This is a genomic window from Pseudomonas sp. GV085 (assembly GCF_003050925.1).
Taxonomy (GTDB): Bacteria; Pseudomonadota; Gammaproteobacteria; order Pseudomonadales; family Pseudomonadaceae; genus Aquipseudomonas.
Window position 1 is genome coordinate 57,672 of sequence record NZ_QAOV01000014.1, and the last position, 115,343, is coordinate 173,014.

General features: G+C 59.4%; 80 protein-coding genes and 4 tRNA genes (2 of these 84 cut by a window edge). 47 read left to right on the forward strand and 37 right to left on the reverse strand.

Features of this window, described 5'->3' with window-relative positions; all coding sequences use genetic code 11:
* The 4 genes from C8K63_RS24960 to C8K63_RS24975 all read left to right on the forward strand — a co-directional run.
* Window positions 1-397 carry the final stretch of an NAD(P)/FAD-dependent oxidoreductase gene (locus tag C8K63_RS24960; RefSeq protein ID WP_108219105.1) on the forward strand. 959 nt of this gene lie to the left of the window's left edge, so only the last 397 of its 1,356 coding nucleotides appear in the window; its start codon lies off the left edge, out of view; it ends in the stop codon at window positions 395-397.
* Window positions 394-1,509: an FAD-binding oxidoreductase gene (locus tag C8K63_RS24965; RefSeq protein ID WP_108219106.1), complete on the forward strand. Its 1,116-nt coding sequence runs from the start codon at window positions 394-396 to the stop codon at window positions 1,507-1,509. Before C8K63_RS24960 ends, C8K63_RS24965 begins: the two co-directional genes overlap by 4 nt.
* An 18-nt stretch (window positions 1,510-1,527) precedes the next feature.
* Complete coding sequence (locus C8K63_RS24970; protein WP_108219107.1) at window positions 1,528-2,589, forward strand: ABC transporter substrate-binding protein; 1,062 nt, start codon at window positions 1,528-1,530, stop codon at window positions 2,587-2,589.
* A gap of 314 nt (window positions 2,590-2,903) precedes the next feature.
* Window positions 2,904-4,217 carry a leucine-rich repeat-containing protein kinase family protein gene (locus tag C8K63_RS24975; RefSeq protein WP_108219108.1) on the forward strand — a complete coding sequence of 438 codons (1,314 nt, stop codon included), beginning with the start codon at window positions 2,904-2,906 and terminating at the stop codon, window positions 4,215-4,217.
* Window positions 4,218-4,367: 150 nt separating this feature from the next.
* Here the strand turns inward: C8K63_RS24975 and C8K63_RS24980 are convergent, their stop codons facing one another.
* Window positions 4,368-5,072 carry a YebC/PmpR family DNA-binding transcriptional regulator gene (locus C8K63_RS24980; RefSeq protein WP_008051121.1) on the reverse strand — a complete coding sequence of 235 codons (705 nt, stop codon included), beginning with the start codon at window positions 5,070-5,072 and terminating at the stop codon, window positions 4,368-4,370.
* A 225-nt stretch (window positions 5,073-5,297) separates the two neighbouring features.
* Between C8K63_RS24980 and C8K63_RS24985 the strand changes: the two genes are divergently transcribed.
* A complete protein-coding gene (locus C8K63_RS24985; protein ID WP_108219109.1) occupies window positions 5,298-6,719 on the forward strand; it encodes a type VI secretion system Vgr family protein in 1,422 nt (473 codons plus the stop codon).
* A gap of 3 nt (window positions 6,720-6,722) precedes the next feature.
* Here the strand turns inward: C8K63_RS24985 and C8K63_RS24990 are convergent, their stop codons facing one another.
* Both C8K63_RS24990 and C8K63_RS24995 read right to left on the reverse strand, forming a co-directional pair.
* Window positions 6,723-8,114 (reverse strand): FAD-dependent oxidoreductase, encoded by a 1,392-nt coding sequence (locus C8K63_RS24990; RefSeq protein ID WP_108219110.1) that lies wholly within the window; start codon window positions 8,112-8,114, stop codon window positions 6,723-6,725.
* Between the two features lie 68 nt (window positions 8,115-8,182).
* Complete coding sequence (locus C8K63_RS24995; RefSeq protein WP_108219111.1) at window positions 8,183-9,508, reverse strand: MFS transporter; 1,326 nt, start codon at window positions 9,506-9,508, stop codon at window positions 8,183-8,185.
* 269 nt (window positions 9,509-9,777) lie between these two features.
* Between C8K63_RS24995 and C8K63_RS25000 the strand changes: the two genes are divergently transcribed.
* On the forward strand, window positions 9,778-10,650 hold the full coding sequence (locus C8K63_RS25000) for a LysR family transcriptional regulator (RefSeq protein ID WP_108219112.1): 873 nt from the start codon (window positions 9,778-9,780) through the stop codon (window positions 10,648-10,650).
* A gap of 51 nt (window positions 10,651-10,701) precedes the next feature.
* Here the strand turns inward: C8K63_RS25000 and C8K63_RS25005 are convergent, their stop codons facing one another.
* On the reverse strand, window positions 10,702-11,562 hold the full coding sequence (locus C8K63_RS25005; protein ID WP_108219113.1) for a LysR substrate-binding domain-containing protein: 861 nt from the start codon (window positions 11,560-11,562) through the stop codon (window positions 10,702-10,704).
* Window positions 11,563-11,671: 109 nt separating this feature from the next.
* Here C8K63_RS25005 and C8K63_RS25010 point away from each other — a divergent pair, with 109 nt between their 5' ends.
* The 3 genes from C8K63_RS25010 (at window position 11,672) to C8K63_RS25020 (ending at window position 14,577) form a co-directional block, all read left to right on the forward strand.
* Window positions 11,672-12,781: a 2-aminoethylphosphonate--pyruvate transaminase gene (locus tag C8K63_RS25010; protein WP_108219114.1), complete on the forward strand. Its 1,110-nt coding sequence runs from the start codon at window positions 11,672-11,674 to the stop codon at window positions 12,779-12,781.
* A gap of 152 nt (window positions 12,782-12,933) precedes the next feature.
* The gene (gene phnX / locus C8K63_RS25015; protein ID WP_108219115.1) at window positions 12,934-13,761 is read left to right on the forward strand and encodes a phosphonoacetaldehyde hydrolase; all 828 of its coding nucleotides are present in this window, start codon (window positions 12,934-12,936) and stop codon (window positions 13,759-13,761) included.
* Window positions 13,762-14,016: 255 nt separating this feature from the next.
* On the forward strand, window positions 14,017-14,577 hold the full coding sequence (locus tag C8K63_RS25020) for a cytochrome b (protein WP_108219116.1): 561 nt from the start codon (window positions 14,017-14,019) through the stop codon (window positions 14,575-14,577).
* 123 nt (window positions 14,578-14,700) lie between these two features.
* Here C8K63_RS25020 and C8K63_RS25025 read toward each other — a convergent pair whose 3' ends face one another.
* The 5 genes from C8K63_RS25025 to C8K63_RS25045 form a co-directional block, all read right to left on the reverse strand.
* Entirely contained in the window at window positions 14,701-15,627 is a 927-nt protein-coding gene (locus C8K63_RS25025; protein WP_108219177.1) for a 1-aminocyclopropane-1-carboxylate deaminase/D-cysteine desulfhydrase, read from the reverse strand.
* 167 nt (window positions 15,628-15,794) lie between these two features.
* The gene (locus C8K63_RS25030) at window positions 15,795-17,834 is read right to left on the reverse strand and encodes an FAD-dependent oxidoreductase (RefSeq protein WP_108219117.1); all 2,040 of its coding nucleotides are present in this window, start codon (window positions 17,832-17,834) and stop codon (window positions 15,795-15,797) included.
* A 268-nt stretch (window positions 17,835-18,102) separates the two neighbouring features.
* Window positions 18,103-18,750, reverse strand: coding sequence for a hypothetical protein (locus tag C8K63_RS25035; RefSeq protein WP_108219118.1), 648 nt, complete (start codon window positions 18,748-18,750; stop codon window positions 18,103-18,105).
* A 606-nt stretch (window positions 18,751-19,356) separates the two neighbouring features.
* Window positions 19,357-20,067, reverse strand: coding sequence for a hypothetical protein (locus C8K63_RS25040; RefSeq protein ID WP_317850600.1), 711 nt, complete (start codon window positions 20,065-20,067; stop codon window positions 19,357-19,359).
* A 50-nt stretch (window positions 20,068-20,117) separates the two neighbouring features.
* Window positions 20,118-30,755, reverse strand: a complete 10,638-nt coding sequence (locus tag C8K63_RS25045; protein ID WP_108219119.1) for a peroxidase family protein — start codon at window positions 30,753-30,755, stop codon at window positions 20,118-20,120.
* Between the two features lie 516 nt (window positions 30,756-31,271).
* Here C8K63_RS25045 and C8K63_RS30220 point away from each other — a divergent pair.
* Window positions 31,272-31,658 (forward strand): hypothetical protein, encoded by a 387-nt coding sequence (locus C8K63_RS30220; RefSeq protein ID WP_146176408.1) that lies wholly within the window; start codon window positions 31,272-31,274, stop codon window positions 31,656-31,658.
* Window positions 31,659-31,856: 198 nt separating this feature from the next.
* Here the strand turns inward: C8K63_RS30220 and C8K63_RS25060 are convergent, their stop codons facing one another.
* Window positions 31,857-42,425, reverse strand: a complete 10,569-nt coding sequence (locus tag C8K63_RS25060) for a peroxidase family protein (RefSeq protein WP_108219122.1) — start codon at window positions 42,423-42,425, stop codon at window positions 31,857-31,859.
* Between the two features lie 669 nt (window positions 42,426-43,094).
* Between C8K63_RS25060 and C8K63_RS25065 the strand changes: the two genes are divergently transcribed.
* From C8K63_RS25065 to C8K63_RS25085, 5 genes are all read left to right on the forward strand, one after another.
* Window positions 43,095-44,831 (forward strand): type I secretion system permease/ATPase, encoded by a 1,737-nt coding sequence (locus tag C8K63_RS25065; RefSeq protein ID WP_108219123.1) that lies wholly within the window; start codon window positions 43,095-43,097, stop codon window positions 44,829-44,831.
* Between the two features lie 6 nt (window positions 44,832-44,837).
* Complete coding sequence (locus C8K63_RS25070; protein ID WP_108219124.1) at window positions 44,838-46,178, forward strand: HlyD family type I secretion periplasmic adaptor subunit; 1,341 nt, start codon at window positions 44,838-44,840, stop codon at window positions 46,176-46,178.
* A 1-nt stretch (window position 46,179) separates the two neighbouring features.
* A complete protein-coding gene (locus C8K63_RS25075) occupies window positions 46,180-47,508 on the forward strand; it encodes a TolC family outer membrane protein (RefSeq protein ID WP_108219125.1) in 1,329 nt (442 codons plus the stop codon).
* A 231-nt stretch (window positions 47,509-47,739) separates the two neighbouring features.
* Complete coding sequence (locus C8K63_RS25080) at window positions 47,740-48,870, forward strand: carbon-nitrogen hydrolase family protein (protein ID WP_108219126.1); 1,131 nt, start codon at window positions 47,740-47,742, stop codon at window positions 48,868-48,870.
* Window positions 48,871-48,873: 3 nt separating this feature from the next.
* The gene (locus C8K63_RS25085; RefSeq protein WP_108219127.1) at window positions 48,874-49,914 is read left to right on the forward strand and encodes an AraC family transcriptional regulator; all 1,041 of its coding nucleotides are present in this window, start codon (window positions 48,874-48,876) and stop codon (window positions 49,912-49,914) included.
* Window positions 49,915-49,917: 3 nt separating this feature from the next.
* On the opposite strand, the gene C8K63_RS30525 is transcribed toward C8K63_RS25085, so the two are convergent.
* The 12 genes from C8K63_RS30525 to C8K63_RS25140 all read right to left on the reverse strand — a co-directional run bounded on the left by C8K63_RS30525 (window position 49,918) and on the right by C8K63_RS25140 (window position 60,651).
* Window positions 49,918-50,064: a hypothetical protein gene (locus C8K63_RS30525; protein ID WP_177413304.1), complete on the reverse strand. Its 147-nt coding sequence runs from the start codon at window positions 50,062-50,064 to the stop codon at window positions 49,918-49,920.
* 193 nt (window positions 50,065-50,257) lie between these two features.
* Window positions 50,258-51,061 (reverse strand): DUF2242 domain-containing protein, encoded by an 804-nt coding sequence (locus tag C8K63_RS25090; protein ID WP_108219128.1) that lies wholly within the window; start codon window positions 51,059-51,061, stop codon window positions 50,258-50,260.
* Between the two features lie 203 nt (window positions 51,062-51,264).
* Entirely contained in the window at window positions 51,265-53,136 is a 1,872-nt protein-coding gene (locus C8K63_RS25095; RefSeq protein WP_108219129.1) for a SurA N-terminal domain-containing protein, read from the reverse strand.
* A 233-nt stretch (window positions 53,137-53,369) separates the two neighbouring features.
* Entirely contained in the window at window positions 53,370-53,642 is a 273-nt protein-coding gene (locus tag C8K63_RS25100) for an HU family DNA-binding protein (RefSeq protein ID WP_002552737.1), read from the reverse strand.
* 149 nt (window positions 53,643-53,791) lie between these two features.
* Window positions 53,792-56,188 carry an endopeptidase La gene (lon, locus tag C8K63_RS25105; RefSeq protein ID WP_108219130.1) on the reverse strand — a complete coding sequence of 799 codons (2,397 nt, stop codon included), beginning with the start codon at window positions 56,186-56,188 and terminating at the stop codon, window positions 53,792-53,794.
* A 161-nt stretch (window positions 56,189-56,349) separates the two neighbouring features.
* Window positions 56,350-57,633, reverse strand: coding sequence for an ATP-dependent Clp protease ATP-binding subunit ClpX (gene clpX / locus C8K63_RS25110; RefSeq protein ID WP_007982210.1), 1,284 nt, complete (start codon window positions 57,631-57,633; stop codon window positions 56,350-56,352).
* Between the two features lie 112 nt (window positions 57,634-57,745).
* Window positions 57,746-58,381, reverse strand: a complete 636-nt coding sequence (gene clpP, locus C8K63_RS25115) for an ATP-dependent Clp endopeptidase proteolytic subunit ClpP (RefSeq protein ID WP_108219131.1) — start codon at window positions 58,379-58,381, stop codon at window positions 57,746-57,748.
* Between the two features lie 93 nt (window positions 58,382-58,474).
* Window positions 58,475-59,785, reverse strand: coding sequence for a trigger factor (gene tig, locus C8K63_RS25120; RefSeq protein WP_108219132.1), 1,311 nt, complete (start codon window positions 59,783-59,785; stop codon window positions 58,475-58,477).
* Between the two features lie 386 nt (window positions 59,786-60,171).
* A tRNA-His gene (locus tag C8K63_RS25125) sits at window positions 60,172-60,247 on the reverse strand.
* A 77-nt stretch (window positions 60,248-60,324) separates the two neighbouring features.
* A tRNA-Leu gene (locus C8K63_RS25130) sits at window positions 60,325-60,409 on the reverse strand.
* Window positions 60,410-60,466: 57 nt separating this feature from the next.
* Window positions 60,467-60,542, reverse strand: a tRNA-His gene (locus tag C8K63_RS25135).
* Window positions 60,543-60,574: 32 nt separating this feature from the next.
* Window positions 60,575-60,651: transfer RNA gene (locus C8K63_RS25140), tRNA-Arg, on the reverse strand.
* Between the two features lie 274 nt (window positions 60,652-60,925).
* On the opposite strand from C8K63_RS25140, the gene folD reads away from it, so the two are divergent.
* Entirely contained in the window at window positions 60,926-61,780 is an 855-nt protein-coding gene (folD, locus tag C8K63_RS25145) for a bifunctional methylenetetrahydrofolate dehydrogenase/methenyltetrahydrofolate cyclohydrolase FolD (RefSeq protein WP_008001570.1), read from the forward strand.
* A gap of 236 nt (window positions 61,781-62,016) precedes the next feature.
* The gene (gene pbpG, locus C8K63_RS25150; RefSeq protein WP_108219133.1) at window positions 62,017-62,955 is read left to right on the forward strand and encodes a D-alanyl-D-alanine endopeptidase; all 939 of its coding nucleotides are present in this window, start codon (window positions 62,017-62,019) and stop codon (window positions 62,953-62,955) included.
* 212 nt (window positions 62,956-63,167) lie between these two features.
* On the opposite strand, the gene C8K63_RS25155 is transcribed toward pbpG, so the two are convergent.
* Window positions 63,168-63,374 carry a DUF6021 family protein gene (locus tag C8K63_RS25155; RefSeq protein ID WP_108219134.1) on the reverse strand — a complete coding sequence of 69 codons (207 nt, stop codon included), beginning with the start codon at window positions 63,372-63,374 and terminating at the stop codon, window positions 63,168-63,170.
* A gap of 95 nt (window positions 63,375-63,469) precedes the next feature.
* The gene (locus C8K63_RS25160; RefSeq protein WP_108219135.1) at window positions 63,470-64,204 is read right to left on the reverse strand and encodes a peptidase C39 family protein; all 735 of its coding nucleotides are present in this window, start codon (window positions 64,202-64,204) and stop codon (window positions 63,470-63,472) included.
* Window positions 64,205-64,383: 179 nt separating this feature from the next.
* On the opposite strand from C8K63_RS25160, the gene C8K63_RS30530 reads away from it, so the two are divergent.
* A complete protein-coding gene (locus C8K63_RS30530; protein WP_177413303.1) occupies window positions 64,384-64,551 on the forward strand; it encodes a hypothetical protein in 168 nt (55 codons plus the stop codon).
* A gap of 78 nt (window positions 64,552-64,629) precedes the next feature.
* Here C8K63_RS30530 and C8K63_RS25165 read toward each other — a convergent pair whose 3' ends face one another.
* Together C8K63_RS25165 and C8K63_RS25170 are read right to left on the reverse strand one after the other, a co-directional pair.
* Window positions 64,630-65,379, reverse strand: a complete 750-nt coding sequence (locus tag C8K63_RS25165; protein WP_108219136.1) for a TerC family protein — start codon at window positions 65,377-65,379, stop codon at window positions 64,630-64,632.
* A gap of 29 nt (window positions 65,380-65,408) precedes the next feature.
* A complete protein-coding gene (locus C8K63_RS25170) occupies window positions 65,409-65,651 on the reverse strand; it encodes a hypothetical protein (RefSeq protein ID WP_008048837.1) in 243 nt (80 codons plus the stop codon).
* Window positions 65,652-65,786: 135 nt separating this feature from the next.
* Here C8K63_RS25170 and nhaR point away from each other — a divergent pair, with 135 nt between their 5' ends.
* Window positions 65,787-66,686, forward strand: coding sequence for a transcriptional activator NhaR (nhaR, locus tag C8K63_RS25175; RefSeq protein ID WP_108219137.1), 900 nt, complete (start codon window positions 65,787-65,789; stop codon window positions 66,684-66,686).
* Here nhaR and C8K63_RS25180 read toward each other — a convergent pair.
* The gene (locus tag C8K63_RS25180; protein ID WP_108219138.1) at window positions 66,673-67,833 is read right to left on the reverse strand and encodes an MFS transporter; all 1,161 of its coding nucleotides are present in this window, start codon (window positions 67,831-67,833) and stop codon (window positions 66,673-66,675) included. The genes nhaR and C8K63_RS25180 overlap by 14 nt on opposite strands.
* Window positions 67,834-68,286: 453 nt before the next feature.
* Here C8K63_RS25180 and sstT point away from each other — a divergent pair, with 453 nt between their 5' ends.
* Window positions 68,287-69,519, forward strand: coding sequence for a serine/threonine transporter SstT (gene sstT / locus C8K63_RS25185; protein WP_108219139.1), 1,233 nt, complete (start codon window positions 68,287-68,289; stop codon window positions 69,517-69,519).
* Window positions 69,520-69,644: 125 nt separating this feature from the next.
* On the opposite strand, the gene C8K63_RS25190 is transcribed toward sstT, so the two are convergent.
* From C8K63_RS25190 to C8K63_RS25210, 5 genes are all read right to left on the reverse strand, one after another.
* Entirely contained in the window at window positions 69,645-70,154 is a 510-nt protein-coding gene (locus tag C8K63_RS25190; protein ID WP_108219140.1) for a DUF1993 family protein, read from the reverse strand.
* 203 nt (window positions 70,155-70,357) lie between these two features.
* Window positions 70,358-70,684 carry an SDR family NAD(P)-dependent oxidoreductase gene (locus C8K63_RS25195; protein WP_256594991.1) on the reverse strand — a complete coding sequence of 109 codons (327 nt, stop codon included), beginning with the start codon at window positions 70,682-70,684 and terminating at the stop codon, window positions 70,358-70,360.
* A 62-nt stretch (window positions 70,685-70,746) separates the two neighbouring features.
* Complete coding sequence (locus tag C8K63_RS25200; RefSeq protein WP_108219141.1) at window positions 70,747-72,156, reverse strand: glycosyltransferase family 39 protein; 1,410 nt, start codon at window positions 72,154-72,156, stop codon at window positions 70,747-70,749.
* Window positions 72,157-72,159: 3 nt separating this feature from the next.
* Complete coding sequence (locus C8K63_RS25205) at window positions 72,160-72,438, reverse strand: lipid-A-disaccharide synthase N-terminal domain-containing protein (protein ID WP_108219142.1); 279 nt, start codon at window positions 72,436-72,438, stop codon at window positions 72,160-72,162.
* Window positions 72,435-73,175, reverse strand: a complete 741-nt coding sequence (locus C8K63_RS25210; protein WP_108219143.1) for a glycosyltransferase family 2 protein — start codon at window positions 73,173-73,175, stop codon at window positions 72,435-72,437. Before C8K63_RS25210 ends, C8K63_RS25205 begins: the two co-directional genes overlap by 4 nt.
* A 305-nt stretch (window positions 73,176-73,480) precedes the next feature.
* On the opposite strand from C8K63_RS25210, the gene C8K63_RS25215 reads away from it, so the two are divergent.
* Window positions 73,481-74,125, forward strand: a complete 645-nt coding sequence (locus tag C8K63_RS25215; RefSeq protein ID WP_108219144.1) for a YceH family protein — start codon at window positions 73,481-73,483, stop codon at window positions 74,123-74,125.
* A 161-nt stretch (window positions 74,126-74,286) separates the two neighbouring features.
* Here C8K63_RS25215 and C8K63_RS25220 read toward each other — a convergent pair whose 3' ends face one another.
* Window positions 74,287-75,105 carry a shikimate 5-dehydrogenase gene (locus tag C8K63_RS25220; protein ID WP_108219145.1) on the reverse strand — a complete coding sequence of 273 codons (819 nt, stop codon included), beginning with the start codon at window positions 75,103-75,105 and terminating at the stop codon, window positions 74,287-74,289.
* A gap of 247 nt (window positions 75,106-75,352) precedes the next feature.
* On the opposite strand from C8K63_RS25220, the gene C8K63_RS25225 reads away from it, so the two are divergent.
* The 11 genes from C8K63_RS25225 (at window position 75,353) to C8K63_RS31120 (ending at window position 88,091) form a co-directional block, all read left to right on the forward strand.
* A complete protein-coding gene (locus C8K63_RS25225; RefSeq protein ID WP_108219146.1) occupies window positions 75,353-75,718 on the forward strand; it encodes a hypothetical protein in 366 nt (121 codons plus the stop codon).
* 234 nt (window positions 75,719-75,952) lie between these two features.
* Window positions 75,953-76,147 (forward strand): hypothetical protein, encoded by a 195-nt coding sequence (locus tag C8K63_RS25230; protein WP_008052996.1) that lies wholly within the window; start codon window positions 75,953-75,955, stop codon window positions 76,145-76,147.
* Between the two features lie 115 nt (window positions 76,148-76,262).
* Window positions 76,263-76,454 carry a hypothetical protein gene (locus tag C8K63_RS25235; protein ID WP_108219147.1) on the forward strand — a complete coding sequence of 64 codons (192 nt, stop codon included), beginning with the start codon at window positions 76,263-76,265 and terminating at the stop codon, window positions 76,452-76,454.
* A 147-nt stretch (window positions 76,455-76,601) separates the two neighbouring features.
* Entirely contained in the window at window positions 76,602-77,927 is a 1,326-nt protein-coding gene (gene yegQ / locus C8K63_RS25240) for a tRNA 5-hydroxyuridine modification protein YegQ (RefSeq protein WP_108219148.1), read from the forward strand.
* Window positions 77,928-78,082: 155 nt separating this feature from the next.
* Window positions 78,083-78,874: a CPBP family intramembrane glutamic endopeptidase gene (locus C8K63_RS25245; RefSeq protein ID WP_108219149.1), complete on the forward strand. Its 792-nt coding sequence runs from the start codon at window positions 78,083-78,085 to the stop codon at window positions 78,872-78,874.
* Window positions 78,875-79,250: 376 nt separating this feature from the next.
* Window positions 79,251-80,045: an ABC transporter permease gene (locus tag C8K63_RS25250; RefSeq protein WP_108219150.1), complete on the forward strand. Its 795-nt coding sequence runs from the start codon at window positions 79,251-79,253 to the stop codon at window positions 80,043-80,045.
* A 13-nt stretch (window positions 80,046-80,058) separates the two neighbouring features.
* Complete coding sequence (locus C8K63_RS25255; protein WP_108219151.1) at window positions 80,059-80,712, forward strand: ABC transporter ATP-binding protein; 654 nt, start codon at window positions 80,059-80,061, stop codon at window positions 80,710-80,712.
* Between the two features lie 47 nt (window positions 80,713-80,759).
* On the forward strand, window positions 80,760-81,866 hold the full coding sequence (locus tag C8K63_RS25260) for an ABC transporter permease (protein ID WP_108219152.1): 1,107 nt from the start codon (window positions 80,760-80,762) through the stop codon (window positions 81,864-81,866).
* Between the two features lie 40 nt (window positions 81,867-81,906).
* Complete coding sequence (locus tag C8K63_RS25265; RefSeq protein ID WP_108219179.1) at window positions 81,907-82,977, forward strand: polysaccharide biosynthesis/export family protein; 1,071 nt, start codon at window positions 81,907-81,909, stop codon at window positions 82,975-82,977.
* Window positions 82,978-83,162: 185 nt separating this feature from the next.
* On the forward strand, window positions 83,163-86,873 hold the full coding sequence (locus C8K63_RS25270; RefSeq protein ID WP_108219153.1) for a hypothetical protein: 3,711 nt from the start codon (window positions 83,163-83,165) through the stop codon (window positions 86,871-86,873).
* A 471-nt stretch (window positions 86,874-87,344) separates the two neighbouring features.
* Window positions 87,345-88,091 carry a CatB-related O-acetyltransferase gene (locus C8K63_RS31120; protein WP_305889178.1) on the forward strand — a complete coding sequence of 249 codons (747 nt, stop codon included), beginning with the start codon at window positions 87,345-87,347 and terminating at the stop codon, window positions 88,089-88,091.
* 249 nt (window positions 88,092-88,340) lie between these two features.
* On the opposite strand, the gene C8K63_RS25280 is transcribed toward C8K63_RS31120, so the two are convergent.
* Window positions 88,341-89,273, reverse strand: coding sequence for an SIS domain-containing protein (locus C8K63_RS25280; RefSeq protein ID WP_108219154.1), 933 nt, complete (start codon window positions 89,271-89,273; stop codon window positions 88,341-88,343).
* 424 nt (window positions 89,274-89,697) lie between these two features.
* Here C8K63_RS25280 and C8K63_RS25285 point away from each other — a divergent pair, with 424 nt between their 5' ends.
* The 6 genes from C8K63_RS25285 to C8K63_RS25310 all read left to right on the forward strand — a co-directional run bounded on the left by C8K63_RS25285 (window position 89,698) and on the right by C8K63_RS25310 (window position 97,316).
* Window positions 89,698-91,731, forward strand: coding sequence for a capsular polysaccharide biosynthesis protein (locus C8K63_RS25285; RefSeq protein ID WP_108219155.1), 2,034 nt, complete (start codon window positions 89,698-89,700; stop codon window positions 91,729-91,731).
* A 5-nt stretch (window positions 91,732-91,736) separates the two neighbouring features.
* The gene (locus tag C8K63_RS25290) at window positions 91,737-92,990 is read left to right on the forward strand and encodes a capsule biosynthesis protein (RefSeq protein ID WP_177413329.1); all 1,254 of its coding nucleotides are present in this window, start codon (window positions 91,737-91,739) and stop codon (window positions 92,988-92,990) included.
* On the forward strand, window positions 92,987-93,763 hold the full coding sequence (locus C8K63_RS25295; protein WP_108219156.1) for an SDR family NAD(P)-dependent oxidoreductase: 777 nt from the start codon (window positions 92,987-92,989) through the stop codon (window positions 93,761-93,763). The genes C8K63_RS25290 and C8K63_RS25295 overlap by 4 nt, the downstream gene beginning before the upstream one ends.
* 64 nt (window positions 93,764-93,827) lie before the next feature.
* Window positions 93,828-95,273 carry an LTA synthase family protein gene (locus C8K63_RS25300; protein WP_108219157.1) on the forward strand — a complete coding sequence of 482 codons (1,446 nt, stop codon included), beginning with the start codon at window positions 93,828-93,830 and terminating at the stop codon, window positions 95,271-95,273.
* The gene (locus C8K63_RS25305; protein ID WP_158273961.1) at window positions 95,266-95,877 is read left to right on the forward strand and encodes a GNAT family N-acetyltransferase; all 612 of its coding nucleotides are present in this window, start codon (window positions 95,266-95,268) and stop codon (window positions 95,875-95,877) included. The genes C8K63_RS25300 and C8K63_RS25305 overlap by 8 nt, the downstream gene beginning before the upstream one ends.
* Before the next feature lie 11 nt (window positions 95,878-95,888).
* On the forward strand, window positions 95,889-97,316 hold the full coding sequence (locus C8K63_RS25310; RefSeq protein ID WP_108219159.1) for a capsule biosynthesis protein: 1,428 nt from the start codon (window positions 95,889-95,891) through the stop codon (window positions 97,314-97,316).
* A gap of 145 nt (window positions 97,317-97,461) precedes the next feature.
* Here the strand turns inward: C8K63_RS25310 and C8K63_RS25315 are convergent, their stop codons facing one another.
* Entirely contained in the window at window positions 97,462-98,811 is a 1,350-nt protein-coding gene (locus C8K63_RS25315) for an aminotransferase class I/II-fold pyridoxal phosphate-dependent enzyme (RefSeq protein WP_108219160.1), read from the reverse strand.
* Window positions 98,812-98,819: 8 nt separating this feature from the next.
* Window positions 98,820-106,382, reverse strand: coding sequence for a type I polyketide synthase (locus C8K63_RS25320; protein ID WP_108219161.1), 7,563 nt, complete (start codon window positions 106,380-106,382; stop codon window positions 98,820-98,822).
* Window positions 106,383-106,703: 321 nt separating this feature from the next.
* Here C8K63_RS25320 and C8K63_RS25325 point away from each other — a divergent pair, with 321 nt between their 5' ends.
* Window positions 106,704-108,269 (forward strand): PAS domain-containing methyl-accepting chemotaxis protein, encoded by a 1,566-nt coding sequence (locus tag C8K63_RS25325; protein WP_108219162.1) that lies wholly within the window; start codon window positions 106,704-106,706, stop codon window positions 108,267-108,269.
* Between the two features lie 95 nt (window positions 108,270-108,364).
* Here the strand turns inward: C8K63_RS25325 and C8K63_RS25330 are convergent, their stop codons facing one another.
* The gene (locus tag C8K63_RS25330; protein ID WP_108219163.1) at window positions 108,365-109,039 is read right to left on the reverse strand and encodes an alpha/beta family hydrolase; all 675 of its coding nucleotides are present in this window, start codon (window positions 109,037-109,039) and stop codon (window positions 108,365-108,367) included.
* Between the two features lie 94 nt (window positions 109,040-109,133).
* Between C8K63_RS25330 and ccoN (C8K63_RS25335) the strand changes: the two genes are divergently transcribed.
* The 8 genes from ccoN (C8K63_RS25335) to ccoP (C8K63_RS25370) all read left to right on the forward strand — a co-directional run.
* Complete coding sequence (gene ccoN / locus C8K63_RS25335; RefSeq protein WP_108219164.1) at window positions 109,134-110,558, forward strand: cytochrome-c oxidase, cbb3-type subunit I; 1,425 nt, start codon at window positions 109,134-109,136, stop codon at window positions 110,556-110,558.
* Window positions 110,559-110,568: 10 nt separating this feature from the next.
* Window positions 110,569-111,177 carry a cytochrome-c oxidase, cbb3-type subunit II gene (ccoO, locus tag C8K63_RS25340; protein WP_008020035.1) on the forward strand — a complete coding sequence of 203 codons (609 nt, stop codon included), beginning with the start codon at window positions 110,569-110,571 and terminating at the stop codon, window positions 111,175-111,177.
* Between the two features lie 3 nt (window positions 111,178-111,180).
* Complete coding sequence (locus C8K63_RS25345; RefSeq protein WP_108219165.1) at window positions 111,181-111,375, forward strand: cbb3-type cytochrome c oxidase subunit 3; 195 nt, start codon at window positions 111,181-111,183, stop codon at window positions 111,373-111,375.
* Window positions 111,372-112,325, forward strand: coding sequence for a cytochrome-c oxidase, cbb3-type subunit III (ccoP, locus tag C8K63_RS25350; RefSeq protein ID WP_108219166.1), 954 nt, complete (start codon window positions 111,372-111,374; stop codon window positions 112,323-112,325). Before C8K63_RS25345 ends, ccoP (C8K63_RS25350) begins: the two co-directional genes overlap by 4 nt.
* 482 nt (window positions 112,326-112,807) lie before the next feature.
* A complete protein-coding gene (gene ccoN, locus C8K63_RS25355) occupies window positions 112,808-114,250 on the forward strand; it encodes a cytochrome-c oxidase, cbb3-type subunit I (protein ID WP_108219167.1) in 1,443 nt (480 codons plus the stop codon).
* The gene (gene ccoO, locus C8K63_RS25360) at window positions 114,250-114,858 is read left to right on the forward strand and encodes a cytochrome-c oxidase, cbb3-type subunit II (protein ID WP_010456412.1); all 609 of its coding nucleotides are present in this window, start codon (window positions 114,250-114,252) and stop codon (window positions 114,856-114,858) included. Before ccoN (C8K63_RS25355) ends, ccoO (C8K63_RS25360) begins: the two co-directional genes overlap by 1 nt.
* Window positions 114,859-114,863: 5 nt before the next feature.
* Window positions 114,864-115,049 (forward strand): CcoQ/FixQ family Cbb3-type cytochrome c oxidase assembly chaperone, encoded by a 186-nt coding sequence (locus tag C8K63_RS25365; RefSeq protein ID WP_003175465.1) that lies wholly within the window; start codon window positions 114,864-114,866, stop codon window positions 115,047-115,049.
* Window positions 115,046-115,343 carry the start of a cytochrome-c oxidase, cbb3-type subunit III gene (gene ccoP, locus C8K63_RS25370; RefSeq protein WP_108219168.1) on the forward strand. The gene runs 680 nt beyond the window's last position, so the window shows 298 of its 978 coding nt (coding positions 1-298); it begins with the start codon at window positions 115,046-115,048; the stop codon falls past the right edge of the window. Before C8K63_RS25365 ends, ccoP (C8K63_RS25370) begins: the two co-directional genes overlap by 4 nt.

Consider the following 115,343-nt stretch of genomic DNA (forward strand, 5'->3'; position numbering starts at 1 on the left):
ACTGCTCGAAGACATGGGGCATCTGATTCCGGCGCAGCGCCCTGCGCTACTGGAACACCGCCTGGAACGCATTGGCGAATTTCGTCAGGGCCTCGAACGCGCCTTTACATTTCCCGACAACTGGGCCGCCGGTCTCGCCGATGACGTGATGGTCTGTCGCTGTGAAGAAGTACGCGCCGGGGATATTCGCGACGTGGTGCGCGAAGGTCATTGGGAAATCAACCGGGTAAAGGCTCATTGTCGTGTCGGCATGGGGCGTTGCCAGGGTCGGATGTGCGGTGCCGCAGCAGCAGAAATCATTGCCTGCCAGAGCCGGCGCGCCGTGTCCGATATCGGCCGGTTGCGCGCCCAGGCACCGATCAAACCGCTACCGTTTGGCCTGGAGATCGAGCCTTGAACGAAGTCGACGCAGTCATCATTGGCGGTGGCATTGTCGGTGCAAGCGCCGCCCTGTTTCTCAGTCGGGCCGGCCGGCGCGTGGCGTTGCTGGAACGGGATTTTTGCGGCTCACATTCCAGCGGCGTGAACTACGGCGGCGTGCGGCGTCAGGGTCGTCCCCTGGCACAATTGCCGCTGTCGCAAAAGGCCCACGAAATCTGGGCGCAGTTGCCACAACTGATCGGCATCGACGGCGAATACCAGCGTAGCGGTCACCTCAAACTGGCCCGCAGCCTCAACGATCTGCAAGCCCTGCAGGACTACGCCGATAGCAGTCGGGGGTTCGGCCTCGATCTGCAAGTGCTCGACCGAAGCCAATTGCGCGCGCGTTTTCCGTGGGTTGGAGATGTGGCGGCAGGCGCGTCCTATTGCCCGGACGATGGTCACGCCAACCCGCGCCTGGTGTCTCCGGCGTTCGCTCGGGCGGCGCGGCAACAGGGTGCACAGGTTTACGAACAATGCGCGGTGAGCGCGGTAGAACATGACGGGCAACGGTTTCGTGTGCGTACGCAAACCGGCCAGGAATGGCGTGCCCCCTGTCTGTTGAACTGCGCCGGAGCCTGGGCTGGCAGCCTGGCCGCGCAGTTCGGCGAACCGGTGCCGATGCATTCAGGTCATCCGGCGATGCTGGTCACCGAACCGTTGCCGCTGGTGATGGATGCCAGCACCGGCGTCGAGGGCGGTGGCATTTATGCCCGTCAGGTTACCCGGGGAAATTGCGTGCTGGGCGGCGGCCAGGGCTTTGCCCTCGACGAGACCCGCGCCCGCCCCGGTCAAGGCGCAGTGCTGGAAATACTCCGCCAGGCCGTCGAGCTCTACCCGTTTCTTGAAGGTGCCCAGGCGATTCGTACCTGGAGCGGCACCGAAGGTTATCTGCCCGATCGCCAACCGGTGATCGGCCACAGTGGCACCCAACCCGGTCTGTTGCACGCGTTCGGCTTTGCCGGCGCCGGTTTCCAGATCGGACCCGCGGTGGGCCAGGCGCTCACCGAAATCATCTGTAGCGGCGCGTCAAAGACGTCGCTGGATGCGTTTTCCATCACCCGGTTTCACTCCATCTCCGTAGCTTGATAGAGGAAGGTCGCGCCAATGAATAACGTCAAACGCAGTGCACTGCTCGGTTTCTCCTGGCTAAGTTTTTCTTGCGTGGGCGCCCTGCTCACGGTCACTCAGGCCCAGGCCGAGCCGACTCTTTATCTGGGCATGAACGGCGGGACCATGGAGCGGCTCTATGCCGACAAGGTGCTGCCGGCTTTCGAGAAGGCCAACAACGTCAAAGTGGTGATCGTACCGGGCACCTCCGCCGATATCCTGGCCAAGGTCCAGGCCAGCAAAGGCAACCCGCAGATGCACGTGATGTTCCTCGACGACGGCATCATGTACCGCGCGATCTCCATGGGCCTGTGCGACAAACTCGAAGACAGCCCGACACTGGAACAGATTCCGGCCAAGGGACGGATCAAGGACCAGGCCGTGGCGGTCAGCCTCGGGGTCACCGGGCTGGCATACAACACCCGCTTGTTCAAGGAAAAAGGCTGGAGCGCGCCGACCTCGTGGATGGACATGGCCGACCCGCGCTTCAAGGACAAACTGGTGTTCCAGTCGATGGCCTCTTCGACGTTCGGCTTGCACGGTTTCCTGATGTTCAACCGGATCCAGGGCGGCACCGAAACCAATGTCGACCCTGGTTTCAAGGCCTGGCCGAACACCGTCGGGCGTAACGTACTGGAATACATTCCGAGCTCGGCGAAGATCTCCGAAATGCTTCAGACCGACGAAGCGGCGCTGTTCCCGTTGACGCCGACCCAGGTGACGGCTCTGAAGCTCAAGGGCATGCCAGTGGAATATGCACAGCCGAAGGAAGGGGCCGTGGTGCTCAACGTCGCCGAATGCGCAATCGCCAACAACACGCAACCGGAGCTGGCGCAAAAACTTGCCGCCTTCTTGCTGACCCCCGAAGCCCAGGCCGTCGCACTCGAGGATGGCGACCAGATTCCGTCCAACCCCAACACCCCGACCACCGAGCGAACCCGCGGTCAGGTCGAAGCCATGAAACAGTACCTCGATACGGCGATTGCCGTGGATTGGGATCAGGTCAACGAACAACGTCCGGCTTGGAGTGCGCGGTGGAACCGCAGTATCGAGCGCTAGGTCACTGGCCAGGCACAGCTGTGTGGGCCCTGCGCGAAAGCCTGGACGGCGATGCCATTGATCTGTCGCGTACCCGCAGTTGATTGGGGCAACTGGTCGAAGTCAGCGAACCCGTCTGATCGATAGCTTTTTGTTGTATTAAAGGGCCTCTTCGCGAGCAAGCCCGCTCCCACATTGAACCGAGTCGCCGCTGATCAAATGTGGGAGCGGGCTTGCTCGCGAAAGCGGCCTGACAGTCGCCACATCTTTCCCGCTATCATGTCGCGCATTTCCGGGGCCACGCGCCTATTCCTTGATCAAAAGCGAACCTGTTCATGCATACCCTTGCTCAATTGCGTGCCGGCGAGTTGTCGGGCATCACGCGGCTGGATCTGGTCGACGGCCTCACCGAATTCCCCCGGGAGATCTTCGATCTGGCGGACTCGCTGGAAGTGCTCAACCTCAGCGGCAATGCCTTGAGCGCCCTGCCCGAGGACTTGCATCGCCTGACCCGTTTGCGCGTGCTGTTCTGTTCCGATAACCGCTTCACCGAGTTGCCGGCCTGCCTGGGCCAATGCACCGCACTGACGATGATCGGCTTCAAAGCCAACCGCATCGCCCACGTGCCCGCAGCGGCGCTGCCGCCGCTGCTGCGCTGGCTGATCCTGACCGACAACTGCATCGAAACCTTGCCGAGCGAACTGGGAGAGCGCCCGTTCCTGCAAAAGCTCATGCTCGCCGGCAATCGATTGCAAGCGCTGCCGGAGTCATTGCGTCAGTGTCATCGGCTGGAACTGATCCGCATCGCCGCCAACCGGTTGACCGGGTTGCCGCAATGGCTGCTGGAGCTGCCGAGCCTGACCTGGCTGGCCTATGCCGGCAACCCGCTGGAAACCGAAGCCGATGCCGCGGCCCTCGACGCCACTTCACGCATTGACTGGTCGGCGCTGCGTCTGGAGAAGAAACTCGGCGAAGGGGCGTCCGGGGTGATTCATCAGGCCGTCTGGCAACCGGCTGACCAACCGGCCACGTCAGTTGCGGTGAAGCTCTACAAGGGCGAAATGACCAGCGACGGTTCGCCATTGCACGAGATGAACGCCTGCATCACCGCTGGCCTGCACCCGAATCTGATCCGCGTCGAAGGGCGGATTGTCGATCACCCGCAGCAAACCGCCGGGCTGGTCATGCAGTTGATCCCGCCGAGCTTTCGCAACCTCGCCGCGCTGCCGAGCCTGGCGTCGTGCAGCCGCGACATTTACCCCGACGATTTGCGTTTCAGTGCCGCGGTGGCGCTGCGCATTGCCTCGGGCATTGCCTCGGTGGCCGAGCACCTGCACGGTCATGGCATCACCCACGGCGACCTCTATGGGCACAATATTCTCTGGAGCGAACAGGGTGATTGCTTGCTGGGAGACTTTGGCGCGGCGTCGTTCCACGGGATTTCCGACAGCCTTGAAAGCCGTGCCTTGCAGCGGATCGAGGTGCGGGCATTCGGGGTGTTGCTGGGGGAGTTGCTGGAGCGGGTTGATTCGGGGTTGAGCGATGCACTGCGTGGGCTGCTGGAGGATCTGGAGCGGCGTTGCTGTCAGCCGCAAGTGCTGGCACGGCCTGGTTTTGGTGAGATCGTTCAGGAATTGAATGGTTGGTGACCGCTGCGCGGTCAATCGTCGGATCGCCGCCCGGAGCAAGCTCGCTCCCACAGTTGACCGAGTTGCCCGGACGGACGCGATCTAATGTGGGAGCGAGCTTGCTCGCGATGACGGCCTGCCAGACAACAGGGCCGTCATTGACACAAAGACTTAACCCGCCAACCCGACAAACATGTCCTGCACGTCGTCGTGGTTATCGAGGCCTTCGAGGAACGCTTCGACTTCCGCCATCTGCTCATCGCTCAGGCCGCTGACCGGGTTTTTCGGCTGGTAGCCCAGTTTGGCCGACAGCACGGTGAAGCCTTGTTCCGGCAGGGCTTTCTGTACCGCGTCGAGGTCGGTCGGCTCGGTCAGGAACAGGGTTGCACCCTCTTCACCCGGCTCGAAATCCTGTGCACCGGCTTCGATGGCGGCCATTTCCGGATCGGCGTCCGGGGTGTCCGGCGACGCTTCGATCATGCCAACATGGTTGAAGTCCCAGGCCACAGAGCCGGAAGCACCCAGTTGGCCCTTGCGGAACGCCACGCGGATCTCGGCCACGGTGCGGTTGATGTTGTCGGTCACGCACTCAACGATCAACGGCACCTGATGCGGGGCGAAACCTTCATAAGTCACGCGATGGTATTGCACGGTCTCGCCCAACAGGCCCGCGCCCTTCTTGATGGCGCGATCCAGTGTTTCCTTGGGCATCGAAGCTTTCTTGGCCTGTTCAACCACCAGGCGCAAGTGCGCGTTGGTAGCAATATCAGCGCCGTTGCGCGCAGCAATGGTGATTTCTTTCACCAGTTTGCCGAAGATCTTGCCCTTGGCATTGGCTGCCGCTTCTTTGTGTTTAACCTTCCACTGTGCGCCCATTTCTCACTCTCTTATCTGTGGCATCTGTGGCGCCGAGACATCTATTGGCCGACGCTTTGTGCAAGTTTATACGGCCTAAAGTTGGCAATCGACCAAAAAATCCCGACTTGCATCGACATCTTCACCAGCGGTTGTAGGGCGATTCGGAAATGTCGCTTTAACGTGCCCGCAATGCGCTGAGGTTTCGTACGCTTTGCACCCTATTCCACGGCAGTAGCGTGTTCGATGCACAACGACAAGGAAAGTCCCACCATCCTGACGCTTCTCGACGATGACCTGAGTTTCCAGGTAGTCCGGTTCAGCGGTCATGAAGCACTCAACCAGCCCTATCGATTCGATATCGAGGTTATCGGGCTGGCACCGGCCCTGAGCCTTGAACGATTGCTGCAGCAACCGGCGTTCCTCGAATTTGGCCACGACCAGGGCATTCATGGCCTGCTGCACAGCGCCAGTTGTGAACATCGAAGCGGGCACCGGGTCGCTTACAAGCTGGTGCTGGTGTCCCGTGTCCAAGTGCTGGAGCAGCAAGGACGCCGACGAGTTTTCCAGCGCGCCAGCGTGCCCATGATCCTGCGCCAATTGCTCGAGGAACACGGATTGCCCGCCGGCAGTTATCGCTTTGAACTGGCAACCGGGCACTATCCCCTGCGACCTTTTTGCATTCAGTACGATGAAACCGACCTGGCGCTGCTGCAACGACTGTGCGAGGAAGAAGGCATCCACTACCACTTCGAGCATCAACGCGACGGCCATGTCCTGGTGTTGGCCGATGACAGCCTGAGTTTCCCCCAGGAACCGTTGCTCATGCCGATGCGCAGTGACGACCTCGACGAACATCAGGAACCGGTGATCAGCGAACTGTTCCAGCGCCATGACGCGACGCTCTCCCCCGTGCGCCCGGGTGCCAGGAATCCTGGTGTAGCGGACACCAGCGACGGCGCAGCCAATCACTCGTTCGCCACGACAAGACACTTTCCCGCCCACGAACAACAACATCGCGATCAGCTCAGCCGTCGACAACTGGAACGCCTGCGCTGTCGACACCTGCAGATCCACGGTCAAAGTAATCAGGGTGCATTACGCAGCGGCCGGATCGTACAGGTGGCCGAGCACCCGCTGGCGAATTTCAACGACCAATGGCTGGTCACCGAAATCCGCCATCAGGGTCGTCATTCATCCATTCTGCTTGACGACACACCCGACATGTCCCCGGGTTACCGCAACCAATTCAGCGCCATCCCCTGGTCGACCGTGTTCAGGCCCTCGCTCAAACAACCCAGGCCGAGCATTCCCGGGTATCAGCCCGGCCAAGTGTGCGGCCTGGTCGGGCAACCGCCGAGGGTGGATGAGGATGGCCGGGTTCAGGTGAACCTCTGGCCCGTCACACAATCAGTCGCAGAGGCGTCCGATGGCCTGTGGCTGCCGCTGGCGCTGACCACCGCCGAGGACTGGCTCGATCCGTCCCGCCTGCCCTTGGCCGGCAGCGAGGTACTGGTGATTTTCCTCGACAGTGACCCGGATCGCCCGGTGCTCTGTACGGCCATGGGCTCTCGGCCACAACCTCGCGGCCCTCGTCCGCGTGAGCCCCGTGGCGATACCCGCCTGCTGTTCGACTGGCTGCTCAGCCGCTCGGACCTTGCGCCCTGACACTCAGCCCTTGTCAGCCTTGCCGGCCGCTGCGGCGAACTTCGCCAGACGCACATCCAGATGCCGCGGCCGACGCCCGTGATCCTCTGCGCGCTCCTTGCGGCGGATGGCGTTGCGCACCATCAGCGAGCCGATGTAGCGAATCGGTTCCGGCGGGAAAAAACCCAGCGGTCCGTTGACCAGTGGTGAGCGAGTCCAGGGGTTGTCCAGGCCCAGGACCATCGACGCCAGAATCTGCCCGCCCATATGGCAGGGCCCGACACCGCTGCCGGAGTAGCCAAAACCGTAGAACACATTGCCACTGGCGCTCATCTGCCCGAAAAACGGCAGCCCGGTCACCGAACGGTCCGACGGACCATTCCAGGTCGCTTCGACCTTGACGTCGGCAAACGCCGGGAAGAAATTCGCCAGGCTGCTCTGCAACAAACCGGCGTAAGGCGAAGGTTGATCGAACACCGGCAGCATGCGTCCACCGTAAGCGAAGGTATTGCCACCCTTGCCAAGCATGATCCGGCCGTCCGGGGTGTTGTGGTAGTAGTGCACGAAAATCCGTGAATCGAGCACCGTGACGCCGCTGGTCAGGCCGATTTCTTCGAGCAAATCCGGCCGTGGCTCGGTGATCAGCATGTCGCTGGAAACGATCGCCACACTGCGCTCGAACTGCGGGAACGCTCGGGCCATCCAGGCGTTCATCGCCAGCACCACGCGGTCGGCGCGGACGGTGCCGCCGGGGGTTTGAATGCCCACCGGCTTGCCCTCTTCCAGCCCGGTCATCGCGGTGTTTTCGTGAATCCTCACGCCCAATTGCAGGGCAACCCGGCGCAGACCACGCACCAGCTTGCCAGGCTGCACACTGGCCGCGGCCGGAGAAAACCAGCCCTCCAGGTGTTTGCTGGAACCAGCCATGCGCTGCACATCGGCCACCGGCCGCCGGGTGAACGAGTTGATGCCGTGGCGCTCCAGTGCGGCGATGACCGCATCGGTCGAGCCGCATTGGGCACGGTTGGTGGCGGTGTAGAGCGTACCGTCAAGGCGGTAATCGGCGTCCACCGCATACTGTTCGCAGAAGGCGCCGATGGCATGGATGCTGCGCTCGGACTCCTTGACCAGACGCACGGCCTCTTCGACGCCGAACAAACGCTCAAGGGTGAAATACTTGGCCGACCACGACAGCGCACAACCGCCATTGCGCCCACTGGCACCGGCACCGCAGATATCCGCTTCGATCAGCAACACGTCCAGCTCGGGGTTCTGCTCCTTGAGCATGATCGCGGTCCACAACCCGGTATAACCGCCGCCGACGATGCACACGTCGGCGCGGCTGTCGCCTTGCAGTGGCGGACAGGTTTCGGATGCATCAGCTTTCAAGGCCTGGTCCAGCCAAAAGGGTCTCATGGGAAAACTCCAGTCAATGGCCCACACGCCAGCCTGCCGCAGACGCAGCAGGCGACGAGGGACAGGATTCAGATACGCAGGGGTTTGATGGTCATCGCTTTATTGGGCACGTAGGCGAAGTGAGTACCCAGGCCACCGGGGCGGCTGTTCCAGTGCGGGATCAGCACCAGTGCCGAGAACATGGCGCAGCCAGCGAAGACAATGAACACGGTAACGGTGTCGAAGTAGCCTGGCAGCAGGCCACCGAGAATCGCCCCGACTGAGCCGCAGCCGTTGACGAAACCGGCTGCTGTGGCGCCGGCCTTGGCGGTGCCGAAGTCGATGGCGGCCGCGCCGCTGATCATCGAGTCCGGCCCATAGAGGGTCAGGCCCATGACGAACAGCAGCGCCACCACCAGCAGCACGCTGCCGGTATGCAGGGCGCCCATGAAAAATGCCAGGGACACGGTCAGCGCCAACAGGCTGATCACGCAGGCCGGCATGCGCCGGGCGCCGAACAGTTTGTCCGAGGCCAGGCCGATCATGATCGGTCCGAGCAATCCGGCCAGTTCAAAGGCGGTCGGAATGATCGCCGCGCCGACCTTGCCCACCGAGGGCATCTGTTCGAAAACGATCACCGGTCCCCACAGCAGAATCGCGTAGCGCGCCGGTTTGAGCATGAAGTACGCCAGCCCGAGCACCAGCACGGTGCGGTTGCGCAGGATTTCCTTCAATGGCTCCCACATGCTGATTTTGCTTTGCGCGTCAGCCTGTTCGGCGGTCAGCTCGGGTTCCGGCTCCACCGCCGGCAAGCCGACGTCTTCCGGTTTGTTGCGTTGGAAAATAAAAAACAGCACGGCGACCAGCCCAACCACCGCCGCACTGGAAACAAACGCCGCATGCCAGCTGCCGATGAGCGTATACGCCCACCAACCGGCAAACGGCGACGCCACGAGACCGCCAAAGGCGTAGCAGGAACTCCACAGGCCCAATACCCGCCCGCGTTGCTCGGAGGGAAAGAAGCTGCCGAGGTTCTTGCACAGCCCCGACCAACCGGTGGACTGCGCCAGCCCTTGTATCAGCATGCAGGTAGCGAAAATCGGCAAGGTTGCGAAGTTGCCCATCACCAGCGCCGCGGCGGCGGAAATCAGCAATCCGCCGAGCACCACCACCCGCGGCCCGAATCGGTCGGCGAGGATGCCCCAGGTGAACTGGCCGACGGCGTAGGCCGTCAGGTAGATGGCATCGAGGTTGGCCATGGCCATTTTATCGAGCATGAAGGTCGGGTCTTCGCCAATACCGAGTTTGGCGACCGAGAAGGCTTTGCGGGTGAAGTAGAACGCGGCGTAGGCGAGCCAGGTGATCGCGAAGATCTGCATGCGCCAACGCTTGATGGTGCCGATGTGCTTGTTCATTGTGGTTCTGACCTCAGGGTGTGAGTGTGCCGGCAGAATTGGAAGAAAACGCCTGTGTTTTTATTGTTGAGCACTGCGATATCGCCCTGTCCCTACGGCGGATACCGGTCAGATGAGTCCTGTTTTTTGCACGCCCAGGCTCATGGCACCCGCTGCTGTTCGACTGACCCGTCAGCGGGGCTGAGGTGGATAAAAACAATTACTGATTAATAAGTGAAATCGATTTATCGTATTTCAAATATAAGGTCAGATTGTTACTGGAGATTCCCATGTCGGTGTCCCACGCCCAGCTCAAAGCCTTCCATGCCGTGGCGGTCCATGGAGGCTTTACCAAAGCCGCCGAGCGGCTTTTTCTGACGCAGCCGGCGATTTCCGACCAGGTGCGCAAACTCGAAGAGCGCTACGGCGTCTTGCTGTTTCACCGCAACAAGCGCTCGGTGCGCCTGACCGATCTGGGCGAGCGCCTGCTGAGCGTTACACAGCGGCTTTTTGTGATTGAGGCCGAAGCCCAGGAGCTGTTGCAGGATTCCCAGGCCTTGCAGACCGGTAGCCTGATTCTGGCGGTGGATGCACCGGTGCATGTGCTGCCGCAGATTGCCCGCTTCTGCGAACGCTACCCCGGGATCAGCGTGAAGATCGAAACCGGCAACACCGATGAGTCGCTGTTTCGACTGTTCAACTATCAGGCCGACCTGGCGTTGCTGGGCCGTGACGTCAGCGATGAACGCCTGATTTCCCTGCCCCTGCGTAACGACCCGATGGTCGCGTTTGTGTCGCGCAATCACCCTTGGGCCGATCGCGAATCCATCACCCTTGCGGACCTCGACGACACGCCACTGGTGTTGCGGGAAATCGGTTCGGTGACCCGGCAGACCCTGGAGGAGGAAATGCAACGCGCCGGGTTCCGCATTCGCCCGGCGATTCAGGTCGAAGGTCGGGAGGCGGCGCGGGAAGCGGTGGTGGTCGGGATTGGGGTGGGCGTGGTGTCGGCTGCCGAGTTTGGCGCCGACTCCAGGGTTTGTGCACTGCCGATTACCGATTGCGAACGACGGCTGACTGAAACACTGGTGTGCTTGCGCGAGCAGAGTTCGCGGCGGGTGGTGGCGACGTTTCTCGAGATGGTGCGCGAGAGTCTGGTGTAGGCAGGCCAGGCCCCTTCGCGAGCAGGCTCGCGAAGGAAGCGACCCGGTCTTTCAGGTGGGCGCCAACCCGAAAAATGCCTGAATCAACCGCAAATCCCGTCGCCGCTCCATGCACCCCATCATGTGCCGATTCACCAACCCCTCGCCAATGATCGGCACCGCCGCCACTCGCGGGTCGTGGCTGACTTCCACCGACGACACCACCCCCACCCCCAGTTCGGCGGCCACCGCCTCGGTTACCGCTTCGCGGCTGTCCAGTTCCAGCAACACCCGTGGATTGACCCTGGCCTGGGCGCAAGCCTCATCGAAGGTGCGCCGGGTAATCGAACCCGGTTCGCGCAGCACCATGATCACCTGATCCAGCTCTTTGAGCTGCACGCCTTTGGTCTTCTGCACCCAAGGATGGCCGTCGGGCACCAGTGCGCAAATCCGTGATTCGTTCAGCGCCTGCAGATGCAAGCCTTTGCGCGGCTCGACTTCGGTCAACACCGCCACGTCGGCATGTTCGGACAACAACGCCGCCAGGGTTTCCTGGGCGTTGCCCAGGCGCAGGTTCACCGTGATCCCCGGATAGCGCGCGCGCAGGCTGGCAAGCATCGGCATGACCATGTGCGGGCCGTCCGCCGCCACCTCCAGACGCCCGGTCAGCAGTTGCCGGTTGGCTTCGAGCATCACCTGCGCCTCTTCGGCCAGGCCGAACATCGCCCGGGTGATGGCCGCCAGTTTGGTGCCCTCCTCCGTCAGTTCCACTCGGCGGGCGGTGCGGCGCAGCAAGGTGATCTGGTAGTGCTCCTCCAGGGCCTTGATGTGCCCGGTAACCGCCGGCTGGCTGATGAACAGCCGCGCCGCCGCCCGGGTAAAGCTGCCTTCCCGCGCCACGGCATCGAATGCGCGCAGCTGAAACAGGTTCATGAATAACCCTCACTGATGGCTGGCATAACAACAAACAATTTGATTGATAACACGGCAAATTGCAATTTAGGCACCAACGCTTCATCCCATCGATTGCGAGGACACGAGAATGAGTACTGCCGAACCCATCCTGCTCACCCCCGGCCCGTTGACCACGTCGCCCCGCACCCGTCAGGCGATGATGGTCGACTGGGGTTCATGGGATGACCGTTTCAATCAATTGACCGCCAGCCTCTGCGAGCAACTGCTGGCAATCATCAACGGCGCCGCCACTCACCACTGCGTGCCCCTGCAAGGCAGTGGCACCTTCGCGGTCGAGGCAGCGATCGGCACGCTGGTGCCTCGCGATGGCAAGATTCTGGTACTGATCAACGGCGCCTACGGCAAACGCCTGGCGAAAATCTGTGAAGTGCTCGGCCGCGCCTACAGTACCTTCGAAACCGCCGAAGACGAGCCGACCACCGCCGCCGACGTCGACCGTCTGCTGCGCGCCGACACCGGCATCACCCACGTCGCCCTGATTCACTGCGAAACCAGCACCGGCATCCTCAATCCGCTGCCGCAGATCGCCCAGGTCGTCGCAGAACACGGCAAGCGCCTGATCATCGACGCCATGAGTTCCTTCGGTGCCCTGCCGGTGGATGCGCAGCAAGTGCCGTTCGACGCACTGATCGCTGCCTCGGGCAAATGCCTGGAAGGTGTGCCGGGCATGGGTTTTGTCTTCGCTCGCAAAGAATCCCTGGCCAACGCCACCGGTAACTCGCATTCACTGGCGATGGACCTGCAAGACCAGCACGCCTACATGGCCAAGACCGGCCAGTGGCGCTTCACCCCGCCGACCCACGTGGTCGCGGCGCTGCACGAAGCCCTGCTGCAATACAACGAAGAAGGTGGCTTGCCTGCACGACACCAACGCTATGCCGCCAACTGCCAGGCGTTGATGGAAGAGATGGGCAAACTGGGGCTGCGCAGCTTCCTGCCGGCGGTCATTCAGGCGCCGATCATCGCCACCTTTCATGCCCCGAAAGATCCTCGCTACCAGTTCAAAGAGTTCTACGAACGGGTCAAGGCCAAGGGTTACATCCTCTATCCCGGCAAACTGACCCAGGTCGAAACCTTCCGCGTCGGCTGCATTGGCCATGTCAACCCGGCGCAAATGCGCGAAGCGGTGGCGGCGATTGCTGAAGTGTTGCGCGAGATGGAAGTGCTGGAAATCTAAGCCACACCGTATACCCCTGTGGGAGCGAGCCTGCTCGCGATAGCGGACTGTCAGCCAACACATCCGTCGAATGTCAGGCACTCATCGCCAGCAGGCTGGCTCCCACAGTAAAAGCAGCCCTCATTAGCCAGTTGCCACAGGACTTGATCACCATGAACTACACCAACCCAACCAAACTGCAAGCCGCCATCCTCGACTGGGCCGGCACCGTGGTCGACTTCGGTTCCTTCGCCCCGACGCAGATTTTCGTCGAGGCGTTCGCCGAATTCGATGTCCAGGTGTCCATCGAAGAAGCCCGTGGCCCGATGGGCATGGGCAAGTGGGACCACATCCGCACCCTGTGCGATCTGCCGGAAGTTGCCGAGCGTTATCGCAAAGTGTTCGGCCGCACGCCGAGCGATGATGACGTCACCGCCATCTACCAGCGCTTCATGCCGCTGCAAATCGAAAAAATCGCCGAACACTCGGCGCTGATTCCGGGGGCACTGGAGACCATCGCCAACCTGCGCCAGCAAGGGATCAGGATCGGTTCCTGCTCCGGATACCCGAAACGGGTCATGGACAAAGTGGTCGAACTGGCCGCCACCAACGGCTACGTCGCCGATCACGTGGTCGCCACCGACGAAGTCCCGAACGGCCGCCCATGGCCCGCCCAGGCACTGGCCAACGTCATCGCCCTGGGCATTGACGATGTCGCCGCGTGCGTGAAGATCGATGACACTGTGCCGGGCATTCTCGAAGGTCGCCGCGCCGGCATGTGGACCGTGGCGCTGATCTGCTCGGGTAACGCCCTGGGTCTGGACTACGAAGGTTATCGCGCGCTGGGAAGCGACCAGCTGGACAGTGAGCGCAAGCGCATCCACACGATGTTCGAAAGTTCGCGCCCGCACTACATGATCGACACCATCACCGATCTGCCGGACGTGATCGCCGACATCGACAAGCGCCTGGCCAACGGCGAAATGCCGCAGTCCAGCTAAAAAACGCAACTCCCCCCTGTAGGAGCGAGCTCGCTCGCGATGGTCTCAAGAATGCCGCGGTTACCCGGTGGGTATGCGTCATCGTTGGCGACCATCGCGAGCGAGCTCGCTCCTACAGGATTTTTCTGTCTACTACCCGAGCCAGAGCATCCCGCGACCGATCGCCTCAGGCAAACCCGGTAAAACAGGATTACAGTTAACGCTCACCGTCGGACAAGAACGGTGGCTTTAAACCGGACCTCTGAGGAACACCGTATGCCGTGGAAAAACTCCGAATCGCGCTACAGCACCGTATCGATCGCACTGCATTGGTTGATGCTGGTCCTGCTGGCGCTGGTTTACGCCTGTATCGAGTTTCGCGGGATCTTTCCCAAGGGCAGTGGCGGGCGCACGCTGATGGTCGAATTACACTTCATGCTCGGCCTGACCGTTTTCGTTCTGGTCTGGGTGCGATTGTTGGCGCGCAGTCTCGGCCGCCCCCCGGAGATCTTCCCGGCTTCGCCACACTGGCAAACGACGCTGGCCAGGCTGATGCACTGGGCGTTGTACATTTTCATGATCTTCACACCGATTCTCGGGTGGCTGGTCACCAGCGCCAAAGGCAATCAGGTGATGTTCTACGGTGTCGACCTGCCGATGCTGGTAGCGGAAAACAAGGACCTGGCCAAACAACTCCAGGGCTGGCACGAGCTCGGCGGCACGATAGGCTATTGGCTGATCGGCCTGCATGCCGCAGCCGGGTTGTATCACCACTATGTGGTGGGCGATAACACTTTGCTGCGGATGATGCCCAAGCGGGCAAACCGCGATACCTGAGGCCACTGGCAAAACCTGTGGGAGCGAGCCTGCTCGCGAAATCGGTGTGACAGGCGCATCGATACTGGATGTATTACCGCCTTCGCGAGCAGGCTCGCTCCCACATGAGATTGCATGTGTGCTTTAGATTTGTGGATTGAATCCCCGCCGCCCCTGCAAGCCGCCGGTGTGAACGAAGATCAGCCGCGTACCTCGAGCGAACTTGCCCGCCTCGACTTGCTGCTTGAGCGCCAGCAATGCCTTACCGGTGTACAACGGCTCAAGGGGAATGCCGCTGGCCTGTTCGGTCTTTTCGATGAACTCAGTCAGCAGCGGGTCGACCTTGGCAAAGCCGCCGCGGCTGGCATCGATCAGCTCATACACCGCATGGATCAGACCCGCCTCCTGCACGATCCGCTCGACCTGTTGCGCCACCCCGTGATCGTCTGGCACCGCCAGGGCACCGTACACCGGATGATCCCCCGCTTCGGCCAGTACCAGGCCGGCCAAGGTCGTGCCGGTTCCGCAGGCCAGCCACCAGGCGTCATAGTCACTCCAGCCCAATCCCTCCAGTTGCGCGCAAACGCTGGCCCGCAGTTGCATGCAACCCAGGGCGCCAGGCAAACCGCCTCCCCCCTCAGGCACCGGATGCAGCGTCGGGTAGCGGGTGTGCCAGGGTTGCCAGAAACCCGCTTCATGCCTCGCTCGATAGCCTGCGTAACCCAGCCAGTGCAACGGCATGCCGAACGCCTGCAAGTCTTTGACCGTCGGGGTTTCCTGAGGGTGCCCGCGCAACAGGCCAACGGTGGCAAAGCCGAAACGCTTGCCCGCCGCCGCCAACGCGTGGAGGTGATTGGAGTGCGCTCCACCCAGGCTGATGATGCCTTCGGCGCCAACGCGGTCGGCAGTCTTCAGGTGCTCGATGAGCTTGAACCATTTGTTGCCGCTGATCAGCGGGTCGATCTGGTCCAGACGCAGGATTGCCACTTCGATGCCGGCGTGAGTGAGCCAGTCTAGATCAAGGCGTTCGAGGGGGGCTTGAGCAAGCCAATCGCTAGACGAGAAATACATCGATGCCGGTTCTGGGTAAAGAGTCAGCATTCTAGTCGCTCATAGGCAGCTATCGCGAGCAGGCTCGCTCCCACAGGGAATCTATGAACGACACAGATCAAATGTGGGAGCGACGGTGCGGCGATCCGACCTGCTCGCGATGGCCATTGGTACGCTGGACCTGTCTGTTACAACTGCGCCGCCAATCGCGAACCCTGGTTGATCGCCCGCTTGGCATCCAGCTCTGCCGCGACATCCGCGCCGCCGATCAGGTGCACGCTCTGCCCCGCCGACACCAGACCGTCATGCAATTCACGCAGCGGGTCCTGTCCGGCGCAAATCACGATGTTGTCCACTGGCAGCACCTGCGGCTCTGCGGTGTCGCCGATGCGGATGTGCAGGCCTTCGTCGTCGATCTTCAAGTATTCAACGCTGTTGAGCATCTGTACCTGCTTGTTCTTAAGGCCCGTGCGATGAATCCAGCCGGTGGTCTTGCCCAGGCCGTCGCCAACCTTGGATTTCTTGCGTTGCAGCAGGAACACCTCGCGGGCCGGCGCATGGGGCGCTGCCTTGATACCGGCAACACCACCGCGTGCCTCCAGGTGCGTATCGATGCCCCATTCCTTCCAGAACGCGGCGCGATCCTGACTGGTTGCAACGCCTTCATGCACCAGGAACTCGCAGACGTCGAAACCGATACCACCGGCACCAATCACCGCGACGCGCTTGCCGACCGGCTTGCGCTCCAGGATCACGTCCAGGTAGCTCAGCACCTTGGCATTTTCCACCCCCGCAATGGCCGGCAGTCGCGGCGCAATGCCGGTGGCCAGAATGATCTCGTCATAGCCGCCCTCGACCAGCCCGGCCACGTCGACGCGAGTGTTCAGGCACACCTCGACGTTGGTGGTCTGCAGTTTGCGATTGAAGTAGCGAATGGTCTCAAAGAACTCTTCCTTGCCCGGAACGCGCTTGGCGATGTTGAACTGACCGCCGATTTCGCTGGCCGAATCGAACAGCGTCACCTGATGACCACGCTCGGCGGCCACGGTCGCGGCGGATAAACCGGCCGGGCCGGCACCGACCACGGCGATTTTCTTCAGTTGCTGCACGGGCAGGTAATTGAGTTCGGTTTCGTGGCAGGCACGCGGGTTGACCAGGCAACTGGTCAGCTTGCCGCCGAAGGTGTGATCGAGGCAGGCCTGATTGCAACCGATGCAGGTGTTGATTTCATCGGCGCGACCTGCAGCAGCCTTGTTGACGAAATCCGGGTCGGCGAGGAACGGTCGCGCCATGGACACCATGTCGGCATCGCCTTCGGCCAGAATCTGTTCGGCCACTTGCGGTGTGTTGATGCGGTTGGTGGTGATCAGCGGAATATTGACCGAACCTCGCAGTTTGGCCGTGACCTTGCTGAAGGCCGCGCGCGGCACTTTGGTGGCGATGGTTGGAATCCGTGCTTCATGCCAGCCAATACCGGTGTTGATGATGGTCGCACCGGCCTGCTCGATGGCCTTGGCCAGTTGAACGATCTCGTCCCAAGTGCTGCCGCCTTCGACCAGGTCGAGCATCGACAGACGGAAAATGATGATGAAGTTCGGGCCGACCGCTTCACGCACGCGACGGACGATTTCCACCGGCAGGCGCATGCGGTTTTCATAGCTGCCGCCCCAGCGGTCGGTACGGTGGTTGGTGTGAGCGGCGAGGAACTGGTTGATGAAGTAGCCTTCCGAACCCATGATTTCCACGCCGTCGTACTCGGCGGTTTGTGCCAGTACCGAACAGGTGACGAAATCGCTGATCTGCTTCTCGATGCCCTCCTCGTCCAGCTCCCTGGGCTTGAACGGGTTGATCGGCGCCTGGATCGCGCTCGGCGCAACCTGTTTCGGGCTGTAGGCATAACGACCCGCGTGGAGGATCTGCATGCAGATCTTGCCGCCTGCCTCGTGCACGGCACGGGTAACGATGCGGTGTTTCAGCGCTTCTTCTTCGGTGGTCAGCTTGGCTGCACCGGAATACACGCCGCCTTCATCGTTCGGGCCGATACCGCCAGTGACCATCAGGCCGACACCGCCACGGGCACGTTCGGCAAAGTAAGCCGCCATGCGCTCGAAACCACCTGGCTTCTCTTCAAGGCCAGTGTGCATCGACCCCATCAGGGTGCGATTGCGCAGTGTGGTGAAACCCAGGTCCAGCGGAGCCAACAGGTGCGGGTATTGAGCGGCGGTCATCGGTAACTCCACATCGATCGATCACGGAAAGTGCAGGAGCTCTACGGCCCCCATCAGTCATGTTCGACAGACTAAGAGTCGCGCCGCTGGCGCTCAATGACCGTAACTGACAACTTATTGATCGAAATGAGCAGGAGTATTTGGCAAACGGGAATGACTCAAAACGAAAACGACCTTCATGGCGCAGGTCCGGATTGAAACCTGCACCATGAAGGTCGCCATCTTTCGGACTCGGGACAAGCCCGCAGGATTTACGCGCATGACCTGTTTAGCATGCGCTTGCAACTGTCCGCCGAGGCGCAACGTAGTCGTCCTGTTTTTTCGCTCGCTGAGTCAACACCAGCATCGCCAGGAACCCGAGCACAATCAGTACCGGATAAGCCATCAACAGTTCGGAAAGGGAAAACTTCCAGGCCAAAGGGCGTCCGACACCCAGCATGGCGGCATACATCCAGGACACTGCCGACAACGAGCCGCAGGCCAACGCCAGCATCCGTGCACTGAATCCGAGGTTGAGCAAGGAGCCTGCCTTTTGCAGCGCCGGCAGTACCATGCGATGCAACAAGACACCGTTGTAACTCAGCAATGCCACAATAATGACTTTGGCTTGAAGCTTTGGATTCATGAAGTAATCGAGACCTTTGTCCAGGTAATCAATACCGACGACAGCGACACCCGTTACCCACAGCGCTATCAGTGCAACGACGACAGATTTTTGAAGACTTTCCATGTGAGCATTATCATGCTCAGTGGCTACGTTGCGCCTTATAAGGTCTTTAACCATAGCGACATCACTGGTCAACACCAAACCAATGGCGACACAACACGCCACTAAATGAACGTAAATAACACCCAGACGTAAAAACTCCAGGAATTCTTTATTTTCCAGCAGGCTCATAATTGTATTTATCGCCACGGTATTTCCCCCACCTTATTCGACAGTACAGATCGACTACTTGACAGGATTTTTACTTATTCAAATATCCTGTGCGACCTTACTTCTAAAAGATAAGCCAAGTCACGGACTCGGCACTGTTAACCTCATTGACTCGCTCGGCAAATCAATGACCGGCTTGTTTATTACCTCCCTGAGTTTCAGATAAAACCCCCATTTGCATTCACTGCTTTTGAGATTCAACTTCCACTTCTTTTTTGCGATTGCAGGGGCAGGTCATGACTGACGTGCTTAGGAGTCAGAGGGCACAGACGCTCCAATGTTCATTTCTCGAGCAAACCACCGACAAACGGTGCGTAGCGCAAGTGCGCCTGAAGCGATAGTGACAAGACAACTTTCACGCTATGCCCCACCACAACTGGTCTGCTTGACTAGATACACTTCGGCAGCCGCTTATTGGATCCACTAGTTGTTATACATCCCATAACATGCGCAATAGCGAGCAACTCTCATCCAGAGCAAACTCCGACTGCGAATCCCACGGTGATTCGGCCAGCCTTCCAGGCAGATGGCAACGCAGGATTAACTTAAACAATAAGGGTGTAAACCAAGTCTCTGCGCTTATGCTCAAAACCCGAAGTAAACAAATGCCGTAGCTACCGCTATACCCCATGCGGCCAACGCCATGACTGTTGAATTGTACGGTAATCGGGATTCGCTCAAGCGCTGCAAGCCTGGCTTGGAAAACCCGGTTTGGTCATATCGGCAATCCATGATTGCGCGGTAGGTATATCGCAGGCCGACTAACAGAAACAGGGTGATCAGGCCGAGGACAAGTCCACGCCTGACAGGCGGTTTAACCCATGGTGCAAGGTGATCCTGTTCGCAGGCAATGCTATTGACTTGCGCAACGGTAATGAGTTGATAGTCCGACGAAGGCCGCTTTTGGCCCATCTGGATCGCCGCCTGTTGCTCTAGATCCAACACCTGATACTTCCAGAGCGTTGACGAACCACTGCGGCAGAAGGTAAACGCTGCAGGACTTGAGACGGCGATAATAAAAGCGTCGTTGATGTCCAGTTTTTTCAGCGTTTCTGTGGCTGACCTGGTGAAGCCCAGGTCGAAGACCGAAGTGATCCCGCTAGCAGAAGCCGCGACCGCAACCAATAGGCTGCTCAAGAGGCAGATGGCTGAAATGTTCAAGGCCGGGTTTCCTTTTTCCACTGTTTCTTTGATTTTGCAGTTCGGTTCCAACCTGCCTTGATGAGCTCCAGTACGCTGCTGGCACTCCGATAGCTGATGGGCAATTGAATGGAAGGAGAAAGGGAGGGCATCCATTGCCCTCCCCTCCGCTGTCCACGCTCCCTGCGTCAGTACTGACCAGAACCTCAAGTGGCCAGAATGAAGTCCGTCTGATCAATGGCCGCGCTGTTGACGCCGACAAGGTGAATGGTATCCGCCCCGATCCCTACCACCGTGTCCGCCCCGTTAGCCGTTATGGTCACGTTGGCAGCGAACGTCGCGCTGTTGATCCCCAGCGCCGTGAGATTGAGAAAGTCCTGCTCTGCGGCCAAATTGGCTCCGAAATTCAGGATCGTATCGTTGCCGAAACCCGCGGCAGCAAACACGAACGTATCGTTGCCGGCGACGCCGCCACTCATTACGTCGTTACCGCCACCGCCGATGAGAACGTCGTTACCCGCACCACCCACGATATTATTGTCGAGCGCGTTGCCGGTGCCCGCGAAGTTGCCGCTGCCGCCGAAAAACAGATTTTCGACGTTGGCACCCAGGGTGTAGCTCGCGAGCGAGGTCCAGACCGTGTCGTTGCCGCCACCGGCGTTCTCGCCTACCACGTCCCCAAGGTCGGTGACTTCGTAGACATCGTTGCCAGCACCGCCGGCCATCGTGTCGGCACCTGCGCCACCGATGAGGACGTCGTTACCCGTACCGCCCACGAGCGTGTTGTCCAGCTCGTTGCCGGAGCCCGCAAAGTTGCCGCTGCCACCGAAAAACATATTCTCGACGTTGGCACCCAGGCTGTAGCTCGCGAGCGAGGTCCAGACCGTGTCGCTTCCGGCACCGGCGAGCTCGATCACCACGTCCCCAAGGTCGGTGGCTTCGTAGATATCGCTGCCAGCACCGCCGGCCATCGTGTCGGCACCTCCGGCACCGATGAGGACGTCGTTACCCGCACCGCCCGCGATCGTATTGCCGAGCACGTTACCGGTGCCCGCGAAGTTGCCGCTGCCGCCGAAAAACAGATTCTCGACGTTGGCACCCAGGGTGTAGCTTGCGAGCGAGGTCCAGACCGTGTCGCTGCCGGCACCGGCGAGCTCGCTTACCACGTCCCCAAGCTCGGTGACTTCGTAGACATCGCTGCCGCCACCGCCAGCCATCGTGTCGGCACCTGCGCCACCGATCAGGACGTCGTTACCCGCACCGCCCACGAGCGTGTTGTCGAGCGCGTTACCGGTGCCCGCGAAGTTGCCGCTGCCGCCGAAAAACAGATTTTCGACGTTGGCACTCAGCGTGTAGCCCGAGAGCGAGGTCCAGACCGTGTCAATACCCTCACCGCCGAGCTCGGTCACCACGTCCCCAGCGTCGGTGACTTCGTAGACATCGTCGCCAACACCGCCGGCCATGGTATCGGCACCCGTCCCCCCGATGAGCATGTCATTGCCTGCGTCACCATTGAGGATGTCGTTGCCGCCCAAGCCATTCAGGATGTCGTTGCCAGCACCTCCGCTGGCAATGTCGTCGCCTGACGTACCGGTCCATATGTCGACACCGGCAGTACCGACAAACACATCACCGGCGGCCACCGGGGCCGTAGCGTCGGACGCAATGCTTTCGGCCGCACCGAAGTCATCCACGTAACTGACCACCACGCGCACTTGATCGCCGACCTGAGCCTGGCCAAGCGTGAACGTGCTGGCGGTGGCTCCGACGATGTCGACGAAGGTGACCCCGTTGGTCTCCTGCCACTGGAAGGTGAACTGCGCATTGCTGAGGCCATCGACGTCGATGATGGACGACGTGTCGGCGGTCAACACCTGGTCCGGAAACGCAACCCCGAGGATGGTCGGCCCTGCAGTCGGTGCGCTGTTCCCGCCAGAATCGACGATCTCCAGCGTACCCTGGGCATCCTGATACACCGCCCGAACGCGGATGTTCAGACCGGCGACATCGTCCGCTACCAGATAGGTGGCGCCAGTCGCCCGCGATACCTCGCCAGCGGCGACAAAGGAGATGTCTTCAAAGACACCCGAACCAGGGATGTTTTCGACCTGCCAGTAGTAAGCCACGGGACCGGTAACCGCGCCGGTCGGATTGGCCGCACTGACGTTGTCGGCGTCGCGGATCGACTGATCGCTGACGCGCAGCAGTTGGCCGGCGACAGACGTATCGGTACGCGCACCGGTGGCAGCATCGAAGATTGCCAGACGCCCCACAGGACCACTGTTCGAGACGGTACCAACGCCGGACGCCTGCGCCTGGTCAGCGAACTGCAGACGCTCGATGCCTGTCAGGCGATCGACGCCATCACGCCCGTCCACCAGGTCGGTCACGACGACGGCGTTGCCATCGACAGCGACTGTGTACTCCGACGCATTACCGGAGAACACCGCGGTGTCGAAGCTGTCAGTGCCGATCAGAATCTCCCGCACGATGACCAGCTGGCCCGGGTTGTAAGTACCGTTGAGCATCGCCTGAACCATCGGCGCCATGCTGTCGAACGTGGCGATTTCCGCGCCAGTGCCATCGGCGTTCGCCCGTACGCTGATGCGTACGTTCAGCCACTTGTCACCGTCGATGATGTCGTCACCACCGCGACCTTCAATCAGGTCGCTGCCGCTGCCACCGAGGATGATGTTACCGCCGTCGAAGAACGTCGCTCCGACTGGCAGCAGGCCCGCCAGACCGTCGATCAGGCTGATGTTGGTCAGCACACTGCCGGTTGCACCCGCAACGGGTAGCGTTGCGGCAGTTTCGCTATCACCGCGCAGGAAGTCGCCGTGGGACGAACCCGACAGCCCTTCCATGATGTCGAAACGCACCAGCGCCGAGGCGCCCGAACCTGGCATCGGTGGCACATCGAAGAAGCGGTCGCTGTAATCGATGGTCACGCCCTGGGCGAGATCCTTGAAGGTTGCCCAGTCATAGCCGGAGCCGCCGATATAGCGGTCACCGAAGCCGAGACTGCCAACCATGATGTCGTCGCCGCCTTCGCCGTTGAACTTATCGTTCTCGTTACCGCCGATGAATACATCGTGGCCGATCACCGGGTCGTTGCCGAGCGGATCGAAGTTGTCGCCAGGCGCACCATCCGAAGTGCCCTTCTCGATCCAGTCGTCGCCTTCGTTACCCATGTCCTGTTCGTTGGCTTTGCTGCCCAGGATGAAGTCATTACCCTGACCACCAATGGCCTCGGAGGCATCCTCACCGGTCACGATGAAGTCGTTGCCGAACCCGCCAATGATCAGGTTGATGCCGTTGCCTCCGTGCAGCACGTCGTTGCCGTCGCCACCCTGGATGTTATCGTCGCCGCCGATGTCGGTGATGATGTCGTCGCCAGCGCCACCACGCAGTTGGTCGTTGCCGTTACCGCCATCGATGCGATCGTTGCCGCCATCCCCCCAGACCGTGTCATCGCCATCACTGGAGATGAGGATGTCTGCGTTGTCGGTGCCACCCAGCACGATGTGCTCTTCACCACCGTACCGGATGTAGTTGGTGTCCAGCCCCACGGTCAGCGGGTTGTCGCGGAACACCACCTGCTCGCCATTCGGGCCGAGCGGATCGGCGGCGAGCAGGCCATCGTTGTATTGCTTGCTCAGGTCCACTTCCAGGTAGAGCCCTGGGTCCGAGAACACCAGGCCAGGCAAGTGCGTGGCCGAGGTGTTGGCCATGATCAGCTTGGCGAACGAGTTGCTTTCAAGTTCGGCATTCATCGACAGGCCAGAGGTACGCTCCAGGTAGTAGAAGCGGTCGCCGTCCTGCAGTTTTTCCAACTGGTTCTCGAACACGAAGTTGAAGGTCGAGCCGAGCATACCGCCGAACGGGGTTTTCTGTTCGGCCAGACCGCCGATCCACAGGTCGATGGCATCGACGCCCGTGATCGTCACACCCTTCAGGTCGTCGACAGTCCCCAGCACCCCATCCTTGCCGGCCAACGTCACGTTGGCCCATGCACCGCTGCCGTTGAGGAACTCCAGGCGGTCAGCCGGCGCACCCGCACCACCGAAGACCAGCGCCAGGGCTGCAGCGCGTTTGCCCTCCATCGTGGTCGCCCCCGTGATCGTGTCATGCGTGCCATAGGCGGCGATGAAGTTGATCAACGACTCCGGATGTTTGAGGTACTGCACCAGATCGACCCAACTGGTGTACGGCTTGAGTTGGGTATCACCGGTTTGGCTGTAGATGTCGCGGCGGATCGCGTTGAGCGAGGGAATCCCCACGTCGCGGCCACGGGCGATGTTGATCGCCGGCAGGTCGAGCGGCAGGCCGAGCAGGTTATTGCGCAGCGCCTCAGTGACGAACTCGTCGATTTCGTTACCGGCTTGCCGAGTCACCCCACGGATGATCGCACTGGTCGCATCCTCTGGCGACACGCCACTGGCGGCGTACGCCAACGGGTTGAGGAACGCTGCGATCAAGCCCAGTTGCTGATTGGGATCAGCGCTGGCCGGATCGCCCACCGCGTTGAAATTGATATCGAATCGATCGACGGTCTCGGTCAGCATCGAGTGGCCAAACCGGTACACGGTGTGGGCGAACTCGGCGACGATCGAGGCATCGAGGTCGACGTCATAGACCTGGGTCGGTGCGAAGAACAGGTCGACTCTGGGCTGGATGGTCCGCGCAAACTCCTCGAACACCAGGTGCTGATACTGCATTTCGGTGCCGAACTTGGCCGCCTGGAACAAGCGCTCGCCATTCCACTGCAGCGCATCGAACTCAGCCTGGGTGGTTGGCAATGCAGCCACCGGATTGAGCAGCCACTCGTTGAGGAAGGCCACGTCACCCGAATCGAGCACGGTGTCCTTGGTCTGCGCAACCAGCCGGTTGTGCTCGGAGTGGAAGATCGCATGCACCGCGGTCAGGCCGATGTTCTCGTTGACCCGGCCGTCGCCGGCGATGTAGTGAGCGTCGAGCAGTTCGTTGTCATAGGTCAGGTTGTTTCCGCCCGCGTCAACGGGCTGCGCATTGCCGACAGCGGTGTCGGCATCCGCCTGCAGAACCCCACCGACGATTACCGGCGCGGCATTATGGTTAATGTCGACGAGGAACTGATGACCGGTGCGCACAGCATTGGTCAGGTCAAGGGGAGCAAGCGGATTGCCTTCGACAAGGACGTCATCCGCCGTGCCGCCAAGACCGTCAACGCCCTTCATCACCACCATCGGGAAGCCGTTCGGCCCCTTGATGAAATTGCCATAGGCATCAGTCGCCAACAGCGGGGCGTTGTCGACGTCGGCATCGGTCAGGTTGATACCGAGAATGTCACGGGCTTGCGCCTTGACCACCTTCCAGGTCGCCATGCCACCGATTTCGACATCGTCCGCGGTACCAAACTGGCCATCCGCGCCCAGATCACGGTTGGTGATCAGCCTGCCGGTCGCTATAGGGCCAGTGTCGGTCAGTTGATAAGCGCGCAGGAACACCTGGTGCGACGGGTGCGAGCTATAGGTCTGGTTCTGGTCCACGAACGGCGAGGTGGTGTTGGTTTGCTCATGGATGTCGTCGGCCGTACCGAGAACGCCATCCGGCCCCGGCAGGTTGGTCGCGCGGGTCAGGACCATGAAATTAGTCGGGCTACCTGGGACAAACAGTGGATCATCCGGTTGCAGCGGGATGAAGACAGTGCCCGAACCACCTTTGGTGACCAGGTCCAGACCATGATCGAAGAACTGCCCGAAGAATGTCATCCAGGCGTTGAACGGCGCGGACAACCCCGCATCCGCCGCGACGTTCTCGATAAAGTACACATCGTGATCATCGGCAGTACCGAACTGACCATCCAGGCCGGGGCTGGCGACAATCTGTACGCCATCTTTGAGCACGTCGTCGTTACCCACCGCGCCGAAGTTCAGCACACCGTCCAGGCCCGGGTTGAAAGCCGTGGCATAGGCCGCCGGGTTGTTCGCCGTCTGATCGACGATCAGGTTACTGATGGTGCGTGGCTGCGAGTCAATCACAAGGCCGCTGTTCTGCGCATACGACGTTCCCCCTTCCGCCGGATTGAAGACCGGATCGGTCAAGCGCGGAAAGACGTTATCGGCGGCACCAAACTCGGTGTTGTTAATGCCGTTGAGGTTCATCAGGTTGTTGTTCGACCCGTCGACCGCACGCAGGCCCAATGGCGCGCGGATGTTCGGGATCAGCGAGAGGATGTCCTGACCGGCCGCATCAGCCTCGGCAATCTTGATCTGGTCAAGAATGAAGTTGAGGTCGGAGCGGACCATGTGCAGGCCTGCACCACCCGCGGTGGCATCGACTACAGGTACCAGCGCCGTTGGCGTGACCGGTGCACCGGCAACGATGGCAGCCGTCGGCGTGGAGAAAAGGAGCTCCGTGGTGCCATGACCATCCTGATAGATCGCCTTGACCCGCAACGACAACCCGGCGAGGTCAGGAGAGACCTTGAACGCGGTACCGTCGGCGCTTTGGAACGCCAGGTCGCCAGCCGGCAACAGGATGATGTCCTCGAATACGCCACTGCCTGGGGTTGCCTCGAACTGCCAGATGTAGGACACCGAGGAGTTGGTGATAAGCCCCTGCGGATTACCCGCCGCGACGTTGTTGGCATCGCGCACCCCGGCCACGCTGACAGTCAGCGTATCCCCCACTGTTATCGCTCCGCCGTTTCCATCCGTGACGGTAGGACTGCCAACCGGTTGGGCATTCTGCCCCGGCACCAGCACTAGCTGGTCATCGGCGAATTGCAGGCGTTCGATATGCAGCAGGGTATCGGTGCCGTCGCGACCCGCTACGCTATCGATCACTGTATAGACATCGTCCGCCAAAGTGGCCGTGCCGCGGTCGTCAACGGTAACCGTATACTCGGCCTGAAGCCCGGAGTAGATGGCGGTGTCGAAGGCCGCCCCGCCCGTCGAGGTGCCGGGCATGATTTCCCGTACGGCCTTGAGCTGGCCAGGGTTAAAGGTGCCGTCCAGCATGAGCGGGATCATATCGACCATGCTGTCGAAGCTGGCAATCTCGGGACCGGTATGGTTGACGTCGCCGGCGGCATAAACGGCAATCCTGACATTGATCCATTTGTCGCCATCGATCAGGTCATCGCCACCGCGGCCCTCGATCAGGTCGCTGCCATTGCCGCCGAGGATGATGTTGCCAGTGGCAAAGCCAGTGACCGGCAAACCGGCATCGGCCAGGAACTGGTCCAGTCCGCGGATCAATGCCACATTGGTCAGCGCACTGCCCGTGGCACCACCGTGGTTGACGATAGTGACTGCATCGACATCATCGCCTTTGAGCACATCGCCGAAAGCCGAACCGGACAAGCCTTCGACCTCGGCAAAACGGTCGAGAATCGAGGCTGGCGAGGCACCGACCGGATTAAACACGCCAGCATTCTGGTTTGGCGCATTACCATGTGGCTGCGCCAACGCCGCCAGGCTCAGGTCAACGGTCACGCCGACCTTGTCATTCTTGTAGGAGACCCAGTCGAAACCGGACATGCCGTCCATCTTGTCCTGGGCATCACTGCCGATAAAGATGTCATCGCCACCCTCACCGATCATTTCGTCGAAGCCGCCACCACCGACAAAGATGTCGTTGCCGATCACATCGTCAAGGAGCAATGGCGAGAAGTTATCGCCAGGCGCACCGTCCTGGGTACCCTTCTCGATCCAGTCATCACCTTCGTTGCCGGTCGGTGGCAGGTTGGTCTTGGCACCGAGGATAAAGTCGTCACCCTGGCCGCCGAAGGTGGTGCTGATGTCTTCGGTGGTGATGATGAAGTCCTGGCCATCGCCACCCAGGATCAGGTTGCCTGCAGCAAGCATGCTGCCAACCACGATCACATCGTTACCGGCATTGCCTTCCAGACGGTTGTCGCCGAACGAGTCGGAGATGATGTCATCACCCGCGCCGCCCAGTACCGCATCGTTCCCGGCACCGCCTTCGAGGCGGTCGTTGCCGGCGTCGCCGTAAAGGGTGTCATCGCCGTCACCGGAAATGATGATGTCATTGCCGGCGGTGCCGCCCATGACGATATGGTCTTCACCGGTGTAATGCAGATAATTGGTGTCCGGCCCCACGGTGTCGGGGTTGTCGCGAATCACCAGCGGCACGACTTCCACGCCGTTGATCAGGATGCCGCCCGTCGGATCGGCACGGCTGTCCAGGCCCAGGCCGGTGAACTGGGCGGCCTGATTCACTTCGAGGGTGAACGTCGGCGTCAGGAACACGGTGTTCGCCAGGTGGGTGACATCGGTGTTGAGCATGATCAGCTTGGCAAAGGAGTTGTTCTCAAGTTCAGTGCCGAAGTTCAGGCCCGCGGTACGCGACAGGTAGTAGAAGCGGTCGCCGTTCTGCAACGCCTCCATCTGGGTTTCAAACACGAAGTTGAACGTCGAGCCGAGCATGCCGCCGAACGGCATCTTCTGTTCGGCGAGGCCGCCGACCCAGAAGTCGATGTCATCGACGCCCGTGACCGTCACACCTGTCTGGTCATCGGCAGTACCCAATACCCCATCCCTGCCGGCCGTCGTTACGTTAGCCCAGGCACCGGTGCTGTTGAGGAAGTCCAGGCGGTCAGCCGGCGAACCCGCAACATTGAATACCAGCGCAAAGGCTGCAGCGCGTTTGTCTGCCAGCGTGGTCGCCGCCGTGATCGAGGCATGCGTACCAAAGGCCGCAATGAAGTTGACCAGCGACTCGGGGTGCTTGAGGCTGTCCGCCAGGTCAGCCCAACTGATGTACGGCTTGAGTTGGCTGTCGCCGGTGGATGCGTAGAACTCACGGCGCGCCTCGTTCAAGGTGGGGATGCCAGTGTCGCGACCACGCGCCAGGTTCAGGCTCGGCAAATCGAGCGGCAGACCGAGCAGGTTGTTGCGCAACGCTTCAGTGACGAACTCATCGATCTCGTTGCCGACCTGACGGGTCACACCACGAACGATTGCCCCTGCCGCCTGGTCCGCAGTCACCCCGCTACCGGCGAACGCCAGCGGGTTGAGGAAGGCTGCGATCAGGCCCAGTTGCGAGTCCGGGTTGGCCGGGTCAGTGAGGAGCGGATTGAACGCAGGGTCGAAGCGATCGACGGTCTCGGTCAACAGCGAGTGACCGAAGCGGTACACCACATGGGCAAACTCGGCGAAGATCGCCGGGTTGATAGAGGTGTCATAGCCACTGGGCGCAAGGAATTCGTCGACCTGCGGTTGAATGGTCCGCGCGAACTCCTCGAACACCAGGTGCTGATACTGCATTTCAGTGCCGAACTTGGCGGCCTGGAACAGGCGTTCGCCGTCCCACACCAATGCTGCGATCTCGGCGGGTGTAGTCGGAATCGCGGCCACGTCGACCGCCAGCCACTCATTGAGGAAGGCCAGATCGCCAGCGGCTATGAGGGTGTCCTTGGTTTGCTGGACCAGGCGGTTGTGCTCGGAGTGGAACACATGGTGCACGGTGGTCAGGCCGATGTTCTCGTTGACCCGACCGTCGCCGGCAATGTAGTGGGCGTCGAGCAATTCGTTGTCATAGGTCAGGTTGTTGCCGCCCGCGTCAACGGGCTGCGCATTGCCGACAGCGATGTCGGCATCCGCCTGCAGAACCCCGCCAACGACGACCGGCGCGGCATTGTGGGCGATGTCGTCGAGGAAGCCATGCCCGGCACTCACGGCGTTGGCCAGACTGATCGGAGCTGCCCGGTTGCCTTCGACCAGTTGAGTGACGTCGTCAGCTGTCCCGGCGATGCCGTCAGCGCCGTTGCTGATGCGAATCACCACTTGCGGCATGCCGTTCGGCCCGCGGATGAAGTTGCCGTACGCATCGGTTGCCAGCAATGGCACGTTGTGTACATCGGCGTCAGTCAGGTTGATGCCCAGAATGTCACGGGCCTGGGCCTTGACCACCTTCCAGGTCGCCATGCCGCCATTTTCGCCGCTGCCATCGTCGGCAGTGCCAAACAGGCCATCGGCGCCGAGATCGCGGTTGGTAATCAAGCGCCCCGTTGCAACAGGATCGCCGTCCGCATTGAGCACGTACTCGCGCAGGAACACCTGATGCGAAGGATGCGAGCTGTAGGTCTGGCTCTGGTCGACAAAAGGCGAGGTGGTGTTGGTCTGGCCATCATCGGTGGTGCCGACTATTCCGTCCGCGCCGGCAGTACGCACCGCACGTGGCAGCACCATGAAGTTGGTCGGGCTGCCTGCTACGAACAACGGATCGTCCGGTTGCAGCGGAATAAACACGAAGTCGGTAGCGCTCTTGGTGACCAGGTCGAGACCGTGGTCGAAGAACTGGCCGAAGAAGGTCATCCACGAGTTGAAGCTGGCGGTCAGGCCGACGTCCGGCGACACGTTGGGCATGAAGAACACGTCCTTGTCATCGGCCGTGCCGAACACGCCATCCAGCCCGGGGCTGGTGACTATCTGTACGCCTTCCTTGAGCACGTCGTCATTACCCGCACCCACCACGCCGAAGTTGAGCACACCGTCCAGGCCCGGGTCGAACGCTGCGGCATAGGCCGCCGGGTTATTGGCGGTCTGGTCGACGATCAGGTTACTGATGATCCGTGGTTGCGGATCGGTCACTGAGCCTGTCCCGGCGTAAGCATCCAGAAACGAGGGATCGAGCAAGCGCGGGAAGGCATTGTCCGCGGTGCCAAACTCGCTCTGGCTGGTGACCAGGTTGTTGAAGCTGCCATCGACGGTACGCAGGCCGAATGGCACCTGAGTGTTGGGAAGCAAATCAATGAGGCTGGTGCCGTCGGCATTCGCTTCTGCGATAAAGATTTGCTTGAGGATGAACTCCAGGTCCGACTTGCTGAAATTGGCCATTTTGGATTGCCCTCGATCTGTCTGGGTAAAGGCACGGGACGAGAAAATCCTCCCGCGCCAAGTCAAGTGCTGGTTTGCGCAGTTTGTTTTTTATGTTTTTTTGCGAGAGCTCTGGCGCTACCCGGGACCCGGGATACGCGCCTGGAATTCGCGAAATGAATTGCTCGCCAGGCGATCAGGCAGAGCGGATTCGAGCCCTGGGCGGGTCATGGAATCTGGAAGTGAAGGCGAACGTCCTGGACACCACCTTCCCTCTGCAAAAGCACGAAATGATCGACATGAATCGGCTCCTCTCGGGAAAGGCACCGCGCCTTGCGTTGCCAAAGCGATGGCAAGCTTCAGCGGGCGGGTCCCCCGATAACTAAGACTAAAGTTCCATCGCAAGTCTTTGTCAATATTATGTCGTTAAAACAGATGACCGGCTTTAGGAGTCATAACTAGCTGTTTTTAAAAGACATATAGGAAATTGAGTGCAGGTATAGAGCGAAATGTTATTTCTAGCCGCTGCTTCAGGCAGTGATCGAGGATGAGATTAGAAAAAGCAGCGAAATGCTGGCGGGTGGACAAAACGCATCAGGCGAACAGCTGGAGCAATGTTTACGCAACTACCTGACTACCTTTCATGTCCTTCATCCAGAAAAAGGCTGTGTCCTTCCGGCCTTGGGTGGAGAGATTGCGCGCGCCGAACCGGAGGTACGGCTGGCCGTCGAAAAAGGTCTGAAGCAAATACAGAAAGCCTGGGCCGATAGTCTCCGTAGCCCTGATGCGGCATGGGCCGTCATCGCTCAATGTGTGGGAGCGCCAGTCCTGTCCCGAGCAGTCGAGAAAGAACGAACTCACAAGGAAATCATTGCCTCTACCCGCAAAGCTATTGAAAAGAGCTATTTCACGCCGGAAAAATAGAAAAACGTCTCCGACTATGCGAGAGCAGCTCGCAACGCCATGTCATCGCTATCGCTGCAAAACCCTGGTCGATTCAACCCTCCCTGAATTCCCACACCGAATGCATTCATGAGGCAATTGAGTGGAAGGAGAAAAGGAGGGCATCCATTGCCCTCCCCTCTACTGTTCCGCCCTCCTGCGACGGTACTGACCAGGACCTCAGACGACTAGTATGAAGTCCGTCTGATCAACGGCCGCGCTGTTGACACCCACGAGGCGGATGGAGTCCGCCCCGATCCCGACCACCGTGTCCGCCCCGTCAGCCGTTATGCTCACGTTGGTCGCGAACACCGCGCTGGTGACCCCCATCCCCGTGATATTCAGCAAGTCCTGCCCTGCGCCCGGATTGGCTCCGAAGTTCAGGATCGTATCGGTGCCGAAGCCTGGGGCAAACGCGAAGATATCGTTGCCGGCGACGCCGCCACTCATCACGTCGTTACCTGCGCCACCGACGAGGACGTCATTACCCGCCCCCCCCGCGATCGTGTTGTCGAGCGCGTTGCCGGTGCCCGCAAAGTCGCCGCCGCCGCCGAAAAACAGATTCTCGACGTTGGCACCCAGGACGTAGCTCCCGAGCGAGGTCCAGACCGTGTCAATACCCTCACCGCCAAGCTCGCTCACCACGTCCCCAGGGTCGGAGACTTCGTAGACATCGTTGCCGACACCGCCGGTCATCGTGTCGGCACCTGCGCCACCGATGATGAGGTCGTTACCTGCGGCACTGACGAGGATGTCATTACCCGCCCCCCCCACGATCACGTTGTCGAGCGCGTTGCCGGTGCCCGCAAAGTCGCCGCTGCCGCCGAAAAACAGATTTTCGAGGTTGGCACCCAGGACGTAGCTCCCGAGCGAGGTCCAGACCGTGTCGCTACCAGAACCGGCGAGCTCGGTTACCACGTCCCCGAGGTTGTCGACTGCGTAGACATCGTTGTCGACGCCACCGACCATCGTGTCGGCACCTGCGCCACCGATGAGGATGTCGTTACCTGCGTCACTGACGAGGATGTCATTACCCGCCCCCCCCGCGATCGTGTTGTCGAGCGCGTTACCGGTGCCCGCAAAGTCGCCGCTGCCGCCGAAAAACAGGTTTTCGACGTTGGCACCCAGGACGTAGCTCCCGAGCGAGGTCCAGACCGTGTCGCTGCCGGCACCGGCGAGCTCGCTTACCACGTCCCCAAGGTCGGTGACTTCGTAGACATCGCTGCCGCCACCGCCAGCCATCGTGTCGGCACCTGCGCCACCGATCAGGACATCAATACCCGCACCGCCCACGAGCGTGTTGTCGAGCGCGTTACCGGTGCCCGCAAAGTTGCCGCTGCCGCCGAAAAACAGATTCTCGACGTTGGCACTCAGGGTGTAGCCCGAGAGCGAGGTCCAGACCGTGTCAATACCCTCACCGCCGAGCTCGGTCACCACGTCCCCAAGGTCGGTGACTTCGTAGATATCGTCGCCAACACCGCCGGCCATCGTATCGGCCCCCACCCCCCCGATGAGCATGTCATTGCCCGCGTCACCATTGAGGATGTCGTTGCCGCCCAAGCCGTTCAGGATGTCGTTGCCATCACCTCCGCTGGCAATGTCGTCGCCTGCCGTGCCGGTGAATATGTCGGCACCGGCGGTACCGACAAACAGATTACCGACCACTGTCGTTGCGGCAGAGGTGACTAGCTCGAGTGTGCCGAGGTCATCGGTGTAACTCGCGACGACACGCAGTTGCTGACCGACCTGCGCCGGGCTGAGCGTGAAGGTCGTGCCCGTCGCACCGGCGATGTCGGCAAAGATCGCACCGCTCCCCACCTGCCACTGATGGCTGATCACCGAGGTTGTGGTCCCGTCGGCGTCGGTGAACGCATCCGTGGCGGTCAAGGTCGAGCCTAACGTGGGGGTCGTATCGCTGATCAGCACAGTGCCGACCGGTAGGGCGTTGACGGGGCTGCCGCCGAGCGGCGCAGTTGGCGCGGTCGGCGCCGAGAACACACTTTCCAGCACGCCCTGGCCGTCCTGATAGATAGCCCTGACACGTAGCGCCAGTCCCAGCTCAGCCGCGGTCACCGTGAAGGTCGAGCCGGTCGCGGTTCCTAGTCCGCCTCCGAGCACAATACCGATGTCGTCGAAGATACCGGTGCCTGGGTTCGTTTCGACCTGCCATACGAAGGCGATGGGACCGGTGATCGCACCGCCCGTAGTGACATTGTCCGCATCGCGGACGGTGTCGGCCAACACCGTCAACACTTGGCCAACGGCCGGCGTGCCATCGCTGACCCTCAGCAAGCCCACCGGCTCGGCGTTCAAGCCAGCGACGAGAACCTGCGACTGATCGGCGAACTGCAGCCGCTCGATATTGCTGAGGGTGTCGATCCCGTCCCTGCCAACGACACTGTCGGTGACCGTAACGGTGCCGTCGACGTTCTCGATGACGGTGTAGTCGGCCAGAAGGCCGGTGTACAGGGCCGTGTCGAAGGAATGGCCAGGGTTAAGGGGGTCAGGCGCATCCGTCAGGATCTCACGGACGGCGACGAGTTGGCCGGGGTTGTAAGTGCCGTTGAGCATGAGCGGCACCAACGGGACCATGCTGTCGAACGTTGCGATCTCCGGACCTGTGCCGTCGATGTTCTGCCGCACGCTGATACGCACGTTAAGCCACTTGTCACCGTCGACCAGGTCATCGCCACCACCACCTTCGATGATGTCGCTGCCGCCGCCGCCGAGGACGATGTTGCCGGCGCCGAACTGATCGTCGGCCGTACCCAGAATGCCGTCCGCGCCGGCTGCAGCGGTGCCGACGAACGAGCGCAGGCCGCTGATCAGGTCGAAGTTGGTAAGCACGCTGCCCAAGGCTCCAGAGGCCGCGATCACGGCCGCATCGGCATCATTGCCGCGCAGGATGTCGCTGAAGTGCGATCCTGACAGACCTTCCACCTGGCGGAACCGAGCCACGGTTGCGGCCAACTCCGGCAGTGGCGCGCCGAGAACGATGTCGGCGAGGCCCAGATCGACGCTCACGCCGAACGAGTCGTCCTTGAAACCGGCCCAGTCGTAACCGGAACCACCCAGGTAGCGGTCGCCCGCACCGCCGTTGCCGTACATGATATCGTCGCCGCCTTCGGCCATGAATCTGTCGGGCGAGCCGGTGCCGATGAAGATGTCGTTGCCGCGTATCGGGTCGAGCCCGTTCGGGTCGAAATTGTCGCCGGGAGCGCCATCGGCGGTTCCTCTCTCGATCCAGTCGTCGCCTTCGTTGCCCATCAGTTGTTCGTCGGCGACACTGCCCTGGATGAAGTCGTCACCCGCGCCGCCGAAGACCTCCGAGGAGTCCGTGCCGCTGACGATGAAGTCCTTGCCGAAGCCGCCGAGGCTCAGATTGAGGCCGTTGCCGCCGTGGATGACGTCGTTGCCGTCGCCACCGTGGATGGTGTCGTCGCCGCCTATGTCGCTGATGATGTCGTCACCATCGCCGCCGATGATGAAGTCGTTGCCGTAGCCACCCTCCAGGCGATCATTGCCGCCGTCGCCATAGAGCGTGTCGTCGCCTTCGCTAGAGATGAGAGTTTCATTGCCGGCTGCGCCACCGAGCACCACATGGTCTTCGCCGGTGTACTGCAGGTAGTTGGTATCGGGACCGACCGTGTTGGGGTTGTCCCGAATCACCAGCGGAACCAGGGCGCTGCCGCCGACAGGATCGGTATTACCGGGCAGGTCGTCGACGGTGCCTACTATGCCGTCCGGACCTGCAATCACGCTCTCATTGAACTGCCTGGTCGGATCGACCTCGAGGGTAAAGGCCGGAGTCAAGAACATGACGGCCGGGAGGTGGGTCGCATCGGTGTTGGCCATCACCAGCCTCGCGAACGAGTTGTTCTCCAACTCGGTAACGAAGTTTTGCCCCGCGTTGCGATCCAGGTAGTAGAAGCGGTCGGCGTTCTGCAGCTTCTCCATCTGGTTCTCGAACACGAAGTTGAAGGTCGAGCCGAGCATGCCGCCAAACGGCATTTTTTCCTCGGCCAGGCCGCCGATCCAGAGGTCGATGTTGTCCAGACCGGTGATGGTGACGCCGGTCGGGCCACTCGCCCAAGCGCCGGTGCTATTGAGGAAGTCCAGCCGGTCCGCCGGCTCGCCGGCGCCGCCCAACACCAGGAGAGAGGCCGCGGCGCGTTTCCCGTCGAGCGTGGTGGCGCTGGTAATGGAGGCGTGCGTGCCATAGGCGGCAATGAAGTTGATCAGCGATTCCGGGTGCTTCAGGTGTTGCACCAAATCGGCCCAGCTGATGTAAGGCTTCAGGTTGCTGTCGCCCGTCGAGGTGTAGAACTCGCGACGCGCCTCGTTCAGGGTCGGAAGCCCGGCATCACGGCCGCGCGCGATGTTAATCGCGGGCAGGTCGAGCGGCAGGCCCAGCAAGTTGTTGCGCACCGCTTCGGTGACGAACTCGTCGATCTCGTTGCCGACCTGACGCGTCACGCCGCGGACAATGGCACCGGCTGCCTGCGCAGGCGTCGGGCCGCTGGCGGCAAACGCCAGCGGATTGAGGAAGGCCTGAATCAGGCCGATATCGCTCGAGACGAAGTTGGGGTCCAGCCGGTCGATGGTCTCGGTCAGCATCGAGTGGCCGAGGCGGTAGACCGCGTGCGCGAACTCGGCGACGATCGCCGGGTCGATCTCGGTTTGATAGTTCTGGTGTTCAGGAATGAAGGGATCGATGTTCGGCTGAATGGTACGCGCGAACTCTTCGAACACCAGGTGCTGATACTGCATCTCGGTACCGAATTTCGCTGCCTGGAACAGGCGCTCTCCGTTCCACTGCAGGGCAGCGATCTCAGCCGCGGTTGTTGGCAACACCAACAATTGGGCATTGGGCATCAGCCACTGGTTCAGGAAGTTGACATCGTTGGAGGCGATGGCCACATCCTTGGTGTGCTGGACCAGACGGTTGTGCTCCGAGTGGAAGATGGAGTGGACGGTGGTCAGGCCGATGTTCTCGTTGACCCGGCCGTCGCCGGCGATGTAGTGCGCGTCGAGCAGCTCGTTGTCGTAGAAGCCAGCGGCCACCGGGCCGCCGGCAACGTTATCCACGTCAGCCAAGAGCGGAGCACCGGTCTGGCTGTCCACCGGAACGGCGGTGTGGGCGATATCGATGAGGAACTGGTGGCCGGTGCGCACGGCATTGACCAGGCTGATCGGCGCAGCAGGATCTCCCTCGACGAGCACATCATCGGCGGTATCGGGAATACCATCCGGGCCCGTCATCATGACCATCGGGAAGCCGTTCGGGCCCTTGATGAAATTGCCGTAGGCATCGGTGGCGAGCAGCGGCACGTTGTCGAAGTCGGCATCGGTGAGATTGATCCCGAGCAGGTCATGAGCTTGCGCCTTGACCACTTTCCAGGTAGCCATGCCACCGATTTCGACGTCGTCGGCCGTGCCGAACACGCCATCGGCGCCCAGGTCACGATTGGTGATCAGATTGCCGGTCGCCACCGGCGCGCCGGCGGCATTGAACTCGTAGGCGCGCAGGAACACCTGGTGCGAAGGGTGCGAGGTATAGGTCTGGTTCTGGTCAACGAACGGCGTGGTGGTGTTTGCAGCCTCGTGGATGTCATCGGCGGTGCCGAGGATGCCATCGGGCCCGGGCAGGTTGGTGGCCCGCGTCAGCACCATGAAGTTGGTCGGGCTGCCCGGAACGAACAGCGGATCGTCCGGCTGCAGCGGGATGAACACCGTGCCGCTGCCGCCCTTGGTCACCAGGTCCAGGCCGTGGTCGAAGAACTGACCGAAGAAGGTCATCCAGGTATTGAACGGTGCGGACAGACCTGCGTCCGGCGCCACGTTAGGCATGAAAAAGGTCTGGAACGTCGTGCCGTCGGTACGGGTTCCGGTAATCACCTGAGCACCGTCCTTCAAGACATCGTCAACCGTGCCGAGGATGCCATCCAGACCGGGATCGAACGTAGCCGCGACCGCCGCCGGGTTGGTGGCGGTGTTGTCGGCGACCAAATTGCTGATGGTGCGCGGCTGCGAGTCGGTCACCAGGCCGCTGGTCTGGGCGTAAGTGGTGCCCGCCTCCGCCGTATCGAACTGCGCCGGAACCAGTCGCGGGAAGATCGTGTCGGCTGCACCGAACTCGTTCTGAGCCGTCACCAGGTTGTTGAACGACCCGTCGACCGTGCGCAGGCCCATACCCACCCGTGCATTTGGCAGCATGCTGAGGAGATCCTCACCGGCCGCATTCCTTTCCGCGATCAGAATCTGATCGAGAATGAACTGCAGATCGGCCCGGATATAGTGCACACCAGTGCTGGCAACCGGAGTCTCGGCCGGCAGCGGGGCTGCCGGTGGCGGAGCGACGCCGGCTACGACCGCCGCGGTTGGAGCAGAGAACGCCGTCTCGAGCACGCCATTTTCATCCTTGAAGACGGCCCTGACGCGCAATTCCAGCCCGGCGAGATCCGGGGTCACCGTGAAGGTCGGCCCGGACATACGCTGCGAGGCTGCCCCGCCGTCGACAAGACGGATAATGTCTTGAAAGACGCCCGAGCCCGGAATCGCTTCGAACTGCCAGAAAAAGGCGATCGGTCCGGCGATCGCACCGCCGGTAGCGACGTTGTCCGCATCAGTCACGTCGGCAGCCGATACCCTCAGCAGTTGACCCGTGGTCGGCGTAGCGTCCGGGGTGTTGCTGGCAGCATCGAGTATGGTCAGCAAGCCCACCGGGTCGTTGTTGAGCCCGACCCCGCCTGGCAGGGTGAGCGACTGATCGTTGAACTGCAGCCGCTCGACATTGGTGAGGCGGTCGGTGCCGTCGCGACCGACGACATTGTCGGCCACGGTGGTCACACCGCCCACAGTGGTGACGGTATAGTCGAGCCGGTTACCGGTGAACAAGGCCGTGTCAAAGGCGGGGGCCGCCGTCAGGACCTCGCGGACGATGACGAGCTGACCGGGGTTGAAGGTACCATCGAGCATGAACGGGATCATGGGCTTCATGCTGTCGAAGGTGGCGATCTCCGGCCCGGTTCCGTCGAGGTTCTGGCGCACGCTGATGCGCACATTCAGCCACATGTCGCCGTCGATCAGGTCGTCACCGCCGCGGCCTTCGATGATGTCGCTGCCACCACCGCCGAGGAGGATGTTGCCCGCGCCGAACTGATCGTCTACCGTGCCCACGATACCGTCCGGGCCGGCTGCAGCCGCGCCAAGAAACGCCCGCAGACCGGCGATGAGGTCAATATTGGTGAGCACGCTGCCTTGGACGCCGGCAGCGGCGATCGTGAGCGCGTCGGCATCATCGCCGGTCAGCATGTCGCTGAACACCGACCCCGACAGACCTTCCACCTGGGCGAAATTGGTATGCACGCCTGCAACAGAAGGCGACAGGGCCGATTGTTCGAAGACGATGCGGTTCATGTCCACAGTCACGCCGAAACGATCATCCTTGTAGGTGGCCCAGTCGAAACCCGACATGCCCAACATCTTGTCCGGGCCCTCACTGCCGATGAAGAGGTCATCGCCGCCTTCACCGATCATTTCATCGAAGCCCCCGTCACCGCTGAAGACGTCGTTGCCGCCGACCACCTCTGCCAGCAGAGCCAGTGGCAGGTTACCGGCGAAATTATCGCCGGGGGAGCCGTCCTGGTTCCCGACCTCGATCCAGTCGTCGCCATCGCCGCCCGTCATTGGCAAGTTCACCCGGCTGCCGAGCATGAAGTCATTGCCGGCGCCGGCGAAGACCTCCGAAAAGTCCTCGCCGGTCACGATGAAGTCGTTGCCGTCACCGGCGAGGATCAGGTTTACGCCGTTACCACCGTGAATGACGTCGTTGCCGGCCTCTCCGTGGATGACGTCGTCGCCGCCCGCGTCGGTGATGATGTCGTCGCCATCGCCACCCTCGATCTCGTCATTGCCGTAGCCGCCTTCGAGGCGATCATTGCCGGCGTCGCCCCAGAGCGTGTCGTCGCCGTCGCCAGCGACGAGAATGTCATTGCCGACCGTGCCGCCGAGCACCACATGGTCTTCGCCGGTGTACTGCAGGTAGTTGGTATCGGGACCGACCGTGTTGGGGTTGTCGCGGATGACCAGCGGCGTGATCACGACGCCGTTGATGATGATGCCGCCAGTGGGATCGGCATTGCCGGGCAGGTCGTCGACGGTGCCCAGTATGCCGTCCGGACCGGCAATCACGCTCCGGTTGAACTGTCTGGTCGGGTCGACCTCAAGGGTAAAGGTCGGGGTCGAGAAGGCGAGCGCCGGGAGATGGGTCGCGTCGGTGTTGAGCATCACCATCTTGGCGAACGAGTTGTTCTCGAGCTCGCTCAGGAAGTTGAGTCCCTGGGTGCGGTGCAGGTAGTAGAGCCGGTCGCCGTTCTGCAGATTCTCAAGCTGCTCCTCGAAGACGAAGTTGAAGGACGAGCCGAGCATGCCGCCGAACGGCATTTTTTCCTCGGCCAGGCCACCGACCCAGAAGTCGATGTCATCAACGCCGGAGATGGTAACGTCGTCTGCGGTGTTCGCAATACCGTCCGCCCCGGCGTTGTTCGCCCAGACACCGGTGCTGTGGAGGAAGTCCAGGCGATCCACCGGCTCACCGACGCCGCCCAACACCAGGAGAGAGGCCGCTACGCGTTTCGCGTCGAGCGTGGTGGCGCTGGTAATGGAGGCGTGCGTGCCGTAGGCGGCGATGAAGTTGATCAGCGACTCCGGATGCTTCAGGTGTTGCACCAAATCGGCCCAGCTGGTGTAGGGCTTCAGCTGGTTGTCGCCGGTGCCGGCGTAGAACTCACGGCGCGCCTCGTTCAAGGACGGGATGCCGGTATCGCGGCCGCGCGCGATGTTGAGGGCGGGCAGGTCGAGCGGCAGGCCCAGCAAGTTGTTGCGCACCGCTTCGGTGACGAACTCATCGATCTCGTTGCCGGCCTGGCGCGTCAAGCCGCGGACGATGGCGCCGGCCGCCTGCGCAGGCGTCGGGCCGCTGGTCGCAAACGCCAGCGGGTTGAGGAAGGCCTGAATCAGGCCGATCTCGCTGGAGACGAAGTTGGGGTCCAGCCGGTCGATGGTCTCGGTCAGCATCGAGTGGCCGAGGCGAAAGACCGTGTGCGCGAACTCGGCGACGATCGCCGGATTGATCGTGTCATCGAAGTCCAGGAAGGCGTCGACTTGCGGTTGAACGGTACGCGCAAACTCTTCGAACACCAGATGCTGATACTGCATCTCGGTGCCGAATTTCGCCGCCTGGAACAGGCGCTCACCGTTCCAGTTCAAGGTCGTCAGATCAGCAGGAACAGCCGTGACGGGCGTCAGCAGCCACTGGTTCAGGAACGTCAGGTCGCCGGCGGCCGTTGAGGCGAGGACCGTGTCCTTGGTCTGCTGGACCAGCCGGTTGTGCTCCGAGTGGAAGATGGAGTGGACGGTGGTCAGGCCGATGTTCTCGTTGACCCGGCCGTCGCCGGCGATGTAGTGCGCGTCGAGCAGCTCGTTGTCGTAGAAGCCAGCGGCCACCGGGCCGCCGGCAACGAGGTCGGCATCGGCCGTCAGTGGCGCACCGGTCTGGCTGTCCACCGGAACCGCGGTGTGGGCGATATCGATGAGGAACTGGTGGCCGGTGCGCACGGCATTGACCAGGCTGATCGGCGCAGCAGGATTACCCTCGACGAGAATATCATCGGCGGTATCGGCAATACCATCCGCGCCCCTCATCATGACCACCGGGAAGCCGTTCGGGCCCCTGAGGAAATTGCCGTAGGCATCGGTGGCGAGCAGCGGCACGTTGTCGAAATCGGCATCGGTAAGATTAATGCCAAGCAGGTCGCGCGCCTGCGCTTTTACCACTTTCCAGGTGGCCATCCCGCCGATTGCGACGTCGTCGGCCGTGCCGAACAGGCCATCGGCGCCAAGGTCACGATTGGTGATCAGTTCGCCGGTCGCCATCGGCTTGCCGGCGGCATCGAGTTCATAGGCGCGCAGGAATACCTGGTGCGAGGGATGCGAGCTGTAGGTCTGGTTCTGGTCGACGAACGGCGTGGTGGTGTTTGAAGCCTCGTGGATGTCGTCGGCGGTGCCGAGGATGCCATCGGGCCCGGGCAGGTTGGTGGCCCGCGTCAACACCATGAAGTTGGTCGGGCTACCCGGAACAAACAACGGATCGTCCGGCTGCAGCGGGATGAACACCGTGCCGCTGCCGCCCTTGGTCACCAGGTCGAGGCCGTGGTCGAAGAACTGACCGAAGAAGGTCATCCACGAGTTGAACGGCGCGGACAGGCCCGCGTCCGGCGCCACGTTAGGCATGAAAAAGGTCTGGAACGTCGTGCCGTCGGTACGGGTTCCAGTAACGACCTGCGCACCAGCCTTCAAGACATCGTCAACCGTGCCGAGGATGCCATCCAGACCGGGATCGAACGTGGCCGCGACCGCCGCCGGGTTGGTGGCGGTATCGTTGACGATCAGGTTGCTGATGGTGCGCGGCTGCGAGTCGATCACCAGGCCGCTGGTCTGGGTGTAAGAGGTGCCCGCCTCAGCCGGGCTGAAGACTGGAGTGGTCAAGCGCGGAAAAAAGTTGTCGGCTGCGCCGAACTCGCTCTGATGCAGACTCAGGTTGTTAAACGTCCCGTCGACCGTACGCAGACCGAAAGCGAATTCCGGGCTCGGTATCAGGTCGACAAGCAACTGACCAGCCGAGTTTGCCTCCGCGATGAAAATCTGCTGGAGAATGAACTCAAGATCGGATTGATTAAAGTTGGCCATTTGGATTGCCCTCGATATGTCTGGGTAAAGGCGCGGGACGAGAAAGTCCCGCCGCGCCAAGTCAAGTGCTGGCTTGCGCAGTTTGTTGGTTATGTTTTTTAGCGAGAGCTGGCGTTACCCGGGACCCGGGATACACGTCTGGAATTCGCGAAATGAGTTGCTCGCCGGGTGATCAGGCAGAGCGAATTCGAGCCCTGGGCGGGCCATGGAATCTGGAAGTGAAGGCGAACGTCCTGGACAGTCCCTTTCCTCTGCAAAAGAACGAAATGAACGACATGATTCGGCTCCTCTCGGGAGAATCACCGTGCTTTGCATTGCCAAAGCGATGGCAAGCTTCAGCGGGCGGACCCCCCGATAACTAAGACTAAAGTTCCATAGCAAATCTTTGTCAATATTACGTCGTTAAAACAGACGACTGGTGTCACGCCTCTCAACTAGCTGTTTTTAAAAGACATATAGGAAGTTGAGCGCAGGTATAGAGCAAAATGTTATTTCGAACTGTTTCGCCGCCACCTACGCTGCTGCATAAGGGAGCAACGCAGCGATTTCGCAAGACTCGCCATCCATAGAGCGACCAGCCTGCGTGTCCATAAGCTGTTTACGGAACGACATTTACCGTTAACTGTTGCGCCTCAGGGGCAACCGGCTTTTCGAAGTGGGAGGACCAACATGCCCAAGCAGTCGAGCATCCGTTCCGAACTGGCCGACGCGCTTTTTCGCCTGCGCCGCAGTTTTTACTCGCTGGCAGCGTTCAGCGGTGTCATAAACGTCATGATGTTGACGCCAGCCGTTTATATGCTGCAGGTTTATGATCGAGCCCTGGTCAGTCGCAACGTCACGACCCTGGCGATGTTGACTGTGCTGGTGGTAGGTCTGTTCTTGCTGATGTCCACGCTGGAAATGGTCCGCACCCGCGTGCTGATCCGGGTCGGCAACTGCCTCGACATGGACCTCAACCAGCGCATTTTCACCGCTGCATTCGAGCGCAACCTGAGCCGCGCCGGAGGTAATCCGGCCCAGGCGCTGCAAGATCTCGCGCAGGTTCGTCAGTTCGTCACCGGCAACTCCCTGTTCGCTTTCTTCGATGCACCGTGGACGCCGATTTACCTGCTGGTCGCCTATCTGATCCATCCGTTGCTCGGACTGCTCACCCTGATCGGCTCGCTGATTCTGATGGGTCTGGCTTATCTCACTGAAAAGGCGACGCAGAAGCCGCTAGCCGAAGCCAATCAGGCCGCCCTGTCCTCCTCCCTATACGCCAACAACAACCTGCGCAACGCCGAGGTCATCGAGGCCATGGGCATGCTGCCGTCGATCAGCAAGCGCTGGTTCCAAAGCCATTTGCGCATTCTGGAAATGCAGACGCTGGCCTCCGACCGCGCGGCCTTGATCAGCAGCACCGGGCGCTTCGTGCGGATCACCTTGCAGTCACTGATCCTCGGCGCTGGCGCGCTGCTGGCGATCGAAGGCAAGATCACTCCGGGGATGATGATTGCCTGCTCGATTCTCACCGGTCGCGCACTGGGCCCGGTGGAACAGGTCATCGCGTCGTGGAAGCAACTGCTCGGCTGCCGTTCGGCCTGGGGCCGGCTCAACGAGATGCTGCACGACTATCCGCGCCGGCCACCGAGCATGTCGCTGCAGCGGCCGCAGGGCATGCTCGCGGTGGAGAATGTGTATGCCGGCGCCCCCGGTACCAACAACACGATTCTGCGCGGCGTGGGCTTCAGCCTTGTCCCCGGCGAAAGCCTTGGCATTATCGGTCCATCCGCCTCGGGCAAATCCACCCTCGCCCGCCTGCTGGTTGGCGTCTGGCCGGCGCAGGCGGGCAAGGTGCGCCTGGATGGCGCGGACATATTCACCTGGAACAAGGGCGAACTTGGCCCTTGGCTCGGCTACCTGCCACAGGACGTGGAGCTGTTCGAAGGCAACATCGCCGACAACATTGCGCGCTTTGGCGAAGTGGACAGCGAAGCCGTCATCCGCGCCGCCAAGATCACTGGCGTGCACGAAATGATCCTGCGTTTTCCGCAGGGTTATGACACTCGTCTGGGCACCGATGGCAGCCCGCTTTCCGGTGGCCAGAAGCAACGCATCGCCTTGGCCCGGGCGTTGTATGGCGAGCCTAATCTGATCGTGCTGGATGAACCGAACGCCAACCTCGACGACGTTGGCGAAAAGGCCCTGGTCGATGCCCTGGCCGAACTCAAGGGCCGTGGCGCCACCGTCATTCTGATTTCCCACCGTCCCAACGTACTCTGCGCCGTCGACAAGGTGCTGATGCTGCGCGACGGCGGCGTGCAGATGCTCGGCACGCGCGATGAAGTATTCGCAGCGCTGCGCAAGGCCAGTGTGATGCCGGCAGGCGCGTCGACCCCTCTGGCCTCCGTCAAAGCGCGGGAGTGACCGATCATGCAAATGAGCCAACACACCGAGATAATCAAAGCCGATACCAGGAGCATGGTAGATCTGGACGTCGGCAGGCCCGCGCGATGGGGCGTGTGGCTGGTGCTCGCCGGCTTCGGCGGCTTCCTCCTGTGGTCCTGGCTGGCGCCGCTGGATGCCGGCGTGGTCGCGACAGGCACGGTCAAGGTCACCAACAATCGCAAAGCCGTGCAGCATCTGAGCGGCGGTACCGTGGAAGCCATTCTCGTTCGCGAAGGCGATCTGGTGACAAAAGGTCAGGAGGTGGTCCGCCTCGACTCGTTGCGTGCCGCTGCCGAAGAGGGTGCGGTCAGCGCCCAGTACATCGTCAGCAAGACCGTGGAAAACCGCCTGGAAGCGGAACGTGACGGCCGCGCTGTGGTGAACTTCGATCCCGAGTTGCTCACGCGCTTCAAGGGTGATCACCGCCTGGAGGCCGCCATGGACCTGCAACAGCGCCTGCTGGACACCCGGCGTGCTGGGCTCGCTGGCGAAATCAGCATCCTGCAGGAAAACCTGGCCGCGTCGGCGGTGCAGCTCAAGGGCCTGCAGCAGGTCTATAGCGCCCGCGCCTCGCAGATCAACTTCCTCAACCAGGAACTGCAAGGCACCCGCGTGTTGACAGCCGAAGGCTATGTGCCGCGCAACCACCTGCTTGAGCTGGAACGCAGCAATGCCGACCTCTCCGCCGGTCAGGCCGAGAACCTCAACAACATCGCCCGCGTGCGTAGCCAGACCACCGAAATCAAGCTGCGCATCCTGCAGCGCCAGCACGACTACCTGAAGGAAGTCGAATCGCAACTGACCGACACCGCCAAGGAAAACACCACCCTGGCCGACCGCTTGCGCTCGCTGGACTATGAAGTGACCCACACGGTGATTCGGTCGCCGATCGATGGCATGGTCCAGGGCCTGAGCATTGCCACCGTTGGCGGGGTCATTCAGCCCGGCTTCAAGATCATGGAAATCGTCCCGGTCAACGAACCGCTGCAGGTCGACGCGATGATTCCCGTGCAGGCCATCGACAAAATGGTCCCCGGCCTGCCCGTGGACATTTCCTTCCCGGCCTTCAACCATGCCAAGACGCCCAACATCCCCGGCCGCGTGAAGACTATCTCTGCCGACCGCCTGATGGACGAGGAAAGCAAGCAACCGTTCTATCTGGCCCAGGTGGAAGTCACGCCCGATGGCATGGGCCTGCTCGGCAGCAATCACATTCGCCCCGGAATGCCCGCCAGCGTCACCATCAAGACAGGCGAACGCAACATGATCAGCTATCTTCTTAAACCAATGCTCGATCGTGTGGACAGCTCATTCAAGGAACAATGAGATGGAACGTCATTGCCTGCTCTTCTGCCTGCTGGGACTGGCCCTGCCGGCCAGTGCCATGGACCTCAAGCAAGCCTGGGATCTGTTGCTGTTCCAGGGCCCTATCTACCAGGCCTCCGTGCATGAAAAAGAGGCTGGCGAGGAAAACCGCGCCATTGGCAAGGCCGGCCTGCTACCGCAGATCAATGCCTCGGGCTACCACAATAAGGTCAATGGCTCCCAAAGCCAGAACAACGTCGACAGAGATCTCCATTACGACTCCAAGGGCGCCAACGTGCGCCTGCGCCAGCCGCTGTTCAACAAACAGAAGATGGCCGAGTACCGCCAGGGTCAGCAGCGTGCCGACTACAGCGTCGCGGTGTTCGATGCCAAAACCCAGGACGCCGCGGTGCGCCTGGCCGAAAGCTATTTCGATGTGCTCCTGGCCAGCGAAACCATCGTCCTGGCCAAGTCCAAGCTGAACGCCTTCGAAGAACAGCTCGCCTCGGCAAAACGGCGCATGGAGCTGGGGGCCGGCACCGTCACCGACATTGACGAGTCGACCGCTCGCCGCGACCTCGCCGACGCCGAACTGATCGAAGCGCAAGACAACCTGATCAACGCGCGCACCAAGCTCGAGGAATATATCGGTGAAACCCCCGAGTCGCTGACCACCTTGCGCCCGAGCTTCGATACACCACCGCTGCTACCGAGCAACCTGCAGGACTGGTTGGTCAAAGCCCAGGTCGATAGCCCGCTGATCCATGCGCGCCGTTATAGCAGCGACCTCGCAGCAGAAGAAGTGAAGCGCGCCAGCGCTGGCCACTGGCCAACACTGGATTTCATTGCCGGCTACACCGCGGGTGAGAGCCAATCACTCTCCGAGTTGAATCAACGCAACCACTACGGCTCGATCGGGCTGGAAGTCAATATCCCGCTGTACAGCGGTGGCGGCGTCAGCGCGCTGACACGCCAGGCCAGTGCCAATAGCGATAAGGCCATGGATGAACTCGACGCCGCGCGACAGGAAGTCATCACCGAAACCACCCGTGAGTATCAAGGCATCCTGAGCGGCGCCAAACGCATTCGCGCGCTGGAGAAGGCAGTGGAATCCAACGAACGCTCACTGGCATCGTCACGCAAGGGCTTCAAAGAGGGTGGCACCAGCACCAACTCGGACGTCCTCAATGCAGAAGAGCTGCTCTTCGTTGCGCGCCACGATCTGTTCGACGCCAAGTTGCGCTATTTGATGTCGCGCCTGCGCCTGGCCTCATCGGTGGGCAGCCTGGGCGACGACGATATCAACCAGATCAACGAGTACCTCGGCCCGGAACTGCTGGTCACCAAATAACGCTCACCTGCCGGCCGGTCGAGCCAAATGATGGCCGACCGGCGTTCCCCTCCGTCAACTCACCTACCTTTAACCCGGCCCTTCATCGCTCCATCTCGGCGCAGACAGGCAGCCGCCAGCGAAAAAACAGTCAACGTTGAAACGCGTCCACTAAGCCCTTGATTCCCTTTATGCTCGATCCAGTTCCAAATCAAAAGCCACGCCCGGCTCCAGACTGTAAACTGTGTCCCCATGCGCAAACTCTTGTACCTGACATTCTCCATGGCGTTGCTCGCCGCCCTCACGACCTATGCGATGTGGGCCGCGGACCGGCCGGTGGGTCATTACCTTTCGGACCTGCGGATCAACCTGGCAGTCGACCAGGGTACGCCTGCGGACCGTGGCAATCTGCTGGGCATTCAGCCCGAGCTGTTTCCTACCGATTATCAAAGTCCCGAGCGTCTGCACCGCAAGCTCGCGGCCTATCTGCAGGCAGCCCGGGACCAGGGATTGTTGAACGGCAAGACCGTCGTCGTGTTGCCGGAACACATCGGTACCTGGCTGATGGTCAGCGGCGAGAAGGATGAGTTGTATCAGGCCAGCACTCTCAAGGAGGCCATGAACTGGCTGGCGGTGAGCAACCCCCTGAAGTTCGCCAAGGCGTTGATCAGCGCCGAGGGCGGCAACCGCCTGGACGATGCCCACCTGCGCATGAAAGCCAAGGCAATGGCCAGGGACTACCAGGCATTGTTCGGAGGGCTGGCCAGGGAATTCCACGTAACGCTGGTGGCGGGCTCCATCGTGCTGCCCGAACCGAGCATCATCGACGGCACCCTGAAAATCGGTCGCGGTGCGCTGTACAACAGCAGCGTGGTGTTCAACAGCGAAGGCGTGCCGATCGGCCAGCCCCAGCGCCAGATGCACCCGCTCTTCGCAGTACAGAACGGGATCAAGGCGAACGGCGACCACTCGTTCAACGTCGTTGATACCCCAGCAGGAAGGCTGGGCGTACTGATCGGCCACGACAGCTGGTACCCGGAAAACTACCTCAAGCTCAACGACCAAAGCGCACAGCTGGTTGCAGTACCGGCCTTTGTCGCCGGCCGTGGCACCTGGGAACAACCGTGGCACGGCTACAGGGGATCGCCGGAACCGGCGTCGGTCAACTTGAAGCCTGGAGAAGTCAGTGAAGGCCAGGCCTGGCAGCGCCTGACCCTCACGACCCGGATACCGGCCAGTCAGGCTGTCGCTGGCATAAGTGTGTTCCTGCGAGGTCAGTTCTGGGATCAGGGCAGCGCCGGACATAGTTTCCTCAGCAGCAACGGCCAGCACTTTGCCGACGGCAACGCCCAGGGTGCGCGTTTGCTGAACCTCTGGTTGTAAGCCATGAAACCGCAGCCAATGCGCCTCGGCGATCTGTCGGTGGGTTTTGTTCATAGCCTGGCCGATGCCGTGCGCAGTCATGGTATCGATCCGCAGCCACTGCTCGATCAATACGGCCTCGATGCCGCGCGCCTGAGCGAAGCCGGTGCACGGCTGTCGATTCCGCGCTACATGCGCCTGGGCCACGGTGCCATTCAACTGACCGACGACCCGGCCCTTGGCTTGCGCATGGGCCAGCTCAGTCGCCTGAGCCAGGCCGGCCTCGCTGGCATCACTGCGGCGCAGGCGCCGACCGTACGTGAAGCCGCGCGCTGCCTGATTCGATTCGAAGCCCTGTATGGTTCGAATTATCGGGGCCAATCAAGCTTTCACGAAGACGCCCAGGGCGCCTGGCTGCGCTTCTATTCGATCAGCCCCTACAACGCTTACAACCGCTTCGTGGTGGATTCGATCATCGCTGGCTGGTTGCATCAATTATCCAGTGTCAGCCCTGCCCCACTGCGCGCCGAACGTATCGAGATCGAATTCGAGGAGCCCGGTTACCGCGCGGCCTATGATGTTTTGGGTGACTGTCCGATTCAGTTTGGCGGCGAGCACAATCAACTGCGCTTGAGCCTTTCCAGTCTCGCCCAGCGCAACCCCGAGCATTGCCCGAGCACCTGGCGGCATTTGCTGCAACTGTGTGAGCGGGAACTGGAACAACTGACACGCACCCGCAGCCTGCGTGAACGCATCATCGCGCTGCTGGGACCCTTGCTCAATGGTGGCCGGGAGCCCGACCTGCTAGAGGTGGCGACACGCCTGAAGCTGCCCACCTGGACCTTGCGCCGCAAGCTCGCCGATGAAGGCACACAATTTCGTGCGATTCTCAACGACACCCGCCGCGACCTGGCCATGACTTACATACGCGACACCGAACTGGCGTTCGGAGAGATCGCCTACCTGCTGGGCTTCGCCTCAGCCGAAGCGTTTCAACGCGCTTTCAAACGCTGGAACGGGCAGACACCCGGCGAATTTCGCCGCAGCCATCGCCAATCCGCCTGATGCCTACAACTCGGTAGCGTCTTCCGCCGGCTCCAGTGGGTCCAGTTCGAAAGCCTGGTACTCGAGCAGTTCTTCTTGATAATCGTCCATTTTTGAATCCCCCAACCCGTAGTGAAAAACGCCTGAATAAATGACCCATTCCTTGAGCATAAAGTGCCAGCGTGAAGGAAAAATGACGCGGACACGACACTCTGTCGCTACTGAATAAAACGTAGCAGCTGGTCAGGAATTTATCATTGGTTTTTTCGCGGGAGACCGCAGAACAGCGGTCTTGCTTGATGCGGGTCAATCTTTTGGCTGATCACAGGGTCGGGGCATTTGATCCGACCCTGTGGTGTCACCCTCACTGGCCGGAGACAGGCATCGCCGGAATGGGTTCGCTCGGTGGCGGCAAGTCACTCGGGTTCGACGGTGGCGTGACGATTTCCGGGGACGGTGCCGGCACTACACTCTCGGTCGGCGTGATCGGCGGCGCCTCAGGAGGCGGGGTAACCGGCTCGGAGGCCGCAGGCTCTGCAGCAGGTGCCGGGACAGGTGCAAGCGGTGCCGGCGCAGCCTTGGCTTCAGGCATACCCAGATCGGTTTTCGGCTTTTCGGTGATGTGCGCAGCCTTTTTCGCTTCTGGCGGCAGGAACAGCTCGACCAGCGCAAAGAAACGCTCGTAGAACTTGGCAGACGATACGGTTTCGCTGGCGACCTTGACCATCGAGTCATCGGAGGAGCCGATCGGCATCGACACCGAGCCCAGCACACCCACACCGAGACTGGCGGAGTTGTTGGTCTTCTTCAGTGCATAACGATCCTGCAGGGCGTTGGCGAATACGGTCGCGTGGTGCCCTTCGCTGCCGTCATCGGTACAGACCACACTGAAGCTGATCTCCATGTGGTTCTCGCCGGTCTGCTGGAAACTCTTGTGACCGCTGACCAGCTTCGAATCGTTGCTGGTGATGATGTAACCCTGGCTGAGCAAGGCACGACGGGCGGCTTCACAGCTCTGGGTATCGGTCACCGGATAGTTGCGGGAAAAGGTTCCGGAGTCGTCGAAGTTCTCATGCTCGTAGATGGCGGCCTTGTTCGATGAACAACCGGCCGCAGCGGCAAGCATGGCTGCCAGCCCGACAACCCGCATGGGAAGTGATTTAAACATTGAACATCCTGAGGAAAACGGTTCGGGGCATATTGTGCAACAGATCGATGCTTAGCGGAGCATCGATCGTGTCTTAAAACGATTACAGGCTGATTGACCCCGGTTTTACGGAAAAGTCACCACGGCAAATGACGTACGGCCAAATAAAAAGACCCCGGCCTTTCGGCCGGGGTCTCCTGTGCAGCGCTAAACCTGGTCAGGCATCAGTAACGCTTGATGTCCGCCTGGCTTTCCAGCTGCTTGCGGTAAGCCGCAAAGTCTTGCTGGCCGATGCGGGAAGCGAGGTAGCGACGATACTGTGCTTTCTCTTCTTCGGTCGGCGCCGCAGCTTCGTTCACGCCATTGAGGCGCAGGATCATCAGGCTGCCATCCGCCAGCGTCACGCTGGTGAAGGTCGGCTTGTCCTTGGCCGCAGGCTTGGCCATACGGAACAGCGCCTGCAGCACCGCAGGATCAACCCCTTCCTGAGCGCGGGTCGCCGCTTTGGTGACTTTCCAGGCCTGGCCATCGATCGCCTGATCCAGCGGGGTCTTGCCATCGCGCAGGCTGGCAATCAGGGCCTCAGCCTTGGTCTTGGCATCGGCGCTGGCGTGCTCCTTGGCCAATTGCACACGGATCGCGGCAGAAACGCTTTCCAGTGGCAATTGCGAAGGTTTCAGGTGCTCCTTGGCACGCAACACGACCACGGTTTCCGGATCGAGCTCGATGGCGGCGCTGTTCGCCCCCTCATCCAGGACTTCCGGGCTGAACGCAGCAGTGATTACGGCACGGTTGGATGTAATACCCTCACCGCCTTCACGGCCGAACGGCTTGGACGTCTGCACGGTCAGTTTCAGGTCCTGCGCTGGCTGAGCCAGATCGGACGCTTCGAACGAGGCGTCTTCCAGTTGCTTGCTCGCCTCGACGAAACGCTGCTCGACCTGCTGAGTCTTCAGAGCATGGGTCAGCTTGTCTTTCAGGCTGGCGAACGTTGGCACTTCTGGAGCTTCCACGCCCAACAGCTTGATCAGGTGGAAACCGAAGTCGGTGCGAACCGGACCAGAGACCTGGTCCTGGGCCAACGAATACAGGGCTTTTTCGAACGCCGGGTCGTAGACGCCAGGACCGGCATAACCCAGGTCACCGCCGTTGTTCGCCGACCCCGGATCCTGGGAGAACTCCTTGGCCAGCGCCTCGAACTTCTCACCCTTGGCCAGACGGGCCTGGATCTCTTCGATCTTCGCCTTGGCTTGCGCCTCGGTGGTCTTGTCATTCACCTCAATCAGAATGTGCGCAGCCCGACGTTGCTCGGACAGGTTCGCGATTTCTTTCTGATAGGCCGCTTGCAGGTCTTGGTCGTTGACGCTGACCTGGTCGAAGAAGGAAGCCTTCTTCAGCTCGAGGTAATCGATGACCACCTGATCCGGCGTCATGAATTCCTTGGCGTGTTCGTCGTAATAAGCCTTGACCTCATCGTCGGTCAGCTTCACAGCCGCCGGGTCGGCCTTGATGTTCAGGGAAGCGAAATCGCGGGTCTGTTTTTCCAGACGGGCAAACGCCAGTACCTGTGCATCGGTCACGAAACCGCTACCGGCCAGGCCGGCACGCAGCTGACCAATCAACATTTCCTGAGCCAGCATCTGGCGGAATTGCATGCGGCTATAGCCGAGTTGACGAATCACCTGGTCGAAACGCTCAGAGCTGAACTTGCCATCGACCTGAAACTCTGGTGTTTGCAGGATGACCTGATCAAGCGCCGCTTCGGAGAAAGCGAATTTCGAATTTTCTGCGCCTTGCAGCAGCAGTTTGCGATCGATCAGGCCCTTGAGCGCCGATTCGCGCAACATTTTTTCATCCAGCAAGGATGCATCGAAATCCTTGCCCAGCTGTTGCATGAGCTGGCGGCGTTGCATATCGACCGCCTGGCTCAGCTCGTTCTGGCTGATTTCATCGCCATTGACCTTGGCCGCATCATTACTGTGCGACGTGGCCTTGAAAATGGCGTCGAAACCGGTCAAGGCCATCAGAACAACGATGACCCCGATAATAGTCTTGGCAATCCAGCCTTGTGAATTGTCCCTGATATTCTGCAGCATGCGTCCCCCAGAAACGGTTGAACTTCAAAATTAGGCAACCGTGGAGCGTGGGTAGAATCCGGATAGAAGAAAGGCGCATCCGAGGATGCGCCTTCTCGTAACTGGCGGAGCGGATCGAGGACTCGAACTGGCGACCCTCGGTGTCTTGAACCGGCGACCTACAGTCAGGACTGCCGCTCCGCTGCCAAGTCAGGCATGACCCCGACCCGGATGGGTAAAAACCTGAATCGAACTTAGTTGACAGCTTCTTTCAGTGCTTTACCGGCTTTGAAACCTGGTTTTTTGGCTGCCGCGATTTCCAGCGTCTTACCGGTCTGTGGGTTACGACCAATGCGAGCTGGACGATCAGTTACCGAGAAAGTGCCGAAACCAACCAGAACAACAGAGTCGCCAGCCTTGAGAGCGCCAGTGACGGATTCGATTACAGCGTCCAGCGCACGGCCAGCAGCAGCTTTCGGGATATCAGCGGATGCAGCGATAGCATCAATCAGTTCCGACTTGTTCACTCTAAGTCCCCTTATATCTATTTGAGTATGATTCTAAGTTTTTTTGGTGAAAGCAAAAACGAGTGCTGAATGGCCTACAGACACTTAAGAGCCGCTTTATAACAAGGGCTCTAAAAAGCTGTCAAGAAAGCCCCCCAGGCAAATACGTACTAATGCGTGCTAATTCTTTCCTTAGAATCTGCGTCGCGCTTCTCATCCTTCGCGACTATCTCCGGAGCCACGTCCGGCAAGGGCTCCGGCGCGTATTGCAACGCAATTTGCAGGACCTCGTCAATCCATTTAACCGGTTTAATCTGTAGATCCTGCTTGATATTGTCCGGAATCTCTTTGAGATCGCGCACATTCTCTTCAGGAATGATCACCGTCTTGATTCCGCCACGATGGGCAGCCAGCAGTTTTTCTTTCAAGCCGCCAATGGCCAGCACCTGGCCACGCAACGTGATTTCGCCGGTCATGGCAACATCCGCGCGCACCGGAATGCCGGTCAATGCCGAAACCAGGGCCGTGCACATACCCACACCGGCGCTAGGACCGTCTTTCGGGGTCGCCCCTTCTGGCATATGGATGTGCGTGTCGCGCTTCTCATGGAAGTCCAGGGGAATACCCAGGCTCTTCGCCCGGCTGCGAACAACGGTCAACGCGGCGGTGATCGACTCGACCATCACGTCGCCCAGGGAACCGGTCTTGATCAACTGGCCCTTGCCCGGCACGACAGCGGCTTCGATGGTCAGCAATTCGCCACCTACCTGAGTCCACGCCAGCCCGGTCACCTGACCGATCTGATCCTGCTGCTCGGCCAGGCCGTAGCGGAATTTGCGCACGCCCAGGAAGTGCTCCAGATCGTCCGCAGTGACCTTCACCGAGAAGCGTTTTTCCAGCGCATGTTCCTTGACGGCCTTGCGGCAAACCTTGGCAATCTGGCGCTCCAGCCCACGCACACCGGCTTCACGGGTGTAGTAGCGGATGATGTCGCGGATCGCTTCTGCGTCAAACTCCAGCTCGCCTTTCTTCAGGCCGTTGGCCGTAATCTGCTTTGGCGAAAGGTATTTGACGGCGATGTTGATCTTCTCGTCTTCGGTGTAGCCCGGCAGACGGATCACTTCCATCCGGTCCAGCAGCGCCGGCGGGATATTCATCGAGTTCGAGGTGCACAGGAACATCACATCGGACAGGTCGTAATCGACTTCCAGATAGTGATCGTTGAAATTGTGGTTCTGCTCGGGATCGAGCACTTCCAGCAACGCCGATGCCGGATCGCCACGCATATCGCTGCCCATTTTGTCGATTTCATCGAGCAGGAACAGCGGATTGCGGACACCCACTTTTGTCATCTTTTGAATCAATCTTCCTGGCATCGAACCGATGTAAGTACGGCGATGACCACGAATTTCCGCCTCATCACGCACGCCACCGAGGGCCATGCGCACGAATTTGCGGTTGGTGGCATGAGCGATCGACTCCGCCAGGGACGTTTTACCCACCCCGGGAGGACCGACCAGGCACAACACCGGACCACGAATTTTCTTCACGCGTTTTTGCACGGCGAGGTATTCGAGGATGCGCTCTTTGACTTCTTCCAGGCCATAGTGGTCGGCATCCAGAATGTCTTCTGCACGCGCCAGATCCAGGCGCACTTTGCTCTGGGCCTTCCACGGCACCTGAACCAGCCAGTCGATGTACGAACGCACTACGGTCGCTTCCGCGGACATTGGCGACATTTGCTTGAGCTTGTTCAGTTCGGCCGTGGCCTTGGCCAGCGCGTCTTTTGGCAGGCCGGCGGCATCGATACGCTTTTTCAGCTCTTCGACTTCGTTGTGACCTTCATCGCTGTCGCCGAGCTCTTTCTGAATGGCCTTCATCTGCTCATTCAGGTAGTACTCGCGCTGACTGCGTTCCATTTGCTTTTTGACGCGACCACGAATGCGCTTTTCGACTTGCAGCAGATCGATCTCGGCATCCAGCAACGCCAGAACGTGCTCGACCCGAGCCGACAAATCGATGATTTCGAGGATTTCCTGCTTCTGTTCGATCTTCAGGGCCATGTGCGCGGCCATGGTATCCACCAGGCGGCCTGGCTCATCGATGCTGTTAAGCGATGACAGGACTTCGGCCGGGACTTTCTTGCCCAACTGCACATATTGCTCGAACTGGGATAGCAGACTGCGTACGAATACTTCCGACTCACGCTCTGGCGCGTTGACTTCGTCGATCAGGGAGACTTCGGCACGGCAGTGGCCGTCCACTTCGCTGAAGCGCTCAATGGCGCCCCGCTGCTCACCCTCGACCAGAACCTTGACCGTACCGTCAGGCAGCTTCAGCAGCTGCAGAACGGTGGCAATCGTACCTACGCGATACAGGGCATCTTCACCGGGATCGTCGTCAGCCGGGTTTCTCTGGGCCAGCAGAAGAATCTGCTTGTCACCCGTCATCGCTGCCTCGAGGGCTTCGATGGATTTCTCGCGCCCCACGAACAGCGGGATAACCATGTGCGGATAAACCACGACATCACGCAATGGCAGGAGAGGCAATTCGATGGTCGTCTTCATGATTTCGCCTCTACGGCGGCCGTAAGGCCGTAAACAGATGGAAGTAAACTTGAAACCAAGATGGGGGCTGCCTTCAAAAAAAACAAGCGCAAAGACAGTGTTAAAACGCACTAAAAGAAAAGGGGCCCGAAGGCCCCTTCTTTATTCAAGCTGCGTGACGCTTAAGCGTCCGGCGCGGCCTTGGCGGTCGGCTCACTGTTTTCGTAGATATACAGTGGCTTGGACTTGCCTTCTATCACGCTTTCATCGATCACTACTTTACTCACCTCCGATTGCGAGGGGATTTCATACATAGTGTCGAGCAATACACCTTCGAGAATCGAACGCAGGCCACGGGCACCGGTTTTACGCTCCAGGGCACGCTTGGCGACCGATTTCAGTGCGTCGGAACGGAATTCCAGATCAACGCCTTCCATCTCGAACAACTTGGCATACTGCTTGGTCAGAGCATTTTTCGGCTCGGTGAGAATCTGCATCAATGCAGCCTCGTCAAGCTCGTCCAGCGTGGCAAGTACCGGCAGACGACCGACGAATTCCGGGATCAGACCGAACTTGACCAGATCGTCAGGCTCGACTTCACGCAGGGACTCACCGACTTTCTTGCCTTCTTCCTTGCTGCGCACTTCTGCGTTGAAGCCGATGCCGCCCTTGGTGGAACGGTTTTGAATAACCTTTTCCAGACCAGAGAACGCACCACCGCAGATGAACAGAATGTTACGGGTGTCGACCTGAAGGAATTCCTGCTGCGGATGCTTGCGACCACCTTGAGGCGGAACGGAAGCGACCGTGCCTTCGATCAACTTGAGCAGGGCCTGCTGCACGCCTTCACCGGATACGTCCCGTGTGATCGACGGGTTGTCAGACTTGCGCGAAATCTTGTCGATTTCATCGATGTAGACAATACCCATCTGGGCTTTTTCCACGTCGTAATCGCATTTCTGCAGCAGCTTCTGAATGATGTTCTCGACATCTTCACCCACGTAACCCGCCTCAGTGAGGGTGGTTGCATCAGCGATGGTGAACGGAACGTTCAGCAAGCGGGCCAGTGTTTCGGCAAGCAGGGTTTTACCCGAGCCTGTCGGGCCGATCAGCAGGATGTTGCTCTTGCCGAGTTCGACGTCGTCATTCTTTTTGTCACGCTGATTCAGGCGCTTGTAGTGGTTGTACACCGCTACGGCCAGAACCTTTTTCGCACGCTCCTGACCAATCACATATTGATCAAGGATGCCGCTGATTTCTTTAGGCGAAGGCAATTTATGCGCGCTGCTTTCGGCCTGTGCCTCCTGCACCTCCTCGCGGATGATGTCATTGCACAGGTCGACGCACTCGTCGCAGATAAAGACCGAGGGGCCGGCAATCAATTTGCGTACTTCATGCTGGCTTTTGCCACAGAAGGAGCAATAGAGCAGCTTGCCGTTGTCCTCGCCGTTGCGGGTGTCAGTCATTCGTTCGATCCAAATCCGATAGGCTTGCAACACAAGATGAAGGCTATTGCGGGCTTTTTCAAGCCCGCTGGTGATCGGACCCGCCGACCAACCCTATTTTGAGCTGCTTATTTCAGGCAGGGCGCTGGGTGATCACTTCATCGATCAACCCGTACTCACGCGCGGCTTCTGCACTCATGAAATTGTCGCGGTTGGTATCGCGCTCGATTTCTTCAAGAGTGCGCCCGCTATGCAGGGCCATCAGCGTGTTGAGACGCTCACGAATAAAGAGGATTTCCTTGGCATGGATTTCGATATCCGACGCCTGCCCCTGGAAACCGCCCAGTGGCTGGTGAATCATCACTCGCGAGTTCGGCAGGCAGTAACGCTTGCCAGCGGCACCGGCCGTCAGCAGAAACGCGCCCATGCTGCACGCCTGACCGATACAGGTGGTCGCCACGTTGGGCTTGATGAACTGCATGGTGTCGTAGATCGACATGCCTGCCGTCACCGAACCGCCCGGGGAGTTGATGTAGAGATGGATGTCCTTGTCCGGGTTCTCCGCTTCAAGGAACAGCAATTGCGCACAGATCAGGTTGGCCATGTAGTCCTCTACCGGACCAACCAGAAAGATCACTCGCTCCTTGAGGAGACGCGAGTAGATGTCGTAGGCGCGCTCGCCACGAGCGGACTGCTCGACAACCATCGGGACCAGGCCGCCTGCGGCCTGGATATCAGAGTTCTGCTGAATATACGAATTACGGAACATGCTCTGCAGTCACTCCCAAATAGTTATGTCTTGAATACGCATAAGCCAGCTCGAAGGCTGGCTTATGGTGTTTGCTTCTTACCGCAAAAACAATCAGTCGGCTTGTGGAGCTTCTACCGGCTTGACCGCTTCTTCGTAAGAGACCGATTTGTCGGTCACGCTAGCTTTCTGCAGAACAGTATCCACAACTTGCTCTTCCAGCACAACCGAACGAACTTCGTTCAGTTGCTGGTCGTTCTTGTAGTACCAGGACACAACTTGCTCAGGCTCTTGATAAGCCGAAGCCATTTCCTGAATCATCTCGCGAACGCGGGTTTCGTCAGGCTTGAGGTCGAATTGCTTGACCACTTCAGCCACGATCAGGCCCAGCACTACGCGGCGCTTGGCTTGCTCTTCGAACAGCTCGGCCGGCAGCTGGTCAGGCTTGATGTTGCCGCCGAACTGCTGGACAGCCTGCACACGCAGACGGTCAACTTCGTTGGACAGCAGAGCCTTTGGCACTTCGATCGGGTTGGTGGCCAGCAGACCGTCCATTACCTGATTCTTGACCTTGGATTTGATCGCCTGACGCAGCTCACGCTCCATGTTCTTGCGAACTTCGGCACGGAAGCCATCCAGACCGGTTTCCTTGATGCCGAATTGAGCGAAGAATTCTTCGGTCAGTTCTGGCAGCTTTGGCTCGGAAATGGTGTTGACGGTCACGGTGAACTCGGCAGTTTTGCCAGCCAGGTCCAGGTTCTGATAGTCCTCTGGGAAAGTCAGGTTCAGAACGCGTTCTTCACCGGCTTTAGCGCCAACCAGGCCATCTTCGAAACCAGGGATCATGCGGCCGGAACCCAGTACCAGCTGAGTACCCTTGGCGGAACCGCCAGCGAACACTTCACCGTCGACCTTGCCGACGAAGTCAATGTTCAGCTGGTCTTCGTTTTGAGCGGCGCGGTCGGCCACTTCGAAACGGGTGTTCTGCTTGCGCAGGATTTCCAGCATTTTGTCCAGATCGGCATCAGCCACGTCAGCGCTCAGGCGCTCGACGGTGATACCTTCGAAACCGGCAACGGTGAACTCAGGGAACACTTCGAATACGGCAACGTATTCCAGGTCCTTGCCCGCTTCCAGGGACTTAGGCTCGATCGAAGGCTGGCCAGCCGGGTTCAGCTTCTGCTCAACCACAGCTTCGTAGAAGGAAGACTGGATCACGTCGCCTACAGCTTCCTGGCGAGCGTCGGCACCGAAACGGCGCTTGATTTCGCTCATTGGCACTTTGCCTGGACGGAAGCCAGCAATCTTGGCCTTTTGTGCGGTCTGCTGCAGACGCTTGTTGACCTGGCTCTCGATGCGCTCAGCCGGCACGGTGACGCTCATGCGGCGCTCAAGAGCAGTAGTATTTTCAACAGAAACTTGCATGGATATTCCTCGTTGCACAGACGTTAGCCGGCCGTTTCCGACCCCAGAATCAAGGGCATGCATTCTAGTGGGTCAAACTCAAGAAGTCACCCTACTGAAAACGGGTAAAAACGCAGCAGGCAATTTATAGGTGCGGATGCACGAATGCACCTCGCTCCGATGGCAAATACTACCAATCACGCCAGGGCTCTGCGCCGACCCTTCCATATATAGAAGAGATCGCCAATCACCTCCCTGACAGCCGATCTCGCAAGCAAGGCCGGCGGACAGGACGGCATCATCGAGAAACATAAATACGACGAAACGCCCTGCCCCTGCAGCCCGGAACCTGCGGCCACCGAAACAAAAAAGGCGCCAGACTTTTCAATCTGGCGCCTTTCGAAATATGGGGTGGACGATGGGGATCGAACCCACGACAACGGGAGTCACAATCCCGTGCTCTACCAACTGAGCTACGCCCACCATATTGCCTGTTAAAGAAGCCAAACAACTTCTTTATCAAGCTCCAGCCAGGCCAGCAGCCTGAGTGAAGCTTTAATTGGTGCGGATGAAGAGACTCGAACTCTTACGCCTCGCGGCGCTGGAACCTAAATCCAGTGTGTCTACCAATTCCACCACATCCGCGGATGAAGCCTTTAAAGCAAAGGCGCCAGACTGTTAATCTGGCGCCTTTTCGAAATATGGGGTGGACGATGGGGATCGAACCCACGACAACGGGAGTCACAATCCCGTGCTCTACCAACTGAGCTACGCCCACCATATCGCGTTACTTGTGCCAAAGCTGCCTAATGGCGCACCCGGCAGGACTCGAACCTGCGACCATCCGCTTAGAAGGCGGATGCTCTATCCAGCTGAGCTACGGGCGCCTTGTTAGCTGTACCCTTGGAGGACTACAAACTAAGTGCTTTCCAGTCTCGCAGAACCAAAATCCCGCTCAACCTTCTTAACCAGTGCTAGGCTGTGCCCGACAAGTGCGACGAATAGTATAGAGCCCCCCGAAGGTCGTCAAATCCTTTTTAAAAAAAATTCATTTAATTAAAGGAGTTAGGGGAATTTGCAGACCAAGCGCCTTTGCCCTCACCGCATGACATGCGAGAATGCGTTCTCTTTTTTTCCCCTCTCGATGGTTAATCACGCGCAATGACTGCACAACTAATCGACGGCAAATCGATCGCCGCCAGCCTGCGCCAGCAGATCGCCCAACGTGTCACCGAGCGTCGCCAGCAAGGCCTGCGCACGCCCGGGCTTGCGGTGATCCTGGTCGGCAGCGATCCTGCCTCTCAGGTTTATGTCTCGCACAAGCGTAAAGACTGTGAAGAGGTCGGCTTTCTATCCCAAGCTTATGACCTGCCTTCCGAAACCACTCAAGAAGCGCTGACCGAACTGATCGATCGCCTGAACGACGATCCTGCAATCGACGGCGTTCTGCTCCAGCTTCCGCTTCCCGAACACCTGGACGCCTCCAGATTGCTGGAGCGCATTCGTCCGGATAAAGACGTCGACGGGTTCCATCCTTATAACGTCGGTCGCCTGGCCCAGCGCATCCCGCTGCTGCGCCCCTGCACCCCCAAAGGCATCATGACCCTGCTGGAAAGCACCGGGGTCGATCTCTACGGGATGAATGCCGTGGTCGTCGGTGCATCCAATATCGTTGGTCGCCCGATGGCCATGGAACTGCTGCTGGCCGGTTGCACCGTGACGGTCACCCACCGTTTTACCAAGGACCTGGCCGGCCATGTCGGCCGTGCGGACCTGGTCGTCGTGGCCGCCGGCAAGCCGGGCCTGGTCAAGGGTGAATGGATCAAGGAAGGCGCGATCGTGATCGATGTCGGCATCAACCGTCAGGACGACGGCAAGCTGGTCGGTGACGTGATCTACGAAACCGCCCTGCCCCGCGCCGGCTGGATTACTCCGGTACCGGGCGGCGTAGGCCCGATGACTCGTGCCTGCCTGCTGGAAAACACCCTGTACGCTGCTGAAACCCTGCACAGCTAAGTTTCAACACGGACGCTGACAGCGTGACAAGGAACCCCGCCCTGGCGGGGTTTTTTTCGCCCGCGAAATACACCGACCATCCGCCGGAAAATGACTTTTTTTTCATGTTCTCAGGACTTTCACCTGTTACTTGAACAACCATCGACAGTTATTCAGCCATACTCCAGAATGTCGCGCTTTTCAGGAAACAGCCCGTTACAAAACGGCTTATCAACATCCTTTATGAGTCTGCCAGCGTGAAAATCCGTCTTTCCATCCTGAGCCTATTTTTTGCAGTTACAGGGACTTTCCTCACGCCAATCGCCAGCGCTGACGAGACCACCGCGGCGCCGCGAGAGACGAAGACACTCAAGCTCGCTTCCGGCAGCTCCTTTCTGCTGGACATGCAGACCAACAAAGTCATCTATGCCAGCAATCCTGACGTGGTGGTGCCGATCGCTTCCGTCAGCAAGTTGATGACTGGCCTGGTCGTGGTTGAATCTCGGCAGAACATGGACGAATACATCGACGTCAACATCAGCGACACACCGGAAATGAAAGGCGTGTTCTCCCGGGTCAAGCTGCGGAGCGAACTGCCGCGCCGGGAAATGCTGCTGATTGCCCTGATGTCCTCGGAAAACCGCGCCGCCGCGACTCTGGCGCACCACTATCCGGGCGGCTATGCCGCGTTCATTGCTGCAATGAACGCAAAGGCCCGGGCACTGGGCATGACCAACACGCATTTCGTCGAGCCGACCGGTCTCTCCCCGCGCAACGTGTCGACCGCTCGCGACCTGAGCAAGCTGTTGATCGCCGCGCACAAGTACCCGCTTCTGACCGAGCTGAGCACGACCAAGGAAAAAACCGTCTCGTTCCGTAAACCCAACTACAGCCTGGGTTTCCGCAACACCGATCATTTGGTCCGCAAGCCGGACTGGGACATCCAGCTGACAAAAACCGGTTTCACCAACGAAGCAGGTCACTGCCTGGTGCTGGTGACCCGAATGAGTAACCGCCCGGTGGCCTTGGTGATCCTTGACGCCTATGGCAAGTACACCCATTTTGCCGATGCCACGCGCATGCGTAATTGGGTAGAGAGCGGAAGGAGCGCGGACGTGCCTTCCGTAGCCTTGCAGTACAAGGCAGACAAGAACCTCAAGCAGCGGCAGAGCGGCGTGGTTGAAGCCTCGAAGTAACGTAATGGCAACGCACAAAAAGCCCCGATCGATCGAAATGCTGTTCTTTGTAGGAGCGAGCTTGCTCGCGATGGCCGTTAACGATAACGCGTGTTTACTGGCTAAACGCGGCGCTCTTGAATCCATCGTCGGAACGCCGCCCGGAGCAAGCTCGCTCCTACAACAGCATTACCGATCGAACGGGGCTTTTTTTCGCCAGCCTGTCGTTGCGCCTAGGGTTTGAGATTACCCAGCGGATCATAGGGCTTGGCCGGAGCCTTGGGGTTGTCGCCCGGTTTCACGTCCCTCGGTGCCTTGGCAGGCCCGATCGGGTCGACCTGTGGATCGGCAAGGTCCGGGGAGTCGGGATCGAAACCCAGTTCATTACCAGATGAATGCTCAGATGAGTGCGGACCGACGGGCGTTGTGGATCGAACCATGGGCACCTCCTGATCTCGGCCCGGAATAATGCTCCAGGCCCTTAAGAATCAGAGGCTGATGACGGACAAAGGTGCCCGGCGGATGACAAACGGATTTACTGTGCGGCCAAGGCTTTTTTAGCCTTCGCAGCCGCTTGCTCCTGACCGGTCTGAGCCAGATCGTTGGCGGCCTTGAGCCATCGCTGTTGATCGACCTGGGCCGGGATCTGCGTCGGATTCTGGATCAGCACGGCCCAACCACCGGCGTCCTTGAACGCCGACTCGAAGGAGCCGAAGCTCATCAGCTCGCGGCGATTCATCCCGGCACGCAGCAGGACCGTCTGCTTCTGGCGGTTGTAACCGGCCAGAATGGCGTAACGCGGTTCAGCCCACAGGGCCGAGCCTTCGGTAAAGCGCACCATCACCGGATAACCGGCGGCGACTTGCGTCAACAAGGCCGGCAGGTTGCTGTCGAGGGGATAAACCACCATCCCGTACTCGCGGGCCAGGTTCTGCATGTTCTGTTGCAACTGGGCTTCGCCCCCCGGCAAATGCAAGGGTTTGTCGAGTAACCCCGGGGTAATCACGATGCCCTGCTGGGACAGCATGCTGGCCAGCACCTGTGGCCCGCTTTGATACGCATCGCCCCGGTAGAATCGGCCGCTGAGTTCGACACGCTCCGGCAAACGCTTGATCTCGGGTGCAACGCTACCGGCACAGCCCGCCAGGCTTGCCACGCAACCGGCTATGAGCATGGTCGACAAAATTCGAGAAAATACCCGCACCATCGTCTCTCTCTTGTTCAGGTTCAGACGCCAGGCAATCCCATTCCCGGCTTGGTCGTCGATCATAGGTCGCCGCGCCGCTACGGTATAGCTCTAAACGGTAGTCGCGTGCATTCGATAGAGCGAACTGGTTGGTGACTGTCGACTTTCGGTCAATAGCCTGAAATACAGCAACGGCTAGACTGTTCCCTGAAGGGACGACAGCGAAGCGCGTGTGCCCACAGCAGGGCAAGGAGGAGGCACAGATGAGCCTGACCATGATCATTGTGATGTTGATTAGCGGTTGGCTGGCGGTAGCCGCCGCCATGCTGTGGGGCGTGCTGCGCATTACCCGCCGCCACCATAACCCTGTCCGGCCAGTCCCCACGCCAGAAGCGGACGAGACGCCGAGCCAGCACGCCAACGCTCACTGACAACACGCTTACCCGTTACCAACAAAAACGGCCGCCTGCACCCCACGGAGTTCAGGCGGCCGTTTCTTTTAGCGTGGGTCAAGCCTCAGTGGCTACCCGTTTCTGCCTGGACCGGCGGGACATCATGTTCAACACCTCGATCGAAGCCGAGAATGCCATGGCCGCATAGACGTAGCCTTTCGGTACATGGGCGCCAAAGCCTTCGGCAATCAGCGTCATGCCGATCATGATCAGGAAGCCCAGGGCCAACATCACCACCGTCGGGTTGTCATTGATGAACTTGGCCAGCGGATCAGCCGCCAGCAACATCACCAGGACCGACACCACCACCGCGATGACCATGATCGGCAAATGCTCGGTCATGCCGACAGCGGTAATGATGCTGTCGATGGAGAACACCATGTCCAGCATCAGGATCTGACCGATCGCGGCAGCGAAGCCCAGGGTCACGGTCGAGGTCGCCGACTTCGGATCTTCCGGTGCCGGGTCCATGCTGTGATGGATCTCGGTAGTCGCCTTCCACAACAGGAACAGGCCACCGGCAATCAGGATCATGTCTTTCCAGGAAAACGCGTGGCCGAGAATCTCGATCACCGGATTGGTCAACTGGACGATGAACGCAATGGTGCTCAGCAAGCCCAGACGCAGGATCAGCGCCATGCCGATACCGATGCGCCGAGCCCGCTGTCGATTGTGCAAGGGCAGCTTGTTGGTCAGGATCGAGATGAAGATCAGGTTATCGATGCCGAGCACGATTTCCATCACGATCAGGGTGGCAAGGGCGACCCAGGCGGTGGGGCTGGCGGCAAGTTGTAAAAGGTAGTCCATGGGTCAGTCCTGACTCGTTGTAATACGGTTTAGATTTCCTGGGAGGAAGATTCGGTTTTTTCCGATTCTTTTTCCGATGATTCTTTTTTGCTGATCAACCCGCTGGTGGCGTCACTGAGTGCTTGCTCGGCGGCCTTGTGGGTATCGTCAATCGCCTGTTTGGCGCTTTCGGCAGCCTTGCCCATCAATTGTTGCGCGCTTTTCTCGGCCTGGTCGCAACCGGCCAGTACCAGTAAAGACGTGATCAACAGTGCCGTGGCTTTAAGCTTCATGATGCTTTCCTCGATAGAACGAACGGGACCTAAACGATGGCCCGTTGATAGCGATGCATTCTAGGGAAGCAAACACTTCAGGAAAATTCGTATTTTCAGCGGTTATACTTCGATTTTTACGAACTGTAGATCACCATGCTCAACTATCGGCAATTGCATTACTTCTGGGTGGTGGCCAAGACCGGCAGCATCGTGCGCGCCTGCGAGCAACTGAACCTCACGCCACAAACCATCAGCGGGCAGATTTCATTGCTGGAACAGACCTTTGGCATCGAGTTGTTTCGGCGCGTCGGACGGCAACTCGAACTCACCGAGGCCGGCCGCCAGGCACTGCCCTACGCCGAACAAATGTTTCAGCTGGGTGGCGAACTGGAACTGATGCTGCGGGCACAACCCAATGAACAGCAGATCCTGTTTCGCGTCGGAGTGGCCGACGTGGTGCCAAAATCCATCGTCTATCGCCTGATTGCACCGACCATGGAGCTGAGCGAACCGCTGCGCATCACCTGTCGCGAAGACAAGCTTGAACGTTTGTTGGCCGACCTGGCTATCCAGCGTCTGGACCTGGTGATTTCCGACAGCCCGATGCCGTCGCACCTGGACATCAAGGGCTACAGCCAGAAACTCGGTGAGTGCGGGATCAGCTTCTTCGCCACCCCGGAACTGGCGGCACGTTATGGACACGACTTTCCGCGCAACCTGCACGGTGCGCCACTGCTGATTCCCGGCCCGGAAACCGTGGTGCGCAGCCGATTGCAACGGTGGTTTGCTGAGCAGCAGGTCCAGCCGAAAATTGTCGGCGAGTTCGACGACAGCGCCCTGATGCAGGCCTTCGGCCAATCCGGCAGCGGGATCTTCATCGGCCCGAGCGTGATTGCCGATGAAGTGCAACGCCAATATGGCGTGGAGGTGATCGGCCAGACCGACGCGGTGAGCGAGTCGTTCTATGCCATCTCGGTGGAACGCAAGGTCAAGCACCCCGGAATTGTCGCCATTACCGAAGGTGCCCGACGCGAGCTGTTTACAACGCTGTGACCTCTTCGCGCGGCTTGAAGGTCATCAGGGCGATGGCCAGCAGGATCGAAGCCAGAATGAAAGCGGCGGCGGCGAAGCCAAGGCCTTGCAGGCCGACGCTGTCGATCACCCGCCCCCCGATCATCGCGCCCAGGCCAATACCGAGGTTGGCCCCCGCGATGTTCAACGATGCGGCAAACGCCGGTGCTTCGGGCGCCGCTTTCATCAGGCGCACATGGCTGACCAGGAACAACGCCGCCTGGGTCACGCCCCAGATGCCCATCGCCGCCGCCAGACCGAGCGGCGAATGGATGTTCGGCACCAGCGCCACCAGGCCGGCAATCATGAACGCACAGAACATCATCGACGCCATCAGCGGGTGACGGTCCACCGCCCGGCCACCCAAGGAGTTGCCGATCAACCCGACCGCGCCAAAGCCCATCAGGCACCAACCGACCACGGTGCCGTTGAAGCCGGCCAGCCGCTCAAGAATGTCCGCCAGATAGGTGTACGCGGTGAACATGCCGCTGAACACAATCACTGACAGCAGCACGTGACCGAGCATCAGCGGGCTGCGCAGGATCTTGAACTGCGACCGGAAGCTCACCTGATGCTGGTGCAAGTTGGTCTTGGGTAGATAGATAAACAGCAGCAACGCCTTGGCAAAGGCAATGACCGCCAGAATGGCAAAGGCACTGCGCCAACCGAACGCATCGGAAATCAGCGTGCCCACCGGAATCCCGAACACCGTCGCGCAAACAATGCCGAAACCGATCTTGGCAATGGCGCGACCGGCGTAATCCGGCCCGACGATGTCCACCGCCGTCTCGCTGGCCAATGCCCAGAACACCGGCAAGCCCAGCGCCGGGATCAACCGGGCAAACGCCATCACCCAGACGTTCGGCGCCAGCGCCGCCAGCGTGTTGGCCAGGCCAAACATTATCAGCACCGAAATGAACAGCTTGCGGCGCTCGAAGCGGGCGAAGTATGCCGTCAGGAACGGCCCGAACGCGGCCACGGTGAAGGCGAATAACGTCACCAGCAAACCAGCCTGCGGGATGCTGACCTCCAGATCCCTGGCGATAGCCGGCAACAGGCCAACGATGATGAATTCTGTGGTCAGCACCGTGAAACCGGCGGCAGACAACAGAAGAATGGGCAACAGCATGCAGAACTCCAGAAAAAACGACGACACCAGCGATAGCCCGAAGGCCCACTGGCAGACATGAAAATGAGGATGGCGAATCTTAACAGAGTGTTTCCGCACACGGTTGCACGAACCTGCCTATCTCGTTGAATGGCATGGTGGCAGTTCGTCACAGGTCTGAAGGATCGTGCCTACGCTGTGATAAAGTCCGCGCCCTGAAAAACGTACACCCTGTGATCAAAGCCGATCATTTAAGGGGCAAACCTGTGGGAGCGAGCTTGCTCGCGATGGCGGACTGTCAGACAACGCAAGTGTCGACTGTGCCACCGTCATCGCGAGCAAGCTCGCTCCCACAAGGAATGCGGCGTTCTACACCCTGTGTTCACCTCTCGGTTTCCCGTCTGCGGCCTGCCCTGCTTGTTGCTGCAACTGCGGCGAAATCATGCACTTATAAAAAATCAGAGATGCCGTTTTATGACTGCTTCATCCCCTTCTCTCTTGCAACGCCTGAAACGCTTGAGCCTGGTCACGCAGATCGTGATCGGCCTGATCGCCGGTATTGCCCTGGCCCTGTTTGCCCCTGACGTGGCGAAGTCCACGGCGTTCATCGGCAAAGTGTTTGTCTCGGCACTGAAAGCCGTCGCACCGATTCTGGTGTTCGTACTGGTCATGGCGTCGATTGCCAACCACAAGCACGGTCAGGAAACCCACATCCGTCCGATTCTGTTCCTGTATCTGCTGGGCACTTTCGCCGCCGCCGTGGTCGCGGTGGTTGCCAGCATGATGTTCCCGTCGAGCCTGGTGCTGTCGACCCAGGACGTCGCGGTGACTGCACCGGGCGGGATTGGCGAAGTGCTGCAAAGCCTGTTGCTGAGCGTGGTCGATAATCCGGTCAGCGCCCTGATGAACGCCAATTTCATTGGCATTCTGGCGTGGGCAATCGGCATGGGCATCGCCATTCGCCACGCCGGCGACACCACCCGTGAAGTGCTGGGCGACCTGTCCAACGGCGTGACGGTGATCGTGCGCCTGGTGATCAGCTTCGCCCCGCTGGGCATCTTCGGCCTGGTGGCCTCGACCCTGGCCACCTCCGGTTTCGGCGCCTTGCTCGGCTACGCCCACCTGCTGGCCGTGCTGCTGGGCTGCATGCTGTTCGTGGCACTGGTGATGAACCCGCTGATCGTATTCTGGAAACTGCGTCGCAACCCGTACCCGCTGGTGCTGACCTGCCTGCGTGAGAGCGGCATCACGGCGTTCTTCACCCGTAGCTCCGCGGCGAACATTCCGGTCAACCTGGAATTGAGCAAGCGTCTGGGCCTGCACGAAGACACCTACTCGGTATCGATCCCGCTGGGCGCGACCATCAACATGGCCGGTGCGGCGATCACCATCACCGTGCTGAGCCTGGCGGCCGTGCATACGCTGGGCATCGCCGTGGACATTCCGACCGCGATTCTGCTGAGTGTCGTCGCAGCGATCTGCGCCTGCGGTGCTTCGGGTGTGGCCGGTGGTTCGCTGTTGCTGATTCCGCTGGCGTGCAGTCTGTTCGGCATCCCGAGCGAAATCGCCATGCAGGTGGTGGCGGTCGGTTTCATCATCGGCGTATTGCAGGACTCGGCGGAAACCGCGCTGAACTCGTCCACCGATGTGCTGTTCACCGCGGCGGCTTGCCTGGGTGAAGAGCAGAAAGCCGAGCGTCTGGCCTGACACTCACCCACTGTAGGAGCGAGCTTGCTCGCGATGGACTCAAATACAACGCGTTCAATCAGAAATTACGCGTTATCGTTCACGTCCATCGCGAGCAAGCTCGCTCCTACAAGTACCTGGACGGTTTAGAACGCGCCCATGTAGTCGCGCTTGCCCACTTCCACGCCGTTGTGGCGCAGCAGTGCGTAAGCGGTCGTGACGTGGAAGAAGAACTGCGGCAGGCCGTAGGTCAGCAGGTAAGCCTGGCCGGTGAAGCGCTTCTCTTTAGGTGTGCCCGGACGGGTGACGATCTCGATGCCTTCCTTGCCGTTGATCTGCTCCGGCGTGAACTCGCCGATGTAGGCCAGAACCTTGGCGATCAGTGCTTGCAGCTCAGCGAAGGTGGTTTCAGTGTCGTCGTACTTCGGCAGTTCGACTTCGGCCAGACGCGAAGAAATGCCTTTGGCGAAATCAACGGCGATCTGCACCTGACGCACCAATGGGAACATGTCCGGGAACAGGCGCGCTTGCAGGAAGGCGTTCGGGTCGATGTTTTTCTCGGTGGCGTGGGCTTCGGCCTTTTTCAGCACACCGCTGAGGGCGTTGAGCATTTGCTGGAGAACAGGGATGGAAGCGTCGTACAGGGAAATGGTCATGGCAGGTCTCGTGTGGAGGGAACGTGGGTCATGTGCATCTGTAGGAGCGAGCCTGCTCGCGATGGACGTTAACGATAACGCGTCCTGTCTGAATGAACGCGCTGCGCTTGAGTTCTTCGCGAGCAAGCTCGCTCCTACAGGTGATCGGCTTTGGGACGTGGGCCGATTATAGCCATGCACGCCCCTCCCGAGACCGGACTTTTTCAGCTGCCGTACACTTTGGCCGCCGGAACCGCTTGCGTCATCAGTTGAGCGACGGCATCGCCCATCTCACCGACCGCCCAGCGGCCCTGGCGATCCAGTTGCGGACCACGGCGCCAGCCGTCGGCGATCGACAACTTGCCGCCCTCGACCTGCCCACGCCAGTACTTCACGGCATGGCTGGAAATGCAGAAGTGGCCCTTCAGGTGCACGGCCACCACGACGTCCCAGTCGGCTTCGCTGGGGCTGGCGAACATGCGGTCGCGGCAGATGCCGGCGTTGTTGACCACCACATTCAGGTCGCCGAAGGTTTCGATGACCTGACACATGATCAGCCCCGCCGAGTCCTAGCGGGTAATGTGCTGCGCTGACTGCTCAGCCGTGAAGCCGATCAGCGGCAGTCTCCCCCCATGCGCACCAGCAGCGCCGCACGGTGCGGTTTGAGGTACGGGTTGATTTCACCGACCTGGCACGACGCCAGGTTCTGCAGTTCCGGTGCGAGGGGTTCTTGCACAAACAGCAGACCCGCCGGGCGGGACTCGGACTGCAACTGCGCCACCGTCAGCGGCGCCACCGGCCGGCCCATGTAGTAGACCAGGCGGATATCCGGTTCACCGAGGGTATAAGCCTTCTGTCCCGGCTGCCCATTGGCCAGCGTGGCCACCTGTTCAAGACCGCCAACCCGGTGCGACAGCACCCGCGCCTCGACGAACATGTAGAACACCACGAACCCGGCCAGCATCACATACGGCACAACGGCCAGGACCGTGCGCCAGCGCCCCTTCAGGTCCTCGAGCAGCGCCGACCAGTGCATCGCCAGCAGCAACGCCATCGACGGATAAACCGGCAACAGGTATTTGCCGTGCTTTTCAGTAAACAAGGAAAAAACCAGCAACGGCAGCAGACTGCAAATCAGCAACATGCCCGCCTCGCGGCGTGAGCGGATCATTGCCCAGAACTTGCGCGGCTGCACGAATGCGATCAGCCAGAACGGGAAGAAGTCACCGGCCAGGTACAACAGGTACGCATACCAGGCCTCGGCGCCCTGCCCGTCGATCTTCTTCACGATGTCTTCGCTGATGATCGAGGCCCAGATGCCCCAGCCTTGACTCACCGACACCGCCACGTACCAGGAACTGCCCAGCACCACGGCAATCAGCCAGCCCCAACCGTCGCACAGATAAGCCTTGGCCCGGGCATCGCGGTAGATCAAGGCGTAAGCCAGGATCGGGGCTGTCACCCACAACAGGCAGACGGGGCCTTTGGTCAGCAGCGCGCAACCCAGCAGCACGTAGCTGAGCCGACTCCACAAGACCCGGCCTTGCAGGAAGATGAACTGCCAGGCCGCCAACAGTGCGCCGAAGCACAGCAGGGTCAACAGCATCTCGATTTCCGAGCGCCGTGCGAACAGGCTGAAGGCACCGTTCGCGGCCAGGAACACCACGGCGAACAGACCGACCTGCCGCCCCGCCTGCCGAACGCCGTACCGATAGGTGCCCACACAGCACAAGGCGGCGGCCAGTGCCGAAGGCAGGCGCACACTCCACTCGGACAAGCTGCCCAGCACCGCCGTTGAAACCAGGCCGGCCCAATAGAAAAACGGCGGCTTGGACAAGTACAAGTCGCCGTTCATGTAAGGCAGCAGCCAGCTGCCTGCCTCGCGCATTTCGCGCACGGTAACGGCGCGGCGGGCCTCGTTGACACTGAGGAACGGCACGCTGCCCAGCCCCCAGAAAAACAGCAACGCCAGCGCAATGGCAACGAGCAACGTAATATTTCGGGTCGATAACGATCCGCGCATAACCTACTCCTTCAGGCTTTTACTTTTGGCGATCAACTGCAAGTTGCGAAAATAGACGATGGAGCCAAAGGCCTGGCCGGCGATGAACACCGGGTCCTCGCGATAAATGGCGTAGGCAAGCAGCAAGGTGCTGCCGACGATGCTCAGGTACCAGAAGCTCACGGGGATCACGCTGCGCTTCTTGTATTCGCTGTACAGCCACTGCAGGACAAACCGCCCGGTAAAGGCGATCTGGCCGGCAAAACCGACGATCAGCCACAAGGCTTCGCGGGAGAGATTCATCCTTCAATCTCCTGGGCAATGGTGTTCAGCCGTGTGCGCTTGATCAGCCACCAGACACCGAACAAATCGAGAATACCGACCAGGGCGCGGTCGAGGTTGCCGTATTTCGACACCCCGGCCGTGCGCGGCCGGTGATTGACCGGGTGCACGATCATGCGGCCGTTATGCCGCTGGATCAGCGCCGGAATGTAGCGATGCATGTGGTCGAAGTACGGCAGGCGCAAGAACGCCGCGCGCTCGATCAGCTTCAGGCCGCAACCGGTGTCCGGGGTGGCGTCCTTGAGCAGGCGGCAGCGCAGGTTGTTGGCGAACCGCGAGGCGTAGCGCTTGCTCGCCGTATCACGGCGATTGACCCGATGCCCGGCGACCAGTTGCACGTCGACCTGGCCCGGTTCGCCGCGCACCAGCGCCAGCATGCCGGGAATGTCCGCCGGGTCGTTCTGGCCGTCGCCATCGAGGGTCGCCAGCCATTGGCCGCGGGCCTCTCGTGCGGCGTGGTACAGCGAAGTGCTCTGCCCCAGCGAGCGCTCGTGATGCAGGATGCGCAGGGTGTTCAAGCCGTCGTGGCGGATCTGCCGCAACTCATGCAGGGTCGCGTCGGTGCTGCCATCGTCGACGACGATGATTTCATACGATTCAGCGGCCAATGCGACGCGAATTTCCTCAAGCAACGGCTTGAGGTTGTTCGCTTCGTTCTTGGCGGGAATCAGTACGGATACAAAAATGTCTTGGCTCATGGAGTCACTCTCGCCTTTATTGGATTTCTTTTATCAGAGGCGAATTTAGGTGTCGTACACCGGCCGACTCGATGCAGGGTTCAGCTATTTGGGGCGAAGACGCCAACAATATCCCGCCCTGTGGACGCACTCGCGCGCGACCCCGCATACGGTGCCCGGCCAATTGTAAAAATGGCGTTAATAATTCATACACTTTTTGTAATCATTCCCTTGATGACACAACGAATTCGGTTGCCATTGGCGCCGGCCCATCTAAAGTGCATCCACGCGAGTGAAAAACATGAATCGGGTAAGGATGCAGAACCATGAGCACTGAGCAAGAAACGACTTTAGACGAGCCGCGACTCGACAGTACGGAAATCCGCATTCTGGGCTCGTTGATCGAGAAACAGGCCACCAGCCCGGAAACCTATCCCCTGACCCTCAATGCCCTGGTGATTGCCTGCAACCAGAAAACCAGCCGCGAACCGGTGATGAACCTCACACCAGGCCAGGTCGGCCATAGCCTGCGCGTCCTCGAAGGACGCGGTTTCACCAGACTGGTGATGGGCAGCCGCGCCGATCGCTGGGAGCACCGGGTCGACAAGGCCCTGGAACTGGTGCCGGCGCAGGTCATCCTGACCGGGCTGATGTTCCTGCGCGGCCCGCAGACCGTCAATGAACTGCTGACCCGCAGCGGCCGCATGCATGAATTCGAAGATGCCGAACAGGTGGTGCATCAACTCGAACGCCTGATTGCCCGGGGCCTGGCCGTACTGATTCCGCGTCAGGCCGGCCAGCGCGAAGACCGTTATACTCACGCCCTGGGTGATCCGGCGGATATCGAGGCGATCATGGCGGCAAGGAACAACCCGGCCGAACGTGGCAGCAGCGGGGTTTCGGTTGAACGGATCGAAGAGCTGGAAGCGCGGATTGCCGCACTGGAAGAACGACTGGCCCGCCTCGAGTAAACGCAGCCCCCGCATTGATTGGTGTCCGGCACGAAACCGGCGATCACCCTCAACCCCCTGTAGGAGCTGGCTTGCCAGCGAAGGCGGCCTGTCAGGCAACATCGATGTTGGATGGGCCGCCCTCTTCGCTGGCAAGCCAGCTCCTACGGAGGCTACATCGCCTAGCTGCGGGCAAATGCCACGGCCTTGTGGAATTGCTCGTCCGTCGGCAGTACGCCGGTATAGAGCACAAATTGCTCCAGTGCCTGGATCGCGATCACTTCCAGGCCGGTGATGACCCGCTTGCCTGCGGCACGAGCACGCACGATCAACGGTGTTTCCGAGGGAATCGCCACCACATCGAAGACAGTTTCCGCTTTTTCGATCACGTCCGCCTCAAAGGCCAGTTGATCGGCCTCCGGCCCTCCCGCCATGCCGATCGGGGTGACGTTGACCAGCATCTGCGGGCGACGATTGCCCAGCTCTGCCTGCCACTCATACCCCAGCGACTGCGCCAGCGCCTGACCGGCGCGCTCGTTACGGGCCACGATCAGGCCGTTTTCATAGCCGCCATCGCGCAAGGCGCTCGCCACGGCCTTGGCCATGCCGCCGCTGCCGCGCAAGGCAAAGGTCGAGTCCTTGGGCACCTGGTGTTTTTCCAGCAACTGGGCCACGGCGATGTAGTCGGTGTTGTAGGCCTTGAGATGACCGTCGGTGTTGACGATGGTGTTGATCGATTGAATGGCGGCGGCCGAGGCGTCGAGCTCATCCACCAGGGCAATGCAGGCTTCCTTGAACGGCATCGACACGCCACAGCCCCGAATCCGCAGGGCGCGAATGCCGGCAACGGCACCCGGCAGGTCCTGACTGGCAAAGGCCTTGTAGTAAAAATTCAGGCCCAGCTGTTCATACAGATGATTATGAAAACGCAGACCAAAGTTCCCGGGGCGCGCTGAAAGGGACATGCACAGCTGGGTGTCTTTGTTGGGGTTCATCTGCATGGGAAAGCTCCTTCAAATGCACTTTTCGGATGGACGGGGATTAGCCCTCCATCGGGTTCTGATCGATCATATAAACTTGATTACACGGGCTTAAACAGGCCGGTAAAAAAGTCGGTACAGACCTTACACAAAATTTACTCAACGGCCGTGCTGTTTTTCAGAAATACGCTGTCTTAGAAGTATCCCCGCGACAATCCTTGAGTCTATTGCAGACACAAGCGCCGGGCTGAAGAACCGAGGAACTATCATGATCCGTAAAGTCCCCACAGTTGCCTTACTGATCGGCGCCCTCGCTATCGCAGGACAGGCGCAAGCCCATGGTGGAGGCAATTACTGGCAAGGCCCGGCGGTGTTTGGCGCGATCGTCGGTACTGCCATTGTCGGCTCGGCCCTGATCAACGCCAACCGCCCGGTCTATGTCGCACCGCAACCGGTCTACTATCAGCCCGCGCCGGTTTATTACGCACCACCGCCTCCGGTTTACTACCAGCCGGCCCCGGTCTACGTGCAACAACCGATCTACTACCGCCCGGCCCCGATGTACTACGGACCACCTCGTGGGTACTACGGCCCGCCACGCGGCCACTACGGCCATCACTACGGCCGCTGGTAACGGACTCATCAGGCCCCGCTGAAACAGCGGGGCTTTTTTATCCCTTTTGTCGGTGCAGGTCTGGATAAATCTCGCCAAGGTCGCTATCGGGACAATGCCCGTGGTGGAAACGGGCAAGATGGACTCGATCCGTTTTCTGCCATGCGGCATAAAACGGTCATATTTTTGTCATGACAGTTCCGCAAGCTCGGTGCTGTCCGTCGATAACAGGTTGATAACAACAAGGACGACCACATGCCAACGCAAAACCCGCACCGCATCGTCGGTCTGTGCACCTCCAGCAAGGTCTACAACGCACTGACCGAACTCAAGCACCTGGAAGGCCATCGCAGCGCCAAGTTTCTCTCGCTGCTGACGCAAAGCCTGGTGCGCAAGGGCCTGCTCAACGAGCAGGAAGTGGTTCATATGCTCGATCAGGTGGTCAGCTGACCGACCGACGGTCGTTTACCCCCGCCGGCATCAATGACCACTATCGAAAGCGTTGATTACCCCTCGAGGCACCCGGACCTTAAAGTAACTCCACAGATTGATGGAGGTACTTGTCATGTCCAAGGTTCAGATCATGTCCGTTATCGGTAGCGCCGTCCCCCCACAGCTCAGAGAGCTGGGCATGCTCGCCTGCTGGTATCTGGTGCAGGACGGCGTGCAGATCAGCGGCCCGCTCACTTCGCTGCCCGCCGCCCGGGAGCTGTCGCAACGCATTGGCACCGGCCAGTCCGGCAGGCTCAGCGCCTGAGGCAGCCGGATGAAAAAGCTGGCGATGACGTTTAGTTCGCCACGGTTCGCGCGAATGCCATCGGTTTGTTGATCTGGCATAGATCCAGGTCAATAAACCCTCGCCACAGGGCAGTTACCCTGTGCGGCTTTTGCGACCGACACCGTCATGAACCTCTGCGCACCAGAACTGCTCGCCCCCGCCGGCACCCTGAAAAACATGCGTTACGCTTTCGCCTACGGCGCCGATGCCGTGTATGCCGGCCAGCCGCGCTACAGCCTGCGGGTGCGCAATAACGAATTCGATCACGCCAACCTGGCTCTGGGCATTCGCGAAGCCCAGGCTCAGGGTAAGCGCTTCTACGTGGTGGTGAACATCGCGCCGCACAACGCCAAGCTCAAGACCTTTCTCAAGGACCTTGAGCCGGTGATCGCCATGGCCCCGGATGCACTGATCATGTCCGACCCCGGCCTGATCATGCTGGTGCGCCGGCATTACCCGCAGATGTCGATCCACCTTTCGGTGCAGGCCAATACGGTGAACTGGGCAAGTGTCGAGTTCTGGCAGCAGCAAGGCCTGAGCCGGATCATTCTGTCCCGGGAGCTGTCGCTGGAAGAAATCGCCGAGATCCGCGAGCAAGTGCCCGCCATGGAGCTGGAAGTGTTCGTGCACGGCGCGCTGTGCATGGCCTATTCCGGGCGCTGCCTGCTGTCGGGCTACATGAACAGGCGCGATGCCAATCAGGGCAGTTGCACCAATGCCTGTCGCTGGAAATATTCAGCGCAACCGGCCACCGAAAACCAGCTCGGCGAGATCGTCCAGACATTCGATCCCCAACCGACCCTGGGCATCGGCACGCCTACCGACCAGGTGTTCCTGTTGCAGGAAGCCAATCGTCCCGGCGAACAGATGCCCGCCTTCGAAGACGAGCACGGCACTTACATCATGAACGCCAAGGACCTGCGCGCCGTGCAGCACGTCGAACGCCTGACGCACATGGGCGTGCACTCCCTGAAAATCGAAGGCCGGACCAAATCGCACTTTTATTGTGCGCGCACCACCCAGGTCTATCGCCGTGCCATCGACGACGCAGTGGCGGGCCGGGACTTCGACCGCGGCCTGATGACCGACCTGGAATCCCTCGCCCAGCGCGGCTACACCGAAGGTTTTCTACGCCGGCATGTACATGACGAGTACCAGAACTACCAGAACGGCAGCTCGGTGTCGGAGCGTCAGCAGTTTGTCGGTGAGCTGACCGGGCAGCGGCGGGACCGCCTGGCCGAGGTCAAGGTGAAGAACCGCTTCGGCCTGGGCGACCACATGGAACTGATGACGCCCAAGGGCAACTTCCACTTCGATCTGCATCAGTTGCAAAACGCCAAGGGTGAAGCGATCGAGGTTGCACCGGGCGATGGGCATACGGTGTATTTGCCGATACCGGATGCGGTGGATCTGGAGTTTGGGTTGTTGATGCGGGATGTGGGTGTGAACTGATCTTCAAATACACACATAACCCTGTAGGAGCGAGCTTGCTCGCGATTGCGGTTTGCCAGTTAACATTGCTGTGACTGATCGATCGCTATCGCGAACAAGCTCGCTCCCACAAGGGGCCGAGCCACTTTGCAGAATCTCATGCACAAGGACTCAACATGCTTGCCCTGCCATGGATCAACCTGGCCCTCCTCTCCCTCGGCTACGGCCTCGCTTTTATCTACGGCCAACTCGGCTGGCTGGCCGCGATCTCCGTCGGGTTGTTGCTGTTCGCCGGTTTCGTAGTCCGCCAGCAAAAACTCCCCATCGCCCGCTATCTCGGCCACGGCTTGTTCATCTTCATGGCCCTGGCGCTGGCAATGCATTGGCTCCCCGGTTTCTACAATGGTCGCGGCATCGATCCTCAGCGACTCACCGACGATGGCGTGCCATTTTCCATGTACCTGAATCAGGACAAACCCCTGATTGGCTTCTGGCTATTACTGGTCTGCCCGTGGATTGTCGGCCGGCGTTCGTTGCGCCCTTCCATCTATGCCACCGCTATCGCGCTGCCCCTGAGCGCCGTGCTGGCCCTGGGTGGCGCGCTCTTGCTGGGTGTCATCAGTTGGGCACCGAAATGGCCGGACCACGCATGGCTGTGGGTGCTTAATAATCTGCTGCTGGTGACGCTGGTGGAGGAAGCGCTGTTTCGCGGCTACATCCAGGGCGGTCTGAGCCGGTGCTTCAAAGACCTGCCCTACGGCGAAAACCTGGCCCTTCTACTGGCATCGCTATTGTTCGGCCTGGCGCATGTGGGCGCAGGCTGGCAGTGGGTGTTGCTGGCGAGCCTGGCGGGGGTCGGTTATGGCCTGGCCTACCGTTTCGGCGGGTTGGGTGCAGCCATTGCCACCCACTTCGGTTTGAATCTGCTGCACTTCGGATTGTTCACTTATCCAATGCTGGCCGGGTAGCTGAGCACCGATTGAAAACACCAACCGGACCAGTTGCCATCAACTGCTTCGGACGCTGATTTTCGCATCTCCAATCGCCCTTCCGATAACTGCGCGTCGACGTTATAAATCATTCAAATGCCGACGCGATTCTGACACCACCATTGACAAAACCCAATAAACACTGAACAAAATCGGTTTTTTTGCGCCTGAGCAGCCCGTGCTTACAGTTATTTTTCGTCAGGTACTACCAGGGAACCAATCGCCTTGACTACTGTCTTGCGCTGCGTTTAACCTCCCGCCCCACGAATGGAAGCGAACCGTTCTACACGACGGCGTCCTCTGAAAATGAATTCTAACAACGCGTTTAGCGCGCCGTTGTGCCGTGCGGTAAATCATGCTGAAGCCTCGCTCTCCCCTCCAAATCAAAAAATCCGTCATTTTTGCCCTGGTGCTGCGTGAAGCGCGTTCGCGTTTTGGCGACCGGCGCATGGGGGCGAGCTGGACACTGATCGAGCCGATCGTCCACCTGTTGATTCTGAGCGTAGCGTTCACCCTGATTCGCGGCAGCACCGTCGCCGGCATCGATTTCCCGGTGTTCGTCCTGGTCGGACTTGCACCGTTCCTGCTGTTTCGCAACACCGCTTTGCGCTTGATGAACAGCCCCAAGGAAAACCGCTCACTGTTTGCCTACAAACAGATCAAGCCGCTGGACACCTACATCGCCCGGGTTCTGGTGGAGTTCAGCATTTCCGCGAGCGCATACGCCATCCTGGTCTTCGGCTTTGCATGGTACGGCTTCGACATGTCCATCAAATCCCCCATCGAGTGGATGCTGACCATCCTTCTGGGCGTCCTGTTCTCCTTTGGCCTGGGCATGTTGCTGTCGCTGATTGCCCACGCCATGCCTAGCAGCACCCTCTTTCTGCGGATGATGTTCTTCCCGCTGTACTTCCTCTCGGGCGTGCTGATTCCCGCCGCCTACCTGCCTCACGCCATGCTGCCACTGCTGCTGCTCAATCCATTCCTGCACCTGCTGGAACTGATCCGCGCCGAAATCTTCCCGCACTACGTTCCGGTCGATGGTGTGTCGGCGCACTACGTCATCGCGTTCACCCTGGTCTTGCTGTTCGTCTCCCTCGGCACTTACCGGGTTCGTCGACTGCATTTGATCTCCACCAAGAACGGCTAACCGCAGGCTTCCCGTGTTCGAGCTCAGAAATATCACCAAGTCTTACCTGACCCCCAAAGGTCGCCGGCACGTGTTCCGCGACCTGTCACTGCAGATTCCGCCGGGCAAAAACATCGGCCTGATCGGTCGTAACGGCTCGGGTAAATCGACCCTGATGCGTCTGTTGGGCGGTGCCGACGTACCGGACTCCGGCACGGTGGTCACCAACAAGAGCATTTCCTGGCCGGTGGGTTTGTCCGGAGGTCTGCACGGCACCATGACCGGGCGCGAAAACATCAAGTTCGTCAGCCGGGTATACGGCGCGGAAGGCGACGCCATGCGCCAGAAAGTCAGCTATGTCGAAGACTTCGCGGAAATCGGCAGCTGGATCGACGAGCCGGTCAAGACCTACTCCTCCGGCATGCGCTCGCGCCTGGCCTTCGGCCTGAGCATGGCCTTCGACTTCGACTATTACCTGATCGACGAAGTGATGTCGGTAGGTGACGCGCACTTCAAGCGCAAGTGCGCGGACGTGTTCGAAACTCGCCTGCAGAAATCCAAGGTGGTGCTGGTATCCCACAGCATGCCCGAAATCAAAAAGCTCTGTGACGTCGTGCTGCTGGTGCGCGATGGCGGGGTGCAGATCTATGACGATGTCGATGAAGGCATCAAGGCCTACAACACCTGATCGCCTGACCGTGGCGTGACAGTTTCATTTCAAGGATGCGTGAGCATATGAGCAGTACGGGTAAATTCAAGGGCTGGCGCCTGACACTGGGGCTGATCGTGCTGCCAATGGTACTGGCCGCCGTTTACTACAGCTTTTTCGCCGTGGATCGCTATGTCAGCTCCGCGCAAGTGGTTGTACGCCAGGACGGCAACAACCCGGCGGCGCAAATGCCTGGCCTGAGCATGCTGCTCAGCGGTGCCAACCCGGCTTCCCGCGAAGAAACCCTTTACCTGCGCGAATACATTGTGTCGATGGACATGATGCAACTGCTGGAAGATCGCCTGCACTGGGTCGAGCAATACAGCAAGCAACGCAGCGACCCGTTCTTCTGGCTGGCCACCGACACCGAACGCGAAGACCTGCTCGAGTACTACCAGCGCATGGTCTCGGCTCATTACGACGAAACCACCGGCCTGCTGAAAGTTGAAGTGCAAGCCTTCAGCCCGGAACTGGCCGAGCAAATGGTCAAGACCATTCTGGAAGCCAGCGAACACTTCGTGAACGAAGTCTCCCACAGCATTGCGCGCGAGCAGATGCGCTTCGCCCAGGGCGAGCTGGAAGGCGCGAAAAAGAACTACACCAAGCGCAAGGAAGAGTTGCTGCGCTTCCAGAACGTAAACAAGGTACTGGACGGTAAAAGCTCGGCTCAAGGCCGTGCAAGCATCATCGACACCCTCGAAGGCGAGCACTCCAAAGAGCGCGCAGTACTCACGCAAATGAGCTACAAGCTTCGCCCGGATTCACCTCAGGTCGCGCAGCAACAGCAACGCGTCAACGCCATTCGCGAACAGCTGAATGCCGAAAAACGCCTGTTGGTATCTGCGCCGGATGGTGATCAGCTCAACGTGGTGGCTTCGCGCTTCCAGCAATTGACTCTGGACGCCGGCATCGCCGAAGAGACCTACAAGACCGCCGTTGCCGCGCTGGACAACGCCCGTATCGAAGCCAGCAAGAAGATTCGCACCCTGGTCACCGTGGTCAGCCCGAACACCCCGCAAATGGCCCTGTATCCGGAGCGCTGGTACAACCTGGCAACCATCTTCCTGGCCCTGCTTCTGCTCTACGGCATTACCCGCTTCCTAATTGCATCGATCGAGGATCATCGTGATTAAATCCATTTCCGGCCTGCCCCTTCGCCCCCTGAACTTGAACATGCGAAACAGCGCTGTTGCGGGTTTGATGTTCGTGACTTTGACGTTGGCAGGGTGCAGCGGCACCCTGTCCGGTGCTGGCCCGTACAAGGGCGACATCGAAAACAAAAGCCAAAACGCTGCTTATAATCTGGTGGACATAAACGCCAACACCATAGCCCCATACATGCGCGGCACCGTGCGGCCAGTGCAGTCGACTATTGCCAAACCGGTTGCCACCTCGGCCAAGCTAATGTCAGGTGACACCCTTAGCGTGCTGATCACCGACAATGCACCGGAAGGCTCGGCCGTGTTTGCGCCTCTGTCCACGGGGGGTACCCAACTCAAGACCCGTATTGACGACCAGGGGATGATCTCCCTGCCCTACGTCGGCCGTCAGTTTGTTGCCGGCATGAGCCTCAACCAGGTTGAGGACATGATCCGCAAACAACTGAAAGGCGTAACTACTGATGTGCAAACACACGTCGAACTGGTTGGCGATCTGTCGGGTTCGGTACTGGTAGCCGGCGCGGTCAAATCCCCCGGCCGCTTTAGCACCCTGCAAGGCCCGCTGACCTTGCTTGATGCCGTCAATCAGGCCGGCGGCCCCGTGCTGGAACCGCATCTGGTGAACGTCACGGTGCGCACCGGCAACCAGGTTCAGCAGTTCAACTATGAAGACGTTCTGGCCGGCAACAATATGGTGCTGCATCCCAACTCAGAAGTGGTGCTAGACCGTGCTCGCCAACGTTTTGTTGCCATGGGCGCCGTCGGCGAACCAGGCCTGAAAGACTTGCCAGCACAGAACACCAGCTTATTGGATGCACTGGGCAGCGTCGGCGGCTTGCGAGAAGCCAATGCCAATCCGGAAGGTGTATTTGTATTCCGCATGGGTGAAGGGGCAAACCCGAAACCAACAGTTCTGCGCTTGGACATGCGTGATCCGGCAGCGATGTTTTTTGCCCGTCAAATCATGATCAAGCCGGATGACACCATCTACGTGACCAATGCTGCAGTCTACGAGTGGCAAAAGGTTATTTCGCCAATCGTACAGACTATGTTGTTAGGTAATGCCACGGGGGCTTACAAGTAAGCACTTGAACCAGGGGCAAGGGATCGCACCTTCTTCTGCCGGCCAATGTTGTTAATACCCCCCGATACTAACAACGAAATCGTAAAGCATATTGCACAAGCCACCCCCTATACATCGAGCGTCACTTAACCTGCGTACGCTCGACACTACCATGTCTACGGACAGACACTCTTCCAGGATGAAAGATGCGCTTCCAGAAAGCATTATTTATGTCAAACTTTGGTGTCGACATGGGTTTGCCCGAGTTCCGAGTTGGCTCGTATGCGACCTATCTTTTGCCATTCAGCAAGGTTTTTGAGAAAGCCACTGGAGGCGAAAGCAAATTTCTATTGGGTTCTCATACCCTTGACCTTCTTAACCGAAAAAGCAAGGTTACCGAAATCAATGCAAAAAATAGCTTTGTTGTAAAGGGAACCGAATATGCCAATCTTTTTGGATTGGGGGATGACTTTCTCCTTGAGAGCTATAACGACAACTTTGAAGAAAAAGAAGAACGATATACAACCTACTTTAAAGGCTTGTTCGGTAACTGGCAACCAGATGTAATTTTTTGCTGGGAGTTCCCAACAACCTTCTTTAGAAGATTATTCCCGCAGGCATTGGTACTGGATATCATGCCAGGGGCATACATGCGACCACCCTACCCGAAAACCATCAGCGTAGATCCAGTCGGCCTGTATGCAAATTCCTTCCTCCAGAACTATGATGAATCCCAGGACTTTAGCGTACTCGATGACACTAACGAATTCCTGAAAATCCGCGATCTGTACAGCCATTATTTCAATCATGACACAGACGTCAAAGATGTAATTCTGGACCTGGTTGATCCAAACCGAAAATTTGATAAGTACTGGTTAGTACCAATGCAAATCTCGGGCTATTTTGGATTTTATGAAAACTGCAAATATAAAGATCAATTCGAGTTCCTGACTGACGTACTGGAAAAAGCGCCGAAAAATGTTGGAGTAATTGCTACCCAATACATCGGCAGCCTAGTATCTGAAAAAACACTAAACAATCGCAACCTTGGATACATTCGCGGTCTGTACCAAAACTTTTTGTACAGCACTGAGTTTGAAAAGCTAGACAATATCTCCCAGTACATCGCACCATGGGCTGATAGCGTAATAACCGTTTCCAGCACACTTGGATTCCAAGCACTGCTACACGGTAAAAAATTAATATCTCCGTCAACATCGCATCTATCTTATATCTCTTCAGATTATGAAGAAAGTTCGCGCAAGCCAAACGAAAACCTCATCGCCTCACTGTTTTGCCGTCAGAATATACTCGTCGAAAAGATTTTGAATGACACCGGCTACTTCAAATCCATCCTGACAGGTTTGGATGGGCGGAAAAGTGATTCCGCAATAGATGTATTGTCCGCCCTTCCAAAGCCGACGAATCTTTACAAAGACTACCTGTCGCTTTCTCCATTCAGTGGCGCGGACAACCAGATCAAAAAAATGGGTGGAATTGTAAGCAGCAAGAAAAATTCGCTACGCAGTTTGCTTGATCGCATCGAAAAACACGAAATCGTATCGTTTGACATCTTCGACACCCTTCTCAGAAGAACCGTATTCAAACCCGAAGACGTATTTGTGTTAATCCAGAAAAAACTGGAAACAGAACACAAAGACTTGCTACCACCTGTCTTTGTTAAACGATTCCCTGAACTTAGAATCGGATTTGAACGCCAGCTTCGTAAAGAATATGACCAACTGCACAACACTACAGATGTGTACGCAGAAAAAAACGAAGAGTTCTATACCGCCGAAGTATATCAGCGCATGCTGTCATCTTTTGGGCTAAGTGCCGAACTGTCTCAGCAATTACTTGAAATTGAGCAAGAGACCGAGCACTCAGTTCTTGAGGCACGCTCGCTTGGTAAGGCATTGTATGATTTTGCCATTGCCAAAGAAAAACGTGTACTGCTCATTTCCGACTTCACCCACAATGAACTATTTGTGAGTAAAGCACTTCAGCAGTGTGGGTATACAGGATACGAAAAGTTATATGTATCTTCTGAAGTAGGTTTGAAAAAGCACTCTGGCAACCTATTTAAGCACGTCATCGAAGATCTTGAAATCAAGCCAGAATCAATTATTCACATTGGTGATAACTCTACTGGTGATTTCCTACGCGCCATAAACAACTCAATATTCCCGACAAAAATACTTGCAACCAGAGAACGCGTAAATCACGTTTTCAAAAATCGCGGCCTGGATCTCGCCGTATTCGATCAAAGCTTTTATTTGCGCACAGTAGCCAACCTGTACGCAGAAGAATACTATGATGCTCTGTTGGTAGCAGGCGACAAACCTGTAGAAAGCGCAAAAGAGAGACGCGATCTCTTCTCCACCCCAAGTGAATTTGGTTTCTTGGCATTAGCCCCGGTTATCTATGAGTTCACTAAGTGGATACTGGATAACGCAATAAAGCAAAACTGTAAAAAAGTGCTGTTTTTTGCCCGCGACTGCTTCCTGCCTTACGAAATTTCCAAAAAACTTGTTGAAAGCATTGAGAAATATCGTGACCTCCAACCCATCTATCTTGCTGTGTCCAGAAAAGCACTAACATGCCTAAACCTGCATCAACCCGATGATTGCTTCAAAGTCCGTCTGGATGACTTCTCCCGTCATAAGACACTGGCCGAGCTATTAGATAGCAGATTTAAAATCGACCCGACCCGAGTAAGTGATTTGCACCTCAACAAGTGGAATATTGATAGCGTTCAAACGCTGGTCAAAGACACTACTCTGGGGGCGATCTACGGGCTAGTACATGAATACCTCAAAGACGACTGGCAGGCATGGAACGACGTTAATGGTGTATCCAAAGTAGCCTTCAGAACGTATCTCGAAGAAAATGGCGCGCATGAATCAGATGATGTGGTAGCTGTAGACTTCGGATACAAAGGTTCGGCTCATTCTGTGGTATCCGAGTATTTCTCAAAGAAATTCATCCCTCTATTCTTCATGACATACAATGGAGAGATGGGTAATGATCCGTACCCAGAAGCGAAAGCATATCTCTTCAACAACATGAACGTCAGACATAAAGCATGCACACCGCTTATTTCTCACAATTTGATTATTGAGACATTAATAAACGAACCTTTGGGCAGCCTCAGCGCTTATACTTTGATTGACGGAAAAGTCCAGCTTGAGCGCGAAGAGTTCGAAAGCGACGCACACACAATAAAAATCCGAGCCATACACAATGGCGTGCTTAACTTTAGTGACCTATGGATTCAAAAAATAGAAAAGCTCAATGCACCCATTCAACTAGAAAGCAACTCCGCCACTTACTTGCTTACCACATTCCTCTCGCGCCCAGGAAATATTGACCTTGAAATTCTAAGAGGTCTCGTTTTTGACAATGCATTCGCAGGCGCAGACAACACTTACATTCTTTCCCCACGCGGGGCAAACGACAACGACATCTGGAAAGAAGGCTTGGCGCTTGTTAAGAGAAATGCAAAACCGGTAAGTGCCGCTTCTACAGCAGCGACTAATGTCAAAAACATCACAACGGCAATAGTTAAAGCAACTGCTCCGATTGTTAAAGCAGCTTCGCCCGCAGACAATTCAAAAAACAATAATAGGCCAACCATCGCGCAATCTAAGCGAATGAAAGAGTTGAGCCATATCGATGAAAAAAGCTATAAGTCAGTAAAGTCTTTGCATCGAACACAATTTCTGCATGCGCTTTCCTCGATCGCGTACCCAGACAAACAATGCATTATCGACAACTCTTTAATCAACCTGGTCCCATCGAAAGGCAAAAACTATGTTGCCATCAAATTTCTGAAAGAGAACGGTGGTATCTGGAGCTCAAAACTATCGCTAAAAGACAAACTCTATCTATCAGCCTCTAATTTCAAAGGGAAATAGTGAACACGGCATGCGCAGTGAAAACTGCGCACACCTCCATCATATATACTATTTATAATACCCATAAAATGGCGCGCCAAACCACCTTGGTGATAACCCTGGCCAAGACTGGCAAAAAAAATCAGGCTAAGACCAGTTTTGACAGGTGCAATACTTTCAAATGCTACACGTACTGGATCCAATTTTTGGCAAGAAATAGGATCAGTTCTCGCCTGCCCTCACCTCCCTCGCATACCTGAACGTCTCCTCAGTTTTTCAGGACATCGAACTGATTGCTCGCCTAGGCGCTGTCTCGGCTACTTTCAGTAATTTATGCTTTCAGACGAAGATGTGATGCCGTTTATTGAGGCAGCAGACAACATTCGCGTACGATGTCAGCTATTTAGGTTTCCCGGACGCTGCCGATACAGCCTTTTAGGAACCAGTTTTGGGCTGGCATGCATGGACTGCTCTGAAAGAGAGTCATACTTCATGACCACGATCAATAATAATTTTTATAGCTTTTCGAGGACGGTAATGCAGGATCAATTTAAAGCAAAGTTTTCAGGCCAAAGTAAGGTTGTATATGAAAAGCCCTGCATTGCGAATCAAGCAACAACCATAATCGGACTTTGTGAATTTGGTGCATACAGCTACTTTGGGGACGGCAGCTTGATTGGATCTTGCAAAATCGGGAGATTTTGCTCTATCGCACCAGGAGTAAAAATTGCGCTCGGGGAGCACCCTTTAAGTAACATTTCTACTCACCCTTTATTCTTTGCATCCAAGAATGGCTTTCAGGTCCCAGATGGAATTGGCACACCGAGAGACCTCAGAGAGAAAAAATACAGTGCAGCCGTAATTGGAAACGACGTTTGGATTGGTGCCAACGCTGTGATTTGTCGGGGGGTGACAATTGGGAATGGTGCTGTTGTTGCCGCTGGAGCAGTCGTAACTGGAGATGTTGAACCTTACTCTATAGTTGGCGGCCTTCCAGCAAGACACCTAAAATACAGATTTGACGAAGAAACTATAAATATTTTACAAAAAAGCGAATGGTGGAACTATAAAGTTGAAAATTTTGTAGGACTTCCAGCATCAAACCCTAAACTTTTTGCAGAACAACTTTCCTTGATTGGAGAAAAAGCAAATTACGTTGTTATATCCGAGAGCGGCAGAGACGGAAAAACCGTATTGTCACCGGATATAAAAACACCTCCCGAAAAAAACACAAATTAATTCCAGATACTACATATCTACGCTTTCCAATTTTCAAGCCCGCCATACGCGGGCTTTTTTATGAACAAAGAGAAGCCAATATTCAAACAAGAAAAACCGCAAGCACACCAACACCAAAGTGTGGCAGCAACACACATTCCGAAAGATGACGCCAAGGCGTCATCGCCACCATGCTTACACATTAAGTTTATACAGAACGCAGACTCAGGCCTGGCTCTGATGATCCCACGTCGTGAGAATGCTCAGTAATCAGTCGAAAATTTCCACCACACCCACTACAGCGTTATCGCTATTGGTAACCGCTAGGGCACGGATCTTGTTATCGAGCATGTACGCTTCTGCTTCCGACAACTGTGCATCATCCTTGATGGTACGCGGGTTGGCGGTCATGAAGCTGGCGACGCTTTCACGCACTACCCCTTCATTTTCCAGCAGCGCACGGCGTAGGTCACCATCAGTGACGATACCGACCAAAGCGCCCTTATCCATGACCACGGTCAGACCCAAGCGGCTTTGGGTCATCACCAGTAGACAGTCGTGGAAGCTGGTGCCCGGCGTGACGATTGGTGCCGGCGAGTGCATAACGTCGCTGACGCGGGTCAGCAGCTTGCGCCCCAGGCTGCCACCCGGGTGGTAACGGGCGAAGTCCATCGGCTTGAATTGAATGGCTTCAATCAAGGCCACAGCCAAGGCATCACCCATTGCCATGGTTGCAAGGGTGGAGGTGGTCGGTGCCAGGTTGTTCGGACAAACCTCGCGCTCGACAGAGATGTCCAGCCAGATATCCGCGTGGCTGGCCAGGGTCGACTTACCGTTGCCAGTCATGGCGATGATCTTGTTATCGAAGGACTTTAGGCTCGGGATAAGCTTGATGACTTCTTCGGTTTCGCCGCTGTAGGAAATCAGAATCAACACGTCGATCGGCTTGAGCATGCCCAAGTCACCATGGAAGGCTTCGGCCGGGTGCAGGAAGAAACTCGGGGTGCCGGTGGAGGCGAAGGTCGCGACCATCTTTTGCCCGATCAAACCGGACTTGCCCATACCGCACACGACGGTGCGGCCTTTGCAACCGAGGATCAATTCAACGGCCCGCTGAAATTCGCCGTCCAGGCGTTCTGCCAGTTGGCTGATGGCTTGCGCCTGGGCGCTGAGCGCTTCTTTGGCAATTGGAAGGTGATTCATGGGAAATCGATCGATCCTTGATTTAAGTGGCGCGTATGTTAACGACTCAATAGCCTGACGGAAACTAACGTTATATCAACCCAGGGAAAATAGTCACTTTTCTGTGTCGCCGAGAGCTCGAACATGGCAGTTGCCGGTTGGAGATTTTTGATGTCGCCCCATTTTGATCGACTGTTACAGAAGGTACGCAAGGACTCCTCGCCTTTCAGGTGCCAATAGTCATACCGCACGACTCAACGCCGGCAGTGCCCCTCCTCTGAGCAACACCCAATGTTTGTAGGTCATTTCCCACTTTTTATCGTTATAAATTGTCGACTTTGTATTATCATCCGCCCCACTTATGAAAGAGCGTTGCCTGAGACGCTTTGGATTTTTTGCGCGTCTCGCAAGCGAGTGCGTCACCTAGGGATACCTGCTGTTTTTCATGGACAAAAACCTCCTGAATCGGCCGTGCTTGCTGGTGCTGTCTAAAGGCGCCCAGCAAGTTGCCACGCTCCCCGCCCTGTTGCCCGACTATCGATTACTGCCTGGTTCGACTCGTGACGTCGCTCAGGCCGATGTGTTGCTGGCGTGGGGTCGCAAGCCAAGCGCCCTGTTTGCCCAACGGGAAGCACAAAAAGCCGGTCTGCCTGTGCTGTCGGTAGAGGATGGTTTTTTGCGTTCGGTGGGCCTTGGTGCGGATGAGCCGCCGCTGTCGCTGATCGTCGATGACCTGGGCATTTATTACGATGCCGATAATCCGTCGCGCCTGGAAGTATTGATCCCGACATCCTTGGGTGAGTCTCAGACTCTCCGCGCCCGGGCCTTGCAGGCGAGCTGGCGGGAAGAGCGCGTTTCCAAGTACAACAGCGCCCGCATCGAACAATGCCATTTACCGCAACCTTGCGTTTTGGTCGCTGACCAGACCAAGGGCGATGCCTCACTTCAGGGCGCCGGCGAGGCTGATTTTGAGCGCATGCTCCAGGCTGCACTCGATGAGCATCCTCAGTGCATTGTCGTGGTGAAGATCCACCCGGATGTCGTGGCAGGCCGCAAGCAAGGCCACTTTGATCTTGAAGCGCTGAGCAATCGGCCGCGCGTCCATGTGATCAGCCGTAATGTTCATCCTGCCGAGTTACTGAGCGAAGTTCAGGCGGTGTATGTGATGACCTCGCAACTGGGCTTCGACGCGCTGTTGTCGGACGTGCCGGTGCACACTTTCGGCATGCCGTTTTATGCCGGCTGGGGTTTGACCGTGGATGCCCTGCCCGCTCCCGAGCGGCGCCAGCCGGTCAGTCTTGAGCAATTGGTGCATGCGGCGCTGGTGGAGTACCCGCGTTATGTCGACCCGGAGACGGGCGCGCCGTGCCAACCCGAGACTGTGCTGGCATGGCTGGGGTTGCAGCGACGGATGCGCAGTCGCTTGCCGCAGGACTTGCAGATGGTTGGTTTCAGCAAGTGGAAACGGCCGTTGGTGCTGGACTTTTTCAATGGTTCATCCACCCGGTTTGCCGCGCCTTCCAGACGTTCGAAGCCCCCTGCAATGGTGGTCAGCTGGGGTTGCCAGCACGACTCGGCACTGGCGCAACAGCACCACACCAACCACCTGGGCCGCGTCGAAGACGGCTTCCTCCGTTCAGTCGGCCTGGGCGCGAAGAAAACCCGGCCACTGTCCTGGGTGTTCGACGACCTGGGCATCTACTACGACGCCACTCGCCCTTCGCGTCTGGAGCAGCTCTTGCAGAACGAGTCGTGCCCGCCTGAGTTGTTGCGGCGGGCGGCGGCGCTGCGCGAAGCGATCTGCGCCGCCGGAGTGACCAAATACAACTTGCCCGGTGCCACGTGGAAACGTCCGCCGGGTGTCGAGCAGGTGATTCTGGTGCCGGGACAAGTGGAGTCCGACGCCTCGATCCGTTACGGCGCGCACCGCATCCGGCGCAATCTTGATTTGCTCAAGGCAGTGCGCGCCCGCCACCCGATGGCATGGCTGTTGTACAAGCCGCACCCTGAAGTGCTGGCCGGCACACGCGAGGCTGGCGAGGACGAAGAACACACCAGTCAATGGTGCAACCAGGTGGTGGGCGATGTGCCCTTCCACGAGCTGTTGTCCGAGGTCGATGAGGTGCATGTGCTGACCTCGCAATCGGGCTTCGAAGCCTTGTTGCGTGGCGTGCCGGTGACCACTTACGGCCAGCCGTTTTATGCCGGCTGGGGCTTGACCCACGATCAGGACCTCAGCCCGCAGGTCCAGGCGCGTCGCACCCGGCGCCTGAGCCTGGACGAACTGGTGGCCACGACCCTGATTCGCTACCCGACGTATGTCAGCCGCATTACCCGAAGATTCACCACCCCCGAACGTACGTTAATCGAGATTCAGAACTGGGATGAAGTACCTGCGCAAGGAAGAACTCCAACATGGCGAGAGATGATTCAGCGTTTGCTCCTTACTGTCTTGAGACCGTCGCCAAGGAAATTTTAGTTCCCATGCAACGCTCCAGACGCCTGGTATCGGTGAAACCACGCAACTCGTTCCTGTTTTTGCAGGGCGTCAGTTCACCGTTTTTTGCACGTCTGGTGCGAGCGCTGCGGGCCGAGGGACAACGGGTCAAGTCCATCAACTTCAATATGGGCGACACCCTGTACGGCAGCGGCACGCGCGTGTTTTGTTCGGCGCGCCCCGAGCAGTTGAAAGACTTCTACAGCCAGTGTTTCAGCGCCGACCAGATTACCGATGTGGTGCTCTTCGGTGACTGCCGCCCCGTGCATCAACCGGCGGTGGAGCTGGCCAAGTCTCTGGGGATTCGCGTACACGTGTTCGAAGAGGGTTACTTCCGCCCGTACTGGATCACCCTTGAGCGCAATGGCGTGAACAATCACTCGCTACTGCCCCGCGATCCGCAGTGGTATCGGGAAGTGGGCAAGTACATCCCGCGCTATCACAACGGCAATTCATTCCGCCTGTCCTTTGCCTCCAGGGCCTTCCATGATGTGATGTATCACGTCGGCGGCGCACTGAACAAAGTGGTGTTCCCCCACTATAAAACCCACGCCCCGTTCAACGCGGCCGTGGAGTATGCCGGCTACATTCGCCAGGGCCTGCGCCTGGTCAGTGCCAGGGGCCGTGACTCCGAGGTCATCAGTGAAGTGGCGCGCAACCGTCACCGAACCTTCCTGTTGCCGCTGCAACTCGACAGTGATGCGCAGATCCGCGACCACTCGCCCTTCAAGCATATGAAGGATGTGTTGAAACACGTATTGGGCTCGTTTGCCCGCCATGCCGGCAGCGATGCGCGGCTGGTGGTCAAGAACCATCCGCTGACACCAGGCATCGTCAACTACCACCGCATCACCCGCCGGATTGCCGACAAATTCGGCATTGCCGACCGCGTGGACTTCCTCGAAAGCGGCCACATGCCGACACTGCTGTCGCATGTCGCCGGCGTGGTCACGGTCAATAGCACCGTGGGCGGTTCGTCACTGATGCACAACGTGCCGACCATTGCCCTCAGCGACCCGATCTACAACCTCAAGGGCCTGACCCACCAAGGCGGTCTCGATGATTTCTGGGACAACCCGGAGCCTCCCGACTCCACCCTGTTTCAGCGCTTTCGCAGCACGGTCATTCACACCACGCAAGTCAACGGCGGCTTTTACACCCGCTGCGGCATCGACATGGCGGTGAACAATTCCCTGGAAGTGCTGATGGCCAAAACCTCGAAAATCGAACAGTACCTATGACGTCACGACAGTCTCCACGCTGCATTCTCATCACCGGTGCCACAGGCGGCATTGGTGGCGCGCTGGCACCCGCCTACGCGAAACCGGGGGTTACGCTGATCCTGCAGGGCCGACGCCTGGACCGCCTGGAGGAAATGGCCGCCCAGTGCCGCGCCGCCGGCGCCCGCGTACTGCTGCAACCGCTGGATGTTCAGGATCTGCAGGCCTTGCGCAGCTGGATCGGCGAGATCAGTGTCACCGAGCAGCCGGACCTGATCATTGTCGGTGCCGGGGTCAATACGTCCACCGGCGACAACGGCGAAGGCGAAGTCTGGGAGCTGTCCCAGGCGCTGATCGAAATCAACGTGCTGGCAGCCCTTGCCACGGTGCAGGCCGCATTGCCGGCCATGCGTGCCCGCAAGTCCGGGCAGATCGCCCTGTTCAGCTCGCTGGCCGGTTGGCGCGGACTGCCGGCCACACCGAGTTACAGCGCCAGCAAGGCCGCGATCAAGGCTTATGGCGAAGCCATGCGCGACCTGGTGGCAACCGATGGTGTGAAGATCAACGTGATCATGCCGGGCTACGTCGAATCGAAAATGTGCTTTGAAATGCCCGGGCCAAAACCGCTGCTCTGGACCCCGGACAAGGCTGCGCGACGGATTCAGCGCGGGCTGGCGGCGAACCAGGCGCGCATCAGCTTTCCGTTCCCGCTGAACCTTGGGTGCTGGGCTCTGGGGGTCATCCCGCCACGACTGTCGTCGATCATTTTGCGGTGGCTGGATTACGGTGCCTGATTTTTTGAATAACGTTTTTTGCTCGGTTGTAGTGCCTGGTTTTCTCCTGTCTTGCGCAATCGAAATGCTCCTGGTGCCGCGTACCGGCTGGTCCCGTCCGCTTCGCAGCTGGCTGTTGCATGGCGGTGCCTGGGCATTCGCCGTTGGCTTGCTGTACCTGATCAGCGGTCGCGCGTATTTCAGTGCGGTCAACGTGCTGGCGCTGTGGCTGCTGATCGTGCTGGTGAGCAACGCCAAATACCATTCGCTGCGCGAGCCATTTGTCTGCGCCGATTTCGAATACTTCAGCGACGCCATCCGCTTTCCACGCCTGTACTTGCCATTCTTCGGCATTGGCAAAGCCATCGGCCTGGCCCTTCTGTTTATCGCCTACCTGGCGTGCGGGTTGTATTTCGAACCGGTGGGCAGCAATGCTCGCGTCGTGGCTACGGGCACGCTGCTGGGCGGTTTAGTGCTGTTGATGCTCGGCGGCTTGAAGCCACTGCGCCCGACGTTCGACGCCAGCCTCGACCTCGGTCGCTGGGGTTTGGCGGCCAGTTTGTGGACGTACTTTATCGCGGCCCGGCGCCCGGTGGACCTCAATCGACTGCACTCGGCGTTTGCCGATGAGCTGCCACGCCCGGCGTCCGACACCGTGCTGCCGGACCTGGTATCGGTACAAAGCGAATCGTTCTTCGATGCGCGCAGGCTGTGGCCCGGCATCCGTCCACAGGTGCTCGGCCACTTCGACACCTTGCGGGCCGAGGCGCTGGCCCAGGGTCGTCTGCAAGTCGCCGCGTGGGGCGCCAACACGGTTCGCAGCGAGTTTGCCTTCCTCACCGGGATCAAGGTCGACCAACTGGGCGTGCATCGATTCAACCCTTATCGCCACCTGGCGCGACAGGGCGTTGCGAGCATCGCCAAGGCGCTCAAACGCCAGGGTTATCGCACGGTCTGCGTGCATCCTTATGTCGGCAGTTTTTATGGTCGGGACAAGGTGTTGCCTGCACTGGGCTTCGACGAATTCATCGACGTCCGCAGTTTCACCGAACAGCAAAAGGCCGGCCCGTTCATCGGTGACTGCGCGGTGGCGGACAAGATCAGCGCGTTGCTTGATGATCCGTCCCGTACCCAGCCGTTGTTTATTCATGCCATCACCATGGAAAACCACGGCCCGCTGCACCTGGAAAATGTCGAAGCCGACGACCTGCCGCAGTGGTTTGACCAGCCGCTACCAGAAAGCCTGCGTGATCTGGCTCCGTACGTGCGCCACTTGAGCAATGCCGACCGCATGCTCGGTCAGCTGCGTGAACATTTTCTGAGCCGCAGCACACCAACCGGGCTGTGCTTTTTCGGTGACCATGTGCCGATCCTGCCTGACGTCTATGGCGCCCTGGAGGCACCGGATGGCGATACCGAGTACTTCATCTGGTCCAATACTTCGCCGCGTGCCAATGCCTGCGCAGACCTCGGAGTCGAGCATCTGGCCAAGGCCTTTATCGACCATCTGGCCCCTACTGCCGATGACTGAAACCCGAGGTGAGCCGGTGCAGGTGGTTCTCGCGTCCAGCCTAGCGCAGCGCGACCCTGCGGTTGCGCGCTGGATCACCGCGGGGCGCGGCTCGTTGGCGTTTATCCTCGGCGATGAAGACTGCCGCCATCGCCTGCTCGCGCAGTCGATCAACTGGGACCGCGTCCTGCTGGCCTGTCAGGACGGCGCACCAGTGGGTTACGCCTCGTTCAAACACCAGCGCCGCGGACCATTTTCACCGGGCATCCGGCCATTCATTCATGAATTTGGGCGACTGGGCGGCTCGCTGCGTTATGGCCTGTTCGTGATCAGCGAATGTCGCGAGTGGTACTACGGTTTTTATCTGTACGGCTTGCATGTGCGCAAAGCCGCACGACGCCAGGGGGTGGCCAGTGCCTTGTTGCAGGTCGCCTTTGATCAGGCACTGAGCCTTGGCCATACCAAAATCGAGCTGGAAGTGCAGGTGAAGAACCTTGCGGCCAGGGCGTTCTATGCCCGCCACGCTTTCATGCCGAGACACACCTTTCCAACGAACTGGCTGAGCTGCGTGATGCCCTTCCCGACGGTCATCAACCTGCGCCGCAGACTATCGCCCCATCCATGAGCAGCCCGTAAATGAATCGATCCGTACCCCTTGAATCGCTGGTGGATGGTCCCGGCCGGGTGGGCATCATGTCGCAGTGGGTGATGTGGAAAGTCCATCATCTGGAGGAGTTTCTCGACCCCGAAGGTCAGCCTCATTGGCTGTGGCGACGCGGCCGGCAGCGCCCCGCAGGCTTGAAGGCGATTGCCGGAATCGGCTACAAAAGTTCCTCTGACCATGCGCGGGTCTTGTGCAAGCGCTGGGGCATTCCCTACGTCGCACTGGAGGATGGCTTCCTGCGTTCATCTTCGCTGGGCGTCGAAGGCGATACGCCGATGTCGATGGTGGTCGACCCCATTGGCATTCACTACCTGGCCGATCGCCCGTCACGGCTGGAGAACATCCTGCAAGCCCCGCAGACCCTGAGCGCTTCGGAGCAGGCGACCGCACGGGAGCTGATTGCCCTGATGCGCAGCAGTGGCATCGGCAAATACAACAACGCACCGGACCTGAGCGACGACGACCCGCTGGGCCGTGACAAGCCGCTGATTCTGGTGGTCGACCAGACTTATGGCGACTTCTCCATCCCAGGCGGCGGGCTGTACGAAGCCGATTTTATCCGCATGCTCGACGAAGCACTGGCGCAACACCCCGAGGCGGACGTGCGGGTGCGGATTCACCCGGACTGCATCAACGGCCACAAAAAAAGTTGCCTGCTTGACGCCGCTCTTGCCCGCGGCGTGACGCTGGAAAGTCGCCATGTGTCCTGGGCCTCGCTGGCGCGCCGGGCGCAGCGGGTCTATGTAGGTACCAGTCAGGCCGGGCTCGAGGCCTTGATTCAAGGCATCCCGGTCACCTGCTTCGGCTTGCCGTTCTACGCCGGCTGGGGCCTGACCGATGATCGCCTGGCAATCCCCCGTCGCCAGGCACGACCGAACCTTGAGCAATTGGTGGCGGCGGCGTACATCCGCTATTGCCGCTACGTCGACCCGCTGACCGATCAGCGTTGCGATGTCATGACTGTGGCCCGTCAACTGGCCCGGCAAAAACACCAGGACAGCCAGTTCGCGGGGACATTGACCGTGCTGGGTGTGCCACACCGACAGCGGCCGGTGATCCGGACCTTGCTCAAAAGCCGGTGGGGCCGGTTGACGTTCGCCAGCGATAGTGCCGGGCTGATGCAATCCGTAGTCGGCGAAACCGGCAAGCTGTTGGTGTGGCGAGCCAGCGAACCCGGTGATCTGCAATCCCGTGCCGAGGCCCACAACGTGCCGCTATGGCGCATCAGCCCGGGCATGCTGCAATCACCGGGTGGCGATGAGCAACCACTGGTTCAGATTCGCGGCCTGCCGTGCAGCCCCCATCAAGCCCGGGAGTACAACTCCCATTCTAAAGCCGGCCTGCTCGACCGCTGCGCACGTTATCGACAAATTCACCGCTACCTCAGACGCATGTTCTGATCCATTGCTGGCGAAGGCGCCTTTGAAACTTGTAGTGCGCTTTCGGCCGTCTTCGCTGGCAAGCCAGCTCCTACAAAATCGTGCGCATACCGTCACTTTTCGTGTCCACACATTCCCTGTAGGAGCCGGCTTGCGCCTACTTGCGTTATAGCTTTTTCAGCTCCTGCGCGACGACGGCGACGGTCTCGGCGATTTGCTCGGGGGTGTGCAGGCATGACACGAAGAAGCGTACGCGGGCGGACTTTTCCGACACTGCCGGGTGCAGGATCGGCTGGGCATTGATGCCGCGTTGGGCCAGGGCGCCGGACAGTTGCGTGGCCTTGAGCGAGCTGCCGGTAATCACCGGAATTACCGCCAGCCCGGTGCTGGTGCCGGTGTCCAGTCCCGCCTCGCGGGCCAGGGCCAGAAACTGTTGGCCGCGTGCCTGCAAGGTCGCCACGCGCTCGGCATCCGTGGCCATGCAGCGCAAGGCAGCCAGCGCAGCGGCAGCCACCGAGGCCGGCATGCCGACGCTGTAGAGAAACCCCGGAGCCATGAATTTCAAGTGTTCCACCAGTGCCGATTCACCGGCAATGTAGCCCCCACAACTGGCCAGCGACTTGCTCAGGGTGCCCATCCAGATGTCCACGTCCCGGCCGGCCAGGCCGAAGTGCTCACGAATGCCCTTGCCATTGGCGCCCATCACACCCAGGGAATGCGCTTCGTCGACCATAAGGAACACCCGGTGCCTGTTTTTCAGCTCGACGAATCGCGGCAGGTCCGGGTAATCGCCGTCCATGCTGTAGATCCCTTCAAGCACCACCAGGACCCGCTCGAAATGCTGGCGCTGATCGCCGAGCAGGCGGTCGAGCGCTTCCCAATCGTTGTGGGCAAAGCTGAGCCGGCGCGCACCGGACAGTTGAATCCCTTGCAGCACACTGTTGTGGATCAGCTCGTCATGCACCACCAGATCACGGGGGCCGAACAGGTAGCCAATGGTCGTGACATTGGTGGCATGACCGCTGACGAAGGTGATGGCGTCATCGACCTCATACAGGCTGGCCAGTTCGGCTTCCAGTTCACGATGGATCGGTCGGTCTCCGGAGACCAGGCGACTGGCCGATACCGACGTGCCGTAATGATCGATGGCAGCCTTGGCAGCCTCGGCAATCGCCGGATGCCCGGAGTAACCCAGGTAGTTGTAACTGGCAAAGTTGACGAAGCGTCGGCCCTGAATCGTTGTCTCGGCACCCGCCAGGCTTTCGTGCAACTTGAAGAACGGATTGGCCAGGCCGATGCGCGCCGCGCCGTCGCGCATGATCCGCAGTTGCTGGTAACCGGGGTGCTGATCGAAACGATAGAACTGCTCCGGTACTGCCCGGGCATTGCGCCCAACCTGCGCCAGCGAGGCGGGTTGCGCCCCCTCGCTGCTCTGTCGCTGGCGCCGTTCCAGGGCTTGCTGGATCAGCTTGTCTTTCATTGAAGCGCCAAGCCCGGATGAAGGTTTAGTGGTCATAGTCAGTGTCAGTCGATCAAACGGGAAAGGTCGGAGCCCTGGTTGCGCACGCCTTCGCTGACCAGGGCCAGTTCGGCCTGGGACAGATCGACGCCATGGCGCGCCAAAGCATCGGCGGTCAGTATCTGCAAATTGTCTTCGCTACCGGAATCCGCCTCGGCGTCCTGGTGGCTGCGCAGCAGTTCGAGGATACGCACAGTGAGTTTGGCGATGCTTGAAGTTTCACTCAGCTCCATCACCGGCAAGCGAATGCCGAAGCGCTCTTCGACCGCGACCACCAACTCCACACTCATCAGCGAGTCGAGCCCCAGCTCCTGTAGCGGACGGCTGCTGTCGAGCTTGCTGGCAGGAATGCGCAAAATCTCACTGATTTCCTGCTTGAGCATTTCGGCGAACAGTTCGGTGAGTTCCTGATCATTCATTTCCGCCAACAGGCGCTGAATGTCATCGACATCGCTCTCTTCGTCCTGCTCGCCGCTGTGCAGCCTGGCCAGTTCAGTGAATTTCGGTGTACCGGCCGCCGGCAAGAAACGCGACAAGGCCTTCCAGTCGAGTTCCAACACCCCCAGCCCGGAACGCCGTTGCAGCAACAGCTTCTCCAGGGTATCGAGGGCCGCTTGCGACTGCAGGGCCGCGCCGCCCATACGGCTTTGCAGGGCGTCCTTGATGTCCTGGTTGCGCGCGAGGAAACCGGCGTCATCAATCGCGCCCCACAGCACGGCGGTCGCCGGCAGCCCTTGCAACAAGCGATGACGCGCCAGTGCTTCGAGCCAATGGTTGGCCGCCACGTAGTTGGCCTGCCCCGGGTTGCCGAACAGGGTCGTGGCCGAGGAGAACAGCACGAAGAAGTCCAACGGCAAATGGGCCGTCAATTCATGCAGCAATTGTGCGCCTTTGGCTTTGGGTTCAAGCACCCGTTGCAACTGCTCCTGGCTGAGGTTGCGGATCAGCCCATCGTCAAACACGGTGGCCGCATGCACGATGCCCCGCAACGGTGCCCTGGAGGCTTCGATGCTCGCCAGCACGCTACGCAATTGAGCGCTATCGGTGATATCGCAAGCCAGCGCCTGCACCTCGATACCTTGCTCGCGCCACGCCGCCAGCGACGGCTGCGCTTCTTCGGTAGCAGCACCGCGACGACCGAGCAGCACCAGGTGACGCGCGCCCTTCTCCACCAGCCATTGCGCGGTACGCAGACCGAAACCGCTGAGCCCGCCCGTCACCAGGTAGGTGCCGTCGGCGGCCAGTTGCAAGGCCTGAGCCTGCGCCGCCGGTGCGTGGAAAACCTGCTGGATCGGTGTGCGGTAGGTGACGACGATCTTGCCGATCTGCCGCGCCTGCTGCATGTAGCGGAATGCTTCGACGACTTCATTGGCATCGAAGGCGCGATAAGGCAGCGGGCTCAAAATGCCGTCGCGGAACAACGCCATCATTTCGCCAAACAGCCGACGGGTCAGCTGCGGACGTTCGCTCATGAGCTGGTCGGCATCGATGCCAAAGTAGCTGATGTTATTGCGGAACGGCCGCAGGCCGATCTTGGTGTTCTGGTAAAAGTCGCGCTTGCCCAGTTCGAGGAAGCGACCAAACGGCTTGAGTACCCGCAGATTGCGATTGATGGCCTCGCCCGCCAGGGAGTTGAGTACTACATCCACGCCGCGGCCATCGGTAATGGCCAGGATGTCATCGGCAAACGCCAGCGAACGCGAGTCGAAGATATGCTCGACGCCCAACAGGCGCAGGAAATCGCGCTTCTCGTCGCTACCCGCCGTGGCGTAGATTTCGGCGCCGCACCATTTTGCAATCTGGATCGCGGCAATGCCGACGCCGCCCGCTGCACCGTGAATCAGGATTTTCTCTCCCGGTTCAAGCCGCGCCAGGTGATGCACGGCGTAATACACGGTGAAGAAAGTACTCGGAATGGTCGCCGCCGCTTCAAACGACATGCCTTCAGGAATGCGCGCCACAGCATTGGCGTTGGTGATCAGGCGATTGGCGAAGCTCGACGGACCAAAACCGACGACACGGTCGCCCGGCTGGAAATCACCCTCGACCATCGCCCCTTTACCACGCACCACACCGGCAAACTCGAAGCCCAGCGTCGGGCCCGAGAAGCCATTTTCGATCGCTTCATCAGACAGCAGACCCAACGCGTACATAACATCGCGGAAGTTCAAACCCGTGGCCTGAACCTCGATATCCAGTTCATCGTCTGCCGGCACCAGCGCCGCTCGTGCTTCCCAGCGCAGATTGCGCAACTGCCCCGGCAAATCGAAGCCGAGCTTGACCTGCGTCGGCGCATCCAGCCGCGCACTGCCTGGCAACTCATCGGGCTGGATTCGTAGCCGTGCGACATACCGATCGCCCGCCGCGCTGATCGCCAGTTCGGTTTCTTCATCGGCATTGAGCAGTGCCGGCACCAGGGCCTCGACGCCAGCGCCAATCGCCAGATCGAGCAGACGAACTCGACAACCGACTGCTTCGTTCGTCAACGTCCGACCGAAGCCCCACAAGGCAGCATCGGCGATGCCTTGCACAGTCGTATCCAGGCGGGTGCCTTGCGGTAACAAATGGATGGCGGCGCCGGAGGTCAGCAACCAGCAATCCGCAGCGACGCCGGCCGATTCACAGGCTTGCGTGATGGCTGCGGCGTGCATGCAGCGGTCAGCCTGGGCATCAAGCCCTTGGGGTGCGAACAGGCCCGCCAGCATTACCACGTGTTGAGGCAGCGCTGGACGTTCACGTAACTGTTGCGCCAGATCCGATGCCGAGCCAGGCGCGAGCAGCGCGGCCTCTTGACCTTGCTCGCGCAACATCGAGGCGAGTGCCCGGGCAAACGGTGCTTCAGGACCTTGCCCATCGGCTACCAGCAACCAGCTCTGGCGCGGATACTCACGTGCAACCACAAGGGTCTTCGCGGAATTTTCGGCGGCTACCAACAGATAGCAGCCAGACGCCGAGTCCGCAATGAACTCCAGCGGCTCGGACACCTTCAGGCCATGACGCCGCAATTCCTGTTGCCAGAATCCCGGGGGCTGTTGCACCGCTAACGCCTGTTGCCCCTGTCGGGCCAGCCACCAGGAAGGTTCGGCGCCAAATGTGAAGTCCGCCCAACGTGCAGGGTGTTGCGCCAACAGCAGCACTTCACCATTGGCACACAGCCTTGCAGCGCCATGTTGCAAGCCTTGACTGACAGCTTCCAGCGGTGCCAGGTCGGTGGCGACAAGGACCAGATCGAAGTCGTTCGCCGGCACCCGAGCGATTTTTTCCGACGCCTCCAGACTCAGTATCTGAAGCTCCGGGAGCTCAGCCTGAAGCATCGATGCAATTTCAATGTTCTGCGCAGAGTACTGATAATCGACCCGGTCAAAATCCAGGCCGACACACAAGTCTGCCGCCAGTGGTGCCCCCTCGAAACCGAGTTCGAGAATACGCAGGCGCTGCCCGTCAGGCAGAGCGCTCAACCGTTGGGCGATATGTTCTCGCAGACCGCCCAGCAACGCTTGGTGACCGGACGCGCCGAGCACCAGGCGGGTCAATACGGCAGGCGTGGTTTCCCGTGGCAGCAGTTGCGCAATCTTCACCTGACCGCTGATCAGCTCCAGCAGATGCATGCCGATCCGGCCGACCGAATGAATGATCTGGAAGTGTTCGGGATAGCTGCTGAACAGTTCCTGCCAGATGTCTTGCGCACTCGCTCGCTCGCCTTGATCGGCAAGCTGCCAGCCGCCATTGCCTGTCGCAACCAGGCTGCCATCCTCCAGCGCTTGCTCAAGAAGATGCTCAAGATAACCTCCTGCTTCCCAGGTGGAGCGCTGCCGCAGCGTCAGCTCACCGCCCAGCTTCTCGATGGCTTCCAGCACGAAACTGCCACACAGGCCGTCGAGCAAAGGGTCGACTTCATCGGCATAACGGCGCAATCCGGGATCATCCGCGATAGCGCAAAGGTGCTGCTGCAGCTGCGCCTCCAACCGTGAGTCCGCCAATGGCAATGCGCGTTCATTCGCAGGATAGGGTTTGGCAACCCCGACAAAGTCCACCAGTTTGATGTCGCCACGGCGATCCTTGTGCAGCCGAACCCCACGAAAGCGGACGTCCTTGATGCAGATGACCGCGCGACCATGGACGTCGTACAACGTGAAGTCCGCCAACAGGGAATGCGCTGAACGTCGTACCAGAGTGACCTGGGCCAGACAAGGCGGCAGGCTGCCAGCAGCGAAGGCGATACGCCCAAGTTTCACCGGGATAAAGGCCAGGTCTTTGCGGCTGTCGGCCTCCTGGTCCAACAGTTGGGTGATCAACTGGAAGGCACCGTCCAGCAGTGCCGGATGCACATTCAACGTTGCGAGTTCAGCCTCGATCGGGGCCGGGACCGTCAACCGCGCCAACACCTGGTTGCCGTCGATCCAGCCTGCTTCGACGGCTTGATAAGCCGGGCCATAATTGAGACCCACCGCACGGGTCAGCGCCAGGTGCCCGGACGAGGTGAAATCAGGAGCGCGCGCTGGAACGACTGGAGCGGTGCTGGCCAGCAACCCGCCGCGCGCTTCACCCACAAGCCTGGCAACCACATGCTGCACCCACGGCTCAGCCTGGGCAGTGCTGCGCGACACGATGGAAATGGCACCGTCGGTGGTGTCGATCATCACCCGGACCTTTTTGCTGAAATCCGAGTGAAGCAAGAGCGGGCTGTGAATTTCCAGCTCTTCGATTTCCACATACTCACCGGGTTGATACTGCAATGCAGCAGCGAGTGCGACTTCGGTGAAACCCGCGCCCGGGAACAACACCGAGTCGCCCACCATGTGGTCGCCCAGTGACGGGAACAGTTGCGTATCCAGGCGATTGTCCCAGGTGAACTCATGCTCCGGCAGCAGATAACCCAACAGCGGATGGACGCGCTCTCGGCTCAGGTGGCCGGAAGACTCGGGCGTGTCCGTGTGCCAGTGACGTTCGCGCTGCCAGGCGTAATTGGGTAATTGCACGAAACGGCCGGGTTGAGGAAACAGGCATTGCAGATCGATGTCGACACCGACAATCAGTACCTTCGCCAGCGTACGATCAATCATCTGCGGATTTTCTTCACCACGCAGCACCGTCGGGATCACCACCCCTTCCAGTTCCTGGCTGGCCATCGCATCGGCCACATAGGCACGCAGGATCGGGTGCGGGCCGATCTCCACGAATACGTTGTAGCCCTGCTCGGCGAGCGCCTCACTGGCGGACTTGAACAGCACCGGATAACGAATGTTTTTCCACCAGTACCCGGCGTCCAGACATTCACCGGCGAGCACGTCGCCGGTCACGGTCGAATACATTGGAATTCTGGTGTGACCCGGGACGATGTCGCTCAACACGTCGATGACTTGATCGGCGATCATATCCATGGCCGGCGAGTGGAACGCATAATCGAGACCCAGACGGCGAACGAATACCTGACGCTCGGTCAGCGCGTGCTCCAGGGTTTCCAGCGCCGCCACCTGGCCGGCGACGGTCGCCCCCTTGAAACTGTTCTCGCCGGCGACGACCAACTCGCTGTCCAGGTCGAGCGTCTTCAACAGGCTCGCAGTGTCCGCCCCCGACAACCCCACCGCCGACATGTTGCCGCAACCCTTGGTCAAGCCTTGCAGGCGACTGCGATGGTAGATCACACGAGTGGCGTCGTTCAGCGTCAGTGCTCCGCATGCCCAGGCGGCAGCGACTTCACCCACGCTGTGGCCAATGACGGCCACCGGTACTACGCCTTTTTCGGCCAGCATGCGGGTGACGCCCACTTGCAATGCAAACAACGCCGGTTGCGCAAATTCAGTCAACTGATAGCGGTCATCGCCCAGCTCGACCGCCAGTTCGGCGATCAACGAATAGCCGGATAGCGCATGAAAAAACGCGTCCACCTCGGCAACCGCCTGACGGAAAACCGGATCGGCCAGCAACGACTTGCCCATGCCCTGCCACTGCGATCCATTGCCGGAGAAGACGAACACGGGCCCTTTTGCCTGATCCAGGACACGGCCACTTTCCAGTACCGCCGACAACGCCGGAACGCCCGGTTCCGTGACGAAATCCAGTAGCGTCTGAGCGCTGCGTTGAGCATCCGCACCGACCACCACCACCCGTTGCGGGAGCAACTCGCGGCGAAACATCGACTGGTAGGCCACGTCGTAAAGGCTTGCCGCATCCGGCCCGGACAAAAATTGCGCGAGCTGTTCGGACTGGGCCGCCAAGGCCGCGTTGTCCTTGGCAGAAACAATCAGCGGCACTGACTGACCCATCTGGCGCGGGGCCTGCGGCGCCTGTGGCGGACTTTCCAGGATGACGTGGGCGTTGGCCCCGCCGAAACCGAAAGAGTTGACACCGACCACCAGTTTTCCGCTGGGTTTGAGCGCTTGGGTTTCAGTGACCACACTCAGGTTGAGGTCAGCGAAAGGAATGTTCGGATTGAGCTTCTTGATGCCGATGGTGGCGGGCACCTTGCGTTCGATCACGCAATACAGCGCCTTCATCAAACCGGCGACACCCGAGGCTGCCTCAAGGTGCCCGATGTTGCTTTTGATCGAACCGATCAGCAGTGGCTGATCCGCCGGGCGCTGCTGCCCCAGCGCCTCACCGATAGCCCGACTCTCGATAGGATCGCCCACTGGCGTGCCCGTACCGTGAGCTTCCAGGTAGTCAATGTCTGCCGCACTGATGCCGGCACTGTCGTAGGCCTGCTTCATCAGGGCTATCTGCGCATCCGCGCTCGGGACGGTCAAACTCGACTTTCGCCCATCGGTATTAGCCGCACTGCCGGCAACGACCGCGAGGATCTGGTTTGCGTCCTCGATCGCCTTGTCGTAATCCTTCAGATAGAAAAGCCCCGCGCCTTCAGAACGGACATAGCCATCTGCAGACTCATCGAACACATGACATTGCCCCGTGCGCGACAACATTGAAGCCTTGGAAAAGATCAAGAAGCCAAAAGGGTGAAGATGCAGGCTGACACCACCGGTGATCGCCTGTTCGATATCGCCGTTCTGAATGGCCTGGCAAGCCTGGTGAAAGGCCATCAGGGAGGAAGAGCACGCCGTGTCGATGGCCATGCTCGGGCCTTGAAGGTCATAAAAAAAAGATAGCCGGTTGGCCGCGATACTGAAGGTATTGCCGGTGGCGGTTGACGCATCGATCGTCGACATGTCGTGCGTCAGGCGATAGCCGTAGTCGACACTGGCGATCCCCAGGTAAACACCGCAATCGCTGCCACGCAGGCTCGACGGTTTGACACCGGCGTTCTCGAACACTTCCCAGCCAAGCTCCAGCAATAAACGCTGCTGAGGGTCCATGACCGCCGCTTCACGAGGAGAAATATTGAAGAATCCGGCATCGAAAGTAGAAATGTCGCCCAGGGAACCGGAAGCAAACGTGTACGACGTTGCAGGGTTTGCCTTGTCCGGGTGCAGGAACTCGTCCTTGGACCAGCGAGAAAAATCCGCTTGGGTAATAAAGCTCTGCCTGTCCAGCAGGTGCGGCCAAAAAGTTGCAGAAGTAGAGCCTGGAAAACGGAACGACGTCCCTATGATTGCAACTTTCTTACGCATTGCTACTCGCCCTATTCATCCCCAGCCCTTTTCCAAAAGCTGAACAACAATCAAATTCCATTAATCTAAATGCAGGAAACCCGGCGACACCCTGAATGTTATGTACCGCTTCCTACCTGACTAAAAATAACGCCATGCGCAAAATAGCCGCGAATCATACGCGCCGGGTTCATTAAGGGAAACCTGAAAAGTTCAACCGCTGGGCAGGTCAATCCTTTCAACGCAGGGCGAAATTGAGACACACGTCGGGCTCTTAAAAAACATTCAATAAATCCGCGACGCAGCCGACAACGCTTGAAAGCCTTGCGGATTGAAAAAGCCATGCGTAACAACCAGCCAATTACACAGCGCGAGCGGACCTTCCCGGCTCAGCAACGGTTGATTTCCACCACCGATGCCAAGGGCATGATCACCTACTGCAACGACGACTTTGTCGAAATCAGCGGATTTACCCGAGAGGAGCTGATCCGTGCACCGCACAACCTGGTCCGTCACCCCGACGTCCCGGCCGCGGTGTTCGCGCACATGTGGGGCACACTCAAACAAGGCTTGCCATGGATGGGCATTGTCAAGAATCGCTGCAAGAGCGGTGATCATTACTGGGTGAACGCCTATGTGACACCGATCTTCGAAGGCAATCAGGTGATCGGTTACGAGTCGGTGCGGGTCAAGCCCACCGCCGAACAGATCCGCCGCGCCGAAGCGCTCTACCAACGCATCAACCAGGGCAAGTCGGCCGTTCCCTCCTCGGATAAATGGTTGCCGATCCTGCAGGACTGGCTGCCGTTCATTCTGGTCAGCCAATTGAGCTTCATGATCGGTGCGTCGCTGAACTCCCATTGGGGGTTTGCCCTGGCAGCAGGGCTCTCGGTGCCGCTGGGCCTGATGGGCCTTCAGTGGCAACAACGTGGCCTCAAGCGTTTGCTGCGCCTGGCCGAGCAGACCACCTCCGATCCGTTGATCGCACAGATGTACACCGACAGTCGCGGCGCCCAGGCGCGCCTGGAAATGTCCATCCTCAGTCAGGAGGCACGCCTGAAAACCTGCCTGACCCGCCTGCAGGACACGGCCGAACACCTGACCGATCAGGCCAGGCAGTCCGATGCCCTGGCACACAACAGTTCCAGCGGCCTGGAACGCCAGCGCGTCGAAACCGAGCAAGTGGCTACCGCGGTCAACCAGATGGCCGCTACCACCCAGGAAGTCGCCAGCCACGTACAACGCACCGCCGATGCCACCCAGGAAGCCAATCGCCTGACCGGTCGTGGTCGCGACATCGCCGGGGAAACCCGTGAAGCCATCCAGCGCCTGTCGGTGGTGGTCGGTGAAACCGGCGTGACCGTGACTCAACTGGCCAAGGACAGCAACGAAATCGGTGGCGTGGTCGACGTGATCAAAGGCATCGCCGACCAGACCAACCTGCTGGCGCTGAACGCTGCCATCGAAGCGGCCCGTGCCGGCGAGATGGGTCGTGGTTTTGCGGTGGTGGCCGACGAAGTCCGTCAGCTGGCGCAACGCACCAGCGAATCCACCGGGCAGATTCATGCGCTGATCGCCAAGCTCCAGCAAACCGCCAGTACTGCCGTGCAGACCATGGAAGCCGGACATCGTCAGGCGGAAGAAGGCGTGGCGCGGGTACTGGAAGCGGACCAGGCACTGGTGGGGATCAGCGAAGCGGTGGCCAACATTACCGACATGACCACCCAGATCGCTGCCGCGACCGAAGAGCAAAGTGCCGTGGCCGAAGAAATCAGCCGCAACATCAGCAACATTTCGGACCTGGCGGACCAGACCTCGGAACAGGCACAGAACTCGGCGTTGCTGAGTGAAGAGCTGACCAAGACGGCCAATACCCAGTATTCGTTGGTGGAGCGGTTTAACCGGTAAGGCTTCAGACCGCCTTCGCTGGCAAGCCAGCTCCTACATGGGATCGCAATCTCCTGTAGGAGCTGCCGAAGGCTGCGATCTTTTGATCTTGCCTCTCACAAAAATGCTGCAACCTTCCCCGCCGCAGCCGTCAAATGCTGCTCATGGCTAAACCCCGAAGCCTTCAATGGCTTCAAGTCATGATCCCCCGCCACCAGCCAGAACACCTCGATACTCGGCGATAGCGCATACCCCTCGACCGCCTCGCGATTGCCCAGTGCATCGCGCTCGCCCTGCACGATCAAGGTCCGAGTCTTCAGCCCGGCCAGATGTTCGACCCGTGGTTTCTCCGGCTTGCCCACCGCATAAAACGGATAGCCCAGGCACACCAGCGCATCCGCCCCCAATTCATCCGCCAGCAGGCTGGCCATGCGACCGCCCATGGACTTGCCGCCAATGGCCAGCGGCCCAGTGACATGGCGTCGCACCTGGGCATACACCTCGCGCCAGCATTCCAGCAGTTTCGGCGCCGGGTTCGGCGGGCGTTTGCCGCCGTCGAGGCGCCGCTGCGCCATGTAGGGAAACTCGAAGCGCAACACGTTGAGGCCTTGAACGGCGAGGCGTGCAGCCATGTCGCTCATCCAGTCGCTGTCCATCGGTGCGCCGGCGCCGTGGGCGAGGATCAGCGTCGTCGCAGCCTTGCCAGCGGCGGCATTCCACAACCATCCATGATCACGCACGCACTGCGCCCATTGATCCCCGTCAATACCGGCCTTGTGCCCTTTGTCCATGCTTGCCTCGCTTTCAGTCTGCCTATAACTCCGGCCGAAGAGTGCATTGCCTTGCGCTGCGCGCTCACTTCGGCTGAACCGTGGATGGGGAACCATGAACACTTCTATCAGTACCGCCTACAACTACAAGGTGGTCCGCCAATTCGCCATTATGACGGTGGTGTGGGGCATCGTCGGCATGGGGCTCGGGGTTTTTCTCGCTGCCCAGTTGGTCTGGCCCGAACTCAACTTCAATTTGCCGTGGACCAGCTTCGGCCGCTTGCGCCCGCTGCACACCAACGCGGTGATCTTCGCCTTCGGCGGCTGTGCGTTGTTCGCCAGTTCGTTGTACTCCGTACAACGGACGTGCCAAACACGCTTATTTGCTCCCGCAATTGCGGCCTTCTGTTTCTGGGGCTGGCAGCTTGTAATTTTGCTCGCGGCCATCAGCCTGCCGCTGGGCTACACCAGCTCCAAGGAATACGCGGAACTGGAATGGCCGATCGACATCCTGATCACCATCGTCTGGGTCGCCTACGCCATCGTGTTCTTCGGCACGATCATGCAGCGCAAGACCAAGCACATCTATGTCGGCAACTGGTTCTTCGGTGCGTTCATCGTCACCGTGGCGATCCTGCACATCGTCAACAACATGGAATTGCCGGTCAGCTTCACCAAGTCCTACTCCCTGTACTCCGGTGCCACCGATGCGATGGTGCAATGGTGGTACGGGCATAACGCCGTGGGCTTTTTCCTCACCGCCGGTTTCCTGGGGATGATGTACTACTTCGTGCCGAAACAGGCCGAGCGCCCGGTGTATTCCTATCGCCTGTCGATCGTGCACTTCTGGGCGCTGATCACCCTGTACATCTGGGCAGGTCCGCACCACTTGCACTACACCGCGCTACCGGACTGGGCGCAGTCGCTGGGCATGGTGATGTCGCTGATCCTGCTGGCACCGAGCTGGGGCGGGATGATCAACGGCATGATGACCCTGTCGGGCGCCTGGCATAAGTTGCGCAGCGACCCGATCCTGCGCTTCCTCGTGGTGTCGCTGGCGTTCTACGGCATGTCGACCTTCGAAGGGCCGATGATGGCGATCAAGACCGTCAACGCCCTCTCCCACTACACCGACTGGACCATCGGCCACGTACACGCCGGCGCCCTGGGCTGGGTGGCGATGATCTCCATCGGCGCGCTGTACCACATGATCCCGAAAGTCTTCGGCCGCGAGCAGATGCACAGCATCGGCCTGATCAACGCGCATTTCTGGCTCGCCACCATCGGCACGGTTCTGTACATCGCCTCGATGTGGGTCAACGGCATCGCCCAGGGCCTGATGTGGCGTGCGGTGAACGAGGACGGCACGCTGACTTACTCCTTCGTCGAAACTCTGGTGGCCAGCCACCCTGGCTTCGTCGTGCGGCTGGTGGGTGGCGCGATCTTCCTCAGCGGCATGTTCCTGATGGCCTACAACACCTGGCGCACCGTGCGGGCCTCGCAGCCTGCCGAAGTCGCCGCTGCCGCGCAGATGGCCTGAGGAGTCCGCCATGAAACACGAAACTATCGAGAAAAACGTCGGCCTGTTGCTGCTGCTGATGATCCTGGCCGTGAGCATCGGTGGCCTGACCCAGATCGTCCCGCTGTTCTTCCAGGACGTGACCAACAAACCGGTGGAAGGCATGAAGCCCTACACCGCGCTGCAACTGGAAGGTCGCGACATCTACATCCGCGAAGGCTGCGTCGGCTGTCACTCGCAGATGATCCGCCCGTTCCGTGCCGAGACTGAACGCTACGGGCACTACTCGGTGGCCGGCGAAAGCGTCTGGGATCATCCGTTCCTCTGGGGCTCGAAACGCACCGGGCCAGACCTGGCGCGAGTCGGTGCGCGTTACTCGGATGACTGGCACCGCGCGCACTTGTACAACCCGCGCAACGTCGTGCCGGAGTCGAAGATGCCCGCCTACCCGTGGTTGGTGGCCAACCAGCTCGACAGCAGTCATACCGAAACCAAGATCAAGGCCATGCGCACCCTGGGCGTGCCTTACACCGACGAGGACATCACCGGCGCCGTCGCTTCGCTCAAGGGCAAGAGCGAGATGGATGCACTGGTCGCCTACCTGCAAGTGCTCGGCACTGCGATCAAGAGCAAGAGGTGAGCAATGTTTGAATTGAGCACTGGAATGATCCGCGGCCTGGGCACCGTCGTGGTGTTCGTCGCGTTCATCGGCCTGACCCTGTGGGTATTCAACGGCAAGCGCGGCCCGGAATTCGCCGAAGCACGCCTGCTGCCGTTCGCCGACGAGCCACAACCCGACATTACTGAAGAACCTGTCACAAGGAGTACCCGCCCATGACCACCTTCTGGAGTACGTGGATCTGCGTACTGACCATCGGCAGCCTGATCGGCCTGACCTGGCTGCTGATCGGTACCCGCAAGGGTGAAACCAAGGGCAGCGTCGACCAGACCATGGGCCACAGCTTCGACGGCATCGAGGAATACGACAACCCGTTGCCGCAATGGTGGTTCATGCTGTTTGCCGGCACGCTGGTGTTTGCCATCGGCTACCTGATCCTTTATCCGGGCCTGGGCAACTGGAAAGGCGTTCTCCCCGGCTATGAGAACGGCTGGACCGGCGTGCACGAATGGGAAAAGGAGATGGCCAAGGCTGACACGAAGTTCGGGCCGATCTTCGCCAAATTCGCGGCGATGCCTGTGGAAGAAGTGGCCAAGGACCCGCAAGCGCTGAAAATGGGCGGCCGCCTGTTTGCCTCCAACTGCTCGGTGTGCCACGGCTCGGATGCCAAGGGTGCATACGGTTTCCCCAACCTGACCGACAGCGACTGGCGCTGGGGCGGCAATGCAGAAACCATCAAGACCACCATCATGGGTGGCCGGATGGCGATGATGCCGGCCTGGGGTGAAGTCCTGGGGGAAGACGGTGTGAAGAACGTCGCCGCGTATGTGCGCCACGGCCTGGCCAAGCTGCCATTGCCTGCCGACAGCAAAGCCGATCTGCAGGCCGGACAGCAAGCGTTCAGCACCACCTGCGTGGCTTGCCATGGTGCTAACGGCCAGGGCACTGAAGCCATGGGCGCACCGAACCTGACGCACCCGACCGGCTTCATCTACGGGACGAGCCTGACGCAGCTTGAACAGACGATTCGGCACGGCCGCCAGGGCCATATGCCAGCACAGGCCGAACTGCTCGGCAATGACAAAGTGCAATTGCTGGCCGCGTATGTGTACAGCCTGTCCCACGGCTTGAATACCGAGCGCTTACAGGCTGAAGACAACCGCAAATAAATCCCGACCGCTCTGCTGCTGCACTCTCCCGGATGCGGCAGTTCCCTGCCCCTTTGCGACGCATTGTCGCACCCTCTGTGACTCTTCCTTTCGGATCCCCGGATTCGAGTCTAAGCTTCCCCCGATGCGGACTGGCCGGTGCCGGTTCCAGGTCGACCCTGAACGATGTGTTCGACGAATCTGCCCGATGACAGGCCGCAAAGGCTGGTAGATACCGGCTGTCGCACCAATTGCCTTCGGTCAGCCAAACGTTGCGTTTGAACACACCCCGTTACATCCGACCTGACCCCCTCACCTGATCAGTCCGCCGGGACGTTTTGCCCGCGGGCAATTTTGTCCTTACGCGGCGCATGGAAAGGCCGCAGAATCAGCTTTTGAACGCATTGACCCAGGTCATGGCGCGTTGCAATGACCCCTTGCTTTCTCCATACTTGCGGCCGATTTTTAATCCTAATAAAACACCCAAACCGTGGAACCTTAGAATGAGCACAGCAATCAGTCCGACTGCTTATAACTATAAGGTAGTCCGCCAGTTCGCCATCATGACGGTGGTCTGGGGGATCCTTGGCATGGGGCTCGGTGTCTTCATCGCCTCGCAACTGGTCTGGCCGGAGTTGAACTTCGGTCTGCCATGGACGAGCTTTGGACGCCTGCGCCCGTTGCACACCAACCTGGTGATTTTCGCCTTCGGTGGATGTGCACTGTTTGCCACTTCTTATTACGTCGTGCAGCGAACCTGCCAAACGCGACTGATTTCCGACAGCCTCGCCGCCTTTACCTTCTGGGGATGGCAAGCGGTGATCGTCGGCGCGATCGTGACCTTGCCGCTGGGTTACACCACCACCAAGGAATACGCGGAACTGGAATGGCCCCTGGCTATTCTGCTGGCCATCGTCTGGGTTACTTACGGTCTGGTGTTCTTCGGCACCATCACCAAGCGCAAGACCAAGCACATCTATGTCGGTAACTGGTTCTACGGTGCCTTCATCGTCGTGACGGCGATGCTGCATATCGTCAACCACATGTCGCTGCCGGTCAGCCTGTTCAAGTCGTACTCGGCCTACTCGGGCGCGACGGACGCGATGATCCAGTGGTGGTACGGCCACAACGCCGTGGGTTTCTTCCTGACCACCGGTTTCCTGGGCATGATGTACTACTTCGTGCCGAAACAGGCCGAGCGCCCGATCTACTCCTATCGCCTGTCGATCGTGCACTTCTGGGCGCTGATCACCCTGTACATCTGGGCCGGTCCGCACCACTTGCACTACACCGCACTGCCGGACTGGGCTCAGTCCCTGGGCATGGCGATGTCGATCATCCTGCTCGCGCCGAGCTGGGGCGGCATGATCAACGGCATGATGACCCTGTCGGGCGCCTGGCATAAGCTGCGCACCGACCCGATCCTGCGCTTCCTGGTCGTCTCCCTGGCGTTCTACGGCATGTCGACCTTCGAAGGCCCGATGATGGCCATCAAGACCGTCAACTCGCTGTCGCACTACACCGACTGGACCATCGGCCACGTACACGCAGGCGCCTTGGGCTGGGTTGCGATGATCTCGATCGGCGCCATCTACCACATGATCCCGAAACTGTTCGGTCGTGCGCAGATGCACAGCACTGCCCTGATCAACACCCACTTCTGGCTCGCGACCATCGGTACCGTGCTGTACATCGCCTCGATGTGGGTCAACGGCATCACCCAGGGCCTGATGTGGCGTGCAATCAACGACGACGGCACCCTCACCTACTCGTTCGTCGAAGCGCTGCAAGCCAGCCACCCGGGCTTCATCGTTCGCGCCCTGGGCGGTGCGTTCTTCGCCACCGGCATGCTGTTCATGGCCTACAACGTATTGCGTACCGTACGCGCCTCGAACCCGGCTGAAGCCGAAGACGCCGCCAAGATTGCCGTAGTTGGAGCTCACTGATGAAGCATGAAGCAGTCGAGAAGAATATTGGCCTGCTGGCCTTCTTCATGGTCATTGCCGTCAGCGTCGGCGGCCTGACCCAGATCGTTCCGCTGTTTTTCCAGGATGTCACCAACAAGCCGGTCGAGGGCATGAAGCCCCGCACCGCCCTGGAACTGGAAGGCCGGGACATTTATATCGCCAACGGTTGTGTCGGCTGCCACTCGCAGATGATCCGTCCGTTCCGTGCTGAAACCGAACGCTACGGCCATTACTCGGTCGCCGGTGAAAGCGTCTGGGACCACCCGTTCCTGTGGGGTTCCAAGCGTACCGGTCCGGACCTGGCCCGTGTCGGCGGTCGTTACTCCGATGACTGGCAGCGTGCGCACTTGTACAACCCGCGCAACGTCGTGCCTGAGTCGAAAATGCCGGCCTACCCGTTCCTCGTGGAAAACAAGCTCGACGGCAAAGATACCGCCAAAAAAATGGAGGTCTTGCGCACCCTCGGCGTCCCTTACACCGACGAAGACATCGCCGGTGCCAAGGATGCCGTGAAGGGCAAAACCGAAATGGACGCGCTGGTGGCCTATCTGCAAGGCCTGGGCACCATCATCAAAAGCAAACGGTGAATTGGATGGATATCGGGATGATTCGTGGCCTGGGCACCGTTGTCGTAATGGTGGCCTTCATCGGACTGGCACTGTGGGTGTTCAGTCCCAAGCGCAAGTCGGAGTTTGAAGACGCGACCTTGCTGCCTTTCGCGGATGATCCCGAAGCCATCAAGCACGTCGAGCAAGCTTCTAGGAGTAACAAAGAATGACTACATTCTGGAGTCTGTACGTCACAGTCCTCAGTCTCGGTACGATCTTTTCCCTGACCTGGCTGCTGCTGTCGACCCGCAAGGGCCAGCGCACCGAGCAGACAGACGAGACAGTCGGGCACTCTTTCGACGGGATCGCGGAGTACGACAACCCGCTGCCGAAATGGTGGTTCATGCTGTTCGTGGGCACCATCATCTTCGCACTGGGCTACCTGGCGCTGTATCCGGGCCTGGGTAACTGGAAAGGCCTGCTGCCGGGTTACGGCTACCTCGACAACGAGAAGCAGACCCCGT

Coding starts and splice junctions, on each gene's coding strand:
- C8K63_RS24970 (WP_108219107.1), top strand. CDS start 1,528: ATGAATAACGTCAAACGCAGTGCACTGCTCGGTTTCTCCTGGCTAAGT.
- C8K63_RS24975 (WP_108219108.1), top strand. CDS start 2,904: ATGCATACCCTTGCTCAATTGCGTGCCGGCGAGTTGTCGGGCATCACG.
- C8K63_RS24980 (WP_008051121.1), bottom strand. CDS start 5,072: ATGGGCGCACAGTGGAAGGTTAAACACAAAGAAGCGGCAGCCAATGCC.
- C8K63_RS24985 (WP_108219109.1), top strand. CDS start 5,298: ATGCACAACGACAAGGAAAGTCCCACCATCCTGACGCTTCTCGACGAT.
- C8K63_RS24990 (WP_108219110.1), bottom strand. CDS start 8,114: ATGAGACCCTTTTGGCTGGACCAGGCCTTGAAAGCTGATGCATCCGAA.
- C8K63_RS24995 (WP_108219111.1), bottom strand. CDS start 9,508: ATGAACAAGCACATCGGCACCATCAAGCGTTGGCGCATGCAGATCTTC.
- C8K63_RS25000 (WP_108219112.1), top strand. CDS start 9,778: ATGTCGGTGTCCCACGCCCAGCTCAAAGCCTTCCATGCCGTGGCGGTC.
- C8K63_RS25005 (WP_108219113.1), bottom strand. CDS start 11,562: ATGAACCTGTTTCAGCTGCGCGCATTCGATGCCGTGGCGCGGGAAGGC.
- C8K63_RS25010 (WP_108219114.1), top strand. CDS start 11,672: ATGAGTACTGCCGAACCCATCCTGCTCACCCCCGGCCCGTTGACCACG.
- phnX (WP_108219115.1), top strand. CDS start 12,934: ATGAACTACACCAACCCAACCAAACTGCAAGCCGCCATCCTCGACTGG.
- C8K63_RS25020 (WP_108219116.1), top strand. CDS start 14,017: ATGCCGTGGAAAAACTCCGAATCGCGCTACAGCACCGTATCGATCGCA.
- C8K63_RS25025 (WP_108219177.1), bottom strand. CDS start 15,627: ATGTATTTCTCGTCTAGCGATTGGCTTGCTCAAGCCCCCCTCGAACGC.
- C8K63_RS25030 (WP_108219117.1), bottom strand. CDS start 17,834: ATGACCGCCGCTCAATACCCGCACCTGTTGGCTCCGCTGGACCTGGGT.
- C8K63_RS25040 (WP_317850600.1), bottom strand. CDS start 20,067: ATGGATGCCCTCCCTTTCTCCTTCCATTCAATTGCCCATCAGCTATCG.
- C8K63_RS25045 (WP_108219119.1), bottom strand. CDS start 30,755: ATGGCCAATTTCAGCAAGTCGGACCTGGAGTTCATCCTCAAGCAAATC.
- C8K63_RS25060 (WP_108219122.1), bottom strand. CDS start 42,425: ATGGCCAACTTTAATCAATCCGATCTTGAGTTCATTCTCCAGCAGATT.
- C8K63_RS25065 (WP_108219123.1), top strand. CDS start 43,095: ATGCCCAAGCAGTCGAGCATCCGTTCCGAACTGGCCGACGCGCTTTTT.
- C8K63_RS25070 (WP_108219124.1), top strand. CDS start 44,838: ATGCAAATGAGCCAACACACCGAGATAATCAAAGCCGATACCAGGAGC.
- C8K63_RS25075 (WP_108219125.1), top strand. CDS start 46,180: ATGGAACGTCATTGCCTGCTCTTCTGCCTGCTGGGACTGGCCCTGCCG.
- C8K63_RS25080 (WP_108219126.1), top strand. CDS start 47,740: ATGCGCAAACTCTTGTACCTGACATTCTCCATGGCGTTGCTCGCCGCC.
- C8K63_RS25085 (WP_108219127.1), top strand. CDS start 48,874: ATGAAACCGCAGCCAATGCGCCTCGGCGATCTGTCGGTGGGTTTTGTT.
- C8K63_RS30525 (WP_177413304.1), bottom strand. CDS start 50,064: ATGCTCAAGGAATGGGTCATTTATTCAGGCGTTTTTCACTACGGGTTG.
- C8K63_RS25090 (WP_108219128.1), bottom strand. CDS start 51,061: ATGTTTAAATCACTTCCCATGCGGGTTGTCGGGCTGGCAGCCATGCTT.
- C8K63_RS25095 (WP_108219129.1), bottom strand. CDS start 53,136: ATGCTGCAGAATATCAGGGACAATTCACAAGGCTGGATTGCCAAGACT.
- lon (WP_108219130.1), bottom strand. CDS start 56,188: ATGAAGACGACCATCGAATTGCCTCTCCTGCCATTGCGTGATGTCGTG.
- clpX (WP_007982210.1), bottom strand. CDS start 57,633: ATGACTGACACCCGCAACGGCGAGGACAACGGCAAGCTGCTCTATTGC.
- clpP (WP_108219131.1), bottom strand. CDS start 58,381: ATGTTCCGTAATTCGTATATTCAGCAGAACTCTGATATCCAGGCCGCA.
- tig (WP_108219132.1), bottom strand. CDS start 59,785: ATGCAAGTTTCTGTTGAAAATACTACTGCTCTTGAGCGCCGCATGAGC.
- folD (WP_008001570.1), top strand. CDS start 60,926: ATGACTGCACAACTAATCGACGGCAAATCGATCGCCGCCAGCCTGCGC.
- C8K63_RS25155 (WP_108219134.1), bottom strand. CDS start 63,374: ATGGTTCGATCCACAACGCCCGTCGGTCCGCACTCATCTGAGCATTCA.
- C8K63_RS25160 (WP_108219135.1), bottom strand. CDS start 64,204: ATGATCGACGACCAAGCCGGGAATGGGATTGCCTGGCGTCTGAACCTG.
- C8K63_RS30530 (WP_177413303.1), top strand. CDS start 64,384: ATGAGCCTGACCATGATCATTGTGATGTTGATTAGCGGTTGGCTGGCG.
- C8K63_RS25165 (WP_108219136.1), bottom strand. CDS start 65,379: ATGGACTACCTTTTACAACTTGCCGCCAGCCCCACCGCCTGGGTCGCC.
- C8K63_RS25170 (WP_008048837.1), bottom strand. CDS start 65,651: ATGAAGCTTAAAGCCACGGCACTGTTGATCACGTCTTTACTGGTACTG.
- nhaR (WP_108219137.1), top strand. CDS start 65,787: ATGCTCAACTATCGGCAATTGCATTACTTCTGGGTGGTGGCCAAGACC.
- C8K63_RS25180 (WP_108219138.1), bottom strand. CDS start 67,833: ATGCTGTTGCCCATTCTTCTGTTGTCTGCCGCCGGTTTCACGGTGCTG.
- sstT (WP_108219139.1), top strand. CDS start 68,287: ATGACTGCTTCATCCCCTTCTCTCTTGCAACGCCTGAAACGCTTGAGC.
- C8K63_RS25190 (WP_108219140.1), bottom strand. CDS start 70,154: ATGACCATTTCCCTGTACGACGCTTCCATCCCTGTTCTCCAGCAAATG.
- C8K63_RS25195 (WP_256594991.1), bottom strand. CDS start 70,684: ATGTGTCAGGTCATCGAAACCTTCGGCGACCTGAATGTGGTGGTCAAC.
- C8K63_RS25200 (WP_108219141.1), bottom strand. CDS start 72,156: ATGCGCGGATCGTTATCGACCCGAAATATTACGTTGCTCGTTGCCATT.
- C8K63_RS25205 (WP_108219142.1), bottom strand. CDS start 72,438: ATGAATCTCTCCCGCGAAGCCTTGTGGCTGATCGTCGGTTTTGCCGGC.
- C8K63_RS25210 (WP_108219143.1), bottom strand. CDS start 73,175: ATGAGCCAAGACATTTTTGTATCCGTACTGATTCCCGCCAAGAACGAA.
- C8K63_RS25215 (WP_108219144.1), top strand. CDS start 73,481: ATGAGCACTGAGCAAGAAACGACTTTAGACGAGCCGCGACTCGACAGT.
- C8K63_RS25220 (WP_108219145.1), bottom strand. CDS start 75,105: ATGCAGATGAACCCCAACAAAGACACCCAGCTGTGCATGTCCCTTTCA.
- C8K63_RS25225 (WP_108219146.1), top strand. CDS start 75,353: ATGATCCGTAAAGTCCCCACAGTTGCCTTACTGATCGGCGCCCTCGCT.
- C8K63_RS25230 (WP_008052996.1), top strand. CDS start 75,953: ATGCCAACGCAAAACCCGCACCGCATCGTCGGTCTGTGCACCTCCAGC.
- C8K63_RS25235 (WP_108219147.1), top strand. CDS start 76,263: ATGTCCAAGGTTCAGATCATGTCCGTTATCGGTAGCGCCGTCCCCCCA.
- yegQ (WP_108219148.1), top strand. CDS start 76,602: ATGAACCTCTGCGCACCAGAACTGCTCGCCCCCGCCGGCACCCTGAAA.
- C8K63_RS25245 (WP_108219149.1), top strand. CDS start 78,083: ATGCTTGCCCTGCCATGGATCAACCTGGCCCTCCTCTCCCTCGGCTAC.
- C8K63_RS25250 (WP_108219150.1), top strand. CDS start 79,251: ATGCTGAAGCCTCGCTCTCCCCTCCAAATCAAAAAATCCGTCATTTTT.
- C8K63_RS25260 (WP_108219152.1), top strand. CDS start 80,760: ATGAGCAGTACGGGTAAATTCAAGGGCTGGCGCCTGACACTGGGGCTG.
- C8K63_RS25265 (WP_108219179.1), top strand. CDS start 81,907: ATGCGAAACAGCGCTGTTGCGGGTTTGATGTTCGTGACTTTGACGTTG.
- C8K63_RS25270 (WP_108219153.1), top strand. CDS start 83,163: ATGCGCTTCCAGAAAGCATTATTTATGTCAAACTTTGGTGTCGACATG.
- C8K63_RS31120 (WP_305889178.1), top strand. CDS start 87,345: ATGACCACGATCAATAATAATTTTTATAGCTTTTCGAGGACGGTAATG.
- C8K63_RS25280 (WP_108219154.1), bottom strand. CDS start 89,273: ATGAATCACCTTCCAATTGCCAAAGAAGCGCTCAGCGCCCAGGCGCAA.
- C8K63_RS25285 (WP_108219155.1), top strand. CDS start 89,698: ATGGACAAAAACCTCCTGAATCGGCCGTGCTTGCTGGTGCTGTCTAAA.
- C8K63_RS25290 (WP_177413329.1), top strand. CDS start 91,737: ATGCAACGCTCCAGACGCCTGGTATCGGTGAAACCACGCAACTCGTTC.
- C8K63_RS25295 (WP_108219156.1), top strand. CDS start 92,987: ATGACGTCACGACAGTCTCCACGCTGCATTCTCATCACCGGTGCCACA.
- C8K63_RS25300 (WP_108219157.1), top strand. CDS start 93,828: ATGCTCCTGGTGCCGCGTACCGGCTGGTCCCGTCCGCTTCGCAGCTGG.
- C8K63_RS25305 (WP_158273961.1), top strand. CDS start 95,266: ATGACTGAAACCCGAGGTGAGCCGGTGCAGGTGGTTCTCGCGTCCAGC.
- C8K63_RS25310 (WP_108219159.1), top strand. CDS start 95,889: ATGAATCGATCCGTACCCCTTGAATCGCTGGTGGATGGTCCCGGCCGG.
- C8K63_RS25315 (WP_108219160.1), bottom strand. CDS start 98,811: ATGACCACTAAACCTTCATCCGGGCTTGGCGCTTCAATGAAAGACAAG.
- C8K63_RS25320 (WP_108219161.1), bottom strand. CDS start 106,382: ATGCGTAAGAAAGTTGCAATCATAGGGACGTCGTTCCGTTTTCCAGGC.
- C8K63_RS25325 (WP_108219162.1), top strand. CDS start 106,704: ATGCGTAACAACCAGCCAATTACACAGCGCGAGCGGACCTTCCCGGCT.
- C8K63_RS25330 (WP_108219163.1), bottom strand. CDS start 109,039: ATGGACAAAGGGCACAAGGCCGGTATTGACGGGGATCAATGGGCGCAG.
- ccoN (WP_108219164.1), top strand. CDS start 109,134: ATGAACACTTCTATCAGTACCGCCTACAACTACAAGGTGGTCCGCCAA.
- ccoO (WP_008020035.1), top strand. CDS start 110,569: ATGAAACACGAAACTATCGAGAAAAACGTCGGCCTGTTGCTGCTGCTG.
- C8K63_RS25345 (WP_108219165.1), top strand. CDS start 111,181: ATGTTTGAATTGAGCACTGGAATGATCCGCGGCCTGGGCACCGTCGTG.
- ccoP (WP_108219166.1), top strand. CDS start 111,372: ATGACCACCTTCTGGAGTACGTGGATCTGCGTACTGACCATCGGCAGC.
- ccoN (WP_108219167.1), top strand. CDS start 112,808: ATGAGCACAGCAATCAGTCCGACTGCTTATAACTATAAGGTAGTCCGC.
- ccoO (WP_010456412.1), top strand. CDS start 114,250: ATGAAGCATGAAGCAGTCGAGAAGAATATTGGCCTGCTGGCCTTCTTC.
- C8K63_RS25365 (WP_003175465.1), top strand. CDS start 114,864: ATGGATATCGGGATGATTCGTGGCCTGGGCACCGTTGTCGTAATGGTG.